The organism is Allobosea sp. GW821-FHT10B12, assembly GCF_059415545.1.
In genome coordinates this window covers 1-108904 of record NZ_JBWKNL010000010.1, presented here as the reverse complement: position 1 = coordinate 108904, position 108904 = coordinate 1, and the positions used below count along the sequence as shown (strand labels likewise).

Genomic DNA, 108904 nt, shown 5'->3' with positions numbered 1-108904 from the left:
AGCGAAGGAGAGGAGGGCGATCATGAAGGTTGCGAAAGCCGCGACACCACCTCGCCGGGCTTCGATCGGCGCGCGGCGCAACCCGGCCTCGCAGGCCGCGATCCTCGCCGCCGCCCGCGCCGTGCTGGCGGAGGACGGCTATGCCGGATTCTCGATCGACGCGGTCTCGCGCCGGGCTGGCGCCGGCAAGCCGACGATCTATCGCTGGTGGAAGAACCGCGCCGATCTGCTGATGGAGGTCTATGCGGCGGAAAAGGCGGGCATCAGGTCGGTGCCGAGCGGCGATCTCGCTCGCGACCTCATCGAGCACACCAGCGCGCTCTGGGGCTTCTGGTGCGGCACGCCGTCGGGACGCACCTTCCGTGCGCTTCTCGCCGAAGCACAGAGCGATCCCGAGGCGCTCGCCGCCCTGCGCGAGAAATTCCTGCCCGAGCGGCTGCAGGATGTGCGCGGCCTCTTCGCTGCGGCAGCGTCACGCGGCGACATCCCGGCAGAGGAAATTGAGGCCAGGCTATCGCTCTATATCGGCTTCAACTGGTTCTATGTGCTGACCGACCAGCTCGAAGCCGGACAGGCCTCGATTCCGACCGCGATGCGCCTGATCGCGGCGCCGACAAGGCGCTGAGATCAGGCGCTGGCAGCGGCTGCCCTGGTGCGGCCCTTCGCATCCCACGCCGTCACCAGCCAGATCGCGAGGCCCGCGAGCGCGAGGCCGGTGCCGACCCAGCCGGTCGAGGTCCAGCCATGGCCGGCGGCGATCGCCATGCCGCCGAGCCAGGGGCCGAGCGCATTGGCGGTGTTGAAGGCGCTGTGGTTCAGCGCCGCCGCCAGCGTCTGTGCATCCTGCGCCACGTCCATCAGCCTGGTCTGCAAGGGCGTGCCGAGCCCGCCGCCACAGCCGATCATGAAGGCGACCACCGAGATCGCCCAGATATTGCCGGCGGCGAAGGGATAGAGCGCCAACGAGCCGGCGGTCCAGAGCAGGATGATCGCGATCGAGGCCATCAGCATCCGGTCCGCCAGCCAGGCGGATGCCAAGGTGCCGAAGGTCAGGCCGAGGCCGAAGATCGCCAGCACGACCGGCACCATCGCCGGCGCGACCTGCGTCACCTCGATCAGCGTCGAGGCGATGTAGGTATAGACCGCGAAGAGGCCGCCGAAGCCGACCGCGCCGATCGCCAGCGTCAGCCAGACCTGGCGATGGCGCAGCGCACCGAGCTCGCGCAGCGCGCTGGCGCCGGGCTGCGGCTTGTCCTTCGGCGCGAACAGCGCGATCAGAATCACCGTCGTCAGTGCGAGTGCCGTGACGACGCCAAAACCCCAGCGCCAGCCGAGCACCTGGCCGAGCCAGTTCGCCAGCGGCACGCCGAGGATGGTCGCGATCGTCAGCCCGAGCATGACCCGCGCCACTGCGAGCGCGCGCCGGTTCGCCGGCACCAGCGAGGCCGCGACCAGCGCCGCGACGCCGAAATAGGCGCCGTGCGGCAGCCCGCTGAGGAAGCGGAACAGCAGCATCCAGCCATAGCTGGGAGCGAGCGCCGAAAGGCCGTTGCCGAGCGCAAAGGCCGCCATCAGCGCGATCAGGAGCGTCCGGCGCGAAAGCTTCGTCGCCAGCACCGCGATGATCGGAGCGCCGACCACCACGCCAGCGGCATAGACGCTGATCACATGCCCGGCCGTCGGCTCGTCGATCCCCAGGCCCACCGAAAAATAGGGCAGCAGGCTCATCACTGCGAACTCGGCCGTGCCGATGGCGAAGCCGCCCATCGCCAAAGCGAACAGGACGAGGCCGACACGCGGCGTGGCAGTGGAGCGGGCAGGGCGCGCGAACGCGTCTCCCGTGCTCGAGAGGCTCATGACGATGGTCCGGTCGGATTGTTTTATGATGCTGCGCCCAGCGACGCATTGCACCGCAGCATATGACCTAGATCATGCATGAATCGCAAGCGCCCGCGCACTCAACTCGACGCGAGCAGAAGAGCCATGCTGGTGGCGCATGGCTCCTGCCAAGTCGTAAGGACTTCAAAGCAAGACGGTCCGGCCCAGACCCTGCCGCGTGGCCTCGCGGAAAGCGAGGTCGGCCGCCACCATGTCCTCCATGGCGACACCCATCGCCTTGTAGATGGTGATCTGCCGGTCCGATGTTCGTCCCGGCCGCCGTCCCAGCAGCATCTCGCCCAGGTCGGTGCCGGCCTCCGGATCAACATCGGCAAGCTCGCAGCAGCCCACCGGGGTCGGCGCGAAGGCGTCCCGCGCCTCGACGAAGAGGCTGCCGCGCCGGATCAGGTCGATCGGCAGTTCGCCGCCGGGTGGCGCGACGCCGACCGAGGACACATGCGTTCCCGGTCGAACCCAGTCGGCGGATATCGCCGGAACATAGGAGTGCGTCGCGAGGCAGACTACGTCCGACGAGCGCACCGCAACCTCCAGATCCGCGACGGCAGTGACGCCCGGGTGGCGTGAGGCCAGCGCCTGCGCATCGGCGAAATTCTTCGAGAACACCCGAATCTCCTCGAAGTCGCGAACCAGCGGCAGCAGCCGGAGGTGCTGGCTCGCCTGGACGCCAGCGCCGACGACGGTCGCGACCTTGGCATCGCGCCTGGCGAGCTCCCGCACCGAGAGGGCGGCCGAGCCGGAGGTGCGCACGGCCGTGATATAGGTCCCGTCCATGATGCAGACCGGCATTCCCGTGTCGGGATCGAAGAGATGGATCGTCGCGAGATGGCTGGGCATGCCTCTGGCGATGTTGCCTTCGAAGACATTGACCAGCTTCACGGTCAAATGCATGCCGCTCATCCAGCCGGGCATCGCCAGCGAATAGCCCGCGCCGGGGATGTCGAGTTGCGGCCGCGCCGGGTTGACGACTCGCCCGTCGGAGAGCGCCTTGAACCCGTCCGACAGCGCATCGAGTAGCATGCGCAGGTCGATACATCCTTGGATGTCCGTCTCGCTCAGCGAGAGGATCTTGATCTCGCCCTTGGCGTGATTGCTCGAAGCAGCTTGTGTTTGGTCCATCACGTCGCTCGTCTTTTTCCGGTCAGGCATCGAGTGCCATTCAAACCGTATTGCCGCGAACTGGTGCGATAAAATATGATATTTTCGATTATTTAGCGTGATTATCACGCATAGATCCTGGCAAAAGCGTGAGTTCTGAAATGAGTGATCTCGATCGTGTCGACCGCCTGCTGCTCGGGCTATTGCAGGAGGACGGTCGCAGGACCGTGCTCGATCTCGCCCAGCGCGTCGGGCTGTCGCCGACCGGCGCCTCGCAGCGGATCAAGCGCCTGTTCAGCGAAGGTTTCATCCGCGCCGTGCGGGCGGTGCTCGAGCCGTCGAAGATCGGGCGTGGCACGCTCGTCTTCATCGAGGTCAGGCTCGATCACACGGCCCCGCATGTCTTCGACCGCTTCGCCGAGGCCGTCGCGAAGGCGCCCGAAATCATCGAGTGCCATATGGTGATCGGCGGCTTCGACTATCTGGTCAAAGCCCGCATCGCCGACATGGCGACGTTTCAGGAGTTCCTGCAGCGGGTCATCCTGCCGCTTCCGGGCGTCAGAGAAACGCATAGCTACGCCTCGATCGGCGATGTGAAGCCCGATGCGCTGTTGCCGCTTTGACGCCGGCTTAATCGTCCAGCAGCGGATAGCCTTCGAAATCTTTCAGCGCCTTGAGTGCGAAGGTGGTCGCGATGCGCGCGATGCCGAGCTGGTTGTCGGCGAGCCAGGCACCGGTCAGTTCCTCATAGGCCGCCAGCGAGCTCGCGACGATGCGCGCGAGATAATCGGCGTCGCCGCTGATCACCAGGAGCTCGACCACGTCCGGGCAGGCGCGCAGCACCTTCTCGATCCGCTCGCGCCGGCCGACCGAATGATCGCGCAGCGAGATCTGCGCGAAGGCGATGATGGCGTGGCCGGCGAGCTCGGGCGAGAGCCTGGCGCTATAGCCGGCGATCAGCCCGGAAGCCTCCAGCCGGCGCATCCGTTCCAGGCAGGGCCGGGCCGAGAGCCCGACCCGTTCCGACAGGGCCTGGTTGGTGATCCGGCCCTCCGCCCGCAGGATCGCGATGATCTGGCGGTCGATCGCGTCGAGCTGGAGCGCCTTGCGCTTCACGGCCTGCCTTTGCTGGCGGCCCGGGCCTCGGCGATCAGGCAGAGTTCGAGGAACAGCACCTGCGCCGCACATTGCGCCGTGTTGCTGGTCGCGTCGTATTGCGGGGCGACCTCGACCACGTCGGCGGCGACGATGTTCTGACCCTTCAGGCCGCGCAGGATCGCAAGCGCCTCGCGCGGGGTGAGTCCACCGACCTCGGGCGTGCCGGTGCCGGGCGCGAAGGCGGGGTCGAGCGAATCGACGTCGAAGGAGACGTAAGTCGGCCCATCGCCGATCACGGCGAGCGCCTTGGCGATGACGGCGTCGAGACCCATGCGGTCGACCTCGTCGGCATGGATCACGGTCATGCCGGACTCGTAGGAGAACTCCCAGAGATATTCGGCGCCGCCGCGAATGCCGATCTGGATGACGCGCTCGGGATCGAGCACGCCGTCGAGCACGGCCTGCCGGAACGGCCCGCCATGATGGAACTTGGAGCCTTCATACGGACCGGACGTGTCGCAATGCGCGTCGATATGGACCATGCCGACCGGCCGCTTCTCGCCGACGGCCTTCAGGATCGGATAGGTGATCGAATGGTCGCCGCCGACGCCGAGCGTCGAGACGCCGGCCTTCACGATCTGCTTGAAGGTCGCCTCGATGTCCTCATGGCAGCTCTCCAGCGAATAGCGCGAGCGGAACGGCACGTCGCCGATATCGGCGGCCTTGATCAGGTTGAACGGCGCGGTGCCGTTGACATGGTCCATTGGTCCCATGCGCTCGACGGCGCGCACCGCGCGCGGGCCGAGGCGCGTACCGGCGCGGTTGGTGACGCCGAGATCCATCGGCAGGCCGATGATCGCGACGTCGAGTCCGCCGAGATCGGGCTTGCTCAGCGCGTCCGGTCGATAGGGTGCGTTGATGAAGGTCGCGACGTCGGAGAACGGCCATTTGCGCCGGTCGCCCTGGAACTGGCCGGCGGCGACCTTGGCGAAGCGGGGATCATGGATGTCGGCGCCGCTCGCCCCGGCATAGCGCGCCCTGAGTTTCGCGAGTTTATCCTGGTCCATCGCTTGGTCCCCGAGGTTTGAGCCAGCCGCGATAATGCGCGAGCAGGCCGAAGAAGGGCAAAATCAGCTTCACGTCGAAACGGAAGCGGCCATCGGCGTCAACCGTCTCATACGCCTCGGCGGATGGCATGAGAACGCGTGGCAGGCGCAGGCCGAAGACGCGCCAGGCGGCGATCGGCAGTGCGAGCCCCTCCCGGTTTCCCGCCGCGGCAAGCGTGAAGGAGAACGGGCCGAAGGCCTCGCGCAGCTCGCCATTGCGATCGAGGCTCAGGCGCGATTGGAAGCGCTGGCCGGCGAAGTTGCGGGTCCAGACCTCGCAGTCGTCATCGAACGAATCGCCCCTGCTGACGCTGACCGTCACCGGCAGTTCGCTTCCGGCCGCTGGCAGGCCGAAGAACCGGCAGAGCAGGGTGATCGCCCGCCCCTGGCCGCGCGCGACCTCGGCCCGGCCTTGCCAGACCGGCTCGGCCTCGGCGGCGTGGAAGGTCCGGATCGCTGCCGGCATCATCGCCAAAGCCTGCGCGCCGAGCACCGTCTCGAACAGGGCTGGGCCGACGCTACGCTCGTCCTGGCTGGTGCTGATCGCGTAGGGCGCCATCTCGGCCTCGATCGCAGCGAGATCGAGCGCTTCGGCGGCCGAGCGTGCGCCGGGAGTGATCGTGTCCGCAAGGAGAGCACGCACTGCCGCGGCCGCCGCCAGCGTCGGCACCTGCGGGCCGTCATCGTTCTCGGCCAGCAGCGACCAATAGGCCCGGCGTGGCCGTCCTTTCGCATCGATGCCGGAGATCGCGACCCGCATGCCGCCGCGATCCGAGGTCCAAAGGCGCGTGATCCTCCGCGCCTTGACGAGATAGGGCACGAGTGGCGCGAGATCGGTGACCCAGCCGCGGCGGCGGAGCCAGGCGAGCAGCGCCAGTCCCCATTGTTCGATGCCTGCCTCCAGCCCGGCAGAGAAGCTGACGCGCGACTGGACGGAGAGGGCAGGGCCGAGCGTCTCGGCGTCGACGGTCTCGACCGGCGCGACCCGCCGCGGGCCGAGGTCGGGCATGTCGATGACCGCACCGAGGTCCCATGCCGGCGTGGTCTGCAATTCGCCTTCGCGCCAGAGCGGCACAGGCCTGCCGGCATAGCTCAGGACCGCGGCGATGACCGAGGGGCCGACCTCGCTGCGCCCGCCCGGCGTGATCGCGATGTCGATGCTGTCGAGCCGCTCCCAGCCTTCGCTCAGCTCGCGCGCCGCCGCGGCCGAGAGCGCCGGGGTCGAGCTCGCGCCGGCGAGTGCGCTGAGGCCACGCTGCTTTGCGAGCGCGTCGAGCTGCAGGCCGTAGCCGGCGAGGTAGCCGCGCGCATCGGCGAGGTCGACGACATGGGCGCCGAGCAGGAGCGCCGCGGTCGGCACCTCGTAGCCCTGTTGCTGGAACGGCCCGGAGGCGTCGATCACCAGCCAGGGCTTCAGGGAGGCAAGGGAGGCGACGAGGTCCCTGTCGCGATCGAGCCCAGCGCCGCTGACCGGCACGCTCGCTTCCGTCGCCAGCTCCTTCGCCAATGCCTGGGCCTTGTCGGCGCTGCGCGAGGTCAGCACCAGGTCGAGCCCCTCCATGCGCGCGAGATGGCGCGCCAGCCGCCCGCCGAAGACGCCGGTCGCGCCGATCAGCACGACGCGCTTCATGGGCTGTCCGGCAAGGTGAAGCGGTGCCGCGTCGCCGGATCTGGCATCTCGCACGAGTCCTTGCGGCCGAAGAGCCGGTAGCGATTGCGGGCGACACCATCGTAGAGCCAGTCGCGCCAGCGTTTCGGCAGCGCCCGCCCGAGCAATAGCAGGCGTGCCGGCCCGCCCAGATGACGGGTCAGCGCCAGCACGCCATCGGACTTCGACAGCGCCCGGCCGTTCTCGATGAAGAGGAAGCTGTCAGGCTCCTCCGGGTCGATGCCATGCGCCTGCGCCAGCTCGCTGCCTTCGCGCGACTGGATCGCGACGAAGCGGATGGCGTGGTCGCGCTCATGCCGCAGCGTGTAGCGCACGCCGCCGGAGCAGAGCACGCAGACGCCGTCATAGAGCCAGATCGGGGCGGTGACGCTGGGCATCGGGCCTCATTCGGCAAGAGGTTGACCGGGCGGGGAAAAAGTTCCATGCGCTTCCTGCGCAGCCGTGCCATGCTCTGCGTGCAATTGTCGAGCGACCTGCGACGGTTGACGATCTTGCAACGATTGGGGGAGTGCTGCGCAAATCTTGTGCAAGTATAGATTCGAGGCGAGCCGACTAACCGTGGGTCAACCCGGGCCGCCGCCTCCGATCATCGCTGCATCACACCAAGGTCGTCCTACAAACGTCGCTCGCTTCGGTGCTATTGCTGCCGGAGCGCGGCGAAGAACGTCGAAACGAGGAGATGTCCCATATGAAGCGTCGTCAGTTCCTGCAGGTCGCCGGTGCCGGTGCGGCCGCATCCGCTGTCGCCATGCCGGCGGTCGCGCAGTCCAATCCCGAGGTGAAGTGGCGCCTGGCGTCGAGCTTCCCGAAATCGCTCGATACGATCTATGGCGGCGCCGAGGTCATGGCCAAGATGGTCTCCGAGCTGACCGACGGCAAGTTCCAGATCCAGGTCTTCGCTGCCGGCGAGATCGTGCCCGCCCTGCAGGCGGCCGACGCGGTCAGCAACAACACCGTCGAGATGGCCCACACCGTCTCGTATTACTATGTCGGCAAGGATCCGACCTTCGCGATCGCGGCGTCCGTGCCGTTCGGTCTCAATGCCCGCCAGCAGAATGCCTGGCTGTTCCAGGGCGGCGGCAACGAGCTGTTCAACGAGTTCTACAAGAAGTTCAACATCTACGGTCTGCCCTGCGGCAACACCGGCGCCCAGATGGGCGGCTGGTTCCGCAAGGAGATCAAGAGCGTCGCCGACATCAACGGCCTGAAGATGCGCATCGGCGGCATCGCCGGCTCGGTCCTGCAGAAGCTCGGCCTCGTGCCGCAGCAGATCGGCGGCGGCGACATCTATCCGGCGCTGGAGAAGGGCACGATCGACGGCGCCGAGTGGGTCGGCCCCTATGACGACGAGAAGCTCGGCTTCTCGAAGGTCGCGCCCTACTACTACTATCCGGGCTTCTGGGAGGGCGGCCCCTGCGTCCACGCCTTCGTCAATCTGGAGAAGTGGAACGCGCTGCCGAAGGCCTATCAGGCTGCACTGACGGCCGCCTGCACCTATGCCAACACCCAGATGGCGGCGAAGTATGACGTCCAGAACCCGGCGGCTCTGAAGCGTCTCGTCGGCGCCGGCACGCAGCTGCGTCCGTTCCCGCAGGACGTGATGGAAGCCTCGCTCAAGGCCTCGAACGAGCTCTATGCCGAGATCTCGGCCAAGAACGCCGACTTCAAGAAGGCGATCGACGCCATGGTCGCCTTCCGCGGCGACCAGTATCTCTGGTGGCAGGTGGCGGAGCTGACCTTCGACATCTTCCAGGTGCGCAATCGCGCCACGAAGTAACGAGCGCCGCCAGGCAGCGACATGACGCGAAGCCCGGCCGCAAGGCCGGGCTTTTTTCATTTGGCGCGACCAGCGCTGCCGGATGGTGCGCCGATGCCAAGGCCAGTTAGACAAAATGCCTATGCGGAAACTGCATGGGCGTCATGTGTTGAGCTTGCGCTCGCGGCGCAGATCGCCTTTGCTGACGCTCTTGCGCGCGAACCGGAAAATACCGGCGCCGCTCCAATGCTCTGGGAGGAGCCCTCTACATGAAGCGTCGTCAGTTTCTGAAGGTCGCCGGTGCCGGTGCCGCAGCCAGCGCCGTCGCGGCGCCGGCCATTGCGCAATCCATGCCCGAGGTGAAATGGCGTGTCACCTCGTCCTTCCCGAAATCGCTGGATACGATCTACGGCGCGTCCGAGACGCTCGCCAAGGCGGTCTCCGAGGCGACTGACGGCAAGTTCCAGATCCAGGTCTTCGCGGCGGGCGAGATCGTGCCGGCCCTGCAGGCGGCCGACGCCGTGACCAACGGCACGGTCGAGATGTGCCACACCGCTTCGTACTATTACGTCGGCAAGGACCCGACCTTCGCCTTTGGCACCGCCGTACCTTTCGGTCTCAACGCCCGCCAGCAGAACGCCTGGTTCTATCATGCCGGTGGCATGGACCTGCTCAACGAGTTCTACAAGAAGTACAACATCTACGCGCTGCCCGGCGGCAATACCGGCTGCCAGATGGGCGGCTGGTTCCGCAAGGAAATCAAGACGGTCGCCGACCTGCAGGGCCTGAAGATGCGCATCGGCGGTTTCGCCGGGCAGGTGATGAGCAAGCTCGGCGTCGTGCCGCAGCAGATCGGCGGCGGCGACATCTACCCGGCGCTGGAGAAGGGCACGATCGACGCGGCCGAATGGGTCGGCCCGGCCGATGACGAGAAGCTCGGCTTCAACAAGGTGGCGCCGTACTACTATTATCCCGGCTGGTGGGAAGGTGGCGCCTCGCTGCATTTCTTCCTCAACACCGCGAAATGGGACGCGCTGCCGAAGGTCTACAAGTCGATCCTGACCACGGCCGCGGCCCTCGCCAATGTCGACATGCAGGCCAAGTACGATGCGCGTAATCCGGCGGCGCTGAAGCGCCTGGTCGGCGGCGGCGCGCAATTGCGGCCGTTCTCGCAGGAGATCCTCGAGGCCTGCCTCAAGGCGTCCAAGGAGGTCTATGCCGAGACCAGCGCCAAGAACCCCGACTTCAAGAAGATCTACGACGCGATGTCACTCTTCCGCGGCGATGAATACCTTTGGTTCCAGATCGCCGAGTACACCTACGACAACTTCCTGATCCGCGCCCGTGCGGGCAACATGCTCTGAGACGAGAGCGACCGCCGGTCCGCCGGCCAACTCGATGCAAATCGAACCCCGGCCGCGAGGCCGGGGTTTTTCAGTTTAGACGCTGCCGGCGCGCTCGATCACCAGGACACGCGCCGGGCCGACGGGGTGGGCGACATGAGCGTCGCCGTCCTGCGCGTGGAAGATGTCGCCGCGCACGAGCCGCTGCACGCTCTCGACGCCGCCGGTACGGGTGTGCATGTCGACCTCGCCATCGAGGACGACGAAGACCTCCGGGCCATCGTTGACGTGCCATTTATAGGGCTGGTCGGTCCAGTGCAGCCGGATCGTGGCGTCATCGATCCGCTCGATGTCGAGCGCCGCCCAGGCGCGGCTGCCGGTGAAGTCCTGTGGCTTGATCGTCCTCATTGCCGATGTCTCCGATTGGCGGAAGGGACCCTGAATCTTCACCGGCGGCGGCGCCCATGCCATAGGCAAGACGCCGGCAGCGCCTGCGATCGGTGGTTTCTGGAGGGATCTCGCTTGCGAAACGACGGTGAGCTCGACGCCATCGACCGGAAGCTGCTCGCGCTGCTCAAGGCCGATGCGCGCGCCTCGTTCACAGCGCTGGCGCGCGCTGCCGGGCTCTCGCGCACCGCGATCCAGGAGCGGATGGCGAGGCTCGAGCGCGACGGGGTCATTCTCGGCTACACGGTGCGGCTGGCCGAGCGGCCGAAGGCGCCGGCGACCCGTGCGATGCTCTCGCTGCGCATCCGGACGCGCCCCTGCGCCGCGGTGCTCGATCGTTTCAGGGCCTGGCCGGAGATCGTCGCCTGCTATTCGCTGGCGGGACCCGTGGACGCGATGCTGATCGTCGAGACCGACGATGCGCCGGCTCTGTCGCGACTGGTCGACCGGCTGAGCGCCGTGCCCGGCGTCGGCGAGATCGAGACGGCGCCGATCCTGGCGGAGAGCGCCAGGGTGGGCTGACGGCTTGCCCTAGCCGGGCCTTGTTCGAGGCGTTAGGCTATGGTCATCGCAAATCGAGGCACTCATGAAGCTGCCACTCGCCGTCCTTCTCGCGACCCTGGGCTTGCCGGCGCTCGCCGCCGCCCAGTCGATCGGCGAGCCCATTCCCGGTCGCGGGCCCGCCAAGACCAAGCCGGCCGCGGCACGCCCCGGGGCGGCCCAGGCAGCGCGCCCTTGTCCGGAGTATGGGCCCGGCTTCGTTCGCGTCGAAGGCTCCTCGGCCTGCGTCCGCGTCGGTGGCGGCGTTCGCGTCGAGTTTGGCAAGACCTCCAGCCGCCGGGGCTACGGCTCCGGCGCGGAGGGAATGCTCTATGGCGAGGCGCGCGGCCAGACCTTGGTCGGCGAGGTCCGCGCCGTGATCAGCGGCCGCGGCCGGATCGACAACAACCTGAATGACGGCTGGCAGCGCTGGTGAGCCCAGTGCCCGCGTCTCCTTGAAAGCGAAAGCCCCGGATCGATGATCCGGGGCTTCGTCGTTCTGGCTGCCCGTTCTATTTCAGGTTCAGCGTCGGCGGGGCGTTGAGATCGAGCCCCGGCAGACCGCCGGAGCCGCCGAGCCCCGGAATGCTGATGCTGTCGAGCTGCTTGTTGATCTGCTGCTGGTCGAGCTGCACGCCCGAGCTCTTGTAGTGCATCACCATCTGCGGGAAGAGCACGACGAGCGCGACCATGATGCACTGGATCACCACGAAGGGAACCGCGCCCCAGTAGATCTGCCCGGTCGTCACCGGCTCCATCATCTTGCCGGTGATCTTGTCCTTGTAGGCCTTCTTCGGCGCGACCGAGCGCAGGAAGAACAGGGCGAAGCCGAAGGGCGGATGCATGAACGAGGTCTGCATGTTGACGCCGAGGATGACGCCGAACCAGATCAGGTCGATCCCGAGTTTCTCCGCCGCCGGGCCGAGCAGCGGCACGACGATGAAGGCGAGTTCGAAGAAGTCGAGGAAGAAGGCGAGCAGGAAGACCATCACGTTGACGACGATCAGGAAGCCCGTCGCGCCGCCGGGCAGTCCGACCAGCAGATGCTCGACCCAGACATGGCCGTTGACGCCGTAGAAGGTCAGCGAGAACACGCGCGCGCCGACCAGGATGAACAGCACGAAGGCCGAGAGCTTGGCGGTCGACTCCGTCGCCTGCCTGAGCAGGTCGAAGGTCATGCGCTTCTTGGCCCAGGCGAGCAGGATCGCGCCGGCCGCGCCCATGGCGCCGCCTTCGGTCGGCGTGGCGACGCCGATGAAGATCGTGCCGAGCACCAGGAAGATCAGCGCCAGCGGCGGCACCATCACGAAGACGACCTGCTCGGTCATGCGCGAGAGCAGGTTGAGCCCGAGGAATTTGTTGACCAGCGCGATCACGAAGGAGAGCGCAACCGCGATCGACATGGTCAGGATGACGAAATCCGCACCGCCGCCGACCTTGGTGAAGTACTTCATGTAGGCGATGGCGAGGCCGAAGGCGATGATCGTCACCACCAGCAGCGAGAAGCGCCTGGTCTTGCCGTCGGCGTCGCGCAGCGTCTGCGCTTCCGGCGGCAGGCCGGGTGCGCGCTCCGGTTTCACGATCGTGACCAGGAAGACATAGCCGGCGTATAGCCCCGCCAGCACGAGGCCGGGGATGAAGGCGCCCTCGTACATGTCGCCGACCGAGCGGCCGAGCTGGTCGGCGAGCACGATCAGAACCAGCGAGGGCGGGATGATCTGCGCCAGCGTGCCCGAGGCCGCGATCACGCCCGAGGCGAGCCGCCGGTCATAGCCGTAGCGCAGCATGATCGGCAGCGAGATCAGGCCCATCGAGATCACCGAGGCGGCGACGACGCCGGTGGTCGCCGCGAGCAGGGCGCCGACGAAGATCACCGCATAGGCGAGGCCGCCGCGGATCGGCCCGAAGAGCTGGCCGATCGTGTCGAGCAGATCCTCGGCCATGCCCGAGCGCTCGAGCACCAGGCCCATGAAGGTGAAGAACGGGATTGCCAGCAGCACGTCGTTGTTCATCGTGCCGTAGATGCGTTCCGGCAGGGCCTGCAGGAAGTTCTCCTGGAACATGCCGAGCTCGATGCCGACCACCGCGAAGAACAGGCCGTTGGCGGCGAGCGCGAAGGCGACGGGATAGCCGAGCAGCAGGAACAGCACGAGCGCGGCGAACATCACCGGCGCCATGTTGACGCGCAGGAAATCGCCGATTCCGGCGGCATGCGCGTCGCCGGTGTGCAGGCTGAGGAAAGCTGTGACGGTGAGCGCCAGCAGCAGCGCGGCGGAGCGAACGAAGGTCATGGAGCGGGTCCGGAAAGCTGCAGCTTGGCTCACGAGGCGAGGCCTTCGGCCTTGGCCTGATCGATCAGGCGCTGGGCTTCGGCTTCGGCGGCTGCGGCGTGACCGCCGCCATGGGCGTCGTCGTCGAGCTTTCCGCGCATGATCGCGATCTGCTTGATCACCTCGGAGATGCCCTGCAGCAGCAGCAGGAAGAAGCCGACGATGACGAGCCCCTTGGCGGGCCATTGCGGCAGGCCGCCGGCCGAGAGCGACTGCTCGTTGACCTGGTAGGAGCGCAGGAAGAACGGGCCGGAATGGTAGACCATCAGCGCGCAGAACGGCAGCAGGAACAGCAGATGGCCGATCAGGTCGATCCATTGCTGCACGCGCTTCGGCAGCAGGTTGTTCACGATGTCGATGCGGATGTGCTCCTTCACCTGCAGCGTCCACGACGCGCACAGCAGGAACACCGCGCCGAACAGCACCCATTGCAGTTCGAGCCATGAGTTCGACGAGACGTTGAACAGCTTGCGGATGATGGCATTGACCGTCGAGACGATGACGGCGACGAGGATCAGCCAGGCGACCGATCTGCCGATCCTGAGATTGAGGGCATCGATCGCGCGACTCAAAGCGAGGGGTGCGTCCACCTCAGTCCTCCCTGACCTCGTGGATTTACGGCCGCATCATGCGGTTTACGAAGGGCGGTTATACGATTGCTACATGCCGTACAACATTGCGCGGCGCAAGGCGCTGTGGATCAGTCCTTTCGCCGACGCGGCTCTTTGCGCAATGCCAGCAAAGCGACGACCAGCATCAGCCACATCATCGCCATCAGCGCCGGCGGCCAATGTGCCACCAAGGAGCTGATCAGCGCGGCTGCGAGCGCCCCTGAGCCGAGCTGGATCGCTCCGGCTAGCCCGGCCGCCGAACCCGCGAGCTCCGGCCGGGCCGACAGCGCCGCAGCCGTCGCACCCGGCAGGGTCAAGCCGTTGCCGATCGCGCTGACCGCGAGCGGCAGGAACAAAGTGAGCGGCGTCCAATAAGGGGTCAGCGCGATCGCGAAGGCGACCGTCGCCGCCACGAACGAGATGACGAGGCCGATCCAGGCCATCTTCGCCGTGCCGTGCCGGAGCACCAATCGGGACATGGCGAAATTGCCCACCATGTAGCCGAAGGCGTTGAGCATGAAGTAGGCGCCGTAGGTGTCGGAGCCGCGCCCCATCGTCTCGACCACGATGAACGGCGCCGCCGCGATGAAGGCGAAGAAGGCGGCCGAGGTCATCGCCAGCGCGATCACATTACGGATGAAGCCGCGGTCGCGCGCCAGATCCGGAAATGCGCGGAAGATGCCGGTGAGCGAGGTTCGCACGCCGACATTCGGTGCCGTCTCGGGTAGCCGCAGCTGGACCAGCACCAGCACGATCGCGGCTGCGGCTGCCATCGACCAGAAGATCACGCGCCAGCCGAAGCCGGTCTCGATATGGCCGCCGAGATAGGGCGTGACCATCGGTGCCACGACCATGACCATGGTCACCGTCGCGATCTGCCGTGCCGCCTGGTCGCGGCCGGCGGTGTCGCGGATGATGGCGCGCGCCAGGGCGAAGGTCGTGCCGGAGCCGGCGCCTTCGAGCACGCGCGCGAACAGCAGGGTTCCGGCGCTGTCCGCGAGGGCGCCGAGCACCGAGCCGATCATGAAGACGGCGGTGCCGGCGATCACGCAGGGGCGGCGCCCGAAGCGGTCGGAGAGCGGGCCGACTACGAGTTGCGTCAGTGCGACCGCGACCAGGAACAGGGTCAGCGTCAGCTGGATCGTCGCATAGCTGGTGGCGAAGTTGCGGGCGAGCGCCGGCGTCGCCGGAGCGAGCATGTTGAGCGCGATCGGCTGCAGCGTCGAGATCGCGACGAGCACGGTGAGAGCGGGCTTCGCCTTCATAGCGGCTTCTCGCCCTCGGGTTTCAGCTGCGAATCATGGCGGATGCGCTGGCGGTGCAGGGTGTAGAGGCCGCTGCCGACGATCAGTGCGATGCCGGCGAAGGCGATCTTGTCCGGCGACTCGCCCCAGACCAGCCACCCGATCAGCACCGCGATCGGGACGACGGAATAGCGATAGCCGGCGACGACGCCGACATCGGTGTTGCGGAAGGCGCTGATGATGCTGAGGCCGCCCCCGGTGACCAGGATCGCGGCGCCTGCGAGATAGGCGAGCTCGACCCGCCAGGGCGACTGCCAGGTTTCGAGTCCGCTCATGCCGACGCCCAACAGCCCGACGATCACCGTGGCGGTCAGGGAAACGACGGTTGATGGCACGTCGCTGCTGATGAAGCGGGTCGTCAGGTCGCGGATGGCGACGAGGCCGGCGCCGGCGAGCGCGACCAGCGCGGCTGCGCTGAAGCCGTCCGCGCTTGGGCGCATCACGATCAGCACGCCAATGAAGCCGACCGCCAATGCCAGGGCCCGGCGCCAGCCGACGGATTCGATCCGCAGCAGTACCGCCAGCAGGACGATGAGCAAAGGCGAGGCCATCACGATCGCCGTGATGTTGGCGAGCGGCAGCAATCCCAAGGCCCAGATGAAGGTCAGTGCGCACAGCGCCTCGACGCCCGCGCGCACCAGCACCAGCGGCCTCAGCCCGAGCGGAAGCTTGCGCCAGTCGCTCATGAACACGACCAGCGCCAGGCTCGCCATGACGGCGAAGACGGTGCGCAGCGCCAGCGCCTGGCCGGCCGGGAAGACCTCGCGGGCGAGCTTCATCAGCGCGTCGTTGCAGCAGAAGAGCGTCATCGCCGCCATCATGGCGATGATTCCGCGGCGGTTCTGGGCGGCGGTGGCCAAAGCGTTTCCTGTCGGGGTCTTGTACGCTGTCCCGTTCGGCCTGGCCCGGGCCGGCGGCGAGGCGCCGCCGGCTTGCGCGAAGCTCAGGCGTCGAACCGGGACAGGGAGAAGGCGGAAAGGTCGAAGGCGGAGCGGCCGCTGGTCGAGAGATCGGCGAGGATCTCGCCGATCGCGCTCGCGAACTTGAAGCCATGGCCGGAGCAGGCCGAGGCGAAGACGGCCTGCGGCACACCAGGCACCGCGTCGATGATGAAGCCCTCGTCCGGCGAGACGCTGTAGATGCAGCCCTTGACCGTCAGCGGCTCGCCCGCCGCATCGGGGATATAGCGCGCCAGGCATTCGCGGATCAGCCGGACCTGATTCGGGCTCGGCGTCCGGTCCGGATCGCGCGGGTCCATCGGCTCGCGCCCGAAATGCGGCCCGCCGAGCTTGAAGCCGGGATGCTCGTAGAGCGGGAAGCCGTAGAAATTGCCTTCCTCGACGCTGAGGATGAAGACCGGGAAGGCGCCCTCGCGGAACAGCTCCGGCCGGCGCGTGGTGAACCAGCCGATCGCCTGCCGCACTGTCCTGACCCGCTGCTTCAGCGCCGGAACGGCATCGGCGATCCAGCCGCCGGAAGTGATGACGAGTCGGCCGGCCGAATAGGTGCCGCGTTCGGTGCGCACGGTGACCCCGCCGTCGGCGGTCGGCTGCCAGTCGAGCATAGGCTCGCCGGTGCGGATCTCAGCGCCTTTGGACTGTGCCAGCCCGACATGGGCGTAGATCGCTTTCTCCGAGGCGACGAAGCCGCCGCCGGCCTGCCACAGGCCGATATGGCCTTCCGGCAGCTGGAAGGCGGGGAAGCGCCGGGAAATCTCGTCGCGATCGAGCACTTCATGCTCGAGACCGTGGTCGATGCAGGATTTGAGCGAGGACTCGACCGGGCCGAGGCCCTCCGGCGCGAGATCGAGCGAGCCGGTGACGTGCAGCAGCTTCAGGCCGGCGGCGTCGCCGGTCTCCTGCCAGAGCTGGTGCGCCCGCTTGACCACCGGGACATAGTGCGAGCCCTCGAAATAGGCGAGGCGGATGATCCGGGTCAGCCCGTGTGAGGAGCCCATAGCGTGGCCGAGATCGAAGCGCTCGAGGCCCAGCACCCTGAGCCCGCGCTTTGCGAGGTGCCAGCAGGCCGCGGAACCCATCGCGCCGACGCCGGCGACGATCACGTCGTATTGCGATGAGTTCATTGAAGGTCCCTGGCGGAACCGGCTTCGCTTGCCGGTCGGATCTGCCTGCAATCTAGGCGGGCGGGTGCGGTGGGTCCATCCCGCCTGGTGGATGAACGCAGTTGCGCGGCAGGCAGGGACGGTGGACCGGCTGCAGGCGGAAGCAAGCTTTCAGCCGGGGGGCTCAGGCTTTTGTTAACCCTGTCGGCGCATGGTTCATCCACCTGCCTCGTCCCTCCGGGAATGCCTATGCTTGCTCGCTCCGTCTGGCGCCTGTTGGGCCGCGCCGGCCCCGCTGCCGCGACGGTTGCGCCGCAAGCCGTGGCGGAGACGTCTCGAGCGCCGCAGCCTGCTCCTGCCGAGACGTCGATCAGCGAGGCGATCAACGAGCTGGAGAGCGACGTCGTCGCCGCGATGCGCCGTCTCAATGACGGGCTCGATCAGGCGGAGGATTGCTCCGAGCGTTCCGAAATCCGCTCGCGCGAGATTCGCGGCGGCATGGCGGAGCTGCGTGATGCTGCCCTGCAGGCAAGCGATAATTCGTCGGCGTTGGCAACTGCGACCCTGCAGGTGTCGGAGGCGGCCGAGCGCGTCGGTGCCGCCATGTCCGGCGCCCGCGACATGCTCGACAACGCCGCCGAGCGCGCCGCGGAGGCCACGGCGATGATCAACGGGCTCGCGGCCGCGACCAGCGAGATCCGCTCGATCGTCGACGCCATCGCCGAGATCGCCCGCCAGACCAATCTGCTCGCCCTCAATGCCACCATCGAGGCGGCGCGCGCTGGCGAGGCCGGCAAGGGCTTCGGCGTTGTCGCTCAGGAAGTGAAGTCGCTCTCGCTCGGCGTGCGCGAGGCGGCCGATCATATCCGCAATCAGGTCGACCGGCTGAACCAGGCGGCGCAAGGCTCGGCCGCTGTGGTCAGCGACGCCTTCCGCCTTGTCGGCGAGGTCAATCCGGTCATGGCGACCGTGGGCGAGGCCTCGCAGGAGCAGGCGGCGGCTGCCGCGGAACTGTCGCGCAGTGCCGAGGCGACCGCCCGCTTCATCGAGACCGTGCGCGAACGCGTCACCGAGGTCGATCGGGTCGCGCTCTCCGCGGCGCAGGAGAATGTCGACGCCCGGCGTGCGCTCGCCGAAGGCGCGCGCCAGGCGGAGGGGCTGCTCGAGCGCTTCGTGCCGACGCTGCGCCACACCGTCTTCGCCGACCGGCGCCAGCATGACCGTTTCCCGGCCGAGTGCCCGGTCAGGCTCGCATTCGGCGGACGCACCGTCACCGGGCAGACGATCGATCTCGGCTTCGGCGGCGCCTTGCTGTCGGTCGACGATGGCGAGCTGAAGCCGCGGGCGCGCGGTACGATCACGATCGAGAACCTGTCGCCATTGCCGTGCCGGGTGATGGCGCGCAGTGATCTCGGCCTCCATATCGCCTTCGAGCGCGGCGAGGACGAAGCGCATGCGGCGCTGCACCGGCGCCTCGCCGAGATCGAGGAGAGCTACCGCCCGCTGATCGAGCAGGCGCAGGAATTCGCACACCGCGTCGCGGCTCTGTTCGAAGCGGCGTTGCGCACCGGTCGCCTCACCGAAGATGATCTGTTCGACACCGACTACGTGCCGGTGCCGGACTCCAATCCGCGCCAGTTCGCCAATCGGGCGCTGTCGGTGCTGCAGGCGATCCTGCCATCCGTGATGGAGCAGGCCAAGGCGAGCGATCCGCGCCTCGTCTTCACCTTGCCGATCGACCGCAACGGCTATGTCCCGGTGCATCATCCCGAGTATTCGCGGCCGCAGCGGCCCGCCGATCCGGATTGGAACCCCGCCTACAGCCGCGACCGCCGCATCTTCGACGACCGCGCCGGCATCACGGCAGCGCGCTCGGCGCGCCCCTTCATCATCCAGTCCTATCAGCGCGACATGGGCAGCGCCGGCGTCCAGCTGATGCGCGAGGTCGACGCGCCGCTGCGCGTCGCCGGCCGCCATTGGGGCGGCGTGCGCATGGCCTATCGCATGGCCTGATCAGCCGCGGCCTGCCGCCAGGATGGCGTCGATCCAGCGCTGCGAGGTCAGGGCTTCCTCGCCGCTCACCACCGGATCGCGCCCGGCTTCGATCGCATCGAGGAAATCGGCGATCACGGCGCGATGGGCATCGTGCGGGAAATCCATGATGTTGGCGCCGCTGCCGGTGTTGCCCTCGGCCTCGACCACCTCCGAACGGCCGTCGAGGAAGGAGAGCTGCAGGCGTCCGCCGACCAGCGCGGCGTGGCCCTTCGAACCGATGATCTCGATCCGCTCGGGATGGCCGGGATGGGCGGCGGTGGTGGTCACCAGCGTCGCCGGCGCGCCATTGCCGGTCTCCAGTAGGGCGCCGACATAGTCCTCGGTCTCCATGCTGTGCAGCGAAGTCGTCCGTACCTGAGCGGCGACGACCCTGGAGACGCCGACCAGCGAGCGGAACAGATCGAAGGAGTGGATTGCCTGCGTCAGCAGGACGCCGCCGCCGTCGCGCGCGATCGTGCCGCGGCCGGGCTCGTCATAGTAGCTCTGTGGCCGCCACCATGGCACCTGCAGCAGGCCTGCCTCGACGCTGCCGAGCTCGCCACCGTCCAGCGCCGCCTTGAGCCTGACACTCGCCGGCCGGAAGCGATGCTGCAGCACGACGCCGAAGGCCTTGCCCGAGGCCCGCGCCGCCGCGACCAGCTCCTCACCACGCGCCACGGTCAATTCCAGCGGCTTTTCGACCAGCACATGCTTGCCGGCGGCAAGGCAGTGCGCCCCGACATCGCGATGGCTCGATGGCGGCGTGAGCACGATCACCGCCTCGACGCTTTCGTCGGCGAGCACCGCGCCGATATCGGTGCTGCCGGGGAAGGGGAACTGGGCGCGATAGGCGTCGAGCCGCTCTTGCGAGCGGCTGACGACATGCCGGACATCGACCCGCTCCGCGAGGTCGACCAGGCTGCGCGAATGGGGCAGGGCGGCCGGCCCCAGCCCGATGACGGCGATGCCGATCTTGCGTGTCACTTTGCGTCCGTTCCTCTGATCGGCAGGCGCACCGCCCGGTCCTGTGCATGCAGAGCAAGCCGGCAGACGGTGAACATGTGGCGCTGCGTCGCCGCCGTTTCGCTGCGGTCGGCGATGTCGGCGATCAGGGCGCGAAAATAGGTCAGCGGCTCGCGCGAGGCGTCGATATGACGGGTGCCGGCCTTGTCGACGAGGAAGAGATGGTCGGTGCCGGGCCGGCCGGCGATGTCGACATATTTGCGCAGCTCGATTGTACCTTCCGTGCCGAGGATGGTGAGCCGCCCGTCGCCCCAGCTCGGCAGGCCGTCGGCGGTGAACCAGTCGACGCGGATATAGCCGCCTGCGCGGTCGCTGCGCAGCAGGATCTCGCCGAAATCCTCGAAATCGGGCAGGTCGGCCAGGCCGAAATGGCCGACGCCCGAATTGGCGATCTCGGCATCCTGCGAGCCGGTGAAGTGCAGGAACTGGTCGATCTGGTGTGAGGCGATGTCGGTGAGGATGCCGCCGAAATAGCGTTTGTCGAAGAACCAGTCCGGGCGGATCGCCCGGTTGAGGCGATGCGGCCCCAGGCCGACCGTCTGGATCACGCGCCCGATCGCGCCGTCGGCGATCAGCTTGCCGGCGACGATGGTGGCGGGGACGACGAAGCGCTCGGAAAAGCAGACCGAGAAGATCCGCCCGGTCTCAGCGACGACCCGCTCGACCTCGGCCAGTTGCTCGAACGTCGTGACGCCCGGCTTGTCGACCATCACATCCTTGCCTGCCTGCATCGCTCTGACGGCGAGCGCGGCCCGCTCCGACGGGATGCCGGCGCAGACGATGAGGTCGACCGAGGGATCGTCGAGCAGCTCGTCGGCTTGCGCCTCCCGCAATTGCGGGAAACGCTCGCGGAAGCCGGCGAGCACGCGCGGATCGCTGGTCGCAGGATCGAAGCCGGCGCAATCCGCGCCGGCTTCGAGGAGACCGCCGACCATATGGTAGATATGGCGGTGGTCGAGGCCGATAGCCGCGAAGCGCATCTTGCCCTGGCTTACTTCGGTGTGTGCCCGACGCCGATCTCCTGGTCCCAGCGCCGGAAGGCGGCGACCAGGCGCTCGGGCGTCAATGGCGGGCGGGTCGGCAGGCTGCCGATCAGCCCGTCATATTCGGGCCGGCCGAACTCCTTGATCACGTCCTGGCTCTCCTGCGGGGCCATGGCGAGGGTCACCCCCTTGATCGCCGGGCCCGGATAGAAATAGCCCTTGTCATAGGTCGCGGCCTGCGCCTCCGGCTTCAGCATGTAGGACATCAGCGCCAGGATCACCGGGATCTTTGCCGCAGCGACGCCCTTGGGGATGCACATGAACTGGGTGTCGGGAATCCAGTGTGTGTTGGCGAGGACGAAGACCTTGGCCTCCTTCGGCACGATGCCGAGCGCGCGCGGGTTGATGTCCCAGCCCAGCGTCGAGACGATGACGTCGCGCGTGCCTTCGCCGAGCTCCTTCATCGTCGGCGTGGTGCCGCCGGGATAATAGTCGATGCCGGTCCCGAGCTCCTTGAGATAGGCCCAGCTCTTGGCCCAGCCATTCATCGGATCGCTCGGGTCACTGTCGCCGAGGATGTAGGGCAGGCCCTGCAGGAAGGTCCAGCCGGGGCCGGAATTGAGCGGGCGGGCATAGGTGAAGCGGTTCTTGTTCTGCTTGACGTAGGCGAGGAACTCCTCGGCCGTCTTGGGCACGGTCTTCAACCGGTCGGGCGCATATTCGAACAGCGGCCCCGATGGCGAATAGACCACCGCGACGCCTTCGTTCTGGCCGAAATTGCGCTGCATCATCAGCGCCTGCTCGTGATAGGTCTCCTCGGCCTTCGGCAGGCTCGCGGTGTGCGACTTCCAGACGTCGACCCACAGGCCCTGCTGGATGCCGTCGGACATTGCGCCCGGGCCGGTCAGCACCATGTCGATGTCGACGCGGTTGGCGTCCTGCTGCGCCTTGAGCTTGGCCGGCAATTCGGGCGAGGGCGCTCGCGAGAAATTCAGGCGCGAGATCAGCTTCGGATTGTCCTTGGCGAATTTCTCGATCGCCGCCTGCGTCAGCTGCAGATTGCCGGCGACGTCGATGATGTTGAGCATCACCGGGCTCGCTGGTGCGCTCTGGGCGAAGGCCCCGCCGGCGGAGAGCGCGGCGAAGCTGGAAGCGCCGGCGATCACGCCGCGCCGTGTCGGATGGGTCATGCTACCTCCCTGTGCTGGCCTGCTTTGCTGCGGCCTTGCCATGTATACTAGTACACAAGGCGTGGCCGGCAAGATGCGACGAAAGCAGGGGGAGGGTTGCGTGGGACGGTGAGGGACGCGCGATCTCGACGGGCTGGGCACCCGCCGACCGATAGCGGTCCAGAACCGGGGCGGCCGCAACGAGCAGGAGGATCGTTTACCGGGCTTGGTGTTGAACCTTACTGTGCTGGCCGCGCAGAGCCGGGGCCTCGATCACAAGGCAGAATTCGTCGCTCGCAGCCGGTCGACGACTTCCGCCAGCACATACCAGACGAAGTTCGGCGTCGTTTCGACCATGAACCGGAATTGCTTTGCATCGACCAGAGCAATCTCGGACGGTGCTATCGCCTTGGCCGTGGCGGATCGCGGCTTCCTGTCGATCAGCGAAATGATGCCGAAGGCCCGTCCCTCATTGACCTGCTCGATGAGTTTCCCGCGGCTGCTGACTTCGATGCGGCCGGTGAGAACGATATAGGCGTAGGCGGGTTCGTCGCCTTCGCGGAAGACGACGTCCCCGGCGGAATAGGTGATCACCGTTCCCAGGCCGCGAGCGAGCTGGCGGAAATCCATGGGCGCAGGGGCAGGCCTAGCCGCGGCGGAATGCTCGTTCATCGCTCGAACTCGCTCTCTGATCGGTGGCGGTTCACTGTAGCGCAGGAACCGGGGCGCTCCAATCGATCCAGCAGGCCGCGGCCGGTGAAGACGAGGTCTTTGGGGGGCTCCCCCAAAAGGCGGTGAACGGACGCCAGCGACCGGCTTTCGAATTTGTCCCAGACCCCTGCAATATCGACGGCGTTCGCAGTGAACGCTACGTCATCGGAAGGGCGACAGCCGGGTGGGGGGAATGCGCGATATCGGAGCAGGCCTCGCTGGCGCGCTCATCCTGTTCTTCGCCCGCTTCATCACGGCGGTGCGCGGGCGCTGGGACGGCGTTGCGCCGACCGAAGGGCAGCGCGTCTATTTCGCCAACCATGCCAGCCACGGCGATTTCGTCCTGATCTGGACCGTGCTGCCACGGCGACTGCGCTTTTCGACCCGGCCGGTCGCCGGCAGCGATTACTGGCTGAAGAGCAGCCTGCGGCGCTTCATCGGCCGCGATGTCTTCAACGCCGTCCTGATCGACCGCGATCCTGCGACCCGAACCAGCGACCCGATCGTCCAGATGACCGAAGCGCTCGACGTCGGCGCCTCGCTCATCGTCTTCCCGGAGGGGACGCGCAACACCACGGATGTGCCGCTGCTGCCGTTCAAGAGCGGGCTGTTCCATCTGGCGCAGGCAAGGTCGAACGTAGCCCTCGTGCCGGTCTGGATCGACAATCTCAATCGGGTCATGCCGAAGGGCGAGTTCGTGCCGGTGCCGCTGGTCTGCACTGTCACCTTCGGCGCTGCACTTTCCATCGCCAGCACCGAGACGAAGCAGGAATTCCTCACCAGGGCGGAGGCGGCGCTGCTCGCCTTGTCACCGAAGGCGAGCGCGCCATGACGATGCCGCATCCCGATCTCGTGGCCGTGCTGGCCGGCCTGCTCGGCGTCCTGATCGCAGCGTCCACGATCGGCTATGTGCTGCAGCGTCGGCTGTCGCCGGATGGCTCGAACGCCGTGGTCGAGAACCTGAACGATCGCATCCGCGCCTGGTGGATCATGATCGTGCTGATGGGCCTGGCGCTGATCGGCGGCAAGACCGGCGTGACGCTGCTCTTCGGCTTCTGCTCGTTTGCTGCCCTGCGCGAATTCATCACGCTGACCGACACGCGCCGCGCCGATCATTGGGCGCTGGCGGCCGGCTTCTTCGTCGTGCTGCCGGTGCAGTTCTATCTGATCTGGACCGAGTGGTACGGGCTCTACTCGATCTTCATCCCCGTCTACGCCTTCCTGCTGATGCCGATCATCGCGGCGGCGCGCGGCGACACCGAGCATTTTCTCGTGCGCATCGCCGAGGTGCAGTGGGCGCTGATGATCTGTGTCTTCTGCATCTCGCATGTGCCGGCGCTGCTCAGCCTCGACATCCCCGGTTTTCAGGGCCGCAACGTCCTGCTGATCGCCTTCCTCGTCGTCGTCGTGCAAATGAGCGACGTGCTGCAATATGTCTGGGGCAAGCTCCTCGGCCGCACCAAGATCGCGCCCAGGCTGTCGCCGTCGAAGACGGTCGAGGGCTTCGTCGGCGGCGCGCTCAGCGCGACGGCGGTCGGCGCGGCCTTGTCCTGGATGACGCCGTTCACGCCGCTGCAGGCGGCGTTCCTGGCGCTGGTCATCGTGCTGATGGGCTTCTTCGGCGGGCTCGTCATGTCGGCGATCAAGCGCGATCGCGGCATCAAGGACTGGGGCCATCTGATCGCCGGACATGGCGGTTTCCTCGACCGGCTCGATTCGGTGGTGTTCTCCGCCCCGATCTTCTTCCACCTCGTTCGTTACGGCTGGTCGACCACGTGAGCCCGCTGCTGGCGCGCCTGATGCGAAGCAGCATCGTCCATGTCGCTTTCGCTTTCCTCGCCATGGGCAGCTGGGCGGCGTTCGCCAACCGCGCCCATCCGATGCCGGCGCCGCTTCTCGCCGGGCTGATCCAGGGCACGCTGTCCGCTCTCATAACCCTGCTGCTGAAACGTGGTATCGAGTATCTCGCCAGCCGCTTCACCGGCCTGGCCGCGCTGCTGGCGCCGCCCGTGATCGCCTGTGCCGTATCTGCCAGCCTGCTGACCATCATCCACACGATCGGCGGTACCCCGGAGATCGCCAGGACGATCGCCGTGCCGCTGACGGTCGCGACCAGCTATGCGGCGCTCTACAATTTTTCGCTGTGGCGCAGCAGGAAGGCGATGAACCATGGCGCAGAGTGACGACCGGCGGCCGCTCTCGAGCCGCGACACCGGCTGGGCCCGGGCGATTGCGCGCCGGCTGAGCGCGACCGGCATCACGCCGAACCAGATCTCGATGGCGAGCATGGTGATGGCGGCCTGCGCCGGGGCTGCCTTCTGGCTCGTGGGAACTGCGGCCCCGGGGCCGCGTGTCGCGCTGCTCCTTATCGCGGCTCTGTTCTGCCAGCTCAGGCTGCTCTGCAATCTCTTCGACGGCATGGTCGCGATCGAAGGCGGCAAGCAGGCTGCCGACGGGCCGTTCTGGAACGAATTCCCCGATCGGGTCGCCGATATCCTGATCCTGGCCGGCGTCGGTTACGGGATCGGCGCTCCCGCTCTGGGCTGGGCGGCGGCCGCTTTTGCCGTACTGACGGCCTATACCCGCGAGCTCGGCCGCAATTGCGGGCTCCCGGCCGATTTCTCCGGCCCGATGGCCAAGCAGCACCGCATGGCGACGATCACGGCCGCGGCGCTCGTTTCCCTGCTGGAGCCGCTCTGGCGCGGTCAGAACGAGGTGCTGGTCGTCGCACTCTGGCTGATCGCGGTCGGCGCTGCCGTGACCGCTCTCAGGCGGGCGGCGAACATCGTGCGCGGCTTGCGGGCCCGCTGAGCTTACCCGAGGCCCGCGTCGGCCTCAGCCGCCCGTCACGCTCATATGCCGGCCGACTGCGGCGCGGGGCCGGCGCCGGTCGATGACGAAGTCGTGGCCCTTGGGCTTGCGCGAGATCGCTTCTTCCATCGCCCGGTAGAGCAGGGCGTCGTCGCTCGAGGCGCGGATCGGCGCGCGCAAATCGGCGGCGTCCTCCTGGCCGAGGCACATATAGAGCGTGCCGGTGCAGGTCAGGCGCACGCGGTTGCAGCTCTCGCAGAAATTATGCGTCATCGGCGTGATGAAGCCGATCAGCCCGCCGGTCTCCCGCACCCGGACATAGCGAGCCGGCCCGCCGGTCCGGTAGGGATCGTCGTCGAGCGTATAGCGGTCCATCAGCTTGGCTCGCACCATCGAGAGCGGCAGGAACTGGTCGAGCCTGGCCGGCTCGATATCGCCGAGCGGCATCACCTCGATCAAGGTCAGGTCCATGCCGAGCCCATGGGCCCACTGCATCAGGCCCTCGATCTCGTCCTCGTTGACGCCCTTGAGCGCGACCGCGTTGATCTTGACGCGCAGGCCGGCCTTGCGCGCCGCCTCGATGCCGGTGAGCACCTTGGAGAGATCGCCCCAGCGCGTGATCTTGCGGAATTTCTCGGGGTCGAGCGTGTCCATCGAGACGTTGACACGGCGCACGCCGCAATCGGCCAGCTCCTGCGCATAGCGGGCGAGCTGCGAGCCGTTGGTGGTCACGGTCAGCTCGTCGAGCGCGCCGGAGGCGAGATGGCGCGAGAGCGAGCGGAACAGGTTCATGATGTCGCGCCGGACCAGCGGTTCGCCGCCGGTGATGCGCAATTTGCGCGTGCCGCGCGAGACGAAGGCGGTGGCGACGCGGTCGACCTCTTCCAGCGTCAGCAGATCGCGCTTCGGCAGGAAGGCCATGTCCTCGGACATGCAGTAGACGCAGCGGAAATCACAGCGATCCGTCACCGAGATGCGCAAGTAGGAGATGTCGCGGCCGAACGGGTCGGTCAGCGGCGCACGCATCAAGGGCCTGATGGGGTCATGCAGCACGGTGGCTGAAATCCTCGGGCGGTCGCGGTCTTGCGGCGCAGTGCGCCTGCCGTTGCTCTGATATAGGAAGGCAGCATTGTCGGCGGCAAGCCCGCGGTCAAGCCGGCTGATCGTCGCAAGCTGTTCTGGAGAAACACGAAGATGTCAGATTGGCCGAGCGAGATCCGTCTGTCGAAGGACCGCCGCACCCTGCACGTCACCTTCGAGAGCGGCGAGAGCCATGCACTCCCGGCCGAATTGCTGCGGGTCGAAAGCCCTTCGGCGGAGGTCCAGGGCCACAACCCGGAGCAGAAGCAGACTGTGCCGGGCAAGCGCGAGGTCGAGATCCTCAAGGTCGAGCCGGTCGGCCACTACGCCGTCCGCCTGACCTTCGACGACATGCACGACACCGGCATCTATGGCTGGGACTATCTGCGTGAGCTCGGCCGCAACGGCGAGGCGAAGATGCAGGCCTATCTCGACGACCTCGCCGCCAAGGGCCTGTCGCGGGAGCGCACGCGCAGAAACTAAAAGCAGCACTCCCTCCGTGATGCGTGAGGTCGGCGCCGGCCGCCCGGCCCTCCCGCCCTTGCGCCGGGTGCAGCTCCCCGATGCAATTCCTGCCTCAGGTCTTAACATTCCCTTAGCATGCGGGTTCTAGGCATGGTTGCATGCCGTTCGAATCATCTCGGGTGGCGCTGGCTACCCGGGGGATTGGATGAGTGTTCGCATGAACGGTTCCGCTCCCGGCGGAAAGCTTTTTCGTACTGTCAGCCTCGCCGCATTGGCCTTGGGCTCGCACCTTGGGGCGGCTTCCGCCGAGACCTATAACGCAGGTAATTTCGGGCAATTATCCGGTACCATCACTCTGGCGAATGGTGACGGTGATCCCAGCTCGACGATCCTGCTGACAGGCAGCTTCGTCACGTCGGGTGTCTTGGCAGTCCCGACCAAGCCGATCACGATCGACACCCAAGGGTTCACGCTGTTCGGCGCGCCAAACAGCGGCATCCAGTTCTCCGGCGCCGGTGCCGTCAGGACGCTGGTCGGCACGTTCCAGGGCTCCAATGGCGGGACTTCAGGCGCCGCGCTGCAAGTGCGCAATGGAGCTTCGATAACGAATTTGGGCCTGGTCCAGGGCGGAACAGCCGCTTCCGGGAACGGCGGTCCAGGCGTCGATTTGGGCGGTCCCGGTGCTGCTGTCACGCTGACGAACCACGGCACCATTCGAGGCGGGACCGGGACATTGGGTGGTCTCGGCATTCTCGTGCGGTCCAGTACCGCTGGCTCGAATCTGATCGTCAATTCGGGATTGATCGAGGGAACGAACGCCGCGGCAATCGTGACCAACAGCGCGACAATCTCGCTCGACATCGTCAACAGCGGCAAGATCCGGGCGGGCACGGGTCAGAACGCGATTGGGTGGCTGGCCGGCGTCACGCCGACAACGGGCAAGCTCACTCTGGAACTGCAAGCAGGGTCGGAGATCACAGGCAATGTCGTGGCCAACGCAGCCGGCAGCAACGACGTCTTTCGCCTCGGCGGCACGGCCGACGCGAGCTTCGACGCTTCGGCGATCGGCAACAGTGCGCAGTACCAGAACTTCGACCGTTTCGAGAAGACCGGTAGCAGCACCTGGACGCTGACGGGGACGACCACTGCGGTGACGCCGTGGCGGCTGGTCGGCGGTACCTTGTCGATCGCCAGCGACGGTAGCCTCGGCGCGACGAGCGGTGCGCTCACCTTCGACGGCGGCACGCTGCGGACCACGGCGAGCACCGCCTCGGCCCGCGACGCCGTGATCAATGCGGCGGGCGGCACCGTCCAGACCGATGCCGACTTCTCCTGGTCGGGCACGATCAGCGGCGCCGGCGCGCTGAACAAGACCGGCAATGGCACGCTCGTGCTGACCGGCAGCAACAGCTATGCCGGCGGCACCACGATCGCGGCGGGCACCTTGCAGCTCGGCAATGGCGGCACGACGGGGTCGATCGTGGGCGACGTCGCGAACAACGGCACGCTCGCCTTCAATCGCTCGGATGACGTCACTTTCGCCGGCATCGTCTCCGGCAGCGGCTCCCTGCAGCAGATCGGCAGCGGCACGCTGACGCTGACCGCGAGCAACAGCTATACCGGCGGCACCACGATCAGCGGTGGCACCTTGCAGCTCGGCAATGGCGGGACGACCGGGGCGATCGTCGGTGATGTCGCGAACAATGGCACGCTCGCCTTCAACCGCTCGGACGACGTCAGCTTCGCCGGTGCGATCTCGGGCAGCGGCGGCGTGCGCAAGCTCGGGACGGCGTCGCTCACTTTGACCGGCGCCAACAGCTATGCCGGCGGCACGGAGATCACCGCCGGCACGCTGACCGGCTCGGCCGCGAGCTTCGGCTCCGGCAAGATCACCAATAATGGCGCGCTGATCATCGCGCAGTCGAGCGATGCGACCTTTGCCAACGCGATCAGCGGCACCGGCACGTTCAGCAAGACCGGCGGCGCCGCGCTGAACCTGACCGGCGACAGCTCGGGCTTCACCGGCGCGACGACGATCGCCGAGGGAACCCTGCTGGTGAACGGCTCGCTCTCCGGTTCGGCGGTGACGGTTGCGTCCGGCGCCCGGCTCGGCGGCTCGGGCACGGTCGGGGCGACGACGGTCGCCGCGGGCGGGCGGATCACCCCCGGCAACTCGATCGGCACGCTCACCGTGGGCGGCGCCTATGTCCAGAATGCCGGAGCGGTTTACGAGGTCGAGATCGATCCGCGCAGCGTCACCTCCGACCGCATCGAGGTGAAGGGCACGGCGACACTGGCCAATGGCGCGACGATCGCGGTCACGAACACCACCGGCGGGAGCTATGTCGCCGGCCAGCGCTACACCATCCTGACCTCGAGCGGGCTGACCGGCACTTACGGCAACACCGACATCGTGGTCAGCCCCTTCCTCAGCCTGCGCAACGGCACCGACGCGACCAACGCCTATCTCAGCGTGATCCAGACCCGCTCGGTCGGCAGCATCGGCAATACCGGCAATGAGCAGCAGGTCGGCCAGGCGGTCGATAGCCTGCCGGCCGGCAATCCCGTGCAGACCGAGGTGACGAACAAGCCGACGGTGGATGCGGCGCGCGATGCGCTTGGCCAGCTCGCCGGCGAGATCCATGCCTCGGCCCGCACCGTGCTGGTCGACGAGAGCTGGCTGCTGCGGGCCGCGGTCAACGACCGCCTGCGCTCGGCCTTCGGCGCGGTCGGCGCCGCCCCGATGGCGACGCTGAACTACGGTTTTACCGCCGACCTCGCCCCCGCCGTGAAGGGGCCGATGCCGAGGCCGCCCTCAGCCGAGCGCTTCGCGGCCTGGGGCCAGGGCTATGGCGCCTGGGGCCGCACCAGCAGCGATGGCAATGCCGCGAGCCTCTCGCGCTCGACCGGCGGCCTGCTGGTCGGCGCCGATGCCGCCGTCTTCGAGAATCTGCGCCTGGGCGTCGTCGCCGGCTATAGCCGCAGCAGCTTCGAGGTGAACGGCCGGCTCTCCTCCGGCGAGAGCGACAATTACCACCTCGGCCTTTATGGCGGCGGGCAGTTCGGCGCGCTCAGCCTGCGCACCGGCCTGAGCTACACCTGGCACGATCTCTCGACCCGGCGTGGCATCGTCTCGGCCGGGCTCGGCGACCTCCTGCGGGCCGATTACGATGCCGGGACCGTGCAGGCCTTTGGCGAGTTCGGCTATCGCATAGAGATCGGGCAGGTCGCCTTCGAGCCGTTCGCGGGCCTGGCCTATGTCAATCTGCGCAGCGACGGCTTCACCGAGCGGGGCGGGGCGGCGGCGCTCTCCAGCGGCAGCGACGACGTGAGCCTCGGCTATGCCACGCTCGGCCTGCGCGCCGCGACGACGGCCCGCCTGTCCGGCATGGACCTGACCCTGCGCGGCGGCCTCGGCTGGCGCCATGCCTTCGGCGATGTCGATCCCAAGCTGACGCTCGCCTTCGCCGAGGGCAACAGGTTCGCCATTGGCGGTCTGCCGATCGCTCGCGACGCCGCCCTCGTCGAGGCCGGGCTCGACCTTGCGCTCGGTGCCGGCGTCACCCTCGGAGCCTCCTATGCCGGCCAGCTCGCCGAAAGCGCCCAGGACCACGCCTTCAAGGCCAACCTCGCCGTCAGGTTCTGAGGACTGCGGAGAGCGCAGCGCGATCTGTTCAGAGGTAGCACTGCACCTGCGGGCCCAACGGGGGAGGGCGAGGCGGGGCCCTGATGCCGGCTTCACGGTATCCGCTCCGATCCGCATCGAATCCTTATGTCGCCCGGCCTAGCTTGCACTCGGTGTCGTGCCCGGTCGCTTTCGGAGCAGGGGCGCCATCGAGCCCCGGCCGCCCCGTGGGGTTCGGTGGCCTTCTGCATCCGTTCGCTGCCTATCCCGAGCCCGGCAGTGGCGCGGCGGAGCGCCCCGTTCTGCCGCGCCACCATTCTCAAGCCACACTACCGAGGTCGACATGGATCACTGGCTTCACGGGATGTTCACTGCTCTCGTCACGCCCTTTAGCGCCGGCGCCCTGGATGAGCCGAGCCTGCTGCGCTTGGTCGATTGGCAGGTCCAGGAGGGAGCTGATGGCATCGTGCTTGGCTCCGCGAGCGGCGAATATTCGACGCTGACCGGCAATGAGCGCATCCGGCTCGTCAGGCTGGCGCGTGCCGCGGCCGGGTCCGGCTATCCGATCCTGGCTGCTGCGGGCTCATACTCGACCGCGGACAGTGTCACGGAGGTCAAGGAGGTGACGGCGGCGGGCGCGAGCGCCATCCTGCTGCGGCTGCCCTATTACAGCAGGCCGACGCAGGCCGGTCTCGTCCAGCATGTCCTGTCGGTGGCGGAGGTCACTTCGCTCCCCGTGATCGTCGACAATGATCCCGATCGCTGCGCCGTCGATCTCACGCCCGAGGCCCTGGCCGAGATGGCGGCGCATCCGGCGATCGTCGGCATCCTCGAGCGGCGCGGCGACATTGCCCGCTGCGATCGCATCATGCGCAGCTGCAGCCGGCATTTCCTGCGCCTCACCGGGGCCAGCGACACCATCCCGTCCTATGTCGCCGCCGGCGGCTGCGGCGCGGTTACCAGCATTGGCAACCTCGCGCCGCGCCTGCTGCGCCGCATCAGGGAAGCCTGCCGCGCCGGGGCGTTCGAACAGGCCCAGACCCTGCAGCGGCGCCTGACCCCGCTCCATGGCCTGCTCTCCCGCGAGCCCGATCCCGTCGCGGTCAAGCTGGCCCTGTCGTTCCAGCATCCGGGTGTCGAGCCCATCTGCCGGTTGCCCCTCGTCGCAGCACAGCCTTCATTGGCAGACGAACTGAGATACGCGCTCGACGATCTGCCGCGACCGGTCAATGGCCAAATGGCCGGGCACCGTTCGGCGGCCTAGCGCGACAAGGTTTGTCCCGCTTCCTTATGCGGAGCTGATGCCGCCGCCCCACAGGCGGCATCGCGAGCTGATGCGGGCCTGGCCGATCATCCTCCATCACGTGATGGAGGTCAGGCATGACCACTTATGAAGCGGTGAAACGGCAGCGCGAGGCGGCGTCCCGGACCGGGCCGCGCAACAAGCAGTCCGGCGAGATCGCCAGGGACCTGTTGCAGTCCCTCGTCCTTCTGCTCCTGCTCGCCGCCGTGCTGGCCGTGCGGATCTACGCTACGGCGCCGTTTTGATCGACTCAGCGTGGCGGACGCTAAAAGGCCGGCGCGAGGCCGGCCTTTCCAAAGCTCCGATGCGTCCGCCGCTCAGCGGGCGACGACGACGCGGGTGCCGACCTTGGCACGCTCGTAGAGGTCGATCACGTCCTCGTTCAGCATGCGGATGCAGCCCGAGGAGACCGCCTGGCCGATCGTCTCAGGCTCGTTCGAGCCATGGATGCGGTAGAGGGTCGAGCCGAGATACATGGCGCGGGCGCCGAGCGGGTTCTCCGGGCCGCCGGGCATGAAGCGCGGCAGGTCGGGGCGGCGCTTCAGCATCTGCGCCGGCGGGGTCCAGCCCGGCCACTCGGCCTTGCGGGTGACGGTCTGGGTGCCGCCCCATTCGAAGCCGGGACGGCCGACGCCGACGCCGTAGCGGACGGCCTTGCCGTCGGGCAGCACGAAATAGAGGCGGCGCTCGCTCGTGTTGATCACGATCGTGCCGGGGCGGTAGGTGCCGCTGAACGAGACGATCTCGCGCGGGATCGCGGTCGCCTGTGCCTTGGCGGGGTCGACATAGGTGACGAGCGGCTGGCGGGTGAGCGGGTCGATCTCGGCGACGGCGGCGGTCGCGGTGGCCGCGAAGGCCGTGCCGGCGATCAGGGCCAAACGGAGGAAGCGGAGCATAGCGGCCTCGGGGCGTTTCGGGGATGGGCGGGCGCGAGGAAAGGTGACGGAAAAACGTCAACAATTCCCCAAATCTCTGGCAGAGCGGGGGCTGCCGTTCAATCGATGCGTGTTCACATCGGCGCGACCTTTCGAGCTTTGAAGGCGCCCGTTGCTGGGCTGCAACAGGCGGTGCCGTCTGTATGGCTGCTTGAGGGGATTTGGGCGATTTTCGGACAAAAGCGCGGCGCAGGGAAAAAGTTCCCTGCGGCAAAATGCGGCCGAAACGGGATCGCGCGATTGGTGCGGGAGTGCGGAACCTCATCGTCACGACCGCGTTGTGATGGCGCCGCTTGCCGGCGACGATCTCGAGGCCTGCCGACCAATGATTCCTGAAGACCAAGAGGAACAGCGCATCATTAGGATCGCGCGCGCCCTCTGTCGCTCGGCGCGCATCGACCCCGATGCTGCGATCGACGAGCGCACCCGCCCGCTGCTTCCCACTGCGCATGATGTCGGCGCGGTGCCGCTGCCCGCCTGGGTGGCCTTCCGCGATTCGGCCCGCGCCTTTGCTGCCCGTTATCCGCGCGAGATCGTGAGCAGCCTCTGACGGCTTCTCCGATTGTCGTTAACCGGCCGTTCCCCTAATCTTCGAGCAAGGGGCAACTTCCGATTGCAAAGCCGGGCCGGCTCTGGTCCGCTTATGCGAACGCCGGGAGGTTCGCCATGCCTGCCTGCCAACTCAATGCCGGGCCCGAAGAGCTCGCTGCCCTGGGTGCTGCCTTTCACGAGGCGTGGGGGCATGTCGGCCCGATCTATGGACCGTTCGAGAACCCCCATCGCGAATGGCTCGCGCGTCTGATTCTCGGTCTGCGTCGCTCCGGCCATTCCGGCGACATCGCCTTGCTCGCGATCGAGCAGTTCATGGCCACTGCACCATTGGCCGAGTGGACGAACAGCGCGAGGGGCGCGCAGCAGCATCCGGGGCCGAGCGCCCGGAACTGAGCCCCCTGCGCACATCCGTTCGTAGCGCCTCGGCGTGAACCTCCAGCACCCTGTCCGGAGCGTGCCCGTTTTGCGGGCAACGTTGCCGTAATCTTCGCACGCAATCTGTGCCGTGCTGACCCGGTCCGTTGTGCGGACCTGGGGTCGCAAGAGCCGGATCCGACCAGGTTGAATCAGCCTGATCGGTGAAACCGTCTCTTACTCGTCTGGCCTGATGCGTCGGCGGCGACCTAGGCCGCCGCAAGGAGTCTTTGATGAAGCGTTTCACCTCGATGGTCGGCCTGCTGGCCCTGCTCGCAGCACCGGCCATGGCGGCCGATCCTCGTATGCCCGTGCAGCAATGGCAGCCGGCTTATTCGCAGCCGCGCGCCTATAACTGGAACGGCGTCTATGCCGGTGTGCATGCCGGTGCCTCATTCGACCGTTTCGAGGGGACTGCCAAGAAGAGCCGCAACGAGATCCTGCTCGGCGGCCAGCTCGGCTACAACCTGCAGATGGGTGGTCTCGTCACCGGTCTCGAGGCCGACATCTCGATGAACGGCCTCGGCAAGGGCGCCAAGCGCACGGGAGGCACCAGCGCCGACATGCGCTATGTCAGCACCCTGAAGGCTAGAGCCGGCTTCGCCTTCGATCGCTTCCTGGTCTACGGTCTCGGCGGTGTCGCCTATGGCAGCCTGAAGGCGAGCGACGGCCTGGTCTCGAAGGAGAAGAGCAAGGTCGGCTATGTCGTCGGCGCCGGCGCCGAATACGGCATCACCGACAACCTCTCTGCCAAGCTCGAATACAACTACGTTTCGCTCGGCAAGCAGAACTTCCAGTTCACCACTGGCCGCGCCCGCGTCGGCGTCAACGAGCATCTGGTCAAGGCCGGTCTGAACTACCGGTTCTGATCCTCGAAACTCCGGGGCGGGAGACCGCCCCGGTTTGCCCTGCGGTCTTAATGGCCGCGCCTAGGCATGGATGGAGCGTGATGCGTCTGGATATTTCGCCCCTATTCCGGCATCACGTTCCATCCGTGCACCCTGAAACGACCCCTCAATGCGCGCCTTGATCGTCGAGGACGAGCCACAATTGATGGCTTTCCTGTCCTCGCTCCTCACCAATGCCGGCCTCATCGCCGATCGCACGACGACGATCGATGCGGCGCTGGCCGCCCTGCGCTCGACCCCTTTCGACATCGCCATCATCGACCGGCGCCTGCCCGATGGCGACGGCCTCTCGATCGTCAAGGCGCTGAGCACGGCCGAGACGCGGCCCGCCTTCCTGGTCCTGACCGCTCGTGATGCCAAGGCCGACGTGATCGAGGGCCTGAACACTGGCGCGGACGACTATCTGATCAAGCCCTTCGAGCCGGAGGAGCTGCTGGCGCGCCTGCGCGTCATCCTGCGCCGGCGCCATCCCAAGCGCTCGCTGGTGATCACCGCCGGCAATCTCTCGCTCGACCTCGAGGGGCGCAGTGCCTCCGTCGACTCGGAAATGCTCGACCTGCGCCGGCGCGAGGCGCTGATCCTCGAGGCGCTGGTCCAGCGCGTCGGCCGCGTCGTCACCCGTGACGTCCTGATCGAGGCGGTCTACGGCTTCGATGACCTGATCGAGTCCAACACGCTCGAAGCGCAGATCTCGCGGCTGCGGCGCAAGCTCAAGGAAGCCGGCGCGCGGGTCGAGATCACTTCGCTGCGCGGCATCGGCTACATGATGCGGACATCGGAACTGGCGCAGTAGCGCAAACTCAGCCGCCGCCGGTCTCGCGCGGCGGGAAGACGAGGCGCACCTTGGTGCCGCCGCCTGGCCGGCCGAGGATGGTGAGCGTCCCGCCATGGGCGGCCATGATGTCGCGCACGATCGTCAGGCCGAGCCCGGCGCCGGTGGAGTTCGGCGACATCCGGTTGAAGGGCTCGGTCACCTGCGGGCGATCGGCAACCTCGATTCCCACCCCGTCATCGGCTACCTCGAGCACGGCGCCGTCGATCACCTTCACCAGGATCGTCGATTTCGCCTGGGCATGGCGCAGCGCATTGTCGACCAGGTTGGCGATGGCGGCCCTTACCGTTGGTTCGTTGGCCTCGATCAGCGATTGGCGCTCGCCTTCTTCCTCCAGGGCGACGTCGGCATCGTTGTTCAGGATCATGGGCGCGAGATCGGCCAGGACTGCGCGGGCGATCCGGTTGAGCTGCAGCGGCTCGAACGGCAATTCGGTGCTGTGCAGCCGGGCGAGCTGCAGCATCGACGAGACGATCGTGGTCAGCCGGCTGACGTCGGTGGTGAGCGCGAGCCGCATCTGGTCGTTCGGCAGCGCGTCGATCCGGCCGCGCATCACGGTGAGCGGGGTGCGCAGCTCGTGCGCGACATTGTTCATGAAGCGCCGCTGCACCTCCATGTTCCCGGCGATCTGGTCGAGCGCGGCATTGAGCGCCGTGGTGAGTGGCATCAGCTCGATCGGGGTCTCCTCGGTCGGCAGCAGCCCACGCGGCGCTCTCGGATCGATCCTCGCCGCGGCTTCCGCGGCGCTGCGCAGCCGCTCGCCGATATAGGACACCGACATCGCGATCGCGCCGGCGATCAGGAGGCCGAAGACCACCGAGATCGCCAGGGCCGAGCCGGCGATGGCGCGGAGATAGTGGGCGAGGATCAGGTCCCAGCCGGGCAAGCCGCCCCCGGTGGCCACGATGACGCGGTTGCCGTCCTTCTCGATCACGTCGAAGGCGAGCGCATTGTCGCCGCCGACCCGCATCTGCGCGGCAATCGTCGGACCGTCGAGCCGGATGTCGATCGGCAGGCCCGGCCGCAATTCTGGCGCATACTCGACGACGGAACGTCCATCGGAGACGAGGTACCAAAGCGAGGGGCTGGTACGCTCGATCCGGGTGAGACCGGCGGTCTTCTCGACTTGCAAGGCGTTGCCCGAGGGCTGGCGCACGCTTTGCTGGATGATCTGGGAGGTGACGTCATTGCGCAGGACGCCGGGATCCTCGGTGATCAGGGCAAACGCGATGACGGCGCCGATGAAGGCGGTGAACAGGACGATGCCGAGCAGCGACAGGCGCAGGGTGAGGGCGCGCGACAGGGAGATCATTGCCGGGCTCCGCCGCCATGCCTTGCCGCAGGCAGCGGCTGACTTGCCGGTAGCGCCTGGCGCGGGGGCGATACAGTGTTGTGAGTCGTCACGGCACCTCGATGCGGGTATGGCTTGCGCAACCGGGCGTTCGCCCCTTCCAGTCTCTGCATGGACCGTATCGCCATTGCCGTTCAACTCTCTTCCGGAGCTGCCGGCCTGATGTCTGCGTTGCGCGTCATTTGGAGTTGGCCTTCGCTGCGCGTCATGTTGGCTACGTTGCTGGCCCTCGTGCCGAGCCTCGTGCTCGCACAAGGAGCCGTGACGAAGGGCGAGGTCCGAGCCGGCCAGCTGCCGACGACCCCGCGGCAGGACATCTTCCGCCTCGTCGAGGGCGTCTTCGACACCACCACCAAGACGGTCAGCCTTCCGATCGAACGCTCGCTCGCGCTCTTCGGCGAGCCGAACGCCTATATCGTCGGCGGTGAGCTCAGTGGCTCCTTCGTGCTCGGCGGGCGGCATGGCAGCGGCGAGCTGCGCTTCTCCGACGGCATCCCGGTTCCGGTGACCTGGTCGGCGCTCTCGGTCGGCATCGGCCTCGGCGCCGACTATGGCCGGGTGATCATGCTGGTCTACGGGCTTGATCGCTACGAGGACGTATTCGGCACCTATGCTAGCCTCGGCGGCAGCGCCCATTTCCTTGCCGGCGCCAACGCCACCATCCTGGCCTCCTCCCGGGCGCGGATCGTTCTGATCTCTTCCGGCCTCGGTCTGCGCTTTTCCGGCGATCTCAGCCGCATCGTCATCGAGCCGGCGGGGCCGACCGAGCAGCTGCGTCCGCCGGGCCGGATCTGCGCCACGCCGGCCGATTGCGCGCCGCCGGGCCGCTGACGGATTCTGTGCAGGCAGGGCTCGCCTCCTAGCGGCGGCTGTCGAGCAGGCGGTGCGCCGTGGCATGCAGCTCGTCGAGCTGGCTCGAAATCTCGAGCGCGATCAGGCCCATCTCCCGCTCGTTGGCCGTTCGGCGCACATAGAGCGGCTCCGACCAGAGCACGCAGCCGCGCCCGAAGGGCAGGGCGATGCTGGCCCTGTCCCAGTTGTCGAGGTCGACGCGGGCGCTGGTCACCGCGGCGAAGAGATAGATCGGCCGGCCGGTGGCGCGCGCGAGCTGGACGGCGCCCTTGCCGGCGACGCGGGCGATCTTCGGGACATCGGCGGTCAGGACGAGGCTGGTGCCTTCACGGAGCGCCTCGCGCATCTCGAAGAAGGCGGGAACGGCGCGCTTGACCTTGATCTTCGGGCGGCTCTGCGTGCCCGAGCCACGAATGGCGCGAAAGCCCGCCCGCTCGACCACCGAGGCGACCACCGCCCCGTCGAAATGCAGCGAGGTCAGGATCGCCACCTGCGAGGCGCCGTCGAGTGCGGCGAGGCTGAGCATCTGCTGGCCGTGCCAGGTCAGGGCGATGAAGGGCTCGCGGCTGCGCTCCCACGGTCTCGCGCCCGGGATCGCCGGCTTGAACCGGGTCGTGCGCTGGACGAAGTCGAGATAGACGTGCAAGGCGCGGCCGGCGAACGCCGCAGATTGCCCATTGCCGAATCGCATGATCCGATCTCCACGGTGATTCCGATGGAGGGATCGGCGCGTCGGCTTGCTCCAACATTGCGCGGCCCTGCGGCCGTCTCTTCAGCGCATCATGAATTTGACGATGCGGGCGACGAGCTCCTCATCCTGCCCGGCAAAGCCGTGATGTGCACTGAAGCGGCAGGGATTGGCCTCATCGGCCTGCCCGCCGCTCATCCACTCGACCTGGACGCGCCCGCCTGCCCAGGCCTGGAATGGGGCGACGCCGGCGGGCAGTGTCAAGCGACAGCGATCCTCGCGATGATGCAGGGCGAGCGTGCGCGGCAGCCGGTTCGGCGTCCCCAGGATGCTCTGGACGGTACTATCGCCGGGGCCTGACGCCTTGCTGAGGAGGCCCGAGGTCAGCACCAGCCTATCCGGCATGGCGCCCTCCACGATTCCCTGGGCGGCACGCTGCGTGCCCATGCTGGTGGCGACCACGATCACCGGGCGCTTGATCGCAGCCATGTGGTCGACTGCAGCGGAGAGGCTCGTCCCGAGTTCGGCGAGCAGCACATTGTAGCCCTGCGCGACGAAGGCGTCGCGATTGCGGATCAGGACATTGTCGCCAGCCTTGCCGAAGCGCGCGCCGCTGCCGACCTCGAGGCGGCCATCACCGCCGGCGAGCAGGATCACGCTGCCCTTGGAATGCGCGGCACGGATGAGGATACTGCGGACGCCGGCGATCGTGACGGTCTCGCCGCCCTTGACCGTGATCGGCGTCTCCGCCCGGCCGGTTGACGGGATGGCGAACGACGATAGGACCGCCAGCACGCCGAGGGCGCGCAGGAAACGCTGCTGATATCCGATCATGTTGTTGAGTCACCCATTCACCTGAAAGCGGCACAGAACTGCGCGCGCCACCGTCACCGTGTCGCGCCTGCGCCTGCCGCCTAGGATTCTGTGGCTACATTGCACGAAATGTGCAGCCGGTTTCATCGCCATTCTTCAGGGGAGTGGAGATGCGATGGTCTGGCGGTAGTCAGGGGTGCCCGACAGGATCCGACGGCTGAGGCTCGTGAGCGTGACCTGCAGTCGACCGCAACCCGGGCTGTCGCTATGGCGCGAAAGCCGCCAAGTGAGTCCGCGCGCCCGCGCGAAGCGGTAGGGCTGCGGCAGTCTCAGTTGGCGGGCGGGATGCCGGCCGCTTTCACCAGCTTCCCGATGTCCTCGATCTCCGTGCGCAGGCGCTTGCCGAACTGCTCGCGATCGAGCGGCATCGGCTCCATTCCGACGGTCCGCAGTTTCTCCTGGATTTCGGGCAGGCGCAGCGCCTTCTGTGCCTCGCCATAGAGGCGTTCGATCACGCTTGGCGGCGTCTTGCTCGGCACGAACAGGCCGATCCAGAACTCATAGGCAGAATCCGGCAGCCCGGCCTCCAGCGTCGTCGGAACCTCGGGCAAGGCGGCGACGCGCTTGGAGGTACTGACCGCCAGAGCCGTCAGCGACCCCTCTTTCAGATAAGGGAGTGCCGCGGACAGCGGCAGGAAATAAACGTCGATCTCGCCGGCGAGCAGGCCAGTGATGGCGTCGACCGGGCCCCGATAGGGCACGTGGTGCATCTGCAGCCCGGCGCCGGCCAGCATGCGCAGCGCCGCCAGATGGGATGTGCTGCCGCTGCCCGCCGAGGCGTAGTTCAGGGCACCGGGCTTGGCCTTCGCCGCCTCGACGAGGTCGGCGACGGTCCTGAACCCCTTCTTGGGTGTCGTGACCAGCACGCTCGGCTGGATGCCGAAGGGGATCACCGCCGCAAGATCGCCCATCGTGTCATAGGGGAGCTTGGAATAGAGGGAGGGCGCTATCGCGATCGACGAGGAATGGACCAGGATGGTGTAGCCGTCCGGCGTCGCCTTCGCGACGGTCGCAGCCCCGATCGTGCCACCGGCTCCGACGCGGTTTTCGACCACGATTGGCCGGTCGAGTTGCCTGGACATCTGATCGAGCACGATCCGGCCGACCACGTCGATGGCATTGCCCGCGGCGAGTGGCACGACGGCCGTGATTGGCCGCTCCGGCCAGGCCTGCGCAGCGGCTGGCCCGGCGAGCAAGGCGGGCCACATGGCGCCCAGCGCCAGCAGTTGCCTCGCCCGGCAGATGATGGCGGTCCGGAAACGGTGTTGCTTCATGGCGTTCTCCCGGTGGCATGCGTCTTCAAAGCCTTCGGCCGATTGCTCTTGTGATTCAGCCGGCCAGACCTGGGCGTGCGCCCAGTCGCAGGCCAGCGTTTCACGCGGGCTTCCTGCGATATGAGTGCCGCCGAACCTCTCTGCAATCGATTGCTATCGTATTATCAAATCTCAAGTCAATGCAACGCCGGCTGTCTTGATTTTTGTGTGATTGGCCAGCTATGCCTGCCTTAGTGTCTCGCGTCGATAAACAATCGATTGCTGAATTCGCGCTCAGGAGCCGTGCATGCCCGACGCTCATCAAGATCACGATCTGTCAGTGCTGGCATTCGCCGGGGCGGCGAACTGGCCGATATGGGCCGGATTGGAGCAGGGCCTTTTCAGTCGCCGGAGCCTTCGCCTGACCCATCGCATCGTTCCGAACTCGCGGGTGATGGCACGGGAGCTGTACGACGGCGGCGCGCAGATCGCCTTGACCTCGGTCGACAATGTCGTGGCCTACACTTCGGGGCAGGGCGAGGAGAATTTGCCCGAACGGCCGGACTTCTTCGCGTTCATGGGCGTGGATGACGGGCTGCTGACGCTGGTCGCGAGCCCCGGTATCGAACGCGTGGCGGATCTGCGGGGCCATCGGGTCGCGGTCGATGCCCAGACGACCGGCTTCGCCTTCGTCCTGCGTGAGTTGCTCGACCGTGCCGGTCTGGAGGCCGGCGAGTTCGAGCTGGTCAGCGTCGGTAACGGCGCTCAGCGGCTGCAGGCACTCCTGGCCGGGCAGGTCTCGGCGACCTTGCTCAACACGCCGCTGGACCTGATGGCCGCCGAAGCGGGGATGACCCTGCTGGCGCGAGCCCGCCCCGAATTGGGCAGTTATCAGGGCATTGTGGGCGCTGCCCGGCGCAGCTGGGCGCAGCGGCATCGCGCACGGCTGCGCGACTTCATCGGCGCATTCGCCGAGGCACTGCAATGGCTGGCCGAGAACGAGGCGGCAGCCGTGCGGGTCCTGCGCGAGCATACTCCCGGGCTGAGCGCGCCTGTCGCATCGGCAACATATCGGCAGCTCTTCTCCGAGGGCGGATTTCAGCGGGACCTGCGGATTCAGATACCGGGACTGGCGACCGTCCTGTCGCTGCGGGCCCGCCACGCCGCGTCCATGCTCCCGCTTGGCGATCCCGCTTCCTATTGCGACGAGACGTTCGCAGTTGCGGGCCGGCCTTGAGGCCTAGCGCGGGGCCGAGGTCGAGCCGCGAACGATGAGGCGCGGCGTCAGCATCACCATGCGCGTCGGGATGTCGTCGCGGCGCATGCGCTGGAACAGCAGGTCCGCCGCCTCGCGGCCCATCGCCCGGTGCTCGATCCGGACGGTGGTGAGTGCCGGCGCGACGAGATCCATCAGTGGCATGTCGTTGTGCCCGACGACGGAAACCTCGTCCGGGCAATGCAGGCCCCGATCGCGCAGTGCGTCATAGGCCCCGAGCGCCAGCAGGTCGTTCGCCGCCACGATACCGGTGACCTGCGGGGCCGCCGCAAGGAGCTTGCCGGCAGCCTCGGCGCCCGCCTCACGGGAATAGGCCGTTGCGTTCTGGCTGAAACTCTCCAGCGGGATGGCCTGGTCGCGGATGGCGGCTTCGAAGCCCCTGAGCCGCAGCAGGCCGGTCGACAGCGTCGGCGGCCCGGCGATATGGCCGATCCTGCGATGCCCGAGCGCGACGAGATGGTCGACGGCGAGCTGCATGCCCCGCATGTCGTCGGAGACCACGGCCGAGACACGCGGTTGCGCCTCGGCCCGGTTGACCAGCACGACCGGTACGTTGCGCTCGAGACAGCGGCCGACGAGCGCGTCCTCGCGTGCCGCCGTCGCCAGGATCAGCCCGTCGACGCGGTGGGCGATCAGCCCGTCCAGCAATGCGGTCGGAGGAGGGGAGCCGGGGCCCGCATCGGCGACGATGGTGGAATAGCCGTCCTCGATCAGGCGCTCGGTGATGCCGCTCAGGATCGGGGCGAAGACCGAGTTGGCGATATCGGGAAGCAGCACGCCGACGAGTTGCGAGCGGCCGGTACGCAGGCTCGCGGCCAGATGGTCCGGCTGATAGCCGAGCTTCTGCGCGGCCTGGAGGATGCTGGCGGCGAGTTCCTGGGCCACCATGGATCGCGTCGACGGGTTGAGGGCTCGCGAGACTGTCGAGGAATGTACGCCGGTGAGCTGGGCGACATCCTTGATCGTGACGGGGCGGGCCTTCGGTGGGCTGGGGGGCACGTACGGCCTCTCGCAGAATCTTGCGCAGCCACCCTAGGGGACAACACGGTTGACAGCAATCAGGTGGCCTGCAAACGTTTGCAGATCGAAGCTGGAGCCTCAAGCGTGAAAAAGACATTCATTCGCGGCACGTGGCAGAAGTCGCGCGCGTTCTCTCCCGCCGTCATCACCGAAGGCGGAAAAACCGTCTGGATTGCTGGCCATACCGGGCAGAAGGACGCATCGGGCCGTTCGCTGGCCGGCGACTTCGAGGCTCAGACATACCAGACCTTCAGCAATATCGAGGAGACCCTCAAGGAGGCGGGGGCGTCCCTGAAGGACATCGTCACGATGACGGTCTTCCTCACCGATCCGCGTCATACGACCCGCATGACCGAGATCCGCAACGAGGTGTTCGGATCGGATTTTCCAGCGAGCGCGGCCATCACCGTGACGGGATTCGCCGATCCCACCATGCTGATCGAGATCCAGGGCGTTGCAGTGGTGGCCGAGTGAGCTGCCCGGCGCCGGGCGAGGCTGTCTCGTCCGGCGGCGCGTACCGACCGTGCATCGTTTTGCAGAACTGGGAAAATGGTGGGCGGCACAGGGATCGAACCTGTGACCCCTCCCGTGTGAAGGGAGTGCTCTACCGCTGAGCTAGCCGCCCGGACCGCGCTGTTCCTAGTGGGGTCGGCCTGCGCCGTCAAGAATGAGTAGCAAGCGCCGGCTGGCCATTGGTCAGACTGCGGACCGCCTGGGGTAGTTCGCTGAAGTGCTGGATCACCAGATCGGGCGCGAGCGCCTCGACCGGCACGTCGGTATAGCCGAACGGCACGCAGACCACCGGGATTCCCGCGGCGCGCGCCGTGTCCACATCGGTGCGCGAATCGCCGATCATCACCGCGCGGGCCGGATCGGCCCCGGCCTGCGTGATCGTCTGCGTCAGATGGCGCGGGTCGGGCTTGCAGAAGGCGAAGCTGTCGCGCCCGGCGATGGCGGCGAAGCGGTCGGTCAGGCCGACCGCATCGAGGAAGAGCTTGGTGTGCAGGATCGGCTTGTTGGTGCAGACGGCGAAGACGAAGCCGTCTGCAGCCAGCGTATCGAGCGCGGCGACGACACCGTCATGGACATAGCTGTCCTGTGCGATCGCGCCGGCATAGATCGTCAGGAATTCCTGGAACAACTGCTCCAGCTTCTCGGCCTCGAGCGGCCGGCCGCTGACCTTGAAGCCGCGCTCGATCAGCGCCCGCGCGCCGGCGCCGACCAGCTCGCGCGCGCGCTCGAGCGGCAAAGCCGCAAGCCCCTCCTGTTCGAGGATGACGTTCAGCGTGCGCATGATGTCGGGAGCGGTCTCGGCGAGCGTGCCGTCGAGATCGAAGACGACGATCGGGGGAAGCGACATGGGCGATCCTGTGGCGTGGCCATCCGCATAAAGGCCGGCCGTCGCGGCTTGGCAAGGCTTGAGACGGAAGGGGTGCCATGTCGTCGTCACCTTGCCGCAATCGCGATGATACGGCTTCCCCGGCATGATAGGGTGCGGGCGAATCGTCGAAAGGGGTCGTAGCGGTGTCGAAACTGTCGAGCTGTTCCAGAAGCTCCCTCCGCCGGGCGCTGGGCGTCGGCCTGTTCGTCTTGCCGGCCTTGGGGGCGGCGCTCGCCGCGCCCTTCGAGTTCGCACCGGCGCCGCAAACCGACCTCAACCGCGTCTATCGCATCGACAAGGCGACCGGCGAGGTCGGTGCCTGCCAGTTCCAGCTCAAGGAGGGCGGCGTCGGCGTCACCGTTTGCTTCCCGGCCGGGGAGGGAGCGGGACCGCAGGCGCCGAGCGACTATGTGCTCGTCCCGTCGCGCCATGAGCGCGAGGGCGGCATCTTCCGCGCCAATGTCCGCACCGGCGAGCTCAGCGTCTGCTACGTCTTCGACGACAAGGTCGTCTGCACGCCGATGGCGAAGTAGCGGCTGCCGGCGGGCTGGTGGCCGAACGGTAACTGCAATCGGCGCACCGCCTGCATGCGGCGTTTTGCTATCGGCAAGCGCTCCCGCTGCGTGCTAGAGCCCCGGCCACCCGTTCATGACGCCGGAGGCTCGTATGCTCGCGCTCAAGGATCCCTCGCTGCTGCGCTCGCAGTGCTTCATCGACGGCGCCTGGATCGGCGAGGGCGTCGATCCGGTCGACAATCCCGCGACCGGCGAGGTGCTGGCCAAGGTGCCGCGTTTCGGCGCTGACGAGACCACCGCTGCGGTCGAGGCCGCCTCGCGCGCCTTCAAGCCCTGGGCGAAGAAATCGGCCAAGGAGCGCTCGCTCATCCTGCGCAAATGGTTCGATCTGATCATGGCGAACCAGGAGGACCTGGCGCAGATCATGACGGCCGAGCAGGGCAAGCCGCTGGCCGAGGCGCGCGGCGAGGTCGCCTATGCCGCCTCCTTCGTCGAGTTCTATGCCGAGGAAGCCAAGCGCATCTATGGCGAGACCATTCCCTCGCCCTTCCCGAATTCGCGCATCATCGTCGCCAAGCAGCCGGTCGGCGTCTGCGCCGCGATCACGCCCTGGAACTTCCCGGCGGCGATGATCACCCGCAAATGCGCGCCGGGCCTGGCGGCGGGCTGCACCTTCGTGGTCAAGCCGGCCCCGGACACCCCGCTGACGGCGCTCGCGCTGGTCGAGCTTGCCGAGCGGGCGGGTTTCCCCAAGGGCGTGATCAACATCGTCACCGGCGATGCGGTCGCGATCGGCGGCGTGATGACCTCCCATCCGGCCGTGCGCTTCATCGGCTTCACCGGCTCGACGCCGGTCGGCAAGCTCTTGATGCAGCAGGCGGCCACGACGGTGAAGAAGGTCGGGCTCGAGCTCGGTGGCAATGCGCCCTTCATCGTCTTCGACGATGCCGATCTCGACAAGGCGGTCGAGGGCGCGATCATCGCCAAGTTCCGCAACATGGGCCAGACCTGCGTCTGCACCAACCGGCTCTTCGTCCAGGACGGGATCCATGACGACTTCGTCGCCAAGTTCGCTGGCGATGTCGCCAGGATGAAGGTCGGCAACGGTGTCGAGGTCGGCGTCGTGCAGGGCCCGCTGATCAACGAGCGCGCGGTCGAGAAGGTCGAGCGCCACGTCGCCGATGCCGTCGCCAATGGCGCCAGGGTGATGGTCGGCGGCCGCCGCCATGCGCTCGGCCGCACCTTCTACGAGCCGACCGTGATCTCCGGTGTGACCACGAAGATGCTGGTCACCACCGAGGAGACCTTCGGGCCAATCGCGCCGATCTATCGCTTCAAGAGCGAGGACGAAGTCGTGGCGATGGCGAACGACACGCCCTTCGGCCTGGCCGCCTATTTCTACACCAGGGATCTCGGCCGCGCCTTCCGCGTCGCCGAGGAGCTCGAATACGGCATGGTCGGCGTCAACTCGGCCATTCTCGGCACCGAGGTCGCGCCCTTCGGCGGCGTCAAGGAATCCGGCCTCGGCCGCGAGGGCTCGCTCCACGGCATCGAGGAGTTCGTAGAGATCAAGTACATGCTGATGGGTGGGCTCGGCGCGTGAGCGAGGATCTGAAGAAGGCGGCCGCTCTGGCGGCACTGGAGCTGGTGCAGCCGGGCATGCGGCTTGGTCTGGGCACTGGCTCGACCGCGAAGCTCTTCGTCGACGGACTCGGGGCGAAGGTTGCCGCCGGCCTTGAGGTGCTTTGTGTCGCGACCTCGGAGGCAACGCAGGCGCAGGCACTCGGTCTCGGTATCCCGATGTCGACGCTCGACGAGACGCCTGAGCTCGACCTCACGATCGATGGCGCCGACGAGCTCGACAGCGCCTTGCGCCTGATCAAGGGCGGTGGCGCGGCGCATCTGCGCGAGAAGATCGTTGCTGCCGCCTCGAAGCGCATGGTCGTGATCGCCGATACCGGCAAGCAGGTCGAGACGCTCGGCCGCTTCCCGCTGCCGATCGAGGTCGTGCCCTTCGGGCTCGAGGCGACGCGCCGGGCGGTTGCGGCCGCGATCGCGTCGTCGGGCGCGCATGGCGAGCTCAAGCTGCGCAAGCGTCCCGATGGGGCGACGCTGCTGACTGACGGCGGCCACTACATCCTCGACGCGCATCTGGGCCGGATCGAGCTGCCCGAGGTGCTGGGACTGGCGCTCAACCAGGTTCCCGGCGTGGTCGAGCACGGCCTTTTCCTCGGCCTGGCGACGGCAGCCTTCCTCGCGGGTGCCGATGGCGTGCGCGTCCTTGGCGATCCCGCAGCCGAGCGCGGCTGACGGGCGTGGAACGGCGTAGTCCGGCCGCAAAAGTGGTTTCCACTTTGGCTGGACATGTTCTAAGAGCGGCCGGCGGCTCGCCCCGGTCAGGGACGTTGCCGCACCAGAATAATGGAATCGCCGCATTCCGGACGATCGACCAAGGGGTAACCGCATGATCCGTCACAGCCTGGCAGGTGCGCTTCTTTCGCTGGCGTTGTTCGCCGTGCCCGCGCTGGCGCAGCAGGCGCCGACGCCGGAGCATCTCAAGGCCGCCCGTGAGGTCGTGATCTCCTCCGGCCTGTCGCAATCCTTCGACTCGATCTATGCCGAATTCACCACCGGCGTCCGTCAGAACATCGGCTCGACCCGGCCCGAGCTGAAGAAGGACATGGACGAGGTCCTCACCGCGCTCAAGGCCGAGTCGGACCTGCGCCGTGAAGAGATCGTCGATTCCTCGGCCCGTATTTTTGCGAGCAAGATGACTGAGGCCGACCTCAAGGAAGTCGCCGCCTTCTTTAACTCGCCGGTCGGCCAGCGCTACAATTCCTATCGCCCGCAGGTGATCGACGAGATCTTCGCGCTGCTGCAGCCCTGGAGCACCGCGACCAGCAACCGGCTCTTCGATCTCTTCCAGGCCGAGATGCGCAAGCGCGGCCACCAGCTCTGAGCGGAAAATTCCCGCAAATGATAAAAAGGCCGCCGGCGAGACCGGCGGCCTTTTTTCGTTTGGCCGAGCCTCAGTTCACCGGGCCGGCGCCGCCGATATCCTCCATCGTCGGATCGCTCGGCCGCACCCCCGTGGCCCGGTTGACCATCACGGTTACCACCCAGAGCACGATGCCGATGCCGATCAGGATGCCGGCGATCTTGTACTGGACCGGGTCGCGCCCGGTCCAGGGACCGGCGAAGAAGGCGCAGAAGATCGCCCCGGCGATCGGCAGGATCGTCGGCGTGCGGAAATGCTCATGGTCGACCGTGTCCTTGCGCAGCATCAGCACGGTGATGTTGACCACGGTGAAGACGCAGAGCAGCAGCAGCGCCGTCGTGCCGCCGAGCGCCGGCACAGTGCCGACGAAGGTGATCAGCGCGAAGGCGAGCAGCGTGGTGAAGGCGATCGCCACATAGGGCGAGCGCCGCGTTGGGTGGACCTTGCCGAGCACTGGCGGCAGCACGTGCTCGCGGCTCATGCCGTAGACCAGCCGGCTCGCCATCAGCATGTTGATCAGGGCGCTGTTGGCGACGGCGAACATGGTGATGAAGCCGAAGATCCAGATCGGGAAGTTGGGTGCGCCGGCCGCGACCACCTTGAGCAGCGGCGTCTCGCCCTCGCCAAGCTGTTCCGGCGAGACCAGCGTGATCGCCGAGACCGAGACCAGCACATAGATCGTGCCGGTGATGACGAGGCCGGCGAGCAGGATCTTCGGGAAGGTCCGCGTCGGGTCCTTGGTCTCCTCGGCCATGTTGACCGAGTCCTCGAAGCCGACCATGGCGAAGAAGGCGAGGGTGGTCGCCGCGATCACCGGCCAGAACATGCCGCCATCGCCGGCCGGCTTGAACTGGGTGATGCGCGAGACGTCGCCTTGGCCGGCGGCGATCGCCCACAGGCCGACGAAGATCACGATCAAGAGGCCGGTCAGCTCGACGCAGGTCAGTACGACATTGGCCTTCACGCTCTCGCCGACGCCGCGGAAATTGATCGCCGCCACCAGCGCCATGAAGGCGAGGCCGACGATGGTGATGCCGATGCCGCCGGCGAGGTTGAGCCCGAAGGCATGGGACATGTTGGCGGCGAAGGCCCGCGAGGCGGTCGAGGCCGAGGTGATGCCCGAGCACATCACCGCGAAGGCGACGATGAAGGTGACGAAATGGATGCCGAAGGCCTTGTGCGTATAGAGCGCGGCGCCTGCGGCGCGCGGGTACTTGGTGACCAGTTCGAGATAGCTGAAGGCCGTGATCATCGCGACGACGAAGGCGACCAGGAAGGGCAGCCAGACGACGCCGCCGACCTGTTTCGCCACCTGGCCGGTGAGCGCGTAGATGCCGGTGCCGAGAATATCGCCGACGATGAAAAGCAGCAGCAGCCAGGGACCCATCACGCGATGGAGACTTGGTTCGGCGGCTTCGGCCTGCGTTGCGGTGGAGGGGGGTAGCGTCGCGTCGCTCATGGTTCATCCTCGCTCGACGGGCCTGAAGGCCGGTGAAGAGGAGAACACAGTCACGCCATCTTTGTTCAAGCGCAACCGGGGCGTGCCGCACCGGTTGCGCGTCGCGTTATTCAGTCGTCCGAGGCCTTGAACTTGTTCAATCCCTTCATCACGAAGGGCGCGACCAGGGCGATGAAGGCGATGCCGAGCAGCGTCGCCGAGCCGGGGTTCTCTAGCAGGATCATCGGGTCGCCGAGGCTGATCTGCAAAGCGCGGCGCAGCTGCGCCTCGGCCATTGGCCCGAGGATCAGCCCGACCACCATCGGCGCGACCGGGTAATCGTAGCGCCGCATCAGATAGCCGATATAGCCGAAGCCGAAGAGCATGCCGAGCTCGACCGGCGAGGGGTTGACCGCGAGGGTGCCCATGGTCGCGAAGACCAGGATGCCGGCATAGAGCCAGGGCTGCGGGATCGCCAGCAATCGCACCCACAACCCGATCAGCGGCAGGTTCAGGATCACCAGCATGACGTTGGCGATGAACAGCGAGGCGATCAGGCCCCAGACCAGGTCCGGCTTTTCGGCGAACAGCAGCGGGCCGGGATTGAGCCCGTATTGCTGGAAGCCTGCGAGCATGATCGCGGCCGTCGCCGACGTCGGCAGGCCGAGCGTCAGCAGCGGCACCAGCGTGCCGGCGGCCGAAGCGTTGTTGGCGGCTTCCGGCCCGGCGACACCTTCGATCGCGCCCTTGCCGAACTCCTCCGGATATTTGCAGAGCTTCTTCTCGGTCGAATAGCTGAGGAAGGTCGGCACCTCGGCGCCGCCAGCCGGCAGCGCGCCGATCGGGAAGCCGAAGGCCGTGCCGCGCAGCCAGGGCGCCCAGGAGCGCTTCCAGTCCTGCTTGTTCATCCAGAGCGAGCCCTTGATCGGGATGATCTCCTCCGGCTCGCGCCAGCGCTTGGAGGCGACATAGAGCGCCTCGCCGACGGCGAAGAGGCCGACCGCCAGCGTCGTCACCTCGACGCCGTTGAGCAGCTCGGGCACGCCGAAGGTCAGGCGCGCCTGGCCGGTCAGCTTGTCGATGCCGATGAGGCCAAGCAGCATGCCGAGGAACAGGCTGGTCAGGCCGCGCAGGGGCGAATCGCCGAAGGTCGCCGACACCGTGACGAAGGCGAGGATCATCAGGGCGAAATAGTCCCAGGGCCCGAACTTGATCGCGAGTTCGACCAGCCAGGGCGCCAGGAAGGCGAGGCCGATCGTCGCGATCAGGCCGGCGACGAAGGAGCCGATCGCCGCCGTCGCCAGCGCCGGGCCGCCGCGGCCGGCCTTGGCCATCTTCGAGCCTTCGAGCGCGGTTGCGAGCGAGGCGCTCTCGCCCGGCGCGTTGAGCAGGATGGCGGTGGTCGAGCCGCCATACATGCCGCCATAGTAGATGCCGGCGAACATGATCAGCGAGCCGGCCGGGTCGAGCTTGAAGGTCACCGGCAGCAAGAGCGCCACGGTGAGCGCCGGGCCGATGCCGGGCAGCACGCCGACGGCGGTGCCGAGAAAGACGCCGATCAGGCAGAACAGCAGCTTGGAGGGCTCGATGGCGACGGAGAAGCCGTTGGCGAGCGAGAGCAGGGTGTCCATCTTACGAGCCTCCTCAGCTCAGCAGCGCTTCGAGCGGCCCGGCCGGTAACGACAGGGTCAGGAGCTTGAGGAAGACGATGTAGATCACGGTACCCATCACTGCCCCGATGACGATGTCGACGGGGAGCGCGTCGCGCCCGAAGCCGCGCGCCGTGCAGGCGAAGATGATCGCGGTGGCGATGATGAAGCCGCCGCCCAGCGCGATGCAGGCGACCAGCCCGACGAGGCCGCCGATGATCCAGAGCAACGCCTTGCCGTCGGCCTCTTCCGGCTTCGGCAGGCCGTCCTTGAGGGCGACGATGAAATGCGCCAGCCCGAGCACGGTGAGGCCGGCGCAGACGACATACGGCATCGCGGTCGGCCCGACTCCATAGTTGGAGGTGATGGTCTGGCGCGAGGCATCGAAGGCGACGATCGCCGCCGCAGCGAGCAGCAGGAGCCCGACGATAAGGGCCGGGCGGTCGATGGAGCGGGACATGGGCGCGACCGTCTGTCTGGAGCGAAGGTGACAAAGGGCGGGCGGCCTCGCGGCTGCCCGCCCTCGATTGACGTCTCAGGAGGGCCTTACTTCACCAGGCCGACATCCTTCATGACCTTTTCGACGCGAGCCGTCTCGGTCTTCAGGAAGCTGTCGAACTCGGCGCTGGCGAGATAGGCATCATCCCAGCCGCGCGCCTTGAGGATTTCGGTCCACTCCTTCGACTTGACCATCTTGTCGACCGCGCCGGAGAGGTCCTTCTTCTGCGCGTCGCTGAGGCCCGGAGGAGCGACGACCGAGCGCCAGTTCAGCAGCTCGAGATTGACGCCGCCTTCCTTCAGGGTCGGGGCATCCGGAGCGTTCTCCAGGCGCTTGCTGGCGCTGACGCCGATCACGCGCAGCTTGCCGGCCTTGATCTGGCCTTCGAACTCGCCATAGCCGGAGATGCCGGCGGTGACGCGCCCGCCGAGCATGGCTGCGAGTGCCTCGCCGCCGCCGGAGAACGGGATGTAGTTGATCTTCTTCGCGTCGCCGCCGGCGGCCTCGGCGAAGAGCGCGGCGAGGATGTGGTCGGCGCCGCCGGCCGAGCCGCCGGCCCAGGTCACCTTGGCCGGGTCAGCCTTGACGCGGTCGGCGAGGTCCTTGGCGTTCTTGACCGGCGAATCCGTCGGCACGACGATGACCAGTGCCTCGGCGGTCAGCCGGGCGATCGGCGTGACCTGCGTCAGGTTCACCGGCGACTTGTTGAGCAGGATCGCGCCGACCATGACGAAGCCGTTGACCATCAGCTGATGGCCGTCGCCCTTGGCGTTGATCAGCTGGGCGAGGCCGATCGTGCCGCCGGCGCCGGTGACGTTGGTCACCTGGGCGCTCTTGGCGATGCCGGCGGCCATCAGCGCCTGCTGCATCGAGCGCGCCGTGCCGTCCCAGCCGCCACCCGGGGCGGCGGGAGCCATGATCTTCAGCTCCATCTGGGCGAAGGCGGCCGTGGTGAGGCCAGCCAGAGCGACGGCGGCTACGGCCCCGCGCTTGAAGAAGGACGTGAGCATAGTTACCTCCCGAGTGGCGCGTTTGACGCGCCGATTGCCGACGCTCGCCTGTGGCACTGCATCAGACCGCGGATCAATTGCGCCTGATTGCATAATCACAAGTCAAGATGTTTCGCGTGAGAGGCCTGCGGGCGCAGGAAAATTCGACGAATGGTGACCCTGATTTCGCCGAAGGTCGTAAGCCTCAGGCGGGAATTCGCGTCGCTGTTTCGAGCACCGTTGCAAAGCGGTGAGCACATCTGCAGAACATGCGCTAGGCGCGGCATGTCCCATCGCGTAAGCCCCGGCGCATGAGTCAAACCTCTCCCTCCGCCCATACAGGCACTTCGCCGTTCTCTGCAGGCGAGTCGGCGGCAAGCCGAGCCCTTCGCGTTGCGGGTGGGGTCTGCCTCGTTCTGATGCCGCTCGCCATGTGGCTGGCGAACCGCTCCGCCCCGCTGATGCTCGGCCTCGCCGCTGCGGCCTTTCTCGGCGCGGCACTGCTGTCGGAGCCGGCAGCGGCGATCCTCGGACGCTTGCGGGCATTGCTCGCGGGGCCGCCGGCGCTCGCGATCGCCGCCTTCCTCGCCTGGGCGCTGGTCTCGATCGGCTGGAGCCACAAGCCGTCGGCGTCCCTGCAGGCCTGGGGAGAACTCGTCCTGCCGATCGTGTTCGCGCTGGCGATCGCCGTCTCCGGACAGTGGCGGGCGACCCCGCTGCTGCTCCGCGTACTCGCTTTGGCGATCATCGTCGCAGCCGTGCTGGTGATGATCGAGCTCGCCTCGGGGCTGTCGCAGCGCGCCACGCTCGGCACCGGCAAGATGATGGCTTTCGTCTTCAATCGCCCGGCCATCGTCCTGCTGCTGCTCGCCGTGCCGACCGTCCACACACTTTGGTCCCGCCCTGCAGGCTGGCTTGACCGTGTCCTGGCTGCCTTGCTGGCGGCTGTCGTCATCGTCTTCGTTTTCCGCTCGGAGAGCGAGGCGGCCAAGCTCGGCGTCCTGATTCTGGTCCCATGCTGGGCCCTGGCGGTTCTCGCTCCGCGCCTCGCGCTCGTGGCGACCGCGCTCGCCTTTGTCCTGACCATGGCGATCGCGCCGCTGCTTGGTCCGATGGCTGAAAAGCTGGTGCCGTCCTTCGTGCTCAACCGCCTCGATGTCATGAGCGCCCAGGCGCGGATCGATATCTGGGACAGTTTTGGCGAGGTGGCGCGGGCCCGGCCGATCGCCGGCGCCGGCTTCGGCACCTCGGCGACGATGCATGAGCACCCGGTGGCGGCGGAGGTCTCGGCTGAGCACAGGACGCTGCTGGGGGTGGGCCACCCGCATGACATGCCGCTGCAGGCCTGGGCGGAGACCGGCGCGATCGGCGCCGGGCTGCTGACGCTCGCCGGGCTGTTGTTGCTGGCCTGGCTGCGGCGCCTGCCCGCGGCGGAACTGGCGCCGCGCCTCGCTTTGTTCGCCGCCGCCTTCTCCATCGCCACGGTCGGGCACGGCGCCTGGCAGGGCTGGTGGATCGCCGGCCTTGGTGCCGCCATTCTCTGGTTCGGGACAGATGCCGCCTCGCGGCAGGGAGACAGCCATGGCTGAGTTCGACGTCGATCTCTTCGTCATCGGTGCCGGATCGGGCGGCACGCGCGCCGCCCGCATCGCCGCCGGCCATGGCGCCTGCGTGATGATCGCCGAGGAGGACCGCATCGGCGGGACCTGTGTCATCCGCGGCTGCGTGCCGAAAAAACTCTTCGTCTATGCCAGCCGCTTCGCCGACGAGTTCGAGGATGCCGCCGGCTTCGGCTGGAACGTTGGCAAGCCGGAGTTCGACTGGCCGACCCTGCGCGATGCCGTGGCAAAGGAGGTGACGCGCCTCTCCGGCCTCTATCGCAAGGGCCTCGACGGCGCCGGCGTCGACATCCGCGAGGAGCGGGCGGTCGTCGCCGGGCCGCATGAAGTCAAGCTGCAGAAGAGCGGGCAGACCATCCGTGCCCGCCACATCCTGGTCGCGACCGGCGGCCATCCCGCCTTCGAGCCGCCGATCCCCGGCGGCGAGCTCGGCATTTCCTCGAACGAGGTCTTCCATCTGCCGAGCCTGCCGAAGCGCATGCTCGTGGTCGGCGGCGGCTATATCGCGCTCGAATTCGCCAGCGTCTTCGCCCGGCTCGGCGTCGCCGTCACGCTGCTGCATCGCGGCGATAATGTCCTGCGCGGCTTCGATGAGGACCTCCGCACCCGCCTGCGCGATGCGCTGGGCCATGCCGGCATCACGCTACGCCTCGGCTGCACGGTCGACCGCATCGAATTGCTGCCGGACGGCGCCCGCCGCGCCCATTGCGCCAATGGCTCGCCAATCGATGCCGATGTCGTCCTCGTCGCCACCGGGCGCCGCCCGAACACGGCCGGGCTCGGCCTCGAAACCGCGGGCGTCAAGCTCGGTCCCGCCGGCCAGGTCATGGTCGATGCCGCCTCGCTCTCCAATGTCCCGTCGATCGCGGCGGTCGGCGACGTCACCGATCGCGTCAACCTGACCCCGGTCGCGATCCGCGAGGGCCACGCCTTCGCCGACTCAACCTTCGGCGGCAAGCTGTGGACGGTCGACCATGCGCTCGTCGCCTCCGCCGTGTTCACCACGCCGGAGCTCGGCACTGTCGGTCTCACCGAGCAGCAGGCGCTCGCGACCGGCCGGCCGCTGCGCATCTTCGAGACCGGTTTCCGGCCGATGAAGGCGACGATCTCAGGCCGGGACGAGCGCATCTATATGAAGCTGGTCGTCGATGCCGAAACCGATCGGGTGCTCGGCGTCCACATCCTCGGCCATGATGCCGGCGAGATCATCCAGTCGGTCGCCATCGCCGTCACCATGGGCGCGACCAAGGCCGATTTCGACCGCACCGTCGCCTTGCATCCGAGCGCGGCCGAGGAACTCGTCACCATGCGCACGCCGCGCAAGAGCGCTCTGTAGCGCCTCGGGCCGTCCTGAAGGGAAGCCGGGCGGATTACCTCTTCAAGGGCGTGCTTCCGCTTATCGACGCGGTGCCGGCCGAGTCCCGGCCGTGCTATCCATGGGGAGACGTTCCAGTCCATCGCCGGCTACTCTGGAGAGTGCCATGGACGACAGGTCCCGCGCTGCTTCGACCCTCGCGCCGCCCGTGACGGCGCTGGAACCTCCCCCGCATGTGGCTCTCATCCAGATGGCGACCGCTGCCTGGGTCTCGCGCCTGATCTGTGCGGCGGCGAGGCTTGGTCTGGCCGATCACCTCGCCACCAGTCCCCGCAGCGCGGCCGAGCTGGCCGGCCCGCTTGGGCTCCATGCGCTCTCGCTCCACCGCTTCATGCGCTGCCTCGCCAGCCTGGGTCTCCTCGCCGAGCAGGCCGGGCAGCGCTTTGCCTTGACCGCGCTAGGGGAGGCGCTGAAGACCGGCGCGCCCGGTTCGGCCCGAGCCACCATCCTCACCGCCGGCAGCCCCTGGTTCGCGGGAGCCCTCGACGAAATCATCTATTCGCTGCAGACCGGCGAGACGGCGTTCGAGAAGATGCACGGCATGCCGGTCTTCGATTATCTCGGCCGGCATCCGGACGCGGCCTCGCTGTTCAGCGAGATGATGGTCGGTTTCCACGGCCAGGAGCCGCCCGCTGTCGCGGAGGCCTATGACTTTTCGGCCCTCGGCACCGTCGTGGACGTGGGCGGCGCCACCGGCAACCTGCTTGCGGCGATCCTGGCGCGGCACGAGGGGCCGCGCGGAATCCTGTTCGACCGGCCCCATGTGGTGGCCGACGCACCGGCCCTGCTGGCGGCACGGCGCGTCGAGGCGCGCGTGGCGATCGAGGCCGGCGACTTCTTCGAGACGGTTCCCTCCGGCGGCGACGCCTATGTGCTGTCGCACGTCATCCATGACTGGAGCGAGGAGCAGTGCCTCACGATCCTCGGCCATGTCCGCAAGGCCATGCGGCCGGACGGGCGGCTCCTGCTGGTGGAGATGGTGCTGCCCGCCGGCGACACGCCCCATCCTGGCAAGGTGCTCGACATGGTGATGCTGGCGCTCCCCGGCGGCCAGGAGCGGACGGAGGAGGAATACCGCCTGCTCCTCGCGAAGGCCGACTTCCGCCTGACGCGGGTGATCCCCACCAACTCCGATGTAAGCATCGTCGAAGCGGTGCCGGGGACATGAGCAGAGGGGCCTTGCCGCGATCCGCCGTCACCATCGGAACGCCGCGCTCTGGCGTCAGGGCTCGCGGTCCGCGCGGCGGCTGTCATAGATCAGGCTTGCATCGCTGAGCCCGACATCGCGCGCCATGTGAGCGCTCAGCCCCTCCTGGTCGAGCCGGTCGTCGAGCGCGACCAGACGATTGCGCTGGAAACGACGGATGCGAGCCAGTGCCGTTTTCAGTGTTGGCATAAGGCTGACATATCTATTGCTTGTGCAGATTTCGGCCGACATGATGCGGCTCCCGAGCGGTTTGATCGCACTCAGGGATGCCGATGAACCGGGCTGCAGACAAACTGGATTTCGCGCCTCTCGTATAAGGCTAGCTGATGAATGACTTGGCGACAGGCCTGCCGCCGCTGAGCGCTGTCCGCGCCTTCGAGGCGGCGGCACGGCATGGCAGCTTCACCCGGGCCGCAGCCGAACTCGGCATGACGCAGGCGGCGGTCAGCTATCAGATCAAGCTGCTGGAGGAGCGGCTCGGCCTGCCATTGTTTCAGCGCCAGGCGCGCCGCGTCATCCTGACCGAGGCCGGCGAGCGCCTGGCATCGTCGGTGATGGATTCCTTCGACGGGTTGCGCGCGGCCTTCGCCGCGGTGACGCAGACGGCCGAGGGCGTGCTCTCGATCCAGGCGCTGCCGACCATCGCCTCGAACTGGCTGGTGCCGCGTCTCGGCCTGTTCCAGTGCGAGAATCCGGGGCTGGCGGTGCGGATGGTCACGCAGGTCGGCCCGCACGATCCGCAGCGCGACGATTGCGATGTCGCCATCCACCGTGGCGGCGGCCAATGGCCCGGGCTGGAGGCGCATTGGCTGATGAAGAGCGAGTTCACGCCGCTATGCGGCCCGAACCTGTTCCGCGATCTCGGCCGCCCGCCGCAGCCTGCCGATCTGCTGCGTGTGAACCGCATCGGCAAGACAGAGGCCTGGGATCGCTGGTTCGCTGCCGCCGGGGTCAACTCCGAGGCCACGCCGGTGGAGCCACGTTTCGATCTCGCCGTGCAGCAGCTCGAAGTCACCGCCGCGCTCGCCAGCAACGGCGCGGCCATGTGCTCGCCGATCTTCTTCCGGCGCGAGCTCAATGAAGGGCTGCTGATCCAGCCCTTCGACCTGATGCTGGGGGGCGGCAACGACTACTGGTTGACCTACCCGGTGCGGCGCCGGACCGCGCGCAAGATCAGCCTGTTCCGCGACTGGCTGCTGGAGCAGGCGCGCGAGCCTACGCCTATTTCGTCAGACCCTTCTTCGCCAGCCAGTCCTGAATCAGCTGTGCGACAGCCAGATTATTCTTGTCCATCATGAGCATGTGCGAATTGCCCTTGATGCCCACCGCAGGAAGGTTGACGACATCGACGGAGCCGCCTGCGGCGGTGATCTTGTCGCCGAAATCGGTCGCGGTCTTGCGGATCGTCGGCCAGCGCGCGTCCTGCTCGATATAGTCGCCGAACACCATCAGCACCGGGATGTCCTTCAATGCCGCCGCCTTGGCGGGGTCGCCGATGCCGGCCGGCTCGACCGCGATCAGCGCCTTGACCTTGTCGGGCCGCGCCTGCGCCACCTTGAAGCCGAACTGGCCGGACTGGCTGTGGAACGAGATCACGCAGGGACAGACCTTGTCGACCTCGGCGATATAGGCGTCGATGATCATCTGGTCGGTCGAGGTCCAGCGCGGCACGATCTGCTTGACGAAATTGTCGTAGCCCTCGGCCGGGAACTCGCTGCCCGGCAGGTATTTGCGCTTGGCCGGGTCGCCGTCATAGCCGCCGCTCGCGCCGATGCGGAAGCGCTCGAACGGGTTCGCCGTGGTCAGGAACAGCGGCTCGCCGGGGATGACATCGGGATACATCGCCCAGCCCGAGCGCCCGCGCTCGACCGCGTCGGAATTATAGACCGACCAGCCCTTGCGCAGGAAGAATTCGAGCCAACCCTGGCGTCCGTCCGGTGTCGTCTCGTAGTTGACGCCGGTCATGCCGCCGCCATGCCAGAGCAGCAGCGGCACGGAGCCTTTCTCGTTCTGCGGCAGGAAGTACTGCACATACATCTGCCCGGTCTGGTAGGTGCCGTTTGGATCGACACGGGCGGGCGTGCCGCCGGGCGTGAACACCACCTCCTTCACCGGCCGCCCGGAGATCTCGACCAGCTTGCCGCCGACATGGAACGAGCCCATGCCGCGCAGCGAGATCGGCTCCTGCGCCTGCTGGGCCTGCGCTGCACCGAGGCCGCAGGCTAGGCCGAAAGCGGCCGCCAGAACGTGACGTCTCATGGTTCCTCCCGTCGCCGCGATGGGCGTTGTTGGTTACGCGGCCATCTTCGGTCGCGCCCAACGAGGGAGACAATGGTCTTTGCAAGCAGGTGTGAAATGCAAATGCCGGGAAGATTGATGCAGGTAACGCATCAAAGCCTGCGCTGCCTCAACCCTCCTTGCCGAGATAGGCGGTCGCGTCGATCTCGACGAGGCAGTCGGGCGAGCCCAGGCCGTTGACGATGCAGGAGACCCGATGCGTCGGCTCCTCGGCGAAGTTGGCGAAATAGACCTCGTTCATCGGCTCCCAATAGGCCCGGTCGGTGACGTAGACCGTGCACTTCACGATGTCCTTCAGGCTTGCCCCTGCCTCCTCGAGCAGCGCTTTGATGTTGTCGATGCATTGCTGCGTCTGCCGCCTCGCATCGCCGATTGCGTATTTCCCCTGCAGGTCGGCGCCGACGCAGCAGACGAACATGAAATCGCCGGCGATCGTCGCCTGGGCGAAGGGCAGCCGGCTCTTGTAGACGCGGTCGGAGGAAACGCTGCGCTTGGGCATGGGGCCGTCCTATCCTGGCGCGGATCCGGTTGAATCAGGATCCGAACATGTTGAATCGGTCTCTCAGAGGCCTGAATCGCAGCCGCAGCCGACCGCGCCAACCATCTGACGGGCTTCGTGCTTTTGTGCTGCGACCTGCCATCCTTGCCGTAACGGTGGCCAGCAGCCATCTGGGGGTGTATAGGCCCCCCTTCGCGCCAAGATGAGGTTAACGGTAGGCGCGACGTCTGAAATCAGGAGCAGTACCCATGTCCGAGCGGTGGACGCCCGACAGCTGGAGGGCAAAGCCCGTCCAGCAGATGCCGGAATATCCGGATCAGGCAGCCTTGAAGGCGGTTGAGCAGCAGCTCGCCGGCTTTCCGCCGCTGGTTTTTGCGGGCGAGGCGCGCAAGCTCAAACGGGCGTTGAGCAAGGTCGCGGCCGGCGAGGCCTTCCTGCTTCAGGGTGGCGACTGCGCCGAGAGCTTCGCCGAGCATTCGGCCGACAACATCCGCGACTTCTTCCGCCTGTTCCTGCAGATGGCGGTGGTGCTGACCTTCGCCGGCGGCTCGCCGGTGGTGAAGGTCGGTCGTATCGCCGGCCAGTTCGCCAAGCCGCGTTCGGCGCCGAACGAGAAGATCGGCGATGTCGAACTGCCGAGCTACAAGGGCGACATCATCAACGATAACGAGTTCACGGCGGAGTCGCGGATTCCCGACCCGCGCCGGCAGCTCGAGGCCTACAGGCAGTCGGCGGCGACGCTGAACCTGATCCGTGCCTTCGCGACCGGCGGCTACGCCAATCTCGACAACGCGCATCGCTGGATGCTCGGCTTCGTCAAGGATAGCCCGCAGTCGCATCGCTACCAGGAGCTGGGCGACCGCATCACCGAGTCGCTCGACTTCATGCGCGCCATCGGCGTCGATCCCGAGACGCATCCCGAGATGCGGACGACGGATTTCTACACCAGCCACGAGGCGCTGCTGCTCGGCTACGAGCAGGCGATGACGCGCACCGACTCGACCACCGGCGACTGGTACGCCACCTCCGGCCACATGGTCTGGATCGGCGATCGCACCCGCCAGCTCGACCATGCCCATGTCGAGTATTTCCGCGGCATCAAGAACCCGATCGGCCTGAAATGCGGTCCGTCCCTGAAGCCGGACGAATTGCTCAAGCTGATCGACGCGCTCGATCCGCAGAACCAGGCCGGCCGGCTCGTCCTGATCGGCCGCTTCGGCGCCGATAAGGTCTTCGACCACCTGCCGGCTCTGGTGCGCGCCACCAAGCGGGAAGGGCGCAACGTCGTCTGGTCGTGCGATCCGATGCATGGCAACACGGTCAAGGCGGCGAGCGGCTACAAGACCCGACCCTTCGACCTGATCCTGACCGAGGTGAAGAACTTCTTTGCCGTGCACCAGGCCGAAGGGACGCATGCCGGCGGCCTGCATCTTGAGATGACCGGCAAGAACGTCACCGAGTGCACCGGCGGCGCCCGCGGCATGACCGATGCCGATCTCAACGACCGCTACCATACGGTCTGTGATCCGCGTCTCAACGCCGAGCAGGCGCTGGAGCTCGCCTTCCTCGTCGCCGAGCTGGTCAAGCGCGAGCGCTCCGGCCGCGCCCGGCCTGAGGTCGAAGCGGCCGAGTGAACGTCACAGTGACGGACCGGCTTCATCGGCCCGTCACCTTGACCACCTAACCCCCCGCCTCCCATGGCCGACGCCGAGAACGGCTGAAGCCGACGAAGGCGGGGGATACGGTGATGAAGCTCAAATTTGCAGCCGTGCTGGCCGCCTGTCTGGTCGCGGCTCCGGCGTTCGCACAGGACGCCGCCAAGAAGCCCGCGGCCCCGGCCGGACGCTTCGTCGAGATCGCGCGCTTCAAGGCTCCCTCCGCCCGCCAGGCCGCAGCAGTCGATGCTGCCCATGTCTACGCGATCACTGACCGGGCCATCGCCAAGCACGACAAGACAACCGGTGCGCTGGTCAAGGAATGGAAGGGGGCCGAAGACGGCCCGATCATCCATCTCGACAGCGGCGCGGTGGTCGACGGCAAGCTCTACGCCGCCCATTCCAACTATCCGGCCTCGCCGATGACGAGCTCGGTCGAGATCTGGGATGCCCAGACGCTCGAGCATGTCGGCTCGCACAGCTTCGGCATCCTGCTGGGCTCGCTGACCTGGCTCGACAGGCATGACGGTGCCTGGTGGGGCGTCTTTGCCAATTACAGCCGCGTCTTCGGCCAGAGCCAGCAGCCCTATGGCAATTCCTACTGGACGACGCTGGTCAAGTTCGACGAGGCCTGGAAGCCGGTGCAGGGCTGGACCTTCCCCGCCGCCGTGATCAAGCGGGCCGAGCCGATGAGCATGTCGGGCGGCAGCTGGGGCAAGGATGGGCTGCTCTACGCCACCGGCCACGATCACAAGGAGGTCTATGCCCTGCGCCTGCCGAAGATGGGCTCGGTGCTGGAGCTGGTCGCGACCTATCCGATCGAGGGCGAGGGCCAGGGTATCGCCTGGGATCGCAGCGGCGGCGCGGACACCCTGTGGATGATCAGCCGGGCGAAGTCCGAGCTGATCGGCCAGCGCTTCGAGCGCTGACCGGCTCGATCAGAACTTCAGCGCGGCGGCGACGCGGCCGGTGTTGATCGTCGTCGTCGTGCCTTCGATCTCCGCGAAGCGGATGATCTGGTATTCGGCGCGCAGGAAGAGATTATCGGTCAGGGCCCAGTCGACGCCGACGCCGGCGCTGAGGCCGAAGGCGTAGGTGTTCTTGCGCACCGTGCCGACCTGCAGCGGGTAGCCGTTCGCTTGCCTGCGGGTTTCCGTGGCCTGGCCGGCATTGGTGACGATCAGTGCATCGGCATCGATCGTCGAGGTCGTGTTGAAGCGGCCGAGCGCCGCGCCGATCGTGCCGAAGGGCATGATCCGGCCATAGGCCCAGCCCATGCGCAGGCGCAGGGTCGCATAATCGTCGAGCTTGGCCGCCTGGTTGGTCGCCATCGACCAGTCGTAGACATTGCCGTTGGAGAGGGGGCTGCGGCGGGCGATGTAGTCGGTGATGCGGTAATTGTGGCCTGAACGGGTGTAGTCCGCCTCCAGGCCGAGCACGACATCGTCGAACAGGTAGTTGTAGCCGACGATGCCGAAGAACTGTGTGCCGCTGTCGCGCTTGTCCGGCAGGTCGTTGATGAACGAGCCCATGTCGCGCTCGGCCGCGAGGTCGGTATTGCGGAAGGCGGAATTCGCCAAATCGCGCAAGCCTTCGCCCGGTTTGAACTTGGTTTCGTTGATACCGGCGCCACCGCCGACATAGAAGCCGGACCAGTCGAAGCGTCCACCGCCGAACATCGGCGGCGGCTCGACCGGCTGCTCGATCTGCGATCCGCGCAGGTTATCGGCACCTTGCGCCGCCTGTGGCAGCGCCAGCGTGCAGGCCATCGCGACGACTGGGGCGAGGGCGGCGATAGATGCAGCACGCATCGCGTGTCTCTCCGAGCAGCGGCCGAAGCAGCAGTTGCACCGGCCCGGAGATGATTCATGCGCAGTTAACCCTAATGTCGGGTTAATGGATTGCCGATCCGATCATCCTCGATCAGACATCCGCCCGCGGTCGGCCCATGCGATTCCCGGCTGTGAGGAGAGGGCGGATGATCCGGCACATCGTGTTCTTCACGGCCAGGCAGGCCGAGGATCTCGACAGGATCCGGCGCCTGCTCGGCCGGCTCGGCGACATCCCGCATGCGCTCACCTTCGAGGTCGCCGCCAACGCCAGGATCGATCCGATCGGCAACGAGATCGACATCGTCGTCTACGCCGAGTTCGCCGACGAGGCCGCGCTCGCCGCCTGGAAGGCGCATCCGATCTATGACGAGACGACGCAGGCGGTGCGTCCCTTGCGCGAATTGCGCTACTCGGCCGATTTCCGCTCGGCGCTTGCTTGACCGACCTTGCGAAAACGCAGGGGCGGGCAGGACGCCGGCCCGTTGCTGACGCACCGGCCGCAAGCTACATCCGAAGCATGACCAAGACGTCCTTTCGCCTGGCGCTCGCCCAGCTCAACCCCATCGTCGGCGATGTCGCCGGCAATGCCGACAAGGTCCGTGCCGCCCGCCGCGAGGCGGCCGCTGGCGGCGCCGAGCTCGTCATGTTCCCGGAGCTCTTCCTCTCGGCCTATCCGCCGGAGGATCTGGTGCTGAAGCCGGCCTTCCAGGATGCCTGCCGCAAGGCCTGCGAGGAGCTCGCCCGCGAGACCGCCGATGGCGGCCCGGCCGTGCTCGTCGGCCTGCCCTGGCTCGAGGATGGCAAGCTCTACAACGCCTACGCGCTGCTCGATGGCGGCTTGATCCAGTCGGTGCGTTTCAAGGTCGACCTGCCCAATTACGGCGTCTTCGACGAGAAGCGCGTGTTCGAGCCGGGCCCGCTGCCCGGCCCGGTCGTCTTCCGCAATCATGTCCGCCTGGGCATTCCGATCTGCGAGGATGTCTGGGGCGAGGAGGTCGTCGAGTGCATCGCCGAGACCGGCGGCGAGATCCTGCTCGTCCCGAATGGCTCGCCCTTCCGCCGCGGCGTGATCGAGGAGCGGCTCAACGTCGCCGTCGCCCGCGTCGTCGAGAGCGGCCTGCCGATGGTCTATCTCAACCAGCTCGGCGGCCAGGACGAGCTCGTCTTCGAGGGCGCCTCGTTCGTCCTCAATGCCGACCGCAGCTTCGCCCAGCAATTGCCGGCCTTCCGCGAGGCGGTCGCGATCACGCAATGGGAGCGTGGGCCCGATGGCTGGCGCTGCCTGCCGGGCGAGGTCGCCCCGATCGAGAGCGGCGACGAGGCGGACTATGCCGCCTGCGTGCTGGGCTTGCGCGACTATGTCGAGAAGAACCGCTTTCCCGGCGTCGTGCTCGGCCTGTCCGGCGGCATCGATTCCGCCATCTGCGCCGCGATGGCGGTCGATGCGCTCGGCTCGGAGCGCGTCCGCTGCGTGATGATGCCCTATCGCTTCACCTCGCAGGAGAGCCTCGACGACGCCAAGACATGTGCCGAGGCGCTCGGCGTGCGCTACGAGATCGTGCCGATCGCCGATCCGGTCGAGGGCTTCGAACAGGCGCTGGCCGAGCTCTTCGCCGGCACCAATCGCGGCATCACCGAGGAGAACCTGCAGAGCCGCGTGCGCGGCACGCTGCTGATGTCGATCTCGAACAAGTTCGGGCCGATGGTGGTGACGACCGGCAACAAGTCGGAGATGTCCTGCGGCTACGCCACGCTCTATGGCGACATGAATGGCGGCTACAATCCGATCAAGGACCTCTACAAGACCGAGGTCTTCAGGCTCTCCGCCCTGCGCAACCGCTGGAAACCGGCCGGCGCGCTCGGGCCGGACGGCGAGGTGATCCCTGAGAACATCATCGTCAAGCCGCCTTCAGCCGAACTGCGCGAGAACCAGAAGGACCAGGATTCGCTTCCGCCCTATGAGGTGCTCGACGACATCCTCGCCTGCCTGATCGAGCACGAGATGCGCCTTTCCGACATCGTCGCCCGTGGCCACGATCTGGAGACGGTGCAGAAGGTCGAGCGGCTGCTCTATCTCGCCGAGTACAAGCGCCGCCAGGCGGCGCCGGGCGTCAAGGTCACCCGCAAGAATTTCGGCCGGGACCGGCGCTACCCGATCGTCAACCGCTTCCGCGATTCCGGCGAACCGGCGCATGAGCCGGACCGCTCGCTGGTGAAGGGCGTCGGCAAGGCTGGCGGCGAGAGCTTCGATTTCTAGAGCCAGAACCCGCCGATCTGGTTGGCGTTCGGATTGGCGAGGCAGGCGGTCATCCGGTCGAGCCAGATGCGCTGGTATTTGGCGTTGAGCCCGTGCTGGGTGTCGATGTCGTAGCGGCGTTGAATCAGCGCGACGCGGCGCCTGATGTGGAGGTCGACGAGGCCGTTCAGCTTCGCTATCAGCCCGGCCAGCGTCGGGGCGCGGGCGATGGTGATCTGGTGCGCCAACGTCCGGCAGACGACGAAGCCGACATCGTAGTGGAACTGCTCATGCGCCAGCAGGGCAGGGGTCAATGTCGCGCCGATCCGCACCTTGGCGTCGGGATCGACGAAGATGAAATTGGGCACGCCCATGGCGTAGTCGGTGCCGACCATGCGGGCCCCTCGGTCCGGCATGTCGTAGCGGAAGGCGGTGTAGGCGTCCTGCACCGTGCCATCGGCCGGGTCCATCACCACCGGCAACTGCACGAAATCGCCGACCTTGAGCTTTTCGGGCGCGCGCACGCAGCTCACGACCACGCCGGCCGGTGCCGGGTTGTTGGCCATGTGCAGGAAGGTCTTGCCACCCGGATCGACCCGTGAATCCGGGCTCGGCATCTTCACGAAGACCTGCTGGTAGCGCTTGATCCCGCCTCTGGTCAGCGGCCCGCAATCGCCGTCGACCTCGAGCAGGTCGATGCCGAGCGCCGCCGCATGCGGGTTGATCATCGCCTGGACCAGGCGCGTATCCGGCGTCGTGTTCTTGCCGCCGAGCCCGACTGAAGCCGTGATGCTCATCCTCGCCTCCCAGCGTAGAGATCGACATCCCCGTCCCGTCTAACCTTGCGTCAATCTGGCCGGTTGTCGATCTCCTTTCGACAGGCCTGCGCCATGCCCTTGCCCTCGCGCCGTTCCCGCGCGACAAGCGGCCGGTCATGACCACTCCCTTCGTCCGCACCGCCCCGTCGCCGACTGGCTATCTCCATATCGGCAACGCCCGTTCGCTGATGTTCAACTGGCTCTTCGCCATCAGGCATGGCGGGCGCTTCCTGCTGCGCTATGACGATACCGATCAGGCACGCTCGAAGCCGGAATTCGCCGATGCGATCGGCGAGGACCTGGCTTGGCTCGGCGTCGTTCCGGATGCGAGCATCAAGCAGTCGGAGCGGATCGCGCTCTACGACGCGGCGGCCGAGAAGCTGCGTGCCGCCGGCCGGCTCTATCCCTGCTATGAGAGCGCCGACGAGCTCGACCGCAAGCGCAAGCGCCAGCTCGCCCGCGGCTTGCCACCTGTCTATGACCGCGCCGGCCTGAAGCTGACCGCCGAGGAGCGCGGAAAGCTCGAAGCCGAAGGCCGCAAGCCGCATTGGCGCTTCCTGCTCGACTGGGAGGAGATCGGCTGGGACGATCTGGTGCGCGGCCCGTCCCATGTCGACTGCGCCTCGCTATCCGACCCGGTGCTGGTCCGCGAGGACGGCACCTATCCCTACACGCTGCCTTCCGTCGTCGACGATCTCGACGTCGGGATCACTCATGTCATCCGTGGCGAGGATCACGTCACCAACACCGCCGTGCAGATTCAGATCATGCAGGCATTGGGTGGAACGCTGCCCACCTTCGGCCACCACAACCTGCTGACCACGGCGAGCGGCGAGGGGCTGTCGAAGCGCCTCGGCCATCTCTCGCTCCGGGGCCTGCGCGAATCCGGCATCGAGTCGCTGGCGGTGGCGTCGCTGGCGGTACTCACCGGCTCGTCCGATGCGGTCCGGCCGGTGTCGAGCCTCGCCGAGCTCGCCGGCCTGGTCGATCTCGCCCATGTCTCGCGGGCGCCGGCCAAGTTCGACGAGCACGAACTGGAGACGCTCTCGGCCCGCACCCTGCATCAGCTCGACTTCGCCACGGTCGAGGGGCGCTTGAAGCAGCTCGATATCCCCGCCACCGAGCTGTTCTGGCTCGCCGTGCGCGGCAATCTCGCCCGGCTGTCGGGTGCGAAGGATTGGTGGCAGGTGGTCGAAGGGCCGATCGAGCCGCATATCGCCGACACGGCATTCGCTGCGGCTGCGGCTTCGCTGCTGCCGGCCGAGCCGTTCGATCAGACCACCTGGAAAAGCTGGACGCAGGCAGTCGGTGCGCAGACCGGCGCCAAGGGCAAGGCGCTGTTCATGCCGCTGCGCCAGGCCCTGACCGGGCTCGACCATGGCCCTGAACTGGCGGCGCTGCTGCCGCTGATCGGGCGCGAGAAGGCGCTGAAGCGGCTCACTGGCGAAGCGGCGTAACTCCCAAAAAACACGCCGCCGGGATGACCGGCGGCGTGTGCTTCGAATGACGAGCTCAGGCCGCGGCGTAGCCGACCGTGCCCTTGATCTCGAGGAACTCCTCCAGCCCGAAATCGGCGTATTCGCGGCCATTGCCGGACTGCTTGTAGCCGCCGAAGGGCGCGCCGGCATCCCAGGCCGGGTAGTTGATGTAGACATTGCCGGAGCGCATCTGCGCCGCGACCTTGCGTGCCCGCTCCAGCGAGCCGGACTGGATGTAGGAGGCGAGCCCGTAGGGCGTGTCGTTCGCCCGCGCGATCACTTCCGCTTCACTGTCATAGGGCAGGATCGAGAGCACCGGGCCGAAGATCTCCTCCCTGGCGATCGTCATCTCGTCGGTCACGCCGCCGAACACCGTCGGCCGCACATAGTAGCCGCGGTTGAGGTCCTCCGGCCGGCCGGGGCCGCCGGTGACCAGCGTCGCGCCTTCCTTGATGCCGCTCTCGATCAGGCGCTGGATCTTGTCGTATTGCGTCTCGCTGACGACCGGGCCGAGGAAGACGCTCTCCGCCGAGGGGGCGCCGACCTTGAGCGGCTCGGCGGTCTCCCTGGCGATGGCGAGCGCGTCCTCGTGCAGCTGGGCCGGCACGAACATCCGGGTCGGCGCGTTGCAGGACTGGCCGGAATTGCGCATCACGCTCTCGACGCCGAGCTTCACCGCCCGCTTCAGGTCGACGTCATCCAGCAGGATGTTGGCCGATTTGCCGCCGAGCTCCTGATGCACGCGCTTCACCGTATCGGCCGCCGCCTTGGCGACGAGGATGCCGGCGCGGGTCGAGCCGGTGAAGGAGACCATGTCGACTTCCGGGTGGCGCGCGATCGCCTCGCCGACCGTCGGCCCGTCGCCGTTGACGAGGTTGAACACGCCCTTGGGCACGCCGGCCTCGTGCATCGCCTCGGCGAAGATGATGGCGTTGAGCGGCGCGATCTCGGAGGGCTTCAGCACCATGGTGCAGCCGGCGGCGAGCGCCGGAGCGACCTTGCACATGATCTGGTTGATCGGCCAGTTCCACGGCGTGATCATGCCGACGACGCCGATCGCCTCCTTGGAGATCAGGGTCGAGCCGCGCAGCTCCTCGAACTCGAAATTCTCCAGCGTCTCGATCATCTTGGAGAGATGCGCGGTGCCCATCCCGGCCTGGGCCCGGTGGGCGAGTTCCTTCGGCGCGCCCATTTCGCGCGACAAGGTGTCGGCGACCTCGGCATAGCGGGCCTTGTAGGCTTCGAGCAGGCGGCGCATCAGCGCCAGGCGCTCTTGCTTGGAAGTCGCTGCGAAGGCGGGGAAGGCGGCGCGCGCCGCCGCCACGGCCTTGTCGACATCCGCCTGGCTGCCGAGCGCGATCTGGGCGAAGGCCTCCTCGGTCGAGGGATCGATCACGTCGAGCGTCTTCAGCCCGCCGGCAGGATCGACCCAGGAGCCATCGATGTAGAACTGGAGAGCGTGAGACATTGGCCGGTTCCTTGCTGGCTGCGGGCGACCACTTCGCGGGCCGATCGTGACCGACGCGCTCTGTAGCGATCGCTATGTAGGAGCAGATACAGCGTAGCAGTGCTGGTCGATGGATGTCACCGCGCTGCCGGCGAATGGGTGGAATGCCGGGCGCGCCGACCGCAGCTCAGGCGAACTGCACGTCGATCTCGGTTCCGGCCTTGCGTGCGACCTGGCAGGCTCGGGAGAAGGCGTCGGCCTCGATCGCCAGCTTGAAGCGGTCCGGCACCCCGGCGGTGCTGATGACCGCGAGGCTCGCGCCATCGTCGGACAGGCGCCGCACCGTGCAGTCGATCACCGACTTGCCACCGTTGAAGACGATGTTCCCGGCCTTCAGGACACGTCGCCCCACTATCGAGCCGGCGGAGAGGCCGATCTGGTTGACGACGCAGCGATTGCGGCCGGTCGCCTTCGCGGCATAGAGCGCCTCGTCCGCAGCGCGCAGCAGGGCATCAACATCGCCGCTGGGCGCGGCGGCCGCGATGCCGAAGCTGGCGGAGACCGCGAACGGCCCCTCGGCTCCGTCAAAGCGTTGCGCGGCGATGCCCTCGCGCAGCTTTTCCGCGACGCCGAGTGCCGCCTGGCGTCCGGTATGCGGCAGCAGCACCGCGAATTCCTCGCCGCCGACACGCCCGAACAGATCGCTCTGGCGCAGCAGGCTCCGGCATGTCGCGGCACTGCCGGCCAGCACGGCGTCGCCCACGGCATGGCCATGCGTGTCGTTGATGGTCTTGAAGTGATCGAGATCGAAGGCGATGCAGCTCACCTCGTGCCGGTGGCGCTGCGCCAGGGCCAAGGTGCGGCTGGCCTCCTCGCGGAAGGCGCGACGGGCAAGGGCGCCCGTCAGCCCGTCGGTCGAGGCGAGGAGCCTGAGTTCGAGCTCGTTCATCACGATCGAGGCGAGGTCGGACAGGATCGCGATCTCGCCGGGATCGATCGCGCGCGGCGCGGAGCCCAAGGCGCAGAGCGTGCCGATGTTCTGGCCTTCGGAGGTGCGTAGCGGGATGCCGGCATAGAAGCGTAAGCGCGGTGCGCCGGTCACCAGCGGGTTGCTGGCGAAACGCGGGTCGGTGCTTGCGTCCGTCACGATCAGCGGGGCGTTCTCGCGGATCGTCATGTCGCAGAACGCGATGCGGCGCTCATCCTCGCAGTTCGCCACGCCTTCGCGCGCCTTGAACCATTGCCGGTGCCCGTCGAGGAAGGTCACCGTCGCCATCGGCACCTTCATGATCCGGCAGACGAGCCGCGTGATCCGGTCGAAGGCTTCCTCGCTGGGCGTGTCGAGGATGTCGTAGCGTGCGAGCGCCTCGAGCCTGTCCCGCTCGCGCATCACTTCGGGTGTGGACGCATCCATGTCCCGGCCTCGCGCAGAATTGGACGGCCAGATCAGCAAGCGCGGGTAAAGAGGTCGTTAATGCGCCGGGGCCGGCTGCGGTCGGCCTCGGTCTTCCGCCGGATCAAGGGGCGTCTTGACCGCCTGCTTGTCGGCGAGCTCGGGCGGCGCGCCGAACTTGCGTGCAATCATGCCGGCGACGCCGGGCGCCCGGCCATAGGCTTCGCAGGTCGCGTATTTGTGCGAGCCGCCGAGCCAGGAGCGGACGCGCTGGCGGGACGGCAGGGAGATGTCCAGCCCTTCCGGCTCTTCGCCGGTCACCAGAATGCGCGAGAATTCGCCGGCGAATGTCGAGGCGAGGCCATAGGCGTCCGACACTTCGGATGCCTGGGGCGTGTTCTGGATCGAATTGGCGCCGCGCCCCCAGACCATCGCGGCGCGCTGTGCCCCGCCACGGTCGAGCGCTTCGGCCTCGACTGAAAGGCCGCCGAGCCCGACGGGAAGGCGGGGTATGCCGACAGGAAGCGCGACGCTGCTCCCGAGGGTCACCACCGTCGACACCCCCGCCATCGTCTTGTCGGTAGGCACGATGTCGGTGATCACCGCCCGCACGGTCAGGTCGGCGGGCTGCGTCGGCGCCACCATTTCGTATTTGTCGCTGAGCGCAATGCAGAGCTCCCGGTCGAGCGCATTGGTGACCAGAGCACGGTCGGCTTGTGCCGTCACGAGCGCGCTGGCGTTGGCTGCGAAGCTCGTCGGAACGATCCGGGCTGTCTTCGCAGCGACTAGGGCCTGGCCGTCGACATAGGTCCGGGACTTCGAGAACTTGCCCTTCTCCTCGCCGAGCTTCCGGTAGGTCGACAGCGTGCCGGCCTGCTTCGGCGGAACCGTTATGCAGCCTGCCGCCGCCAACGCCATCGACAAGGAAATGCACGGGCCGGTATGGCGCAAAACGGTGATGCGCGATGGCAAGTGGAAGAGCAGGGCAGCCGGCAGACACTTCGTCACGATCGTCGTCCTCACCGTCGATTTCTCTTCGGTGAGGGTGATGGCTCAGCGTTGCCCCGGCGTTGCATTCCGGCATCGCAAAGTCGACGCCTGTCCGGAGCCTGGTGCTCGGTCTCTGCCTCACTCGTGCCGGTGCATCGCCGATTCGTGCTTGGTGTCGCGCATGGTCGAATAGACCAGCAGCGAGATGAAGATCACGGCCGAGAGGTAGTAGTAGAACCACTGCTCGTGGCCCTGCTGCTTGAAGAACAGCGCGATCGCCGGCGCGGTGCCGCCGAAGATCGAGACGGTCAGCGCATAGGGCACGGCGACGCCGGTGGCGCGGATCGAGGTCGGGAACAATTCGGCCTTCACCACCGCGTTGATCGAGGTGTAGCCGGCGACGAAGATCCAGGCGCCGGAGATCAGCAGGAACGCGACGAAGGGCGACTTGGTCTGCTCCAGCGCCGACAGGATCGGCACGGTCAGCAGCGTGCCGGCGATGCCGAAGAAGATCAGCAGCGGCTTGCGGCCGACCCGGTCGGACAGCATGCCGTAGAGCGGCTGCAGGAGCGAGGCGAAGATCAGCGAGCCGGCGATCACATAGGTCGTGACGATGTCGGAGAGCCCGACCGTCTGCTTGACGAAGGTCTGCATATAGGTGGTGAAGGTGTAGAAGGCGGCGGTGCCGCCGGCCGTCAGCCCGACCACGATCGCGACTTCGCGCGGGTATTTCAGCAGCCCGCGCAGCGAGCTTTCCCGTGTCTTGCCGGCCTTGTTGGCTGCGACGAAGGAGTCGGTCTCGTGCATGTCGCGGCGCATGTACATGGCGGTGACCGCGAGCAGGGCACCGATGACGAAGGGGACGCGCCAGCCCCAGTCGACCAGCTGCTCATGCGTCAGGAAGACGTTCTGCAGCAGGAGCAGCACCAGGATCGCGGTGAGCTGTCCGCCAATCAGCGTCACGTACTGGAAGCTCGAATAGAAGCCGCGATGATCGGGATGGGCGATCTCGGTGAGATAGGTCGCGCTCGCCCCGTACTCGCCGCCGAGACTCAGGCCCTCGATGATGCGCGCCAGCGCCAGGAGGGTCGGCGCGGCGAAGCCGATCGTCTCATAGGTCGGCGTCACTGCGATGATCAGCGAGCCGAAACACATCATCAGCACGGAGATGGTCAGCGACAGCCGCCGTCCATAGCGGTCGGCGATATGGCCGAAGAGCCAGCCGCCGATCGGCCGCACGATGAAGCCGGCGGCGAACAGCGTGGCGGCATTGAGTTGCTGCACCACCGGATCATGCGAGGGGAAGAATTTCGGCGCGAAGTAGAGCGCGAAGGCGGTGTAGGCGTAGAAATCGTACCACTCGACCAGATTGCCGACCGAGCCGATGAAGATCGCCTTCAGGCGCCGCGCCGTATCGGCGACGTCCATGCCATGGGGTGCAGGGGTGGCGATTGCTGGCTCCGACATGGCTCGCTCCGCGCTCGAAAAGGCGGCGCGAGCAGCAGCGGGCGCCGACGGCAGAACGCTGATCTAACCCTTGCGTTCCTCGCGAGGCAGCAGCGAGAAATTTGGTCTGAGTTGCTTCCAGTGCATAGCGGCGCGTGGAAGCGCTGCCCTCACGGCCGCGCGGTCGCGCCTGTGCCGAGATTGGGGGCGAGGTTCGGTGCGACGATCCGCACGGTGCGCCGCTCACCGGTGACGCTCTTGCTTTCGCGCTTCAGCCCGTCGCCCTGCTGCAGCGTCTTCTCGCCGTCGATCCGCTGCGGGCCGACGCCGGCCGATTCGGTACTGGCAGTCGGCACATTGGCGTCCGGTGTCGGCTCGTCGCCGGGGGCGGCCTGGAGCGTGGTCGGCGCCGGGCCGGCCGGCTTGGCCTCGGCCGCGTTGGCGGTGCCCTTCTTGCCGCGCGGCGGCTGCTCGGGCTTCGGCCGCGACATTTCCTGCGAGCGCTGCTCGGTGACGATGATGTCGCCCTTGCGCTGGTCGAGCATCTGCTCGGCGTTCTGCAGTGCCTGGGCCCAGCTCTGGCCGGGGGCTCGGCAGGTGCAGGACGCGTCGAAGCTGCGGGTGTATTTCAGTGCGTTCGGCAGGGACGAGTAGGGCTGCCCGCTGCTGCGCGCCACCGCGTTCTGGATGTCGCCGCCATTGCTCATGCCATAGGCAAGCGTCTCGCTGCCGGGGCAGAGCGACTGGCACATCTCGTCCTGGCTCTCACGCCCGCCCGGGCTGTTGGCGAGCGGGAAGAAATAGCCGTCGCAGCTGCGAACGCAGACCGAATAGGGCCCGCCCTGGCGTGCTCCGCCCTCCGTCGGCTCGCGTGGCTCGTCGGGGTCGAGCTCGGGCAGGGTCGAATCGATCTCGCCGCGGCGCGGCTCGATGCCGAAGATCGTCTCGAAGAAGCCGCGCGGCTGCGCCCGGCAGTTGTTGTTGATCAGCGCTGCGAGCTGGGCGCGGCGCTGCTCGACGCCGCCGCCCTGGGCCTGTTGCTGGAGCTGGGCATATTGCTGTTGCAGCCCACCGAGCTGGGCACGGATGCCGCCGCATTGCGGCGGCGGCTGCTCGCCGAAGAACAGGAAGCCGCCGCGGTCGCAGCCCATCGCCCGGTACTGGCTGGAGAGCTGCGCCAGCTGGCCGGCGACGCGCTGTGCCGCCTGGGCGGCACGGGCATCGCCGCCGCGCTGGCCCTGCAGGCTGGAGAGTTCGGCGCGCCAGTTGTCGCAAGCCGGCGACTGCGCCAATGCAGCTCCCGAGAGCGCGGCGAAAGCCAGCGCCGGAGCGAGCGCGCGTCGGAGCGAAGCGAAAATCATCGAAGGCAGAGTTGCTATCCCTGTGACTCGTCCCATGCCGGCGTCGGCCGCCTGCACCGGCAAAGCACATGCTACAAACGCGACGGAACTAAGGAGGTACGCGTCAGATCGTCCGTGAGAGCCGATTCGAGGTGCCGCCCGGAAGGCCTTGCGCATCGCATATCGTGCTCCGGGCGGCAAATCCCGCCTCCCGTATCACAGTCTTTTGAGGTCAGGCCTCTTCGGTCTGGTAGGCCCCGGCGAGATGGCGGCCGCGTTCGGTCAGTACCGCCAGAACGCGCTCGAAGACGCGCAGCTCATCGGCCGAGATTCCCTCGACCCAGCGCTCTTCGAAGGCGAGCGCCAGCGGCACGATCTGGGCGTAGATGCGTTGGCCGGCGGCGGTGAGGGCGACGAAGGCCTCGCGCCGGTCGGCCCGGTTCTCGGCTCGCGTCACCAGCCCGCGCTTGTCGAGCTCGGAGACGGCGCGCGAGACCTTGGTCTTGTGCATCTGCGAGAGTTCGCCGATGTCGCGCGAGGTCAATTGCCCGAACTCGCCGAGCTGCGCGATCACCCGCCATTCCGGGATGCCGATGCCGAAGCGCGTGCCGTAGACGCGGCCGAGCGCCCGGCTGGCGAAGAAGCCGACCACGTTGAGCCGGTAGGGCAGGAACTGCTCGAGATGCAGGGAGCGGTCTTCAGGCTTTTGTTTCGTTGACATTAGTTGCACATGTAACTAACTGGAGTGACAGAAGGCCGCCGGCGGCTGCAGCCAGATCATTACCGAACGGCAGCATCTGTCAAAGCGGCGAAGATCGGAAACGCATCGGGAGGAGGCCAGCCATGAACGTGCAGACCACGGTTCAGTCGAGCTTCGGCGAGCAGGTCCGGGGCGGGCGCCGCTACATGTCGGGCTTCGGCAATTCCTTCGAGACCGAGAGCCTGCCGGGCGCGCTGCCGGTCGGCCGCAACTCGCCGCAGAAGGCGGCCTACGGCCTCTATGCCGAGCAGCTCTCCGGCTCGCCCTTCACCGCGCCGCGCTCCACGAACGAGCGCTCCTGGCTCTACCGCATCCGTCCGAGCGTCAAGCATGGCGGCCGCTGGACGCTGGTCGACAAGGGTTTGATGCGGACTGCGCCCTGCCGTGACGAGACGAAGCCGTCGCTCGGCCAGTTGCGCTGGAGCCCGATCCCGGTGCCGCAGGAAAAGCTCACTTTCCTCACCGGCCTGCGCACCCTGACCACGGCCGGCGATGCCGACTCCCAGGCCGGCATGGCCGCGCACATGCTCTTCGTCACCGCTTCGATGGAGCGCGAATACGTCTTCAACGCCGATGGCGAGTATCTCGTCGTCGCGCAGGAGGGCAGCCTGCGCTTCTTCACCGAGTTCGGCATCATCGAGATCGAGCCGGGCGAGATCTGCATCATCCCGCGCGGCGTGATGTTCCGCGTCGAATTGATGGGCGGGCCGGCGCGCGCCTATGTCTGCGAGAACTATGGCGGCGGCTTCACCTTGCCCGACCGCGGGCCGATCGGCGCCAACTGCCTCGCCAATCCCAGGGACTTCCTCACGCCCGTCGCCGCCTATGAGGACATCGAGGAGCCCTCGACCCTTTACGCGAAGTGGGGCGGGGAGCTGTTCTCGACGGAGGTCGGCCAGTCGCCGCTCGACGTCGTCGCCTGGCACGGCAATTACGCGCCCTACAAATACGACCTGCGGCATTATTCGCCGGTCGGCGCGATCTCCTTTGACCATCCCGACCCGTCGATCTTCACCGTGCTGACCGCGCCCTCCGAGACGCCCGGCACCGCCAATATCGATTTCGTCATCTTCCCGGAGCGCTGGATGGTGGCGGAGAACACCTTCCGCCCGCCCTGGTACCACCGCAACATCATGTCGGAGTTCATGGGGCTGATCTATGGCGTCTACGACGCCAAGCCCGAGGGCTTCACCCCCGGCGGCTTCAGCCTGCACAACATGATGCTGTCGCACGGCCCGGATGCGCAGGCCTTCGAGCATGCCTCGACCGTGGAGCTGAAGCCGGTGAAGCTCACCGGCACCATGGCCTTCATGTTCGAGACCAGGTTCCCGCAGCGGCTGACTGGCTATGCCGCCGGCCTGCCGGAACTGCAGGACAACTACGCCGATTGCTGGAGCGGGCTGAAGAAGCGCTTCGACCCGAACAAGCGTGAGGCGTGGTGAGAGGTGCCGTGATTCCGGGGCTTCGCGAAGTGAATAACCGGGAATCCTTGGGTGCACCTTTTCCGTCATGGTCGGGCTTGTCCCGACCATCCACGTCTTCCTTCGTCGAAGGTGGTGTTCAAGACGTGGATGCTCGCCACAAGGGCGAGCATGACGGTGTGCGGGAGCGTCGCGGCCTACCGGCTGCGCAGCCGGTTCATGAAGGCGTCGTAGGAGAGTTCCGCCACCTGCCACCAGAGCAGGTTCTCGCCGCGGAAGGCGACCATCGACTCATAACCCTTCTTGAAGGCTTCGCTCTTGGCGGAGGTCTCGGCGTAGTACTCCTCGGCCGCCTTGAGCGAAGCTTCCATGATCGGCTGCGGGAAGGCCTTGAGCTGGGCACCCTGGGCGATCAGCTTGCGCAGGCCGCCCGGATTGACGAAGTCGTACTTCGCCAGCATCCAGTTGTTCGCGGCTTCGCAGGCGTTCTGCACGATCGCCTGGTAGTGCTTGGGCAGCTTGTTCCACTGCTCCTGGTTGATCACGAGGTGCAGCATGGCGCCGCCCTCCCACCAGCCGGGATAGTAGTAATAGGGCGCGACCTTCACGAAGCCGAGCTTCTCGTCGTCATAGGGGCCGACGAACTCGGCCGCGTCGATCGTGCCGCGCTCCAGTGCCGGATAGACGTCGCCGGCTGCGATCTGCGTCGGCACCACGCCGAGCTTGGCCAGCACCGCTCCGCCCATGCCGCCGATGCGGAACTTCAGGCCCTTGAGGTCGTCGACCGTTTTCAGCTCCTTGCGGAAGAAGCCGCCCATCTGGCAGCCGGAATTGCCGCAGGGGATCGAGTAGGCGTTGAACTTGGCGAGCGCGCCGTTGACGACCTGCTCGCCGCCACCGAAATACCACCAGCTGTGCTGCTGGCGGGCATTCAGGCCGAAGGGGATGCCGGTGCCGAGCCCGAGCGCCGGCTCCTTGCCGACGTAGAAATAGGTCGGCGTGTGCGCGCATTCGACCGTGCCGGAGGTGACCGCGTCGAGCGCTTGCAGGCCGGGCACGATTTCGCCGGCCGAGAAGGTCTGGATCTGGAACTTGCCGTCGGTGGCGTCCGACATGAACTTCGCGAACTGCTGGGCGGTGCCGTAGATCGTGTCGAGCTGCTTCGGGAAGCTCGAGGTCAAGCGCCATTTCACCTCGGGCATCGACTGCGCGATCGCGGGCATCGCGATCGGCGCGGCGGCCGCGGCGAGCGCGCCCGTCTTCAAAAACGTACGGCGTTGCATGGACTTTCCTCCCGGGGACAGATTTGCTGCCATCATCACTGTTCGGCGAGGATTGAAAAGAGATGAAAGTCGCATCCCTCATGCATGGCCGGGATGGCCGCCTCGTCGTCGTCTCGAACGACCTGACCCGCGCGACCGACGCCTTCCCGGTGGTCGCGACGCTGCAGGGGGCCCTCGACGACTGGGATCGCTGCGCGCCGCGGCTCGCCGATCTCGCCGAGAGCCTCGAGCACGGTTCGGTGCCGTCCTTCCGCTTCCACGAGCATGACTGTGCCTCGCCTTTGCCGCGCGCCTATCAGTGGGTCGACGGCTCGGCCTATGTGAACCATGTCGAGCTGGTCCGGAAGGCAAGGGGCGCCGAGATGCCCGAGAGCTTCTGGACCGACCCGCTGATGTACCAGGGCGGCTCCGATTCCTTCCTCGGACCGCGCGAGGCGGTGAAGCTGGCGAGCGAGGATTACGGCATCGATCTCGAAGCCGAGATCGCGGTGATCATCGGCGACGTGCCGATGGGCGTCAGTCCCGAGGAGGCGAGGGGCCTCGTCCGCCTCGTCATGCTCGTGAATGACGTGAGCTTGCGGAATCTGATTCCGAACGAGTTGGGCAAAGGCTTTGGTTTCCTTCAATCAAAGCCGTCTTCGGCCTTCTCGCCGGCGGCGGTGACGCCCGACGAGCTCGGCTCGGCCTGGAAGGACGGCAAGCTCAGCCTGCCGCTGCTCGCCCAGGTCAACGGCAAGCCCTTCGGCAAGCCGCAGGCCGGCGTCGACATGACCTTCGACTTCGGCGTGCTGATCGCCCATGCCGCCAAGACCCGCCCGCTCGTCGCCGGTACGATCGTCGGTTCCGGCACGGTCTCGAACCGCGACGCCGATGGCGGGCCAGGCAGGCCGGTTTCGGAAGGCGGGCTCGGCTATGCCTGCATCGCCGAGCAGCGCATGGTCGAGACCATCCGGCACGGCGCACCGAAGACGCCGTTCCTGCGCTTCGGCGACAGCGTCCGTATCGAGATGAAGGACGCCGCCGGCCACTCGATCTTCGGCGCGATCGAGCAGGACATCCTGCCGCATGCGGGCTGACGCTCGCCGCGCCTGCCGTCAAACAAGAATGAGGTCCTGACGATGTCCTCCCCCGCTTTCGCCTCCACCGCCGATCTCGGCGAGAAGACCGTCTCCTTCGACGAGATCGGCAAGGGCGTCTACGCCTATACCGCCGAGGGCGACCCCAATAGCGGCATCGTCGTCGGCGACGACAGCGTCCTCGTCTTCGACGCGCAGGCGACGCCGACCATGGCCGAGCGCGTCATCGTCAAGGTGCGCGAGGTCACCGACAAGCCGGTCAGCCATGTCGTGCTCTCGCACTACCACGCCGTACGCGTGCTCGGCGCTCCCGCCTATGGCGCGAAGGAGATCGTCTCATCGGATGCGGCGCGGGCGATGATCGTCGAGCGTGGCGAGGAGGACAAGGCGAGCGAGATCGGCCGCTTTCCCCGCCTGTTCCAGGGCGCCGACTCGATCCGCCCGGGCCTGACCTGGCCGACCACGACCTTCTCGCACAACGCCTCGATCTGGCTCGGCAGCCGCGAGGTCCGGCTGATGAGGCTCGGCCGCGGCCACACCGCCGGCGACATCGTCGCCTGGATGCCCGACACCAATGTGATCTTCGCCGGCGACCTCGTCGAATACGGCGCGACCCCCTATTGCGGCGACGCGCATTTCACCGACTGGCCGACGACGCTCGATGCGCTCGCCGCTTTCGCCCCCGCCGCCATGGTGCCGGGCCGCGGCGCGGCGCTGACCAATCGCGGCATGGTCGCCGACGGCATCAAGGGCACGCGCGCCTTCCTCTCCGACCTGTTCGAGGCGGTGAAGGACCATGTCGCCGCCGGCCGCTCGCTGCGCGAGACCTTCGAGCGCGTCCATGAGACGCTGAAGCCGTCCTATGGCGACTGGGTGATCTTCGAGCACTGCCTGCCGTTCAACGTCACCCGCGCCTATGACGAGGCCGGCGGCCTCGACCATCCGCGCATCTGGACCGATGAGCGCGACCGCCAGATGTGGCTGGACCTGCGGGGCTGAAGGCATCGCCGCATGCAGCCCTTCCGCCAGTTCGCCTATCGCCGCAGCGCTGATCAGGATGCGCCGGCCCCCGCCCGGCACCCCGTCGTCATCGTTGGCGCAGGTCCCGTCGGGTTGACGCTGGCGCTCGATCTGGCGCGCCGGCAGGTTCCGGTCGTGCTGATCGATGATGCCGACCGGATCGGCGAAGGCTCGCGCGCCATCTGCTTCGCCAAGCGCACGCTCGAGATCTTCGATCGGCTCGGGCTCGCCCAGGCGATGGTCGAGAAAGGCGTGACCTGGCAGAAGGGCAGGGTCTTCCGCGGTGAGACTGAGCTGTACGAGTTCGACCTCCTGCCCGAGGGCGGTCACAAGCAGCCGGCCTTCATCAATCTCCAGCAATTCTATGTCGAAGCGGCATTGGTCGAGGCCGTGCTCGCCGAGCCGCTGGTTGATCTGCGCTGGAGCAATCGCCTGGCCGGCCTCGACAACCGCGAGGATGGGGCGAAGCTCACCATCGCCACGCCGGAAGGCGATTATTCGCTGAATGCCGACTGGCTGATTGCCTGCGACGGGGCACGCTCCCCGACGCGTAGCCTGCTCGGCCTGGAATTCCGCGGCGAGGCCTTCGAGGACCGTTTCCTCATCGCCGATGTGAAGATGACCGCGCCGTTCCCGACCGAACGCTGGTTCTGGTTCGATCCGCCCTTCCATTCCGGCCAGTCGGCGCTGCTGCACAAGCAGCCGGACGACATCTGGCGCATCGACCTGCAGCTTGGCCCCGATGCCGATCCGGACCATGAGAAGCAGCCGGAGATCGTGCGCCCGCGGATTGAGCGCATGCTCGGCCATGCCGACTTCGCGCTCGAATGGGTCTCGGTCTACCGCTTCCAGTGCCGGCGGCTCGACCAGTTCCTGCATGGCCGGGTGATCTTTGCAGGCGATGCCGCCCATCAGGTCTCGCCCTTCGGCGCACGCGGCGCCAATTCCGGCGTCCAGGACGCCGACAATCTCGGCTGGAAGCTGGCGCTGGTGGTGCAGGGCAAGAGTCCCGCCGCGCTGCTCGAAAGCTATGACAGCGAGCGCGTCGCCGCCGCCGACGAGAACATCCTCAACTCGACGCGGGCGACCGACTTCATCGCGCCGCGCTCGCCGGGCGAGCGCCTGCTGCGCGAGGCGGCGCTGTCGCTGGCGCCGCTGACCGGCTTCGCCAAGCGCTTCGTCAATTCCGGCCGGCTGTCGCTACCCTCGGCCTATGCGGACTCGCCGCTCTGCGTGGATGACGATGGCTGGGACGCCGGCCTGCCGCCGGGCGCGCCCTTCCTCGATGCGCCGCTCGCCGGCGCTTCATGCGCCTGGCTGAGCGAGGCCTTCTCGGTGGGGCAGGCGATCCTGCTTGGCGAAGGTGCGGCAGCGCTCGCACCTGCTGGCGTCCTCGCGATCGAGCCGGCTGTCGGTGACGGCGCCTTGCGCCAGCGCTATGGGCTGGAGCGTGGGTCGGCCGTGCTGCTGCGGCCGGACGGGCATGTCGCGGCCCGGTTCCGCGAGCCGAAGCGCGCTGCGATCGATGCTGCGATCGAGCGGATGGAGGGCAGGGGATGAATGCCGCGGCCAGCATGGCTCCCGCAGGCGGCCTCGCGCGCGAATCGCGCTTCGCCGATCCCGATGCCGCCTTCCGGCTGCTGACGCAGGCGCATCGCAATCTGGATGAGCGGGCGAGCGCTGCGCTCAATGCCCGGCTCGTGCTGATCCTCGCCAATCACATCGGCGACGAGCAGGTTCTTCGCGAAGCCGTGGCGCTGGCGCGCGAGGCAAGCTAGGCTCCGGCTCACGACGCCTGGAGCCGTGAGCCAAATGGAAGAGCTGCCGACCTTCTATTCCACCCTGATCCCGCTTCGCTTCTTCTTCTGGGGCCCGGCGCTGGTGGTGCTGACGCTGCTGCTCTCCTGGCTCTGGGCGCGCAGCCTCAAGGTCGACCGGGCGCTGGAGAGCGATTTCAACGGCTTCTCCAAGGACGACGTCGAGAAGCTGTTCTCGCTCTACGGCCCCGAGCGCCGGGCGATCTACCGCAACAAGCTGCTGCCGGCCGACCTCGCTTTTGCGCTGGTCTACGCCGTCGTCGGTGCCCTGATCGTCGCCGGCCTCTCGATGCGCGGCTATCCCTGGTGGGTGGCGGCGCTCTGCGGCGGCGGCTGGCTCTTCGGCGGGCTCTGCGATGTCGCCGAGAACCTCGCCATCGCGCGCCTGCTCGATCGCTACCCCACGGTGGATCAAGGGACGGTCGCCTTCGCCAGCGGCTTCACCCGGCTGAAGCTCGTCCTCTCCGGCCTAGGCTTCGTCGGCGCGATCGCGGCCTACTACCTGGCGTTCAAGCCCGTGGTCGCCTGACCGTATTCGCGCCAGGCGGCGCGGGTCTGGCGGAAGCAGGCGGCTGGTACCGGCGGGTTGCCGATGGCCGGTGCAGCCCGCGTCGTGTCAGGCTCGAAGCCGAGCCGCGTTGCCAGCTGCAACGATGATGCGTTCTGCGGATGCGTGACGATGAGGGTTTCCGGCAGGTCGAGCGTCTCGAAGCCGTAGCGCAGCAGCCGGCTCACTGCCTCCCGGGCGAAGCCCTGTCCCCAATGACGGGTGGCGAAGCGATAGCTGACCTGGGCCTGGTTCGGGTCGTCGCTGTCCGGAATGAGCCCGACATAGCCGAGCGCCGCGGCTTCGTTCGTACGGGCGAATACCGTCCAGTAGCCGAGCCCGCGTTCGACATGGAGGAAGCTGCGGGCCGCGACGCCCTCGCGACCCATCGCCGGGTCGCCGATGGCCGCGATATAGCGCATCACCTCCGGATCGGCGTTGAGGGCGGCGATGAAATCCAGATCGGCCACGGTCCGCGGCTTCAGGAGCAAACGCTCGGTTTCCAGCTCCGGCAGCATGATCGTCACCTTGTCGCGTTATCCGCCTATCGGGCCGCCTGCACTGGTGCGGCGGGGCGCGCCATCCCATATCCTGCCGGCTGTCCCTCGGGAACGCTCTGGGAGAATCTGAATGAGCTTTCGTCGTTGTCTTCTCGCTGCTTCGGCAGTGCTCGCGCTCGCCGGCGTCGCCGCGCCGGCCGCGGCGCAGGAGGACCTGATCTTCAAGAAGTCGACAGTCTGGAAGATGCTGACCCCGGACGACAAGCTCGCCGTCTATGGCGTCGACGATCCGGTCGTCGAGGGCGTCGCCTGCCACTACACCGTGCCTGAGAAGGGCGGCGTTTCCGGCATGTTCGGCGTCGCCGAGGAGGTCTCCGACGTCTCGCTCGCCTGCCGGCAGATCGGGCCGATCCGCTTCAAGGAAAAGGCCTCGCAGGGCGATGTCGTCTTCCGCGAACGTCGCTCGCTGATCTGGAAGAAGATGCAGATCGTGCGCGGCTGCGACGCCAAGCGCAACGTGCTGATCTACATGGTCTACACCGACAAGCTGATCGACGGCTCGCCGCAGAATTCGACCTCGAGCGTGCCGATCATGCCCTGGGGCAGCAGTGGCGACGTGGCGAAATGCTCGGAATGGGTGAGATGAGAATTGACAGGGCGTCTGCGGTTGGCGGCGCCCGTCGCTTCATCCTGCAAGCTCGCGATCCGGTGACGGATTGTCCGATTCTGGAGGCGCGCGCCTCGATCGACGATCTGGATGCCCTTCGCAGTGTGCTCCATGTCGAGGACGGAGAGGATCCCGATTTCAGCTGTGTCTACGACTTGGACGGTCAGGATCTCGACGCGATCCAACGATTGATCGGTCTGCCATTTCCTCGCGATCTCGGCCCGGTCCAGATCGTTCCGTGGAGCCCGCTTCGAGAAATTCCCTATCTCGTGCACACGGAATACGAGCTCGCCCTCATGCTGGAGGGCAGGAAGCCGCTTGCCGTCTTTGGCGACGCCTATCCGTCGGAATGGTTCGACGGACTCATCGCTCGTTTCGATCCATACGTCGCTGACGGCCGATTCGTTAGGCGCATCGTCGATACGCCGCTTCCAAAGCCTCGCATCTCAGGGGGCGAGCGTGTCGACGGTGTCAGGCACGTCTATGTTGCGTTGCCGGGCGAACAGTGGCGGATAGACGCTTACATCCAGCTCTTTGAGGACCATGAAGGCGGTTGGAATGAGACGCGGGAACGCCGTCAGGGCCTGCTTCTCGGCTACGAGGAGTGGCAATGCGACTGGTGGGAAGCCCACCGCCCCGGTTCGCGCAAAGGCGGATAGGCGGTCTCAGCCCCCGCAGGTGATCGCCAGCGGCTGTTCGGCTGGAGTCGTGCTGGCCTGGCGCGGGGTCGAGCCGGTAAAGTCTTCCTGCGCGGCGACGCCATAGGCGGTGGCGGTGCGGTGCCCTTGCGACTCGCACCAGGCATCGGCGACGATCTGGCCGCATTCCGACTTGCTGGCGATGCAGTCGGCGACGCCGTAGCCGTCTGCGGCCGGGATCAGATAGGTGCGCTCGGCCTTGGGGGCGGCAACGGTGCCGGTGGCGGGCAGCATGGCCAGCGACAGGCCGGCGCCGAGGATTCCGAAGAGTCCAACCAGAGCAACGGCGCGGCGCATGATACTGTCCCTGAGACCCGACCGGGGCTGAACCTTCGACATGTCAAACTGGTTCCAAATGGTTAAGACTGCGTGAACCATGGCAATCTTGGTTGCGCGCAAACCGTCGGGCGCTTGTGGCGGCATTGCGGCGGCGAGAGCTGAAATCGCAGGAGGACAGGGCGATGGCGCGCAAGCGTTGCGCAGCTGCCACTTGACGTAAGCGCACATGACAGGCATCACGGCTGGATGACGCGAGCCCTCGCCATTATTTGCATTATTTGCCGCTAGCTTTCGCTGGCCGGCTGCTCACGTCCTCGTCCCAACGAAAAGACAGACAGCGCCCCGGCCAGCGGCCAGGATACGCCGTTTTTGTCGCCTTCTCGTCAGGATACCGTTTCGATGCAGCCGACCCTCAGGCTCTACAACACGCTGACGCGGACGAAGGAGGTCTTCACCCCCGTCGATCCCCATAACGTGCGCATGTATGTCTGCGGCCCGACGGTCTATGACTACGCCCATATCGGCAATGCCCGGCCGGTCATCGTCTTCGACGTGCTCTACCGGCTGTTGCGGCATCTCTACGGCGATGCCCACGTCCGTTATGCCCGCAACCTCACGGACGTCGACGACAAGATCAACGCCCGCGCCGCGCGTGATTTTCCTGGCCTGCCGCTGAATGAGGCGATCGCGAAGGTCACTGAGACGACGACGGCGCAGTTCCGCGCCGATGTCGATGCGCTCGGCAATCTGCGTCCCGACGACGAGCCGCGCGCCACCGGCCATATCGAGGAGATGAAGGCGATCATCGAGCGCCTGATCGCCCGTGGCGTCGCCTATGTCGCCGAGGAGCACGTCCTCTTCCATGTTCCGGCCGTGGCCGGGCTGAAGGGCGCGCCGCGCTATGGCTCGCTCGCCCGCCGCTCGCTCGACGAGATGGAAGCCGGCGCGCGCGTCGACGTCGCGCCCTACAAGCGCGATCCTATGGATTTCGTGCTGTGGAAGCCGAGCCGCGCCGGCATCGATCCGGGTTGGCCGTCGCCGGCCGGCATCGCGACGCCCGGGCGCCCCGGCTGGCATATCGAGTGCTCGGCCATGTCGATGAAGACGCTGCTCGAGCCGTTCGGCGGCGGCCTGCAATGCGACGATCCCGCCCGGAACGTCTTCGACATCCATGGCGGTGGCATCGACCTCGTCTTTCCGCACCATGAGAACGAGCTCGCCCAGAGCTGCTGCGCCTTCGGCGGGGCGGAGGGCGCGCCGCGCATGGCCAATGTCTGGATGCACAACGGCTTTCTGCAGGTCGAAGGCGAGAAGATGTCGAAGTCGCTCGGCAACTTCGTCACCATCAATGAGCTCTTGGCGACCGACACCTTCGGCGGGCGGGCCTGGCCCGGCGAGGTGCTGCGTTTCGCCATGCTCAAGACCCATTACCGCCAGCCGATCGACTGGACGGTGAAGGCGCTGGAGGAGGCGGAGAGGACACTGGCGGATTGGGCTGCGGCTGCCGGAGAGGCTGAGGTCGGGCAGGTTCCTGCCGGCGTGATCGAAGCGCTGGCGGACGATCTCAACACCTCGCAGGTGCTCGCCGAACTGCACGCTCTGCGCAAGGCCGGCGATCATGCCGGCCTGAAGGCGAGCCTTGCTCTGCTCGGCATCGCCCTCCCAGAGGTGACCGTGGCCGAGATCGATGATGCCCTGCGGGCAAAGGTCGAGGCGTCGATCGCCGCTCGCCTGGCCGCCCGCAAGGCGAAGAATTTCGCCGAATCCGATCGCCTCCGCGACGAGCTCGTCGCGATGGGCATTGTCCTCATGGACGGCAAGGACCCGGCCACCGGCGAGCTGATGACCAGCTGGGAGGTGAAGCGGTGACGCTTCACCTCCCAGCGAGTGCCTTGAACCTGTTGCCGTGTCGCGGCGTTGCCCCATTCCGTTGAAAGAACACCAAGCACAATGACCACTCAGACCCCGAAGATCCGCAAGCGTGGTTCGCTCTCGATCGCGATGAAGCTCGTCATGCTCGCCATGGTGATGCCGAAGGTACTGCGCTACCGGCTGCGGTCCAGGCTATGAGCACTGCAGCCCCCGCCACATTGGCTGACGCCGCGCCGCGCAAGGCCGGCGAGGCCGCGCTCGCCCGCATCCACCTGTTCGACACGACGTTGCGCGACGGCGCCCAGACCACGGGCGTCGACTTCTCGCTCGACGACAAGCGCGCGGTTGCGGCGATGCTCGACAAGCTCGGGATCGACTATGTCGAGGGCGGCTATCCCGGCGCCAACCCGCTCGACACCGCCTTCTTCGCGCAGAAGCCGACGCAGCGGGCGAAGTTCGCCGCCTTCGGCATGACCAAGCGGGCCGGGCGCTCGGCCTCCAACGATCCCGGCATTGCGGCACTGCTGGATGCCAAGGCCGACGCCATCGTCTTCGTCGCCAAGAGCTGGGACTACCACGTTCATGTCGCGCTCGAGATCTCGCTGGAAGACAATCTCGACGGCATCCGCGACAGCGTCGCCACCGCCAAGGCCGCTGGCCGCGAGGTCATGCTCGATTGCGAACACTTCTTCGATGGCTACAAGGCCAATCCCGACTATGCGCTCGCCTGCGCTCGCACCGCCTATGAGGCCGGCGCGCGCTGGGTCGTGCTCTGCGACACCAATGGTGGCACACTGCCGGACGAGATCGGGCGGATCGTCGCCGAGGTCGCCAAGGTCGTGCCCGGCGACAATCTCGGCATCCACGCCCATGACGATTGCGGCTGCGCCGTCGCCAATTCGCTGGCCGCGGTCGAGGCCGGCGTCCGCCAGATCCAGGGCACGCTGAATGGGCTCGGCGAGCGCTGCGGCAACGCCAATCTCGTCACGCTGATCGGCGCGATCAAGCTGAAGGAGCGCTATAATCGCCGCTTCTCGCTCGGCGTCGGCGAGGCCGAACTCGGCGAGCTCACCCATGTCTCGCGCGCGCTCGACGAGATGCTGAACCGCGCGCCGAACCGCCACGCCCCCTTCGTCGGCGCCTCCGCCTTCGCCACCAAGGCTGGCATCCACGCCTCGGCCGTGCTGAAGGACCCGCGCACCTACGAGCATGTCGCGCCCGATCTGGTCGGCAATGTCCGCAAGGTGCTGGTCTCCGACCAGGGCGGCAAGTCGAACCTCGTCGCCGAGCTGGAACGCATCGGCGTCACCATCGGCCGCGACGATCCAAGGCTCTCGCGCGTGCTGGAGGAGCTGAAGGAGAAGGAGGCGCAGGGCTATGCCTTCGAGGGCGCCGATGCCTCGTTCTATCTGCTCGCCAAGCGCATCCTCGGCGAATTGCCGGCCTATTTCGAGATCGAGCGCTTCACCGCCAATGTCGAGCGCCGCTACAATGCGCTGGGCGAGCTCGTCACTTTCTCGGAGGCAATCGTCAAGGTGAAGGTCGGCGAGGAATCGCTGATCTCGGTGGCGGAAAGCGCTCTCGGCCCGGTCAACGCACTCGATCTCGCCTTGCGCAAGGACCTCGGCCGCTACCAGTCGCTGATCGGCGGCCTCAGGCTGGTCGACTACAAGGTCCGCGTCTTCCAGGGCGGCACCGACGCCGTGACCCGCGTCCTGATCGAATCGGCCGACGAGACCGGCGAGCGCTGGACCACGGTCGGCGTCAGCGCCAACATCATCGACGCCTCGTTCCAGGCGCTGGTCGACTCGATCACCTACAAGCTGATGCGCGAGGGCGCGACGGCGTAGCCAGCCTCCTTCTCCCCTCGGGGGAGAAGGTCCGGCAGGGGATGAGGGCGGTTCGACCGGGTGAGACGAGGGCAGGCTGCAGCCTTCCTTCCCTCATCCGTCAGCGCTACGCGCTGCCACCTTCTCCCCGAGGGGAGAAGGGGAAGAGTTCACTCCGTCAGGCGCAGCGACTTCTCCTTGCAGAGGTCGATGCCGTCATTATCGCTCTCGCTCTCATCGCTGAACTTGCCGAGCAGGTAGTAGCTGCAGCCGGCCGGCTTGTTGAGTTTGATCATGATGCTCTTGCCGGGTGCCAGCGGCTTGGCGAGCTTGCCGACGAGCCGGGCCTGCTCGCCCGTGGTGGTGATCTCCAGCGATTCCAGCGGCACGGTGCGGGCATTGGTGATCTTGATCTGCGCCGGCGGGCGCGATTGCGCGAGGGCCGGCACGATCGGCAGCAGCGCGAGCGCGCAGGCGGCGGGAAGGATGCGTCGAAGCGTCATGGGCGTCTTCTCCAAGCCTCAGCCTTTAAAGGCTTTAGACTAGTCTGACATCGCAGTTGCGACGAGAACAAGGCCTGATCGGTGCCGGTTCATGGCGAAAGCGTTCGGTTGCAGGCGCCCTGAACGTCGCCGATCCTGCTGCGGGAAAATGGAGTTTCCGGGCCTTTGACCATGCAGACTGCCCAAGACATCGCTGCCCGGATCGTCGAGCGGGCCGGTGATCTGCGCCGTGTCATCGTTGCGCTCGCCGGACCTCCGGGCGCCGGCAAATCGACCTTGAGCGGCCGCTTGCTCGAGGCGCTTCTGACCGGCGAGGCGGCGCTGGTGCCGATGGACGGCTTCCATTTCGACAATGCCGTGCTCGATGCGAAGCGGCTGCGCCATCGCAAGGGCGCGCCCGAGACCTTCGACTGCGCCGGCCTCGCGGCGACGCTGCAGCGCATCCGGTCGGGCGAGGGTGATGTCGCGGTTCCGCTTTTCGATCGCGAGGCCGATCTTGCCCGTGCCGGCGCGGCGATCATCCCCGCCGATGCCCGGTTCGTGCTGGTCGAGGGCAACTATCTCCTGCTCGATCGGGCGCCCTGGTCCGAGCTCGCACCGCTCTTCGACCTGACCATCTTCATCGACGTGCCGCTCGCCGAGCTGGAGCGCCGATTGCTGGCCCGCTGGCGCGATCTTGGCCGCAGCGAGGAGGCCGCGCGTAGCTGGGTCGACGGCAACGATCTGCCCAATGCGCGATTGGTGATCGCAGGAAGCCACCCGGCCGACATCCTATGGCGGAACGGCGCTGCGCTCTGACGAAACCAGCCGGGGCGCAATTTCTCCTCCCGCCCCCTGCATTCCCCAGAGAATCCGCCTATATCGGCGGTTCCATTTGGAAGCATTTCAATGTCCTCGCCTGCCACGCCGGCTCCGGCGCCCCTCGCGCGCTCGGCTGTGCTCCAGCCCGGCTCCGGCTTCATCGCCACCTTCCAGGCGCTCTGGCCCTATCTCTGGCCGCCGGAGCGGGCCGATCTGCGCCAGCGCGTCGTTGCTGCCTTCGTGCTGCTGGTGATCGGCCGGCTGGTGCTGATGGGCGTGCCCTTCACCTTCAAATGGGCGACGGATGCGCTCGCCAACAATCCGACCTCGCTGTCGAACTGGCTGCCCTGGCTCGTCGGCGCGCCGCTGGCGCTGACTGTGATCTACGGTTTCGCCCGCGTCGGCTCGGCCGCCTTCGTGCAGTTGCGCGACGCGATCTTCGCACCGGTCTTCATGCATGCGGTCAGGACGCTGGCGCTGCAGACCTTCGGCCATCTCCACCATCTCTCGCTGCGCTTCCATCTCGAGCGCAAGACCGGCGGACTGACGCGCGTGCTCGAGCGCGGCCGCAACGGCATCGAGGAGATGGTGCGTCTCGGCCTCAACCAGCTCGTGCCGGTGATTATCGAGGTCACGCTGATCATCAGCGTGCTGCTCTGGCTGTTCGACTGGCGCTATGTCGTCGTGCTGGTCGTGATGGTGGTCGGCTACATGGCCTACACCATCAAGGCCACCGAATGGCGCATCGCCATCCGCGCCCAGATGAACGAGTCCGACACCGACGCCAACGCCAAGGCGATCGACTCGCTCCTCAACTATGAGACCGTGAAATATTTCGGCGCCGAGGCGCGCGAGACCGCCCGCTACGATGTCTCGATGGCGCGCTATGAGCGCAACTCGATCAAGGCCTACACCTCGCTCGCCTGGCTCAATTTCGGTCAGGCCGCGATCTTCGCGGCGGGCCTCACCATCTCGATGGTGATGTGCGTGCACGGCTTCCAGGCCGGCACCAACACGGTCGGCGATTTCGTGCTGATCAACGCCATGCTGATCCAGCTCTACATTCCCCTGAATTTCATGGGCACCGTCTATCGCGAGATCAAGCAGGCGACGCTCGACATCGAGCAGATGTTCTCGCTGATCGGCCGCGACCCGGAAATCCAGGACCAGCCGGGCGCACCCGCGCTCGATGTCCGCGCCGGCACCGTCACCTTCGAGGATGTCCACTTCGCCTATGTGCCGGAGCGGCCGATCCTGCGCGGCATCTCGTTCGAGGTGCCGGCCGGCAAGACCATCGCGATCGTCGGCCCGTCGGGCGCCGGCAAGTCGACGATCTCGCGCCTGCTCTTCCGCTTCTACGAGCCGCAGAACGGGCGCATCCTGATCGACGGCCAGGACATCGCCGAGGTCCAGCAGGTCAGCTTGCGCTCGGCGATTGGCATGGTCCCGCAGGACACGGTGCTGTTCAACGACACCATCGAGTACAATCTGCGTTATGGCCGGCCCGAGGCGACGCAAGCCGAGATCGAGGATGCGGCGCGCCTCGCCCAGATCGACCGCTTCATCAAGTCCTTGCCGGAAGGCTACCAGACCTCGGTCGGCGAGCGCGGCCTGAAGCTCTCCGGTGGCGAGAAGCAGCGCGTCGCCATCGCCCGCACCATCCTGAAGGGACCGCCGGTGCTGGTCCTCGACGAGGCGACCTCGGCGCTCGATTCCTTCACCGAGAAGGAGATCCAGGACGCGCTCGACCGGGTCAGCGAGGGCCGTACCACGCTGGTGATCGCCCACCGGCTCTCGACCGTGGTCAACGCCGACGAGATCATCGTGCTCGACAAGGGCCTGATCGTCGAGCGCGGCCACCATCGTGACTTGCTCGCGGCCGATGGCGTCTATGCCGCGCTCTGGAACCGCCAGCGCCAGGTCGACGAGGCCAAGGCGACGCTGCAGCGCGCGACCCAGGAAGAGGGCGAGAGCGTCAGGGTCAGCCTGACGCAGTGAGGCTGCTGCTCCGCGCCGGTTGTGGACGAACGATCAAGCGACGGGCTAAAGCGGGTGATATGCACGGGGCTCTCAGGGGAGGAGCCGGGGCATGTCGCTTGCCGACAAGGCGCTTTGGGTAATCGAGCGTAATTCGAGCAATGAGCTGACGCTCGGCTCGATCGCGGCCGCCTGCAGGGTCTCGCGCTCGCATCTTGCCAACGCCTTCGGAACGGCCAGCGGCTGGCCCGTGATGACCTATCTGCGGGCGCGGCGACTGAGCGAGGCTGCCAAGCGCCTGGCGGCCGGTGCGCCCGACATCCTCTCGGTTGCGCTCGAATTCGGCTACGGCTCGCACGAGGCCTTTACCCGCGCCTTTCGCGACCAGTTTGGTGCCACGCCGGAGGAGGTCCGCAATAGTGGCAGCACCGAGCGGATCGACCTCGTCGCGCCGTTGCGATTGACGAATGGCTGTGCGCGGACGCCGATCCCGACGGTGCGGGAGCTGCGCCGGCTGCGTCTCGTCGGCCTGTCCGCCCCATGCTCCTTTGAATCGGCGATCGGGATTCCGGCGCAATGGCAGGCGTTCATGTGCGACCACTATGCCGACATCGTCGACAAGGCTCCCGGCATACCGATCGGCGTCTGCCGCGCGCCGGACGAGGATGGCTGCTTCGAGTATATGTGCGCTGCCGAGGTCAGCTCGGTCTCCGCGCCGCGAAAGCCGCTCGCCGCTCTGGAGATCGAGCCTCGGAGCTACGCCGTTTTCGACCATCGCGACCATGTCTCGACGATCTACGACACCTATACAGCGATCTGGAACGAGGCACTGCCTGCCGCCGGCCTCAACGCGGCGAACGGTCCCGTCCTCGAATTCCACAATGATGCCTTCGACCCGGGCACCGGGCTCGGCGGCCTGACGATCTGGATCCCCCTGGAGCGCGATGGAAACGGGAGCGGGAGATGACATCACCGAATGCGCCCGGCGATGACGAGGCGATGAGCCGTTCGGCTTCCAACGCGTCGACCCTCGCTGGCTATGAGGGCTGCGCCGACGAGTATGCGGAAACGACCGCGCCCAGGCCGGAGGCGGATGATCAGCCAGCGCTGATCGAGCTGCTGAAGATTGCCCCGCCCGGGAGCCGCCTGCTCGAGATCGGTTCCGGCCCCGGCTGGGACGCCGACTGGCTCGAGGAGCGGGGGCTCATCGTCAGGCGCACCGACGGCGCGGACTCCTTCGTGGACTTCCAGGCGGGGCGCGGCCGCCAGGCCGAGCGCCTCGATGTGACCGGCGATCCGCTCGGCGGCCCCTATGACGGGATCGTCGCGCTCCACGTGCTCCAGCATGTCGAGCGCGAAATCCTGCCTTCGGTCTTCGCCAGGATCGCGGAGGCGATTCGCGAAGGCGGCGTCTTCCTGCTCGCGCTGCGGGAAGGGCAGGGCGAGACCGCCGAGCTCGGCTCGAAGGGGAACGAGTACTACGTCGCCCTGTGGCCACGCTCCGAGATCATTGCCGCTCTGGCCGCGCTCGGCCTCGCTCTGCACTGGTCCTACTCGTTCGATGGTCGCGAAGGCCGCTGGCTGACCGCCTTGTTCAGAAAGGGCCTGCCCGCATGAGCCGGAAAGCCTTGCTGCTCTTCCTCGCCCTCGGCGTGATCTGGGGTGTGCCCTATCTGCTGATCCGGATCGCCGTCGTCGATTATCACCCGATCATCGTCGCCTTCGGCCGCGCGGCGATCGGCGCCCTGGTGCTGCTGCCGTTTGCCTTGCGCGGCAAGGGCATCATGGCCGGCTTCCGCAAGCCGGGCTGGCTGATCCTGTTCACGCTCGTCGAGATCAGCGGGCCCTGGTTCCTGATCGGCTTCGCCGAGACGAAGGTCACGAGCTCGCTCGCCGGCCTGATCATCGCGCTGACGCCAATCCTCGCCGCGATCCTGGGCGTCGTGCTCTCGCAGGAGCGGCTCGGGACAGGCCGGCTCGTTGGCCTCGGGCTCGGCCTCGCCGGCGTCGTCGCGCTGCTTGGCTTCGACGAGCAGCCGGCCGGGCTCTGGCCGGCACTGGCCCTGGGTGCGAGCGCGCTCGGCTATGCGCTCGGTCCGATCATCGTAGCGCGCAAGCTCGCCGACGCTGACGATGGTGCGGTGGTCGTCGCCTCGCTCATCGTCGCGTCTGTCATCTATCTGCCCTTCGTCCCGGCCTATTGGCCGGCACGTTTCCCGCTGGACGCTTCCCTCGCCGTCATCGCCCTGGCGGTCTTCTGCACGGCCCTGGCCTTCCAGCTGCTGTTTGCGCTGATTGCCGAGGTCGGCGCGTCGCGCGCGACGGTGATCGCCTATCTCAATCCGGCCGTAGCGGTCCTGCTCGGGGTCACGGTGCTGGGCGAGCCGTTCTCTCTCGCACTGCTCGCGGGCTTCGCGCTGATCGTCGCCGGCTCCTATTTCTCCACGGCCCGGCGGCCAGAGCGCTCGGAGAGCGCAGCACCGGTCGTCGAGTCTTCCAGTTGAGAAAGCTTCCACAAAGCCCTCGCCAGGATGGCCCCGGATTTGCCAGTATGGCGCACTGCATTTGAAGCGGGGGGCTTCATCATGTTCGTGCTCGACCCGACCACGCTGGTCGGTTTTCATACCTGGCTCAGCATCATCGCCATCGTCGCCGGCATTCCGATGACGGCGGCGTTGCTGAAGGGCCATCTCAGCCAACGCTGGAACGGCATCTTCCTGTCGACCGCCTTTGCAACCAGCGCCACCGGCTACGCCTTTCCCTTCAGCGGCGTGTTGCCCTCGCATATCGTCGGCGGGATCTCGCTGGTGCTGATCGTCGTCGCCGGGTTGGGGCTTTACGCTTTCGGCCTGCGCGGCGCCTGGCGGCGGATCTACGCGATCACGGCAGTGCTCTCATTCTACCTGCTGATCTTCGTGCTGATCGCCCAGCTGTTCCTCAAGGTGAACGTCTTGCACGACATGGCGCCGACGCAGAGCGAGCCGCCTTTCGCGATCGCGCAGGGCATTGCGCTTGCGATCTTCCTGACGTTGACGGTGCTGGCGGCAAGGCGCTTCGGCAATGGGGTGAGCCTCACCCGGCCGGCATGAAAAAGGGGCGGCCCGGGGGCCGCCCAAGTTCTCACCATGTTGGTCTTCTGCTTCCGCCTCAGTTGCGGTCGACGTCGACGATCTCGCCGCGCCAGTTGATCTCGACGCGGAGGTCCTGGCCGCGCCTGTCGGCGCCGTCGATCACCCAGACATTGCCGCTCCAGCGGGCCTGGTCGATCTCGGCGACGCCGTTGCGGCGCGCAATCCGGATCGCCTCACGCTGCGAGATCGTATCGTAGCGCGCTCCGTCATAGCCGCCGCGGTCGTAGCCGCGGCGCTCATCGTCCGGCTTGTAGGTGCCGCCGCGATAGGGCGCATTGTCGTAGCTGGTCGGCCCGCGCTCATATTTCGGAATGCTGTTCTCCGGTCGCAGGTCGACGCCTTGCGCCAGAGCCGCGATCGGGGACAGCGCCAACGCGCCGGCGACCAATCCAATCTTCAGAGGTCTCATCCTCATCCTCCAGGGTTGATGATGTGTCCTGAGGATTCAACCGCTGCGGCGTGGATGCGTTCCGAAGTCTTTCGTGACCATTCTGCGGCAAATGTTTGATGCGGCCAATGATCTAGCCATGCCCGCCGATGATCGGCAGGATTTCGCCGCTGATATAGCTCGAGCAGTGCGATGAGGCGAGGAAGACATAGGCCGGCGCGATCTCCTCAGGCTGGGCGGGGCGTTTCATCGGCACCTGCGAACCGAATTCCGCGACCGCCTTGGCCGGCCGGTCCGATGGGTTGAGCGGTGTCCAGACCGGGCCGGGCGCGACGGCGTTGACCCTGATCCCGCGCGGCAGGAGATGCGCCGCCAGCGAGCGGGTGAAGGCGTGGATGCCGCCCTTGGTCGTGGCGTAGTCGATCAGCTCCTTGCTGCCCTCCAGGCCGACGACCGAGCCGGTGTTGACGATCGCGCTGCCCTTGCCGAGATGCGGCAATGCCGCCTGCGTCAGGTGGAAATAGCCGTGCAGATTGGTACGGATCGTCGTGTCGAAATGTTCCTCGGTGAGATCCTCGAAACGCGGCGCATGCACCTGGAAGGCGGCGTTGTTGACGAGGATGTCGAGCCCGCCGAACGCCTTCACTGTCTTTGCGACGGCGTTCCGGCAGAAGGATGAATCGCGGATATCTCCGGAAATGGCGATTCCCTTGCGGCCTTCTGTCTCGATCGCCGCCAGCGTGTCGTGCGCATCAGCGTCCTCGCCGAGATGCAGGATCGCGACATCGGCACCTTCGCGCGCAAACAGGACGGCCACCGCCCGTCCGATTCCCGAATCGCCACCGCTGATCAGCGCGGCCTTGCCCTCGAGCTTGGCCGAGCCCTTGTAGTAGGGCGCATCGTACATCGGTGCCGGATCGAGCGCTGCTTCCGAGCCGGGCTTGGCCTGATGCTGGGGCTTGAACGGTGGCACGGGGTAGAGGCGCGCGCCGGCCTGCATCGCGCCATCCTTCTTCTTCAGCGGCCGGGCATCGGCGCGGGCGATGTCCTTCTGGATGCGCCGCTGCTGCTTGGCCGCGGCCTTCACCGATTTGGGTGCCCGGTCGTCTGTCCGTTTCACGGCGGTCTTGGCCATCGTCGCCTCCTTGCGCGCTTTCCCGTTGTTTCGGGCAACGTGTCGTTCCCGTCCCGGTTCCGCCCATGGCCGGATACGCCCTTGCGGTCCGCCGATTTCTCGGCAAGCTCAACCGCAACGGGAATCCGGCGGCTGGGAGGGTGCATGGCGCTCGATGCGGATGTGGTCATCGTCGGCGCGGGCCTTGCCGGTCTCGTCGCTGCCGCCGAATTGGCCGATGCCGGCCGCAAGGTGGTCATCGTCGAGCAGGAGCCGCACGCCTCCTTGGGTGGGCAGGCGCACTGGTCCTTCGGCGGGCTCTTCCTGATCGATTCGCCCGAGCAGCGCCGCCTGCGCATCAGGGATTCGCTCGCTCTCGCCCGGCAGGACTGGTTCGGCTCGGCCGGCTTCGACCGGCAGGAGGACCATTGGCCCAGGGCGTGGGCGGAGGCCTATCTCGATTTCGCCGCCGGCGAGAAGCGCAGCTGGCTGCACCGGCAGGGCATGCGCTGGTTCCCGGTCGTCGGCTGGGCCGAGCGCGGCGGCTATCTCGCCACCGGCCACGGCAATTCCGTGCCGCGCTTCCACGTCACCTGGGGCACGGGCCCCGGCGTGCTCGAGCCCTTCCTGCGCCGCGTCGCGGAGGCGGAGGTGAAAGGGCTGATCGCGCTGCGCTTCCGTCATCGTGTCACCGGCCTGACCCGCAGCAGCGGCATCGTCGACGGCGTCGAGGGCCAGGTGCTGGAGGACAGTGCGATCGAGCGCGGGCAGGCGAGTTCGCGCACCGTGACCGGCAGCTTCGCGCTCAAGGCGCAAGGCGTGATCGTCGCCTCCGGCGGTATCGGCGGCAATCACGCGCTCGTCCGGCGCAACTGGCCGCAGCGCCTCGGCGAGCCGCCAAAACACATGCTCTCCGGCGTCCCGGCCCATGTCGACGGCAAGATGCTCAGTGTCGCCGAAGCCGCCGGCGGCCGGCTGATCAATGGCGACCGGATGTGGCACTATGTCGAGGGCATCGCCAACTGGGCGCCGATCTGGCCGGCGCACGCGATCCGCATCCTGCCCGGCCCGTCCTCGCTCTGGTTCGATGCGCGCGGCAACCGCCTGCCGGTGCCGCTCTTTCCCGGCTTCGACACGCTCGGGACGCTGGAACACCTGCGCAAGACCGGTTTCGACCATTCCTGGTTCGTCACCAGCCGCAGCATCGTCGCCAAGGAGTTCGCACTCTCCGGCTCCGAGCAGAACCCCGACCTCACCGGCAAGAGCTGGCGCCAGGTGATCCAGCGTGCCCGGGCCGGCATGCCGGCGCCGGTCCAGGCCTTCCTCGACAAGGGCGAGGATTTTATCGTCGAGACGGATTTCTCGCGGTTGGTCTCCCGGATGAACGCGCTCGGCGGTGCCGGGCTGATCGACGAGGCGCATTTGCGCAGTCAGATCGAGGCGCGCGACCGCGACGCCGACAATCCCTATGGCAAGGACCTGCAGGTCACGGCGCTGCGCGGTGCCCGCGCCTATCTCGGCGACCGGCTGATCCGCACGGCAAAACCGCATCGCATCCTCGACCCGGCCCATGGCCCGCTGGTCGCAGTCAAGCTCAACATCCTGACGCGCAAGTCGCTCGGCGGGCTGATGACCGACCTGTCGGCACGCGTGCTGGGGCAGGATGGCGAGCCGGTGCCCGGGCTCTATGCAGTCGGTGAAGCCGCCGGCTTCGGCGGCGGCGGCCTGCACGGCTATCGCGCGCTCGAGGGCACCTTCCTTGGCGGCTGCATCTTCTCGGGGCGGGTCGCGGGCAGGGCGGCAGCGCTGGCGGTGGGGTAGGGCTCCCCTTCTCCCCTCGGGGGAGAAGGTCCCGGCAGGGGGATGAGGGCGGTATGACTGGGTGACCGTCCTTCCCTCATCCGTCAGCGCTTCGCGCTGCCACCTTCTCCCCCGAGGGGAGAAGGACAATCCCCGCGCCAAAAGCCTCGCCGGCTTTCGCCGCGAGGATTTGAAGGAGCGCAAGCCCAAGGGGTGCGCGAGGTCCGGATGCGGCAGCGTTCCGCCGCTGTGTCGAATGTCGATGTCGAGATGTCGAAGCAGCGATGCTCGCCGCTCCCGAACCTCGCGCGCGGTTCTCTTTGAGGTGCCTCGCCGTGCTTTCAGGTCCGGCAGGACCGGGCTCAAGCCCGGACGACGAGGCCCCTCCGCCATTCCAGCCCGCGACGGCTGTTCAAAGCGGACACCGCTCTCCCGCCCGGCCGCACGATGCCTCGCGACAGCCCCCTCGGTCGGACGGGACGGGGTGAGAATACAACGGCTTTAAACCGCGGGGATTGATTGTCGCGCCATCCCCGCGCCTCTTTCGCAAAAGCCCGCAAAAGCTTAAACAGCTTCGCCGTCTTGCGGCCTCAACCCGGCCGCGAAGGCACTGCCAGATGCGCGCGTCGCGCCAACAAGAGCAACAGGACTAACGCCCATGTCTCTCGTCGACTCCGTCCGCCGGACGATCGTGCCGATCCACAAGGAAGGCTATGTCTTCATCGCCATCGGCGTGGTGGCGACGCTGGTGCTCGGCCAGCTCTGGGGGCCGTTCGGCTGGATCGGCACGCTGATCACGCTGTGGATCTGCTATTTCTTCCGCGATCCCGTGCGCATCGTGCCGCAGCGCGAGGGGCTGGTGATCTCACCCGCCGACGGCCGCATCAGCCAGATCGCCACCGCCGTGCCGCCGCCGGAGCTTGACCTGCCGGCCGAGCCGATGACGCGCATCTCGGTGTTCATGAACGTCTTCGACTGCCATGTGAATCGCAGCCCCGTCGCCGGCCGCCTGCTCAAGATGGCCTATACGCCGGGCCTCTTCCTCAATGCCGAGCTCGACAAGGCGAGCGAGGACAATGAGCGCAACGCGCTGGCGATCGAGACCCCGGCCGGCACCATCGCGGTCGTCCAGATCGCCGGCCTGATCGCGCGCCGCATCGTGCCCTTCGTCAAGGAGGGCGATCCGCTCGGCCAGGGCGAGCGCTTCGGCCTGATCCGCTTCGGCTCGCGCGTCGACGTCTACCTGCCGCAGGGCGTGACGCCCCTGGTCGGCGAGGGCCAGACCGCGATCGCCGGCGAGACCGTGCTGGCGGATTTCTCGGGCAACGACCCGACCCGGGTGTTCCGCGGGATTTGAGCCAGGGTCGTCATTCTCGGGCGGAGCGAAGCGCAGACCCGAGAATCTCGTGACGAGATGGCGATGCCGCTCTCTGGTCCTGAGATGCTCGGGTCAAGCCCGAGCATGACGCCAAGCGTCGCTCCCACGCTAGCCTCCCACCTGAAAACCGCGTATTCCGGCTGATATGAGCGACCTCTTTCCGCCTTTCGAGCCCGAGCGCGTCGAAACCAAGCGCGCGCGCTTCAAGCCGATCCCGTTCCGGCTGATCGCGCCCAACGTCATCACGCTGCTGGCGCTCTGCCTCGGCCTGACCGCGATGCGCCTCGTCGTCGAGGGCAAGCTCGAATTGGCGGTGGTCTGCATCCTGGTGGCGGCGGGGCTGGACGGCGTCGACGGCCGTCTCGCGCGCCTGCTCAAGGGCACCTCGCGTTTTGGCGCCGAGCTCGATTCGCTCTCGGATTTCGTCAATTTCGGCGTCGCCACCGGCTATGTGCTCTGGGTCTTCGTCCTGCACGACCTCAGGTCGTTCGGCTGGATCATCGTGCTGACGCTGGCCTGCGCCATGGCGCTGCGACTCGCGCGCTTCAACGTGATGATCGACGATCCCGACCGGCCGGAATGGCAGAAGAACTTCTTCGTCGGCATGCCCGCCCCGGCCGGCGCGATCACCGCGATGCTGCCGCTCTATCTGCACTTCATCGGCGTGCCCGTGCAGGACTATGGCGCGCCCTTCGTCGGCCTCTACATCCTGTTCATCGCCTTCCTGACGATCTCGCGCATCCCCTGCTATGCGGGCAAGACCCTCGGCACCCGCATCCCACGCGACCAGGTGCTGCCGATCTTCGTCGCGGTCGTCGTCGCAGCAGGTCTGCTCTTCGCTTATCCGTTCGAGATGCTCGCGCTGATCGTCGTCGCTTATCTCGCGCTGATCCCGGTCAGCGTCGCGCGCTATCGCAAGCTGGAGCGCGAGCATGCAGCGGCGGCTGCATTGCCGACCGTCGCCGACCCCGTGATCGAGCCGGGCTCCGAACCGAAAGCCTAGCGCCGCTTCGACAACCGGCTGGCATTGGCGCGGGTGCGCCGCGAGAACGGCTCCAATGTGCTGTGGACGGCCTTGGCCGTCGCTTCGCCGAGGCCGTTCGGGGTCAGCGGGTTGAGCGCCATGCTCCACCAGAACAGCGCCGCGGCATGGCCGATGGCGAAGCTGCTCTCCGCCATGGCCGCAGCCTTCTCGACCACCGCCTTGCTCGCCTCGCGCTGGCCCCTGGCGTCGCCGAGCGCGCCCTTGGCCAGGATCGGCAGCCGCATCGCGATGGTGAGACCGGCATCGACCTGCATCGCGACCATCTCGGCGAGAACGCTTTGCGCATCCGCCGCCAATGCGACAGTCGAGGCAGATCCAGTCCGTGACGCCATGGCGAAAGCTCTCCGGTGACGAGAAGGGGGCCGATGGGCCAAGCCTTGCGGGTCGCCGCCACGCCCGCCCGTCCGATGTGGCAAGCTAAACGGCTTAGTGCAATCCGGGACAATGCATGGCGGTGCCCAAATTCTGGGCCTTGCACAGGAGATGTCGGGAGCCACGTGCGACGCGCCGGTCGGCATGCAACCATGCCGCAAGAGCGAAAGTGGTTCCCAGTTCGGCGGAACATGCTCTAAAGCCTTGCAGGAAATCCGCCCTCGACGCGCAGCGAGCCGATACGCTTTGAATCTCTTCAGCTCCCAGAAGCCGCCCGGCTGGCGGCCCAAGCTGGTCCTGGCCTCGGCCTCGCCGCGGCGCCTGGCCTTGCTCGAACAGGCCGGCCTCAAGCCCGACGCGCTGCTGCCCTCCGATCTCGACGAGAGCCCGCTCAAGGGCGAGCGCCCGCGCGATCTCGCCCGCCGGCTCGCCCGCGCCAAGGCCGAGGCGGGCTTGGCCGGGCTCAAGGGCCGGCCTGATCTCGAAGGCGCCTATATCCTCGCTGCCGACACCGTCGTCGCGGTCGGCCGGCGCATCCTGCCCAAGGCGGAGATCGTCGACGAGGCCGCCGCCTGCCTGCGCCTGCTCTCCGGCCGGGCGCACCGGGTCTATACCGGTGTCGCGCTGGCAACCCCCTCCGGCGCGATCCGCGAGCGCGTCGTCGAGACGCGCCTGCGCTTCAAGCGGCTGTCGAGCGACGATCTCGAAAACTACCTCGCCTCGGGCGAATGGCGCGGCAAGGCCGGCGCCTATGCCATCCAGGGCATCGCCGGCTCCTTCGTGGTCAAGCTCGTCGGCTCCTATACCGGCGTGGTCGGCCTGCCGCTCTACGAGACGGTCAACCTGCTCGGCGGCGAGGGCTTCCCGGTGCGGCTCGGCTGGCTGAATGTCGGCTGAGCCGAGCGAGACCTGGCGGCCATGATTCTGATCTGGCTCTCGCCGCTCATCCTCTTCCTCGGGCTAATTCTTTCGGGCCGCTCGGCGCTGGTCGCCGGGCTGTTTGGCACGCTCTGCGCGGCACTCGTCGCCTGGTTCGCTGGCCCGGCGCATCCGGACGCCGCCGCGATCATCAGGCATTTCGCCGCTGGCGCCTGGATCGGCCTGCCGGCAGTGCTGGTCATCGTCGCCGGGCTCGCCTTCTCGCTCAGCCTGGAACGGACGAAAGACGAAGCCGACGCAGGCAAGCCGGAGCATGGCTCGCTCGCCGAGGCCTGCCTGCTGCGTGGACCCTTCCTCGAAACCGCGACCGGCTTCGGCGTCGGCTATGTCGTCGCCGTCTCCGGCGCTCGTCGGCTCGGTGTCGACAAGGCGCCGGCGCTGGCGCTCGCCACCTTCAGCCAGATCCTGGTGCCCTGGGGTGCGCTCGGCATCGGCACCAGGATCAGCGCCGACATCGCCGGCGTCTCGCTGAACGAGCTGATCTGGCGGGTCGCGCTGGTGACGGCGCTGCTCGGCGCTGTGCTGCTGCCGCTGTTCTGGCGCCTGTCGCGGCAGGCCGGCTTGCCACCCGCGCTCGCCGACCGCCTCGAATGGGCCGGCCTGATCGCGTTGCTGATGGCCTTGCTCGTCGCCGCCAACCTGACCCTACCGCTGGAGCTCGCCGCGATCGCGGCTCTGGCCCCCGTGATGCTGTTGCGCTTCCTGCGCGTGAAGGGCTTTGCCGGGCTCGACCGGACGCTCCTGACCCGCCTTGCGCCCTATATCGCCCTCGTCGTCGCGCTGGCGCTGATGCGGCTGGTGCCGGCGATCCACGACCGGCTGGAGCATCCGTCCTTCAAGCCCTTCGCCGACGCCTCCGCCTTCGCGCCGCTGCTCTCGCCCGCCCTGCCTCTGATCATCATCGCGCTCGTGGTCGCCATCCGCCGCGGCGGGGCCAAGCAGGCCACGGCCCTGATGAAGCTGACGCTGCAGCGCGCCGGCCGCGCGGCGCTGCTGACCTTCCTGCTCGTCGGCATGGCCTGGATCATGGTCGGCTCCGGCCTGGCCGGCGGTATCGGGCTCGCCGTCAGCAATGTGCTCGGCTCCTGGTCGGCCGGGATCGTACCGGTCGCGGGTGCGCTCGGCGGCTATCTCACCGGCTCCAATACCGGCGCCGGCGCAGTCTCGATGCCGCTCGCCACCGCGCTCGTCCCGGCCGGCGAGGCGAGGCTTCTGGTCATCGCCGCCGCGGTCGTCGCCGGCAGCCTGCTCACCGCGGTGAGCCCGGTCCGCGTCACCATGGGCCAGGTCCTGATCAAGGCGACGACGGCCGAGACCGGGCAGGCGCTGCGCGCGCTCTGGCCCTGGTTCGCGCTGGTCGTCGGCCTCACTACCGCGATTGCTCTCGCTGCCGCTCAACTCGCCTGAGAAAGCCGGCCCGGCCGCGCATGCCGGCTTGCATGCCATGCGCTTGCCCAGGCCGCTGCGAGTGCCGATGGTGGCGCCATCGCGAAGGCGCCGGCATCAGATGGCGCGCAGGGCAGGGAACACCGGTATGACGAAACGTCTCGAAGGCAAGGTCGCGATCGTCGCGGGTGCGGGCTCGATCGGCCCGGGCTGGGGCAATGGCAAGGCGACCGCGACGGTGTTCGCCCGCGAGGGCGCGCGGGTCGTCTGCGCCGACCGCAACCTCGAGGCCGCTGAGGAAACCACGAACATCATCGCCAGCGAGGGCGGCGAGGCCTTCGCGATCCGCACCGACGTCACCAGCGAGGACGACCTGCGCGCGCTGGTCGAGGCGACGCTCAAGGCCTATGGCCGCATCGACGTGCTCGACAACAATGTCGGCATCGCCGAGGTCGGCAGCGTCGTCGACCTGCCGCTGGAGACCTGGGAGCGCGTCTTCAGGGTCAACCTGACCGGCTGCTTCCTGGCGATGAAGCATGTCATTCCGGTGATGCAGCGTCAGTTCGCCGAGGGCGGGCAGGGCGGCTCGATCATCAACATCTCCTCGATCGCCTCGATCCGCCATACCGGCGTGCCCTATGCCAGCTATGGCGCCAGCAAGGCGGCGATGAACCAGCTCACCCGCACCACCGCGGCGCAGTACGCGCCCGAGAAGATTCGCGTGAACGCCGTGCTGCCTGGGCTGATGAAGACGCCGATGGTCGAGCATTCGGCTGGGCTCGCCCAGAGCTATGGCAAGGGCGATGTCGCAGCGATGTGGGCGGCGCGAGACCGTCAAGTTCCCATGGGCCATATGGGCGAGGCCTGGGACGTCGCCTGGGCAGCGCTCTTCCTCGCCAGCGACGAAGCGCGCTATGTCACCGGCATCGAGCTTCCAGTCGATGGCGGAGTGACCTTGCAATATGGCGCCTGAACAACCCGAGAAACCTGCCCCGCCCGCACGGCCCTGCCCGATCTGCGGCAAGCCTTCCGTGCAGCGCTTCAAGCCGTTCTGCTCGTCGCGCTGCGCCGACATCGACCTCGGCCGCTGGCTCAAGGGCAGCTACGTGATTCCGGGAGAGCCGCTGGACGAGACCGAGGAAGCGCCGATGCGGCGCGACGAGGACAATTAATGGAAAGGCCCGGCGTGTCCCTTTCGGGAGGACGCCGGGCCGTTCGCTGACCGGCCGCGCGACGGGTCAGGACTATCCGGAGGGCGAGAGCGCCCGAATTCCGCCTCCCGCGCGATCGAGCTGCCGGTACATCCGCGGCTTGCTCCAGATCGGCGGCAGGCACGGCACCGTTGCTGGCGCCGCCGCATCAACCCGACTACCGCGCTTTGGTTCCAGGACTTGTCAGCATCTGCACTGCGAACCGGGCTCGCGGCTGACCAGGCTGGCGCCACCGCCGGGCGCGGCGCGGTAAATCGCCGTCCTGGCTGCGGTTTTCACGGCTCTGCGGGTCCGAACGAAATTTTCCCACCGGCAGGATCGTTTGTCGGCTGGACAGCCCGCGCCCATCCCTCTATATCGCCTCGCACCAACCGAAGCGCAGCGCGCTTCGCGGGAATGCCCAGGTAGCTCAGTTGGTAGAGCATGCGACTGAAAATCGCAGTGTCGGTGGTTCGATTCCGCCCCTGGGCACCATTCGCTTCTCAATAGCTTCCACAAGCCTCCAAAAACGTCCGTGTCTACTGATCGGAAGCGGGAGCTTCTGCGGTCTTGGCCAGCGCAGCTTCGTAGTCTGTCTTGTGCAAACGCGGCTTGAAGGTCGGGTAGAGTGTGTTGAGGCGATCCAAGCTGAGATTCAGAATTTTGATCATGTCAGGCAGTGCGTCTTCGGCAAACAGTCGAGGAGGCACAGGTACGCGGTGGAACCTGTGAAGCGGGTTGCAGCATTGGCCAAAGACGGTGTGTCGCACTGCCATCCAATTTCCGTGCGTATAGCCGGAAAGTGCATCATAATGTTTGTCATAAAAATCCTTAAGATCGCATTCGGAAGCCATCTTTCTGAGGTCTTTATTGTCCCAAGCGCCAAGTTTAATATCAAGGAATTCATGCCAAATATCTTCATTAATATATAATTCAATAGTCTCTTTGCTAATAAAATCAGGATAGTCCTTTTTCTTCAAAGATTTTAAGTATGTAAGTTTATTCTGACCATTTCCGTAGTTTCGATATTGGAGCCATAGAGTCTCATTGTCGTGTTTTGTTAGATAGCTTAACGTGATGTAAGCTTCTACTGAGGCTCGTAGCGCCATTCTGCCAACCGAGGTTTGGCCGGTTGCGGCTTTAATATTAAACAACAGTTGGTGAGTTAAATAAAATACGAGCCCAAATGCTCCATCGTGACGGGGGTCTATATTTGTAGTTTTGATGGTTTGAACAAAATGCCCCGCAATTTCGTTGTCAAGCTTCGCAAGGGCATCAAGCAATTTTGGCCGTGATATCAAATCGGCGCTTTTTTCGACTACTTCGAGAATGCAGTCTGTTTTTTCCCAGCACTCTTTCCAGAACTCTTCGTTGTAGGGTTGGAATAAATCGGCGTCTATTGACCGAGTAGCCATCTCATTGGCTCGAATATGCGGTCGAACAGATCGCATATCGCCTTTCGAAGGATATTCGATAATCTCCTTCACTCTGTCTGCCATGGTGTCAGCGAAAAACATGCGATCCTGGGCCAGAAACGTCATGACCCGAAGCCATCTACAATCGGTGGCCTGCTGAGATTGATGATTGAAGCATTGCGCAATGGCGCCGGCCAGAATCGAGGCTCCATCTCTCGTTTCCTGATTGCCGAGCATCCGCCGCCAATGTTCTGCGTCCGGCAAGGTTTCGATCGAAAGAAGCGGTGCTAACGCGGTCTTGGTTTCGCTATCCTCACAAATCAGCCCGAATAACTTATCGAACAGTGCATTTTCCACAGCTGCTAAGCGGGAATGGCCGAGCATTCCGCGATTAAGCTCAGGTTGCACTTCTCGAAGCAATCGAAGAACCACTCGAAAGGCGCTAAGAGCCTTCTCGCGAGGTAGTTGTGAAATCAGCAAGATTGCCCAAAGCATATCGGGCAAAATCTCATTCACCCAGGAGCTGAATTGTATCGGACCCAATTGATCCATGGGGCCTTTCAAGACGGGGCCAATTTTCCTGAGCTTTTCTAGTGGAGTCGGTCTCATCGTGCTCCCAGTGCCTCAGCATTATCCATCGTTACGATCTGTCACGTGCATAGAAATGATCCGCACATAAAGGAAATTATCGACCAGTCTGTCGGTCGGGCTGCATAGAATGAGCTAAATATGTCGATTAGGTAGTCTAAAATTACTCCTCTGCCCTAGCGCATCCATCTTTAGTCGTCGGGCTACCGTTAAGAAAGGCGCCGATCACGCTCCTCAACAATCCGCTCCACAACCTCCCGATGCTCCGCCAGCAGCTCCTGCAGCGGCCCCATGGCCCGGAACGCGCGCTGGTCCTGCTCTTCCTCGCCTTGCTCTTCCCAGGCGGCGATCGCCTCATCGGCGGCGGCGAGTTGATCGGCTGACAAAGCAGGCGGCGGCGGGGCGCCGGCTTCCTCGACGAGGCGCCTGGCGATCTGATGGCGCAACTCTTCCTCGCGTTGGAGCATCGGCTCGAGCGGGTCGGTATAGGGCATCTGTCGGACCTCGCGGCGATACGGTGATCTCAGCCGCATGAACCACATGCGGCAACACCTCGCTTCCTCGCGCGTTCACGCCCCACGGGCAATCGCTGCGGGGAGGGCGGGATGAGCGTCACTGGCATGAGCTTCGACGTCTGGGGCGAGATCGATCTGTTGCTGCGCCTGCTGGCGGGGATGGCGGCCGGGATCGTCGTCGGCTGGGAGCGCACCCACAGGCAGCGCGCCGCCGGCATCCGCACCTTCGGGCTCGTCGGCCTCGGTACCGCCGCCGCCGCGACGATCTTCAGCGAGCCGCATGAGATCGACGCGGCCAGCCGCGTCGTGCAGGGGCTGGTCACCGGCATCGGCTTCCTGGGCGCCGGCGTCATCGTGCTGCGCAAGGGCCATACCACGCCGCAGGGCCTGACCACGGCGGCGGCGATCTGGGTGACCGCGGCGCTCGGCTGCGCCGCCGGGCTCGGCGACCATGCGATCGTGCTGTCGGCGACCGTGCTCGCCATGGCACTGCTCGCCGTCGATCACTCGATCGAGCGCTGGGCCGGCAGGCCGGAGCGGCCGCAGGACGGCGGCGACGGAACCGCCTGATCCGCCGAAATTCGCCATGCCGCTGGTTGAATCTTGATCTGAACTCCGGCCGCTTTCTCGGGCGAAATCAGCGTATTGAGGCAAAAATCTCACCTGGCGCGCGCTGGCGCACCCTGCGGATTCTGTTGACGGGGCGCTTTCAGCCTTGCCTCGGCCGCCCGAATCTCCCGTCATTTCTCATCACAGAATTGCCTTCTTTCTTAAGCAAAGGCGCCCATCCTTCGACCGGCCGTTCCCGCGATCTCTCCCTGCAAGGCGGACCATGACGATGTGGTTTCGACCATGACGAAGCCTGTCTCGTTCGCCTCATGGGCGCTCAGTGCCGCGCTGCTGGCCGGAGTTCTGCCGGGCCCTGCCCAGGCCGAGCAGCTCGCCGCCAGGACCCGCGGATCGGCCTCGCCGCCGCCGGCCTTCGTCAGTTTCTGCGCCAGGAACCCGGCGGAATGCCGCCGCTCCGGGGCGCTGACGCGGCAGGTCGTCCTGACCCCGGAACGCCAGCGCGACCTGCAGGAGGTCAATGGCCGGGTGAACTCCGCCATCTCGGAGATCTCCGACCAGGCGCATCATGGCCGCGAGGATGTCTGGAGCATCCCGACCGACGGCCAGGGCGATTGCGAGGATTTCGCGCTGCTGAAGCGCAAGCAACTGATCGAGCGCGGCTGGCCGTCCTCGGCCCTGCTGATCGCGGTCGTCGGCACGCCCGCCGGCGAGGGGCATGCGGTGCTGATGGCCGCGACCTCGGAAGGGGATCTCGTTCTCGACAACAAGACCTCCCGCCTGCTGCCCTGGACGCAGACCGGGTACCTGTTCTTCACCCGCATGTCGCAGGCCAATCCGCGTGCCTGGGAGGCGATCGATGGCGGCACCGTCGTCGTGACTGCTGCGACCCGGCGTCCGGATCGGCGCTGAGCGGCCCGGTCGCCGGGAAGACCTGTTCCGCGAAGCCGGGACATCGGAGGATCTGCTCGCTTTGGTGCCCGGCTGCGCGCCGAGGCCAGGATCGTCGTGCGTACTGGAGAGCGCATGATCCGATCAGGCTGCGTACCAGCCTGATCGGATACAAGCCTGGTCTCAACGGCTGAGGCCACCGCCGCCGCCGCCACCCCCATGGCCACCGCCGCCGCCGCCACCCCCATGGCCACCGCCGCCGCCGCCACCACCATGGCCGCCGCCACCGCCACCACCATGGCCACCGCCGCCGCCGCCGCCACCATGGCCGCCGCCGCCACCGCCGCCATGGCCGCCGCCGCCACCGCCACCACCATGGCCACCGCCACCGCCGTGACCGCCGCCGCCATGGCCGCCGCCGTTACCTCCGCCACCGCCGCCGCCATTGGAGCCGTTACCGCCGCCGTGGCCACCGCCACCACCATGGCCGCCACCGCCGTGACCGCCGCCACCATGGCCGCCGCCACCATGGCCGCCACCGCCGTGACCGCCGCCACCACCATGGCCGCCGCCGCCGTGACCGCCGCCACCACCATGGCCGCCGCCGCCGTGACC

The 108904-nt window shown here is 67.0% G+C and carries 109 protein-coding genes and 2 tRNA genes; 62 read left to right on the top strand and 49 right to left on the bottom strand.

What is annotated here, in order from left to right; genetic code table 11:
- Positions 1 to 22: 22 nt before the first annotated feature.
- A complete protein-coding gene (locus AC07O0_RS26155) occupies positions 23 to 625 on the top strand; it encodes a TetR/AcrR family transcriptional regulator (protein ID WP_494627120.1) in 603 nt (200 codons plus the stop codon).
- A gap of 2 nt (positions 626 to 627) precedes the next feature.
- On the opposite strand, the gene AC07O0_RS26150 is transcribed toward AC07O0_RS26155, so the two are convergent.
- Complete coding sequence (locus AC07O0_RS26150) at positions 628 to 1857, bottom strand: MFS transporter (RefSeq protein ID WP_494627118.1); 1230 nt, start codon at positions 1855 to 1857, stop codon at positions 628 to 630.
- Between the two features lie 165 nt (positions 1858 to 2022).
- Positions 2023 to 3015 (bottom strand): ornithine cyclodeaminase family protein, encoded by a 993-nt coding sequence (locus AC07O0_RS26145; protein WP_494627117.1) that lies wholly within the window; start codon positions 3013 to 3015, stop codon positions 2023 to 2025.
- A 140-nt stretch (positions 3016 to 3155) separates the two neighbouring features.
- On the opposite strand from AC07O0_RS26145, the gene AC07O0_RS26140 reads away from it, so the two are divergent.
- A complete protein-coding gene (locus AC07O0_RS26140; RefSeq protein WP_436152454.1) occupies positions 3156 to 3617 on the top strand; it encodes an Lrp/AsnC family transcriptional regulator in 462 nt (153 codons plus the stop codon).
- A gap of 7 nt (positions 3618 to 3624) precedes the next feature.
- On the opposite strand, the gene AC07O0_RS26135 is transcribed toward AC07O0_RS26140, so the two are convergent.
- From AC07O0_RS26135 to AC07O0_RS26120, 4 genes are read right to left on the bottom strand one after another with little or no spacing between them, the layout of a single operon-like run.
- Positions 3625 to 4110, bottom strand: a complete 486-nt coding sequence (locus tag AC07O0_RS26135) for an Lrp/AsnC family transcriptional regulator (protein ID WP_494627115.1) — start codon at positions 4108 to 4110, stop codon at positions 3625 to 3627.
- Positions 4107 to 5159 (bottom strand): agmatinase, encoded by a 1053-nt coding sequence (gene speB / locus AC07O0_RS26130; RefSeq protein ID WP_494627113.1) that lies wholly within the window; start codon positions 5157 to 5159, stop codon positions 4107 to 4109. The genes AC07O0_RS26135 and speB overlap by 4 nt, the downstream gene beginning before the upstream one ends.
- Positions 5146 to 6828 carry a saccharopine dehydrogenase family protein gene (locus AC07O0_RS26125; RefSeq protein ID WP_494627111.1) on the bottom strand — a complete coding sequence of 561 codons (1683 nt, stop codon included), beginning with the start codon at positions 6826 to 6828 and terminating at the stop codon, positions 5146 to 5148. Before AC07O0_RS26125 ends, speB begins: the two co-directional genes overlap by 14 nt.
- Positions 6825 to 7244: a thiol-disulfide oxidoreductase DCC family protein gene (locus tag AC07O0_RS26120; RefSeq protein ID WP_494627109.1), complete on the bottom strand. Its 420-nt coding sequence runs from the start codon at positions 7242 to 7244 to the stop codon at positions 6825 to 6827. The genes AC07O0_RS26125 and AC07O0_RS26120 overlap by 4 nt, the downstream gene beginning before the upstream one ends.
- Positions 7245 to 7555: 311 nt before the next feature.
- Here AC07O0_RS26120 and AC07O0_RS26115 point away from each other — a divergent pair, with 311 nt between their 5' ends.
- Both AC07O0_RS26115 and AC07O0_RS26110 read left to right on the top strand, forming a co-directional pair.
- The gene (locus AC07O0_RS26115) at positions 7556 to 8644 is read left to right on the top strand and encodes a TRAP transporter substrate-binding protein (RefSeq protein ID WP_494627107.1); all 1089 of its coding nucleotides are present in this window, start codon (positions 7556 to 7558) and stop codon (positions 8642 to 8644) included.
- 248 nt (positions 8645 to 8892) lie between these two features.
- Positions 8893 to 9987 carry a TRAP transporter substrate-binding protein gene (locus AC07O0_RS26110; protein ID WP_494627105.1) on the top strand — a complete coding sequence of 365 codons (1095 nt, stop codon included), beginning with the start codon at positions 8893 to 8895 and terminating at the stop codon, positions 9985 to 9987.
- A gap of 75 nt (positions 9988 to 10062) precedes the next feature.
- On the opposite strand, the gene AC07O0_RS26105 is transcribed toward AC07O0_RS26110, so the two are convergent.
- Positions 10063 to 10374, bottom strand: a complete 312-nt coding sequence (locus AC07O0_RS26105; RefSeq protein ID WP_494627103.1) for a cupin domain-containing protein — start codon at positions 10372 to 10374, stop codon at positions 10063 to 10065.
- A 114-nt stretch (positions 10375 to 10488) separates the two neighbouring features.
- On the opposite strand from AC07O0_RS26105, the gene AC07O0_RS26100 reads away from it, so the two are divergent.
- A complete protein-coding gene (locus AC07O0_RS26100; protein WP_494627101.1) occupies positions 10489 to 10935 on the top strand; it encodes an Lrp/AsnC family transcriptional regulator in 447 nt (148 codons plus the stop codon).
- Positions 10936 to 10999: 64 nt separating this feature from the next.
- Positions 11000 to 11389, top strand: a complete 390-nt coding sequence (locus tag AC07O0_RS26095; RefSeq protein ID WP_494627099.1) for a hypothetical protein — start codon at positions 11000 to 11002, stop codon at positions 11387 to 11389.
- A gap of 76 nt (positions 11390 to 11465) precedes the next feature.
- On the opposite strand, the gene AC07O0_RS26090 is transcribed toward AC07O0_RS26095, so the two are convergent.
- From AC07O0_RS26090 to solA, 5 genes are all read right to left on the bottom strand, one after another.
- On the bottom strand, positions 11466 to 13130 hold the full coding sequence (locus AC07O0_RS26090) for a TRAP transporter large permease (protein ID WP_494627189.1): 1665 nt from the start codon (positions 13128 to 13130) through the stop codon (positions 11466 to 11468).
- Between the two features lie 143 nt (positions 13131 to 13273).
- Positions 13274 to 13873, bottom strand: coding sequence for a TRAP transporter small permease subunit (locus AC07O0_RS26085; protein WP_494627097.1), 600 nt, complete (start codon positions 13871 to 13873; stop codon positions 13274 to 13276).
- A 110-nt stretch (positions 13874 to 13983) separates the two neighbouring features.
- Entirely contained in the window at positions 13984 to 15159 is a 1176-nt protein-coding gene (locus AC07O0_RS26080) for a multidrug effflux MFS transporter (RefSeq protein WP_494627095.1), read from the bottom strand.
- The gene (locus AC07O0_RS26075; RefSeq protein ID WP_494627093.1) at positions 15156 to 16058 is read right to left on the bottom strand and encodes a DMT family transporter; all 903 of its coding nucleotides are present in this window, start codon (positions 16056 to 16058) and stop codon (positions 15156 to 15158) included. The genes AC07O0_RS26080 and AC07O0_RS26075 overlap by 4 nt, the downstream gene beginning before the upstream one ends.
- A gap of 83 nt (positions 16059 to 16141) precedes the next feature.
- Positions 16142 to 17281, bottom strand: a complete 1140-nt coding sequence (gene solA, locus AC07O0_RS26070; protein WP_494627091.1) for an N-methyl-L-tryptophan oxidase — start codon at positions 17279 to 17281, stop codon at positions 16142 to 16144.
- Positions 17282 to 17509: 228 nt separating this feature from the next.
- On the opposite strand from solA, the gene AC07O0_RS26065 reads away from it, so the two are divergent.
- Positions 17510 to 19273: a methyl-accepting chemotaxis protein gene (locus AC07O0_RS26065; protein ID WP_494627090.1), complete on the top strand. Its 1764-nt coding sequence runs from the start codon at positions 17510 to 17512 to the stop codon at positions 19271 to 19273.
- On the opposite strand, the gene AC07O0_RS26060 is transcribed toward AC07O0_RS26065, so the two are convergent.
- The 4 genes from AC07O0_RS26060 to AC07O0_RS26045 form a co-directional block, all read right to left on the bottom strand.
- Positions 19274 to 20278: a Gfo/Idh/MocA family protein gene (locus tag AC07O0_RS26060; RefSeq protein ID WP_494627088.1), complete on the bottom strand. Its 1005-nt coding sequence runs from the start codon at positions 20276 to 20278 to the stop codon at positions 19274 to 19276.
- Complete coding sequence (locus AC07O0_RS26055) at positions 20275 to 21297, bottom strand: Gfo/Idh/MocA family protein (RefSeq protein WP_494627086.1); 1023 nt, start codon at positions 21295 to 21297, stop codon at positions 20275 to 20277. The genes AC07O0_RS26060 and AC07O0_RS26055 overlap by 4 nt, the downstream gene beginning before the upstream one ends.
- A gap of 11 nt (positions 21298 to 21308) precedes the next feature.
- On the bottom strand, positions 21309 to 22490 hold the full coding sequence (locus AC07O0_RS26050) for an extracellular solute-binding protein (RefSeq protein ID WP_494627084.1): 1182 nt from the start codon (positions 22488 to 22490) through the stop codon (positions 21309 to 21311).
- A 252-nt stretch (positions 22491 to 22742) separates the two neighbouring features.
- Positions 22743 to 23099 (bottom strand): Crp/Fnr family transcriptional regulator, encoded by a 357-nt coding sequence (locus AC07O0_RS26045; RefSeq protein WP_494627082.1) that lies wholly within the window; start codon positions 23097 to 23099, stop codon positions 22743 to 22745.
- Between the two features lie 274 nt (positions 23100 to 23373).
- Between AC07O0_RS26045 and AC07O0_RS26040 the strand changes: the two genes are divergently transcribed.
- Genes AC07O0_RS26040 through AC07O0_RS26025 form a run of 4 tightly spaced genes read left to right on the top strand, consistent with a single transcriptional unit; the run spans position 23374 to position 25991 of the window.
- Entirely contained in the window at positions 23374 to 24012 is a 639-nt protein-coding gene (locus AC07O0_RS26040; RefSeq protein ID WP_494627080.1) for a lysophospholipid acyltransferase family protein, read from the top strand.
- Positions 24009 to 24959: a phosphatidate cytidylyltransferase gene (locus tag AC07O0_RS26035; RefSeq protein ID WP_494627078.1), complete on the top strand. Its 951-nt coding sequence runs from the start codon at positions 24009 to 24011 to the stop codon at positions 24957 to 24959. Before AC07O0_RS26040 ends, AC07O0_RS26035 begins: the two co-directional genes overlap by 4 nt.
- A gap of 20 nt (positions 24960 to 24979) precedes the next feature.
- Positions 24980 to 25363 (top strand): hypothetical protein, encoded by a 384-nt coding sequence (locus AC07O0_RS26030; RefSeq protein ID WP_494627076.1) that lies wholly within the window; start codon positions 24980 to 24982, stop codon positions 25361 to 25363.
- The gene (locus AC07O0_RS26025) at positions 25350 to 25991 is read left to right on the top strand and encodes a CDP-alcohol phosphatidyltransferase family protein (RefSeq protein ID WP_494627074.1); all 642 of its coding nucleotides are present in this window, start codon (positions 25350 to 25352) and stop codon (positions 25989 to 25991) included. Before AC07O0_RS26030 ends, AC07O0_RS26025 begins: the two co-directional genes overlap by 14 nt.
- A gap of 24 nt (positions 25992 to 26015) precedes the next feature.
- Here the strand turns inward: AC07O0_RS26025 and moaA are convergent, their stop codons facing one another.
- Entirely contained in the window at positions 26016 to 27017 is a 1002-nt protein-coding gene (gene moaA / locus AC07O0_RS26020; protein WP_494627072.1) for a GTP 3',8-cyclase MoaA, read from the bottom strand.
- Positions 27018 to 27185: 168 nt separating this feature from the next.
- Here moaA and AC07O0_RS26015 point away from each other — a divergent pair, with 168 nt between their 5' ends.
- The 4 genes from AC07O0_RS26015 to AC07O0_RS26000 all read left to right on the top strand — a co-directional run bounded on the left by AC07O0_RS26015 (position 27186) and on the right by AC07O0_RS26000 (position 32709).
- Positions 27186 to 27554, top strand: coding sequence for a gamma-butyrobetaine hydroxylase family protein (locus tag AC07O0_RS26015; protein ID WP_494627070.1), 369 nt, complete (start codon positions 27186 to 27188; stop codon positions 27552 to 27554).
- Between the two features lie 199 nt (positions 27555 to 27753).
- Entirely contained in the window at positions 27754 to 31182 is a 3429-nt protein-coding gene (locus tag AC07O0_RS26010) for an autotransporter outer membrane beta-barrel domain-containing protein (RefSeq protein WP_494627068.1), read from the top strand.
- A 322-nt stretch (positions 31183 to 31504) separates the two neighbouring features.
- Positions 31505 to 32425: a dihydrodipicolinate synthase family protein gene (locus AC07O0_RS26005; protein ID WP_494627066.1), complete on the top strand. Its 921-nt coding sequence runs from the start codon at positions 31505 to 31507 to the stop codon at positions 32423 to 32425.
- Between the two features lie 116 nt (positions 32426 to 32541).
- Entirely contained in the window at positions 32542 to 32709 is a 168-nt protein-coding gene (locus AC07O0_RS26000) for a hypothetical protein (RefSeq protein ID WP_494627064.1), read from the top strand.
- A gap of 72 nt (positions 32710 to 32781) precedes the next feature.
- On the opposite strand, the gene AC07O0_RS25995 is transcribed toward AC07O0_RS26000, so the two are convergent.
- A complete protein-coding gene (locus AC07O0_RS25995; protein ID WP_494627062.1) occupies positions 32782 to 33360 on the bottom strand; it encodes a L,D-transpeptidase in 579 nt (192 codons plus the stop codon).
- Positions 33361 to 33682: 322 nt separating this feature from the next.
- On the opposite strand from AC07O0_RS25995, the gene AC07O0_RS25990 reads away from it, so the two are divergent.
- From AC07O0_RS25990 to AC07O0_RS25975, 4 genes are all read left to right on the top strand, one after another.
- The gene (locus AC07O0_RS25990) at positions 33683 to 33949 is read left to right on the top strand and encodes a hypothetical protein (protein ID WP_494627060.1); all 267 of its coding nucleotides are present in this window, start codon (positions 33683 to 33685) and stop codon (positions 33947 to 33949) included.
- Positions 33950 to 34065: 116 nt separating this feature from the next.
- Positions 34066 to 34344, top strand: a complete 279-nt coding sequence (locus tag AC07O0_RS25985; protein WP_494627059.1) for a hypothetical protein — start codon at positions 34066 to 34068, stop codon at positions 34342 to 34344.
- Between the two features lie 254 nt (positions 34345 to 34598).
- Positions 34599 to 35234, top strand: a complete 636-nt coding sequence (locus AC07O0_RS25980) for an outer membrane protein (RefSeq protein ID WP_494627057.1) — start codon at positions 34599 to 34601, stop codon at positions 35232 to 35234.
- A gap of 148 nt (positions 35235 to 35382) precedes the next feature.
- Positions 35383 to 36066, top strand: a complete 684-nt coding sequence (locus tag AC07O0_RS25975; protein ID WP_494627055.1) for a response regulator transcription factor — start codon at positions 35383 to 35385, stop codon at positions 36064 to 36066.
- A gap of 7 nt (positions 36067 to 36073) precedes the next feature.
- Here the strand turns inward: AC07O0_RS25975 and AC07O0_RS25970 are convergent, their stop codons facing one another.
- Positions 36074 to 37417, bottom strand: a complete 1344-nt coding sequence (locus AC07O0_RS25970; RefSeq protein ID WP_494627053.1) for a sensor histidine kinase — start codon at positions 37415 to 37417, stop codon at positions 36074 to 36076.
- A 246-nt stretch (positions 37418 to 37663) separates the two neighbouring features.
- On the opposite strand from AC07O0_RS25970, the gene AC07O0_RS25965 reads away from it, so the two are divergent.
- Positions 37664 to 38287: an EipA family protein gene (locus tag AC07O0_RS25965; protein ID WP_494627051.1), complete on the top strand. Its 624-nt coding sequence runs from the start codon at positions 37664 to 37666 to the stop codon at positions 38285 to 38287.
- Between the two features lie 28 nt (positions 38288 to 38315).
- Here the strand turns inward: AC07O0_RS25965 and AC07O0_RS25960 are convergent, their stop codons facing one another.
- The 3 genes from AC07O0_RS25960 to AC07O0_RS25950 all read right to left on the bottom strand — a co-directional run bounded on the left by AC07O0_RS25960 (position 38316) and on the right by AC07O0_RS25950 (position 41143).
- Positions 38316 to 38999, bottom strand: a complete 684-nt coding sequence (locus AC07O0_RS25960) for a lysophospholipid acyltransferase family protein (RefSeq protein ID WP_494627050.1) — start codon at positions 38997 to 38999, stop codon at positions 38316 to 38318.
- A gap of 81 nt (positions 39000 to 39080) precedes the next feature.
- On the bottom strand, positions 39081 to 39830 hold the full coding sequence (locus AC07O0_RS25955; RefSeq protein WP_494627048.1) for an alpha/beta hydrolase: 750 nt from the start codon (positions 39828 to 39830) through the stop codon (positions 39081 to 39083).
- 308 nt (positions 39831 to 40138) lie between these two features.
- On the bottom strand, positions 40139 to 41143 hold the full coding sequence (locus AC07O0_RS25950) for a Bug family tripartite tricarboxylate transporter substrate binding protein (RefSeq protein ID WP_494627046.1): 1005 nt from the start codon (positions 41141 to 41143) through the stop codon (positions 40139 to 40141).
- Between the two features lie 286 nt (positions 41144 to 41429).
- On the opposite strand from AC07O0_RS25950, the gene AC07O0_RS25945 reads away from it, so the two are divergent.
- Entirely contained in the window at positions 41430 to 42359 is a 930-nt protein-coding gene (locus AC07O0_RS25945) for an ABC transporter substrate-binding protein (RefSeq protein ID WP_494627044.1), read from the top strand.
- Positions 42360 to 42362: 3 nt separating this feature from the next.
- Here AC07O0_RS25945 and AC07O0_RS25940 read toward each other — a convergent pair whose 3' ends face one another.
- Positions 42363 to 43397: a LacI family DNA-binding transcriptional regulator gene (locus AC07O0_RS25940; protein ID WP_494627042.1), complete on the bottom strand. Its 1035-nt coding sequence runs from the start codon at positions 43395 to 43397 to the stop codon at positions 42363 to 42365.
- Positions 43398 to 43502: 105 nt separating this feature from the next.
- On the opposite strand from AC07O0_RS25940, the gene AC07O0_RS25935 reads away from it, so the two are divergent.
- Positions 43503 to 43892 carry a RidA family protein gene (locus tag AC07O0_RS25935; protein ID WP_494627040.1) on the top strand — a complete coding sequence of 130 codons (390 nt, stop codon included), beginning with the start codon at positions 43503 to 43505 and terminating at the stop codon, positions 43890 to 43892.
- Positions 43893 to 43968: 76 nt separating this feature from the next.
- On the opposite strand, the gene AC07O0_RS25930 is transcribed toward AC07O0_RS25935, so the two are convergent.
- Positions 43969 to 44043, bottom strand: a tRNA-Val gene (locus AC07O0_RS25930).
- Positions 44044 to 44079: 36 nt separating this feature from the next.
- Complete coding sequence (locus AC07O0_RS25925) at positions 44080 to 44778, bottom strand: HAD family hydrolase (RefSeq protein WP_494627038.1); 699 nt, start codon at positions 44776 to 44778, stop codon at positions 44080 to 44082.
- A 209-nt stretch (positions 44779 to 44987) separates the two neighbouring features.
- Between AC07O0_RS25925 and AC07O0_RS25920 the strand changes: the two genes are divergently transcribed.
- From AC07O0_RS25920 to AC07O0_RS25905, 4 genes are all read left to right on the top strand, one after another.
- A complete protein-coding gene (locus tag AC07O0_RS25920; protein WP_454026963.1) occupies positions 44988 to 45332 on the top strand; it encodes a hypothetical protein in 345 nt (114 codons plus the stop codon).
- A gap of 133 nt (positions 45333 to 45465) precedes the next feature.
- Positions 45466 to 46917, top strand: coding sequence for an NAD-dependent succinate-semialdehyde dehydrogenase (locus AC07O0_RS25915; RefSeq protein ID WP_494627036.1), 1452 nt, complete (start codon positions 45466 to 45468; stop codon positions 46915 to 46917).
- Entirely contained in the window at positions 46914 to 47624 is a 711-nt protein-coding gene (gene rpiA / locus AC07O0_RS25910) for a ribose-5-phosphate isomerase RpiA (RefSeq protein ID WP_494627034.1), read from the top strand. Before AC07O0_RS25915 ends, rpiA begins: the two co-directional genes overlap by 4 nt.
- A 154-nt stretch (positions 47625 to 47778) precedes the next feature.
- Entirely contained in the window at positions 47779 to 48273 is a 495-nt protein-coding gene (locus AC07O0_RS25905) for a DUF2059 domain-containing protein (RefSeq protein WP_494627033.1), read from the top strand.
- A 70-nt stretch (positions 48274 to 48343) separates the two neighbouring features.
- On the opposite strand, the gene AC07O0_RS25900 is transcribed toward AC07O0_RS25905, so the two are convergent.
- The 4 genes from AC07O0_RS25900 to AC07O0_RS25885 all read right to left on the bottom strand — a co-directional run bounded on the left by AC07O0_RS25900 (position 48344) and on the right by AC07O0_RS25885 (position 52908).
- Entirely contained in the window at positions 48344 to 49771 is a 1428-nt protein-coding gene (locus tag AC07O0_RS25900) for an APC family permease (protein ID WP_494627031.1), read from the bottom strand.
- 110 nt (positions 49772 to 49881) lie between these two features.
- On the bottom strand, positions 49882 to 51381 hold the full coding sequence (locus AC07O0_RS25895; protein WP_494627029.1) for a tripartite tricarboxylate transporter permease: 1500 nt from the start codon (positions 51379 to 51381) through the stop codon (positions 49882 to 49884).
- Positions 51382 to 51394: 13 nt separating this feature from the next.
- The gene (locus AC07O0_RS25890) at positions 51395 to 51859 is read right to left on the bottom strand and encodes a tripartite tricarboxylate transporter TctB family protein (RefSeq protein WP_494627027.1); all 465 of its coding nucleotides are present in this window, start codon (positions 51857 to 51859) and stop codon (positions 51395 to 51397) included.
- A gap of 86 nt (positions 51860 to 51945) precedes the next feature.
- Positions 51946 to 52908 carry a Bug family tripartite tricarboxylate transporter substrate binding protein gene (locus AC07O0_RS25885; protein ID WP_494627025.1) on the bottom strand — a complete coding sequence of 321 codons (963 nt, stop codon included), beginning with the start codon at positions 52906 to 52908 and terminating at the stop codon, positions 51946 to 51948.
- A 398-nt stretch (positions 52909 to 53306) separates the two neighbouring features.
- Here AC07O0_RS25885 and AC07O0_RS25880 point away from each other — a divergent pair, with 398 nt between their 5' ends.
- The 3 genes from AC07O0_RS25880 to AC07O0_RS25870 all read left to right on the top strand — a co-directional run bounded on the left by AC07O0_RS25880 (position 53307) and on the right by AC07O0_RS25870 (position 57049).
- A complete protein-coding gene (locus AC07O0_RS25880; protein WP_494627023.1) occupies positions 53307 to 54476 on the top strand; it encodes an O-antigen ligase family protein in 1170 nt (389 codons plus the stop codon).
- Positions 54469 to 55842 (top strand): glutathione-disulfide reductase, encoded by a 1374-nt coding sequence (gene gor / locus AC07O0_RS25875; RefSeq protein WP_494627021.1) that lies wholly within the window; start codon positions 54469 to 54471, stop codon positions 55840 to 55842. Before AC07O0_RS25880 ends, gor begins: the two co-directional genes overlap by 8 nt.
- A 145-nt stretch (positions 55843 to 55987) precedes the next feature.
- Positions 55988 to 57049 carry a methyltransferase gene (locus AC07O0_RS25870; RefSeq protein ID WP_494627019.1) on the top strand — a complete coding sequence of 354 codons (1062 nt, stop codon included), beginning with the start codon at positions 55988 to 55990 and terminating at the stop codon, positions 57047 to 57049.
- A 54-nt stretch (positions 57050 to 57103) separates the two neighbouring features.
- Here AC07O0_RS25870 and AC07O0_RS25865 read toward each other — a convergent pair whose 3' ends face one another.
- The gene (locus tag AC07O0_RS25865; RefSeq protein WP_494627017.1) at positions 57104 to 57319 is read right to left on the bottom strand and encodes a hypothetical protein; all 216 of its coding nucleotides are present in this window, start codon (positions 57317 to 57319) and stop codon (positions 57104 to 57106) included.
- Between the two features lie 95 nt (positions 57320 to 57414).
- On the opposite strand from AC07O0_RS25865, the gene AC07O0_RS25860 reads away from it, so the two are divergent.
- Complete coding sequence (locus tag AC07O0_RS25860) at positions 57415 to 58386, top strand: LysR family transcriptional regulator (protein ID WP_494627015.1); 972 nt, start codon at positions 57415 to 57417, stop codon at positions 58384 to 58386.
- Here AC07O0_RS25860 and AC07O0_RS25855 read toward each other — a convergent pair.
- Positions 58310 to 59347: an alpha/beta hydrolase gene (locus AC07O0_RS25855; protein WP_494627013.1), complete on the bottom strand. Its 1038-nt coding sequence runs from the start codon at positions 59345 to 59347 to the stop codon at positions 58310 to 58312. The genes AC07O0_RS25860 and AC07O0_RS25855 overlap by 77 nt on opposite strands.
- Positions 59348 to 59495: 148 nt before the next feature.
- Entirely contained in the window at positions 59496 to 59885 is a 390-nt protein-coding gene (locus AC07O0_RS25850; protein WP_494627011.1) for a RidA family protein, read from the bottom strand.
- Positions 59886 to 60133: 248 nt separating this feature from the next.
- Here AC07O0_RS25850 and AC07O0_RS25845 point away from each other — a divergent pair, with 248 nt between their 5' ends.
- Together AC07O0_RS25845 and AC07O0_RS25840 are read left to right on the top strand one after the other, a co-directional pair.
- Positions 60134 to 61519: a class II 3-deoxy-7-phosphoheptulonate synthase gene (locus AC07O0_RS25845; RefSeq protein WP_494627009.1), complete on the top strand. Its 1386-nt coding sequence runs from the start codon at positions 60134 to 60136 to the stop codon at positions 61517 to 61519.
- 113 nt (positions 61520 to 61632) lie between these two features.
- On the top strand, positions 61633 to 62469 hold the full coding sequence (locus AC07O0_RS25840) for a cycloisomerase (RefSeq protein ID WP_494627007.1): 837 nt from the start codon (positions 61633 to 61635) through the stop codon (positions 62467 to 62469).
- A 9-nt stretch (positions 62470 to 62478) separates the two neighbouring features.
- Here AC07O0_RS25840 and AC07O0_RS25835 read toward each other — a convergent pair whose 3' ends face one another.
- A complete protein-coding gene (locus tag AC07O0_RS25835) occupies positions 62479 to 63351 on the bottom strand; it encodes an outer membrane protein (RefSeq protein WP_494627006.1) in 873 nt (290 codons plus the stop codon).
- Positions 63352 to 63518: 167 nt separating this feature from the next.
- Here AC07O0_RS25835 and AC07O0_RS25830 point away from each other — a divergent pair, with 167 nt between their 5' ends.
- Together AC07O0_RS25830 and AC07O0_RS25825 are read left to right on the top strand one after the other, a co-directional pair.
- On the top strand, positions 63519 to 63812 hold the full coding sequence (locus AC07O0_RS25830) for a Dabb family protein (RefSeq protein WP_494627004.1): 294 nt from the start codon (positions 63519 to 63521) through the stop codon (positions 63810 to 63812).
- A gap of 77 nt (positions 63813 to 63889) precedes the next feature.
- Positions 63890 to 65629 carry an NAD+ synthase gene (locus tag AC07O0_RS25825; RefSeq protein WP_494627003.1) on the top strand — a complete coding sequence of 580 codons (1740 nt, stop codon included), beginning with the start codon at positions 63890 to 63892 and terminating at the stop codon, positions 65627 to 65629.
- Here the strand turns inward: AC07O0_RS25825 and AC07O0_RS25820 are convergent.
- Entirely contained in the window at positions 65626 to 66405 is a 780-nt protein-coding gene (locus tag AC07O0_RS25820) for a hypothetical protein (protein ID WP_494627002.1), read from the bottom strand. The genes AC07O0_RS25825 and AC07O0_RS25820 overlap by 4 nt on opposite strands.
- Positions 66406 to 66542: 137 nt before the next feature.
- Here AC07O0_RS25820 and gltX point away from each other — a divergent pair, with 137 nt between their 5' ends.
- Positions 66543 to 67883, top strand: coding sequence for a glutamate--tRNA ligase (gene gltX, locus AC07O0_RS25815; protein WP_494627000.1), 1341 nt, complete (start codon positions 66543 to 66545; stop codon positions 67881 to 67883).
- A 55-nt stretch (positions 67884 to 67938) separates the two neighbouring features.
- Here gltX and AC07O0_RS25810 read toward each other — a convergent pair whose 3' ends face one another.
- From AC07O0_RS25810 to AC07O0_RS25785, 6 genes are all read right to left on the bottom strand, one after another.
- A complete protein-coding gene (locus AC07O0_RS25810; RefSeq protein ID WP_494626999.1) occupies positions 67939 to 69372 on the bottom strand; it encodes an aldehyde dehydrogenase family protein in 1434 nt (477 codons plus the stop codon).
- Between the two features lie 166 nt (positions 69373 to 69538).
- Positions 69539 to 70765, bottom strand: coding sequence for a sensor domain-containing diguanylate cyclase (locus AC07O0_RS25805; protein ID WP_494626997.1), 1227 nt, complete (start codon positions 70763 to 70765; stop codon positions 69539 to 69541).
- 57 nt (positions 70766 to 70822) lie between these two features.
- The gene (locus AC07O0_RS25800) at positions 70823 to 71662 is read right to left on the bottom strand and encodes a DUF3313 domain-containing protein (RefSeq protein WP_494627187.1); all 840 of its coding nucleotides are present in this window, start codon (positions 71660 to 71662) and stop codon (positions 70823 to 70825) included.
- A gap of 210 nt (positions 71663 to 71872) precedes the next feature.
- The gene (locus AC07O0_RS25795; RefSeq protein WP_494626996.1) at positions 71873 to 73201 is read right to left on the bottom strand and encodes an MFS transporter; all 1329 of its coding nucleotides are present in this window, start codon (positions 73199 to 73201) and stop codon (positions 71873 to 71875) included.
- A gap of 149 nt (positions 73202 to 73350) precedes the next feature.
- On the bottom strand, positions 73351 to 74541 hold the full coding sequence (locus tag AC07O0_RS25790; RefSeq protein ID WP_494626994.1) for a DUF2865 domain-containing protein: 1191 nt from the start codon (positions 74539 to 74541) through the stop codon (positions 73351 to 73353).
- 211 nt (positions 74542 to 74752) lie between these two features.
- Complete coding sequence (locus AC07O0_RS25785; protein ID WP_494626993.1) at positions 74753 to 75241, bottom strand: MarR family winged helix-turn-helix transcriptional regulator; 489 nt, start codon at positions 75239 to 75241, stop codon at positions 74753 to 74755.
- A gap of 122 nt (positions 75242 to 75363) precedes the next feature.
- On the opposite strand from AC07O0_RS25785, the gene hmgA reads away from it, so the two are divergent.
- Positions 75364 to 76722, top strand: coding sequence for a homogentisate 1,2-dioxygenase (hmgA, locus tag AC07O0_RS25780; RefSeq protein ID WP_494626991.1), 1359 nt, complete (start codon positions 75364 to 75366; stop codon positions 76720 to 76722).
- Between the two features lie 176 nt (positions 76723 to 76898).
- Here hmgA and AC07O0_RS25775 read toward each other — a convergent pair whose 3' ends face one another.
- The gene (locus AC07O0_RS25775) at positions 76899 to 77984 is read right to left on the bottom strand and encodes a TRAP transporter substrate-binding protein (protein WP_494626989.1); all 1086 of its coding nucleotides are present in this window, start codon (positions 77982 to 77984) and stop codon (positions 76899 to 76901) included.
- A 62-nt stretch (positions 77985 to 78046) separates the two neighbouring features.
- On the opposite strand from AC07O0_RS25775, the gene AC07O0_RS25770 reads away from it, so the two are divergent.
- The 5 genes from AC07O0_RS25770 to AC07O0_RS25750 are packed head-to-tail and all read left to right on the top strand — an operon-like array spanning position 78047 to position 82426.
- The gene (locus tag AC07O0_RS25770) at positions 78047 to 79060 is read left to right on the top strand and encodes a fumarylacetoacetate hydrolase family protein (protein WP_494626988.1); all 1014 of its coding nucleotides are present in this window, start codon (positions 78047 to 78049) and stop codon (positions 79058 to 79060) included.
- 42 nt (positions 79061 to 79102) lie between these two features.
- On the top strand, positions 79103 to 80059 hold the full coding sequence (locus tag AC07O0_RS25765; protein ID WP_494626987.1) for an MBL fold metallo-hydrolase: 957 nt from the start codon (positions 79103 to 79105) through the stop codon (positions 80057 to 80059).
- Positions 80060 to 80071: 12 nt separating this feature from the next.
- Positions 80072 to 81640, top strand: a complete 1569-nt coding sequence (locus tag AC07O0_RS25760; protein WP_494626986.1) for an FAD-dependent oxidoreductase — start codon at positions 80072 to 80074, stop codon at positions 81638 to 81640.
- Complete coding sequence (locus tag AC07O0_RS25755) at positions 81637 to 81858, top strand: DUF2783 domain-containing protein (protein WP_494626985.1); 222 nt, start codon at positions 81637 to 81639, stop codon at positions 81856 to 81858. Before AC07O0_RS25760 ends, AC07O0_RS25755 begins: the two co-directional genes overlap by 4 nt.
- 34 nt (positions 81859 to 81892) lie before the next feature.
- The gene (locus AC07O0_RS25750; protein ID WP_494626984.1) at positions 81893 to 82426 is read left to right on the top strand and encodes a hypothetical protein; all 534 of its coding nucleotides are present in this window, start codon (positions 81893 to 81895) and stop codon (positions 82424 to 82426) included.
- Here AC07O0_RS25750 and AC07O0_RS25745 read toward each other — a convergent pair.
- Positions 82396 to 82962: a GNAT family N-acetyltransferase gene (locus tag AC07O0_RS25745; protein ID WP_494627185.1), complete on the bottom strand. Its 567-nt coding sequence runs from the start codon at positions 82960 to 82962 to the stop codon at positions 82396 to 82398. The genes AC07O0_RS25750 and AC07O0_RS25745 overlap by 31 nt on opposite strands.
- A 112-nt stretch (positions 82963 to 83074) precedes the next feature.
- Between AC07O0_RS25745 and AC07O0_RS25740 the strand changes: the two genes are divergently transcribed.
- Both AC07O0_RS25740 and AC07O0_RS25735 read left to right on the top strand, forming a co-directional pair.
- The gene (locus AC07O0_RS25740) at positions 83075 to 83590 is read left to right on the top strand and encodes a CreA family protein (protein ID WP_494626983.1); all 516 of its coding nucleotides are present in this window, start codon (positions 83075 to 83077) and stop codon (positions 83588 to 83590) included.
- Positions 83578 to 84270 carry a hypothetical protein gene (locus tag AC07O0_RS25735; protein ID WP_494626981.1) on the top strand — a complete coding sequence of 231 codons (693 nt, stop codon included), beginning with the start codon at positions 83578 to 83580 and terminating at the stop codon, positions 84268 to 84270. Before AC07O0_RS25740 ends, AC07O0_RS25735 begins: the two co-directional genes overlap by 13 nt.
- 6 nt (positions 84271 to 84276) lie before the next feature.
- Here the strand turns inward: AC07O0_RS25735 and AC07O0_RS25730 are convergent, their stop codons facing one another.
- Positions 84277 to 84606, bottom strand: a complete 330-nt coding sequence (locus AC07O0_RS25730) for a hypothetical protein (protein WP_494626979.1) — start codon at positions 84604 to 84606, stop codon at positions 84277 to 84279.
- A gap of 381 nt (positions 84607 to 84987) precedes the next feature.
- On the opposite strand from AC07O0_RS25730, the gene cysS reads away from it, so the two are divergent.
- Positions 84988 to 86457, top strand: a complete 1470-nt coding sequence (gene cysS / locus AC07O0_RS25725) for a cysteine--tRNA ligase (protein WP_494626978.1) — start codon at positions 84988 to 84990, stop codon at positions 86455 to 86457.
- A gap of 197 nt (positions 86458 to 86654) precedes the next feature.
- Complete coding sequence (gene cimA, locus AC07O0_RS25720; RefSeq protein WP_494626976.1) at positions 86655 to 88310, top strand: citramalate synthase; 1656 nt, start codon at positions 86655 to 86657, stop codon at positions 88308 to 88310.
- A 149-nt stretch (positions 88311 to 88459) separates the two neighbouring features.
- Here cimA and AC07O0_RS25715 read toward each other — a convergent pair whose 3' ends face one another.
- Positions 88460 to 88792 (bottom strand): hypothetical protein, encoded by a 333-nt coding sequence (locus AC07O0_RS25715; protein WP_454025494.1) that lies wholly within the window; start codon positions 88790 to 88792, stop codon positions 88460 to 88462.
- Positions 88793 to 88963: 171 nt separating this feature from the next.
- Between AC07O0_RS25715 and AC07O0_RS25710 the strand changes: the two genes are divergently transcribed.
- The 6 genes from AC07O0_RS25710 to AC07O0_RS25685 all read left to right on the top strand — a co-directional run bounded on the left by AC07O0_RS25710 (position 88964) and on the right by AC07O0_RS25685 (position 94659).
- Positions 88964 to 89590 (top strand): nucleoside triphosphate hydrolase, encoded by a 627-nt coding sequence (locus tag AC07O0_RS25710; RefSeq protein WP_494626974.1) that lies wholly within the window; start codon positions 88964 to 88966, stop codon positions 89588 to 89590.
- Between the two features lie 90 nt (positions 89591 to 89680).
- A complete protein-coding gene (locus tag AC07O0_RS25705) occupies positions 89681 to 91591 on the top strand; it encodes an ABCB family ABC transporter ATP-binding protein/permease (protein ID WP_494626972.1) in 1911 nt (636 codons plus the stop codon).
- Positions 91592 to 91682: 91 nt separating this feature from the next.
- On the top strand, positions 91683 to 92537 hold the full coding sequence (locus AC07O0_RS25700) for an AraC family transcriptional regulator (protein ID WP_494626970.1): 855 nt from the start codon (positions 91683 to 91685) through the stop codon (positions 92535 to 92537).
- Positions 92534 to 93187, top strand: a complete 654-nt coding sequence (locus tag AC07O0_RS25695; protein WP_494626968.1) for a class I SAM-dependent methyltransferase — start codon at positions 92534 to 92536, stop codon at positions 93185 to 93187. The genes AC07O0_RS25700 and AC07O0_RS25695 overlap by 4 nt, the downstream gene beginning before the upstream one ends.
- Complete coding sequence (locus AC07O0_RS25690) at positions 93184 to 94074, top strand: DMT family transporter (RefSeq protein ID WP_494626966.1); 891 nt, start codon at positions 93184 to 93186, stop codon at positions 94072 to 94074. The genes AC07O0_RS25695 and AC07O0_RS25690 overlap by 4 nt, the downstream gene beginning before the upstream one ends.
- Before the next feature lie 81 nt (positions 94075 to 94155).
- Positions 94156 to 94659 carry a hypothetical protein gene (locus AC07O0_RS25685; RefSeq protein WP_494626964.1) on the top strand — a complete coding sequence of 168 codons (504 nt, stop codon included), beginning with the start codon at positions 94156 to 94158 and terminating at the stop codon, positions 94657 to 94659.
- A 58-nt stretch (positions 94660 to 94717) separates the two neighbouring features.
- On the opposite strand, the gene AC07O0_RS25680 is transcribed toward AC07O0_RS25685, so the two are convergent.
- Positions 94718 to 95110, bottom strand: a complete 393-nt coding sequence (locus AC07O0_RS25680; RefSeq protein ID WP_494626962.1) for a hypothetical protein — start codon at positions 95108 to 95110, stop codon at positions 94718 to 94720.
- Positions 95111 to 95222: 112 nt separating this feature from the next.
- The gene (locus tag AC07O0_RS25675) at positions 95223 to 96224 is read right to left on the bottom strand and encodes an SDR family oxidoreductase (RefSeq protein ID WP_494626961.1); all 1002 of its coding nucleotides are present in this window, start codon (positions 96222 to 96224) and stop codon (positions 95223 to 95225) included.
- Positions 96225 to 96368: 144 nt separating this feature from the next.
- Here AC07O0_RS25675 and AC07O0_RS25670 point away from each other — a divergent pair, with 144 nt between their 5' ends.
- From AC07O0_RS25670 to AC07O0_RS25660, 3 genes are all read left to right on the top strand, one after another.
- Positions 96369 to 98024 (top strand): FAD-binding dehydrogenase, encoded by a 1656-nt coding sequence (locus tag AC07O0_RS25670; RefSeq protein ID WP_494626959.1) that lies wholly within the window; start codon positions 96369 to 96371, stop codon positions 98022 to 98024.
- Positions 98025 to 98613: 589 nt separating this feature from the next.
- Positions 98614 to 99360: a phosphatidylserine decarboxylase gene (locus AC07O0_RS25665; RefSeq protein ID WP_494627183.1), complete on the top strand. Its 747-nt coding sequence runs from the start codon at positions 98614 to 98616 to the stop codon at positions 99358 to 99360.
- Between the two features lie 166 nt (positions 99361 to 99526).
- Positions 99527 to 100384: a CDP-alcohol phosphatidyltransferase family protein gene (locus tag AC07O0_RS25660; RefSeq protein WP_494626957.1), complete on the top strand. Its 858-nt coding sequence runs from the start codon at positions 99527 to 99529 to the stop codon at positions 100382 to 100384.
- Here the strand turns inward: AC07O0_RS25660 and AC07O0_RS25655 are convergent.
- Positions 100381 to 100758: a hypothetical protein gene (locus AC07O0_RS25655; protein ID WP_494626955.1), complete on the bottom strand. Its 378-nt coding sequence runs from the start codon at positions 100756 to 100758 to the stop codon at positions 100381 to 100383. The genes AC07O0_RS25660 and AC07O0_RS25655 overlap by 4 nt on opposite strands.
- Positions 100759 to 101044: 286 nt before the next feature.
- Between AC07O0_RS25655 and AC07O0_RS25650 the strand changes: the two genes are divergently transcribed.
- The 5 genes from AC07O0_RS25650 to AC07O0_RS25630 all read left to right on the top strand — a co-directional run bounded on the left by AC07O0_RS25650 (position 101045) and on the right by AC07O0_RS25630 (position 104808).
- Positions 101045 to 101695, top strand: coding sequence for a Maf-like protein (locus AC07O0_RS25650; RefSeq protein WP_494626954.1), 651 nt, complete (start codon positions 101045 to 101047; stop codon positions 101693 to 101695).
- Between the two features lie 21 nt (positions 101696 to 101716).
- The gene (locus AC07O0_RS25645) at positions 101717 to 103144 is read left to right on the top strand and encodes a hypothetical protein (RefSeq protein ID WP_494626953.1); all 1428 of its coding nucleotides are present in this window, start codon (positions 101717 to 101719) and stop codon (positions 103142 to 103144) included.
- A 127-nt stretch (positions 103145 to 103271) separates the two neighbouring features.
- Complete coding sequence (locus AC07O0_RS25640; RefSeq protein ID WP_494626951.1) at positions 103272 to 104096, top strand: SDR family NAD(P)-dependent oxidoreductase; 825 nt, start codon at positions 103272 to 103274, stop codon at positions 104094 to 104096.
- Positions 104086 to 104295 carry a DNA gyrase inhibitor YacG gene (yacG, locus tag AC07O0_RS25635; protein ID WP_494626950.1) on the top strand — a complete coding sequence of 70 codons (210 nt, stop codon included), beginning with the start codon at positions 104086 to 104088 and terminating at the stop codon, positions 104293 to 104295. Before AC07O0_RS25640 ends, yacG begins: the two co-directional genes overlap by 11 nt.
- A gap of 437 nt (positions 104296 to 104732) precedes the next feature.
- A tRNA-Phe gene (locus AC07O0_RS25630) sits at positions 104733 to 104808 on the top strand.
- Positions 104809 to 104852: 44 nt separating this feature from the next.
- Here the strand turns inward: AC07O0_RS25630 and AC07O0_RS25625 are convergent.
- The gene (locus AC07O0_RS25625; protein WP_494626948.1) at positions 104853 to 106280 is read right to left on the bottom strand and encodes a DUF5677 domain-containing protein; all 1428 of its coding nucleotides are present in this window, start codon (positions 106278 to 106280) and stop codon (positions 104853 to 104855) included.
- A 245-nt stretch (positions 106281 to 106525) separates the two neighbouring features.
- Positions 106526 to 106810, bottom strand: coding sequence for a hypothetical protein (locus AC07O0_RS25620; RefSeq protein WP_494626946.1), 285 nt, complete (start codon positions 106808 to 106810; stop codon positions 106526 to 106528).
- A gap of 111 nt (positions 106811 to 106921) precedes the next feature.
- On the opposite strand from AC07O0_RS25620, the gene AC07O0_RS25615 reads away from it, so the two are divergent.
- The 3 genes from AC07O0_RS25615 to AC07O0_RS25605 all read left to right on the top strand — a co-directional run.
- A complete protein-coding gene (locus tag AC07O0_RS25615) occupies positions 106922 to 107401 on the top strand; it encodes an MgtC/SapB family protein (RefSeq protein ID WP_494626945.1) in 480 nt (159 codons plus the stop codon).
- Between the two features lie 282 nt (positions 107402 to 107683).
- Positions 107684 to 108310 (top strand): transglutaminase-like cysteine peptidase, encoded by a 627-nt coding sequence (locus AC07O0_RS25610; RefSeq protein WP_494626943.1) that lies wholly within the window; start codon positions 107684 to 107686, stop codon positions 108308 to 108310.
- Between the two features lie 198 nt (positions 108311 to 108508).
- A partial coding sequence (locus AC07O0_RS25605; protein ID WP_494626941.1) for a hypothetical protein occupies positions 108509 to 108904 on the top strand: 396 nt, incomplete at its 3' end.

Excerpts from the sequence above, each read along its gene's own strand:
- AC07O0_RS26155 (WP_494627120.1), top strand. The coding sequence starts at position 23 with ATGAAGGTTGCGAAAGCCGCGACACCACCTCGCCGGGCTTCGATCGGC.
- AC07O0_RS26150 (WP_494627118.1), bottom strand. The coding sequence starts at position 1,857 with ATGAGCCTCTCGAGCACGGGAGACGCGTTCGCGCGCCCTGCCCGCTCC.
- AC07O0_RS26145 (WP_494627117.1), bottom strand. The coding sequence starts at position 3,015 with ATGGACCAAACACAAGCTGCTTCGAGCAATCACGCCAAGGGCGAGATC.
- AC07O0_RS26140 (WP_436152454.1), top strand. The coding sequence starts at position 3,156 with ATGAGTGATCTCGATCGTGTCGACCGCCTGCTGCTCGGGCTATTGCAG.
- speB (WP_494627113.1), bottom strand. The coding sequence starts at position 5,159 with ATGGACCAGGATAAACTCGCGAAACTCAGGGCGCGCTATGCCGGGGCG.
- AC07O0_RS26125 (WP_494627111.1), bottom strand. The coding sequence starts at position 6,828 with ATGAAGCGCGTCGTGCTGATCGGCGCGACCGGCGTCTTCGGCGGGCGG.
- AC07O0_RS26120 (WP_494627109.1), bottom strand. The coding sequence starts at position 7,244 with ATGCCCAGCGTCACCGCCCCGATCTGGCTCTATGACGGCGTCTGCGTG.
- AC07O0_RS26115 (WP_494627107.1), top strand. The coding sequence starts at position 7,556 with ATGAAGCGTCGTCAGTTCCTGCAGGTCGCCGGTGCCGGTGCGGCCGCA.
- AC07O0_RS26110 (WP_494627105.1), top strand. The coding sequence starts at position 8,893 with ATGAAGCGTCGTCAGTTTCTGAAGGTCGCCGGTGCCGGTGCCGCAGCC.
- AC07O0_RS26105 (WP_494627103.1), bottom strand. The coding sequence starts at position 10,374 with ATGAGGACGATCAAGCCACAGGACTTCACCGGCAGCCGCGCCTGGGCG.
- AC07O0_RS26095 (WP_494627099.1), top strand. The coding sequence starts at position 11,000 with ATGAAGCTGCCACTCGCCGTCCTTCTCGCGACCCTGGGCTTGCCGGCG.
- AC07O0_RS26090 (WP_494627189.1), bottom strand. The coding sequence starts at position 13,130 with ATGGCGCCGGTGATGTTCGCCGCGCTCGTGCTGTTCCTGCTGCTCGGC.
- AC07O0_RS26080 (WP_494627095.1), bottom strand. The coding sequence starts at position 15,159 with ATGAAGGCGAAGCCCGCTCTCACCGTGCTCGTCGCGATCTCGACGCTG.
- solA (WP_494627091.1), bottom strand. The coding sequence starts at position 17,281 with ATGAACTCATCGCAATACGACGTGATCGTCGCCGGCGTCGGCGCGATG.
- AC07O0_RS26065 (WP_494627090.1), top strand. The coding sequence starts at position 17,510 with ATGCTTGCTCGCTCCGTCTGGCGCCTGTTGGGCCGCGCCGGCCCCGCT.
- AC07O0_RS26055 (WP_494627086.1), bottom strand. The coding sequence starts at position 21,297 with ATGCGCTTCGCGGCTATCGGCCTCGACCACCGCCATATCTACCATATG.
- AC07O0_RS26050 (WP_494627084.1), bottom strand. The coding sequence starts at position 22,490 with ATGACCCATCCGACACGGCGCGGCGTGATCGCCGGCGCTTCCAGCTTC.
- AC07O0_RS26045 (WP_494627082.1), bottom strand. The coding sequence starts at position 23,099 with ATGGATTTCCGCCAGCTCGCTCGCGGCCTGGGAACGGTGATCACCTAT.
- AC07O0_RS26040 (WP_494627080.1), top strand. The coding sequence starts at position 23,374 with ATGCGCGATATCGGAGCAGGCCTCGCTGGCGCGCTCATCCTGTTCTTC.
- AC07O0_RS26035 (WP_494627078.1), top strand. The coding sequence starts at position 24,009 with ATGACGATGCCGCATCCCGATCTCGTGGCCGTGCTGGCCGGCCTGCTC.
- AC07O0_RS26030 (WP_494627076.1), top strand. The coding sequence starts at position 24,980 with ATGCGAAGCAGCATCGTCCATGTCGCTTTCGCTTTCCTCGCCATGGGC.
- AC07O0_RS26025 (WP_494627074.1), top strand. The coding sequence starts at position 25,350 with ATGGCGCAGAGTGACGACCGGCGGCCGCTCTCGAGCCGCGACACCGGC.
- moaA (WP_494627072.1), bottom strand. The coding sequence starts at position 27,017 with ATGCGTGCGCCGCTGACCGACCCGTTCGGCCGCGACATCTCCTACTTG.
- AC07O0_RS26015 (WP_494627070.1), top strand. The coding sequence starts at position 27,186 with ATGTCAGATTGGCCGAGCGAGATCCGTCTGTCGAAGGACCGCCGCACC.
- AC07O0_RS26010 (WP_494627068.1), top strand. The coding sequence starts at position 27,754 with ATGAACGGTTCCGCTCCCGGCGGAAAGCTTTTTCGTACTGTCAGCCTC.
- AC07O0_RS26005 (WP_494627066.1), top strand. The coding sequence starts at position 31,505 with ATGGATCACTGGCTTCACGGGATGTTCACTGCTCTCGTCACGCCCTTT.
- AC07O0_RS26000 (WP_494627064.1), top strand. The coding sequence starts at position 32,542 with ATGACCACTTATGAAGCGGTGAAACGGCAGCGCGAGGCGGCGTCCCGG.
- AC07O0_RS25995 (WP_494627062.1), bottom strand. The coding sequence starts at position 33,360 with ATGCTCCGCTTCCTCCGTTTGGCCCTGATCGCCGGCACGGCCTTCGCG.
- AC07O0_RS25990 (WP_494627060.1), top strand. The coding sequence starts at position 33,683 with ATGGCGCCGCTTGCCGGCGACGATCTCGAGGCCTGCCGACCAATGATT.
- AC07O0_RS25985 (WP_494627059.1), top strand. The coding sequence starts at position 34,066 with ATGCCTGCCTGCCAACTCAATGCCGGGCCCGAAGAGCTCGCTGCCCTG.
- AC07O0_RS25980 (WP_494627057.1), top strand. The coding sequence starts at position 34,599 with ATGAAGCGTTTCACCTCGATGGTCGGCCTGCTGGCCCTGCTCGCAGCA.
- AC07O0_RS25975 (WP_494627055.1), top strand. The coding sequence starts at position 35,383 with ATGCGCGCCTTGATCGTCGAGGACGAGCCACAATTGATGGCTTTCCTG.
- AC07O0_RS25970 (WP_494627053.1), bottom strand. The coding sequence starts at position 37,417 with ATGATCTCCCTGTCGCGCGCCCTCACCCTGCGCCTGTCGCTGCTCGGC.
- AC07O0_RS25965 (WP_494627051.1), top strand. The coding sequence starts at position 37,664 with ATGTTGGCTACGTTGCTGGCCCTCGTGCCGAGCCTCGTGCTCGCACAA.
- AC07O0_RS25960 (WP_494627050.1), bottom strand. The coding sequence starts at position 38,999 with ATGCGATTCGGCAATGGGCAATCTGCGGCGTTCGCCGGCCGCGCCTTG.
- AC07O0_RS25955 (WP_494627048.1), bottom strand. The coding sequence starts at position 39,830 with ATGATCGGATATCAGCAGCGTTTCCTGCGCGCCCTCGGCGTGCTGGCG.
- AC07O0_RS25950 (WP_494627046.1), bottom strand. The coding sequence starts at position 41,143 with ATGAAGCAACACCGTTTCCGGACCGCCATCATCTGCCGGGCGAGGCAA.
- AC07O0_RS25945 (WP_494627044.1), top strand. The coding sequence starts at position 41,430 with ATGCCCGACGCTCATCAAGATCACGATCTGTCAGTGCTGGCATTCGCC.
- AC07O0_RS25925 (WP_494627038.1), bottom strand. The coding sequence starts at position 44,778 with ATGTCGCTTCCCCCGATCGTCGTCTTCGATCTCGACGGCACGCTCGCC.
- AC07O0_RS25915 (WP_494627036.1), top strand. The coding sequence starts at position 45,466 with ATGCTCGCGCTCAAGGATCCCTCGCTGCTGCGCTCGCAGTGCTTCATC.
- AC07O0_RS25905 (WP_494627033.1), top strand. The coding sequence starts at position 47,779 with ATGATCCGTCACAGCCTGGCAGGTGCGCTTCTTTCGCTGGCGTTGTTC.
- AC07O0_RS25900 (WP_494627031.1), bottom strand. The coding sequence starts at position 49,771 with ATGAGCGACGCGACGCTACCCCCCTCCACCGCAACGCAGGCCGAAGCC.
- AC07O0_RS25895 (WP_494627029.1), bottom strand. The coding sequence starts at position 51,381 with ATGGACACCCTGCTCTCGCTCGCCAACGGCTTCTCCGTCGCCATCGAG.
- AC07O0_RS25890 (WP_494627027.1), bottom strand. The coding sequence starts at position 51,859 with ATGTCCCGCTCCATCGACCGCCCGGCCCTTATCGTCGGGCTCCTGCTG.
- AC07O0_RS25885 (WP_494627025.1), bottom strand. The coding sequence starts at position 52,908 with ATGCTCACGTCCTTCTTCAAGCGCGGGGCCGTAGCCGCCGTCGCTCTG.
- AC07O0_RS25880 (WP_494627023.1), top strand. The coding sequence starts at position 53,307 with ATGCCGCTCGCCATGTGGCTGGCGAACCGCTCCGCCCCGCTGATGCTC.
- gor (WP_494627021.1), top strand. The coding sequence starts at position 54,469 with ATGGCTGAGTTCGACGTCGATCTCTTCGTCATCGGTGCCGGATCGGGC.
- AC07O0_RS25870 (WP_494627019.1), top strand. The coding sequence starts at position 55,988 with ATGGACGACAGGTCCCGCGCTGCTTCGACCCTCGCGCCGCCCGTGACG.
- AC07O0_RS25865 (WP_494627017.1), bottom strand. The coding sequence starts at position 57,319 with ATGTCGGCCGAAATCTGCACAAGCAATAGATATGTCAGCCTTATGCCA.
- AC07O0_RS25860 (WP_494627015.1), top strand. The coding sequence starts at position 57,415 with ATGAATGACTTGGCGACAGGCCTGCCGCCGCTGAGCGCTGTCCGCGCC.
- AC07O0_RS25855 (WP_494627013.1), bottom strand. The coding sequence starts at position 59,347 with ATGAGACGTCACGTTCTGGCGGCCGCTTTCGGCCTAGCCTGCGGCCTC.
- AC07O0_RS25850 (WP_494627011.1), bottom strand. The coding sequence starts at position 59,885 with ATGCCCAAGCGCAGCGTTTCCTCCGACCGCGTCTACAAGAGCCGGCTG.
- AC07O0_RS25845 (WP_494627009.1), top strand. The coding sequence starts at position 60,134 with ATGTCCGAGCGGTGGACGCCCGACAGCTGGAGGGCAAAGCCCGTCCAG.
- AC07O0_RS25840 (WP_494627007.1), top strand. The coding sequence starts at position 61,633 with ATGAAGCTCAAATTTGCAGCCGTGCTGGCCGCCTGTCTGGTCGCGGCT.
- AC07O0_RS25835 (WP_494627006.1), bottom strand. The coding sequence starts at position 63,351 with ATGCGTGCTGCATCTATCGCCGCCCTCGCCCCAGTCGTCGCGATGGCC.
- AC07O0_RS25830 (WP_494627004.1), top strand. The coding sequence starts at position 63,519 with ATGATCCGGCACATCGTGTTCTTCACGGCCAGGCAGGCCGAGGATCTC.
- AC07O0_RS25825 (WP_494627003.1), top strand. The coding sequence starts at position 63,890 with ATGACCAAGACGTCCTTTCGCCTGGCGCTCGCCCAGCTCAACCCCATC.
- AC07O0_RS25820 (WP_494627002.1), bottom strand. The coding sequence starts at position 66,405 with ATGAGCATCACGGCTTCAGTCGGGCTCGGCGGCAAGAACACGACGCCG.
- gltX (WP_494627000.1), top strand. The coding sequence starts at position 66,543 with ATGACCACTCCCTTCGTCCGCACCGCCCCGTCGCCGACTGGCTATCTC.
- AC07O0_RS25810 (WP_494626999.1), bottom strand. The coding sequence starts at position 69,372 with ATGTCTCACGCTCTCCAGTTCTACATCGATGGCTCCTGGGTCGATCCT.
- AC07O0_RS25805 (WP_494626997.1), bottom strand. The coding sequence starts at position 70,765 with ATGGATGCGTCCACACCCGAAGTGATGCGCGAGCGGGACAGGCTCGAG.
- AC07O0_RS25800 (WP_494627187.1), bottom strand. The coding sequence starts at position 71,662 with ATGGCGTTGGCGGCGGCAGGCTGCATAACGGTTCCGCCGAAGCAGGCC.
- AC07O0_RS25795 (WP_494626996.1), bottom strand. The coding sequence starts at position 73,201 with ATGTCGGAGCCAGCAATCGCCACCCCTGCACCCCATGGCATGGACGTC.
- AC07O0_RS25790 (WP_494626994.1), bottom strand. The coding sequence starts at position 74,541 with ATGATTTTCGCTTCGCTCCGACGCGCGCTCGCTCCGGCGCTGGCTTTC.
- AC07O0_RS25785 (WP_494626993.1), bottom strand. The coding sequence starts at position 75,241 with ATGTCAACGAAACAAAAGCCTGAAGACCGCTCCCTGCATCTCGAGCAG.
- hmgA (WP_494626991.1), top strand. The coding sequence starts at position 75,364 with ATGAACGTGCAGACCACGGTTCAGTCGAGCTTCGGCGAGCAGGTCCGG.
- AC07O0_RS25775 (WP_494626989.1), bottom strand. The coding sequence starts at position 77,984 with ATGCAACGCCGTACGTTTTTGAAGACGGGCGCGCTCGCCGCGGCCGCC.
- AC07O0_RS25770 (WP_494626988.1), top strand. The coding sequence starts at position 78,047 with ATGAAAGTCGCATCCCTCATGCATGGCCGGGATGGCCGCCTCGTCGTC.
- AC07O0_RS25765 (WP_494626987.1), top strand. The coding sequence starts at position 79,103 with ATGTCCTCCCCCGCTTTCGCCTCCACCGCCGATCTCGGCGAGAAGACC.
- AC07O0_RS25760 (WP_494626986.1), top strand. The coding sequence starts at position 80,072 with ATGCAGCCCTTCCGCCAGTTCGCCTATCGCCGCAGCGCTGATCAGGAT.
- AC07O0_RS25755 (WP_494626985.1), top strand. The coding sequence starts at position 81,637 with ATGAATGCCGCGGCCAGCATGGCTCCCGCAGGCGGCCTCGCGCGCGAA.
- AC07O0_RS25750 (WP_494626984.1), top strand. The coding sequence starts at position 81,893 with ATGGAAGAGCTGCCGACCTTCTATTCCACCCTGATCCCGCTTCGCTTC.
- AC07O0_RS25745 (WP_494627185.1), bottom strand. The coding sequence starts at position 82,962 with ATGCTGCCGGAGCTGGAAACCGAGCGTTTGCTCCTGAAGCCGCGGACC.
- AC07O0_RS25740 (WP_494626983.1), top strand. The coding sequence starts at position 83,075 with ATGAGCTTTCGTCGTTGTCTTCTCGCTGCTTCGGCAGTGCTCGCGCTC.
- AC07O0_RS25735 (WP_494626981.1), top strand. The coding sequence starts at position 83,578 with ATGGGTGAGATGAGAATTGACAGGGCGTCTGCGGTTGGCGGCGCCCGT.
- AC07O0_RS25730 (WP_494626979.1), bottom strand. The coding sequence starts at position 84,606 with ATGCGCCGCGCCGTTGCTCTGGTTGGACTCTTCGGAATCCTCGGCGCC.
- cysS (WP_494626978.1), top strand. The coding sequence starts at position 84,988 with ATGCAGCCGACCCTCAGGCTCTACAACACGCTGACGCGGACGAAGGAG.
- cimA (WP_494626976.1), top strand. The coding sequence starts at position 86,655 with ATGAGCACTGCAGCCCCCGCCACATTGGCTGACGCCGCGCCGCGCAAG.
- AC07O0_RS25715 (WP_454025494.1), bottom strand. The coding sequence starts at position 88,792 with ATGACGCTTCGACGCATCCTTCCCGCCGCCTGCGCGCTCGCGCTGCTG.
- AC07O0_RS25710 (WP_494626974.1), top strand. The coding sequence starts at position 88,964 with ATGCAGACTGCCCAAGACATCGCTGCCCGGATCGTCGAGCGGGCCGGT.
- AC07O0_RS25705 (WP_494626972.1), top strand. The coding sequence starts at position 89,681 with ATGTCCTCGCCTGCCACGCCGGCTCCGGCGCCCCTCGCGCGCTCGGCT.
- AC07O0_RS25700 (WP_494626970.1), top strand. The coding sequence starts at position 91,683 with ATGTCGCTTGCCGACAAGGCGCTTTGGGTAATCGAGCGTAATTCGAGC.
- AC07O0_RS25695 (WP_494626968.1), top strand. The coding sequence starts at position 92,534 with ATGACATCACCGAATGCGCCCGGCGATGACGAGGCGATGAGCCGTTCG.
- AC07O0_RS25690 (WP_494626966.1), top strand. The coding sequence starts at position 93,184 with ATGAGCCGGAAAGCCTTGCTGCTCTTCCTCGCCCTCGGCGTGATCTGG.
- AC07O0_RS25685 (WP_494626964.1), top strand. The coding sequence starts at position 94,156 with ATGTTCGTGCTCGACCCGACCACGCTGGTCGGTTTTCATACCTGGCTC.
- AC07O0_RS25680 (WP_494626962.1), bottom strand. The coding sequence starts at position 95,110 with ATGAGACCTCTGAAGATTGGATTGGTCGCCGGCGCGTTGGCGCTGTCC.
- AC07O0_RS25675 (WP_494626961.1), bottom strand. The coding sequence starts at position 96,224 with ATGGCCAAGACCGCCGTGAAACGGACAGACGACCGGGCACCCAAATCG.
- AC07O0_RS25670 (WP_494626959.1), top strand. The coding sequence starts at position 96,369 with ATGGCGCTCGATGCGGATGTGGTCATCGTCGGCGCGGGCCTTGCCGGT.
- AC07O0_RS25660 (WP_494626957.1), top strand. The coding sequence starts at position 99,527 with ATGAGCGACCTCTTTCCGCCTTTCGAGCCCGAGCGCGTCGAAACCAAG.
- AC07O0_RS25655 (WP_494626955.1), bottom strand. The coding sequence starts at position 100,758 with ATGGCGTCACGGACTGGATCTGCCTCGACTGTCGCATTGGCGGCGGAT.
- AC07O0_RS25645 (WP_494626953.1), top strand. The coding sequence starts at position 101,717 with ATGATTCTGATCTGGCTCTCGCCGCTCATCCTCTTCCTCGGGCTAATT.
- AC07O0_RS25640 (WP_494626951.1), top strand. The coding sequence starts at position 103,272 with ATGACGAAACGTCTCGAAGGCAAGGTCGCGATCGTCGCGGGTGCGGGC.
- yacG (WP_494626950.1), top strand. The coding sequence starts at position 104,086 with ATGGCGCCTGAACAACCCGAGAAACCTGCCCCGCCCGCACGGCCCTGC.
- AC07O0_RS25625 (WP_494626948.1), bottom strand. The coding sequence starts at position 106,280 with ATGGATCAATTGGGTCCGATACAATTCAGCTCCTGGGTGAATGAGATT.
- AC07O0_RS25620 (WP_494626946.1), bottom strand. The coding sequence starts at position 106,810 with ATGCCCTATACCGACCCGCTCGAGCCGATGCTCCAACGCGAGGAAGAG.
- AC07O0_RS25615 (WP_494626945.1), top strand. The coding sequence starts at position 106,922 with ATGAGCGTCACTGGCATGAGCTTCGACGTCTGGGGCGAGATCGATCTG.
- AC07O0_RS25610 (WP_494626943.1), top strand. The coding sequence starts at position 107,684 with ATGACGAAGCCTGTCTCGTTCGCCTCATGGGCGCTCAGTGCCGCGCTG.